Raw genomic sequence first — 114,090 nt, forward strand, 5'->3', positions numbered from 1 at the left:
GCCGCCGCGGTGGCGGCACCGCCGCCGACGCTGCCGAGGAGGCCGCCGCCCCCGCCGCCGCCGATACCGGGGACGTGCCCCGGCAGAGTACCGCTGCCGCCCGGGCCCCCGGGCAGGTTGGGGCCGACGGGTCCCCCGGAGCCGCCGGGGCCGCCGGAGCCGCCGGGCCCGCCGCCGGGAAGGGTCGGCACCACACCGGGACCGCCGATTCCGGGGCCACCGATGCCCGGGCCGCCGGGCAGCGTCGGGCGAACCGGATCGATGCCGCCGCCGATGCCACCGCCGATGCCGCCACCGCCGCCGCCGGGGCCCCCGGGCAGGATCGGAGCAGTGCCGACGATCGAACCGTCGACGGACGGGCCACTGTATCCGGGCGGCCGCGAACCGGCGCCGGGCCCGTAGCCGGGGCCGTTCCAGCCCGGGTCGTACCGGTCGAACTCCGGGCTCGGCGCATCGGGCCCGAAGGTCCAATCCTTGTCGTCGGGAACGTCAGATGCGTTGAGGTCGTTCACGGTGATCTCCGCGATCACGGCCTTCTGCGCGTCGAGCCTCGCCGCATGCTGGGCGGTCTCGGCCTGCATGGTTTCGAGGGCCGCCTTCGCGGCATCTTCACGCTGCCCGCCGAGCCATCCCTCGATCGCGTCGATCGCGGTATCGGCTGCGAGCGGCCCGAGCACGGGGTGCACGACCGCCGAACCGCCGCGCGCGAGGTTCTCCCAGAACGGGTCGACGTCGGCCGAAGGCAGTTCGGCGACCGCGCCGGTGGCCCGGCTGCGGGAGGCGTTCGCCGCATCGATGACCCCTTGCGCGTCCTCGAGCGTGACCTGGACCCGCTTCATGTCGGCGTCGAGCTTGTGCAGCTGCGCGGCTGCGCCGTCTGCGGCGTTGCCCTTCCACGAATCGCTCTCGGCGAGCTGCGTGATCGCATTGCGGACGATGCCGAGCGCGACATTCAACCCGGCGAGGTTCGGGATCTGCCATTCGCCCGCTGCGGCGACGGCGTTCAGTTCGTCTTCATGCTTTCCCATGATTGCGTTCCCCTTGCCTCTGCTTGTTCCGTGTGGTGAGCACGACGACCAGCACGATCGCTCCCACGAGCACCAGTGCCCCGACCGCTCCCCCGATGACGAAGACCGGAAGCAGCGCCTCGAACGGGTCGCCCGACGCCGGCGGCTCGGTCGGTTCGGGTGTGGCTGCCTCCGGGAAGATCTCGAGATAGGTCGGCTGGTAGACCGTCTCGACACCTCCCGCCCCTTGCAGTTCGCGGTCGTCGACGATCAGCGGGTTGACGTCGTCGTACTGGGTCGGATCGACCCGCAGCATGTGGCGCAGCGACACGATGCCGTACCCGAGGCTGTCGTCGCGCGCGAGCTCGTGGTCCTCGACGCCGGTGTTGCGGATCAGCGATTGGATCATCTGGTTGCCGGTCGCCTCCGGGTACTTCGACCACACGGCCGCGAGCACGCCCGCCGTGAACGGCACCGCGTTGGAGGTGCCCGACTGGATCGTCTGGGTCTCCCAGGACTCCGCCCCCGGCCCGCCCTGCGCGGTCATTCCCACGCCGGGCGCCGCCACGTCCACGCCGGGATCGGTGGAGCCGGCGCCGTTCTGCGGATCGCCGTAGGCGTCGATCGCCTGCACTCCGACCACACCGTTCATCGAGGCGAGACCGCCGGTACCCCAGTCATCGAACGGTTCGTTCGACAGGCTCTGCAGCACGATCACGCCCTCGCGCATTGCACGGGCCACGAGGAGCGGGTCGATCGTATCCGACGACTCGATCTGGATCGAGACGATGTCCGCCCCGTCGTCGAGCGCTTGTTCGAACCGCTCGGGCACACCACGCTGCGAACCGGGTCGCTGCGAACCGGGCCGGTCGAAGCACAAGGGGTCGAGCAGCTCGCTGTCCGGACCGACCGAATAATAGGTCACCTGGGCCCGCGGTGCCGCGCCCCGCACTCCGACCTGTCCCGGGTACCCGGCCCCGGCGCCGGCGATCAGCGAGACCGAGTTCGTCCCGTGCGCCCCCTCCATCTCGTCCGTCGTGGGCGGAATCGGGTTGCCGGCCTCGTCGTAGCAGATCGACGGCGCGATCGTGAGATCGGCCCCCTGCAGGGTCGGCACATCGGGATTGATCTGGCCGTCGATCACTGCGACCTGCACTCCCGCGCCGTCGTTGCCGGCATCGAGCGACTCCTGCATGCCCGAAGCGGTGAAGTACCAGTCACCCGGCGCCTCGCTCTCAGCGCCGATGGCCGGCTGGGACGCCGCGAGGAGCGCAGCACCCAGAGCGACTCCTGCAGCGAGCCGCGCGATGTTCCGCCCCTGCACGTCAGATCGGCGCAATGTCGCGACCGCCGACCGTCGGCGCCTTCTTCTGCACGATATCGGGGAAGTAGTCGTCGAGGGAGTCGAGCACGCCGGTGATCGTCTTCGCCTCGTCGGCGAACGAGGCGTCGAGCTCGACCTGCTGCTTCACGGCCGCTCGGATCTGGTCGGACAGTTCGGCCATGTACTCCACCGTCGCGCGCACGGTGCGGCCCAGTTGGATGCCGAGTCCGTTGAGCGCACGCCGGAACTCCTGCGCCGCGGGGCTCTCGGACGCGGCCGCACCGTCGGTGCGTGAGACCGCCGCGGGATCCGGCATCTCGTGAAGACTGTTCAGCACGGCGACGAGCTCGGCGAACACCTGGTCGGGCTGCACCGAGATCTCAGAGGCACCCATCGTCGATTCCCCTCAACTCCTGGACGAACATCTGTGGCGACCTCACGGCCGCAGTCAACGTGGCGATGGGGTGCCACGGCGAATCGCCGCGCACCCCACCCGCTCGAAAGCCTCGACTCAGATCGAGAAGCGCTTCGCCGAAGCGTTGTCGCCCGAGACGTACTCGCCCGACATCTGCTCGGTCTTCGTCGCGATCTGCCCGAGCAGCGACTGCAGCTCGGCGAGCGACTTGGTCCACTTGGCCTGCGCCTGGTCGTAGGCGGCCTGCGCCTCACCGCCCCACGACGCGCGGAGCTTGCCGACCTCGGACTCGAGGCGCTCGAGGTCCGACCGGATTCCGTTCGCACCGTTGCGGATCTGGCCGGCGAGCGCGTTGACCTGCTCGGGCCGGACCGACATGGACTGCATGTTCATCTGCTCTCTCCCGTCTCTCGAACGCTCAGGCGCCCGACATCATCGAGCCGAGGCCCGAGATGGTCTGCTGGTGCTGGTCTTCGGTGGCGGCCTGGTCGCGCTCGGTTCCCGCGAGCGCATCTTCGAGCGTCACGAGCACCTGGTTGAGCTTGGTGGTCTCCTCGTTCCAGCGGTTGAGCAGCTGGGTGTAGGAGCCCGCGGCGGCACCGGTCCAGTACGCGCTCACCTGCTCGATCTCACCGCGCACCGTCTTGACCTTCTGGTCGATGGCGCCCTTCGCCTCGTTGACAGCCTGCGCACCCCGGCGCAGCGCGCCTTCTTCTGCGGAGATCTGATCAGCCATCTCACGCTCCTTTCACCCCTACACGACACGGACGAGGAGAGCGTACCCCGTTTTCGAATCCCACGAAGATGGGGAGAGGTACCCATCCGGCCCGGATCGCCGCGAAGCGGAGATGGGCTTCCCGTAGAGTGTTCGCGCGGCGCCCGCATCCGCAGGCTGCCCGTGGATGTCAGGAAAGGTGCATGGCACAGAACGCCGCTGCCGCCGGGGTGCTGAGGCTGTCGATCGTGAGCGAGGATCGCCGGCTCGATGTCGGCGTGCCGGCCCATGTCCCCCTCGTCGAGCTCATCCCCGGCTTCGCGCGCAGCATCGGGGTCCTCGACCCCACGCTCGCGCACACCGGCTACCAGTTGCGGCGTGCCGACGGCACCGTGCTCGACTCGGCCCGAGCGGCCCTGGTGCAGGGCGTCCACGACGGCGAGCTGCTCACCCTGGTGCGCGGCGGCCTCATCGCCGAGCCCAAGGTCTACGACGACATCGTCGAGGCGGTCATCGACGCCACCGCGTCGCAGCACGGCGCATGGACGCCGCGCGACAGCTCGCGCACCGCGCTCGCGATCAGCCTCGCCTTCCTCGCGCTGTGCGCCCTCCTGCTGCTGACGTCGGGCGCCGACTCGACGCTGGCCGCGGTCATCGCCGGAGCCGGCGCGCTCGTACTGCTCGCGACGGGTGCCGTGCTCGGCCGCCTCGGGCAGTCGGAGGCGAGCCACGCCCTCTCCCTCGCCGCGGCCGCCTACGGGGGCCTCGCGGGGCTCATCGCGGTCCCGGCCGCCGAACCGTGGGGGTGGCCGCTCGCGGCTGCCGGTCTCGGACTCGGTCTCGTCGGCGGCGCGGCACTCGCCCTCGCGCCCGACCGACCGGAATTGCAGTTCGCCCCGATCGCGCTGGGCACCGCGCTCGGCCTGACCGGGCTCATCGCGGCGGTGCTCGGCGGCGATCCGATCGGGCCGTGGGCGATCATGGTGGCCGCCGCCGGCACGCTCTCCAACGGCCTGCCGTGGCTCGCGATGAGCTCGACCCGAATCCGGGTCATCTCGCCGCAGAGCGATGCCGAGATCTTCGACGCGCCGCACCCGGTCGACCCCGACGAGGTCACCCGTCGCGCCGTCGCGGGCGCCCGCACGCTGACGTCGCTCCGCATCGCGCTGGCACTCGCGATGCTCGTCGCCACGCCGCTCGTCGCGGCATCCGGATTGGTGGGCGCGCTCCTCAGCGCGCTCGCGTTCGTCGGCCTCATGTTCCAGTCGCGGCAGATGCACGCGCGCGGAGGCGTGCTCGCGCTCATGGCGTTCGGAGCCGTCGGGCTCGCCGTGACCGGGCTGACCGTGGTGTTCAGCCAGCCCGACCTGCGCATCGGGCTGCTGGTCGTCCTGCTCACCACGACGGCGCTGCTCGTGGGACTCACGCTCCTCAGCCCCCGCGCGCGGCTCCGACTCGCCCGCCTGGCCGACACCGCCGAGCTCGTGGCGCTCGCGCTGCTGCTGCCGCTCGGCGTCCTGACCGCCGGGCTCGCGTAGGCGATGGCGACGAAGAAAGACCTCATCGAGGCGCAGACGTTCAGCCGCCGCCGGCTGCTCACGGCGTTCACGGGCGGCGCGCCCGGAGGCAAGGAGCTCGAGCCGTCGAAGCCGCTGATCGCCGTGATCACCGGCATCGTGCTCAGCGTCATGCTCGTGCTCGGCGGCGTGTTCTACGGCCTCATCCGCCCGGGCCTGCCGAACGACTGGCAGAACAACCGGCTCATCGTCGCCGGCGACACCGGTGCCAGGTTCGTCTCCATCGAGGGCGTCCTCTACCCGGTGGTCAACACGGCGAGCGCGCGGCTGCTCATCCCCGCCGGGCAGTTCGAGGTGATCACGACCGACCGCGGCACGCTCTCGGGCATCGAGATCGGCCGGTCGATCGGCATCGTGGGCGCCCCCGACGAGCTTCCCGAGCCGAGCGCCCTCATCCACGACGCCTGGGCCGCCTGCCTGCCCGAGGGGCGCACCTCCGTGGTCGCGCTGTCCTCGAATCCGGTCGCGGCCCCGGCCGCCGGAGTCGGTCTCGCGGTCACCCGAGGCGACGAGGCCTTCGTCGTCGCCGGCGATCGTCGCTACGCCGTCGACGACGAGCAGGTGAGCGCCGTGCTGCGCGCGGCCGGGCTCGGCACCGTCGGCGAGCGCGAAGTCGAGGGCCGCTGGCTCGAGCTCTACACCGAGGGCGAGCCGCTCGCTCCGCTCGTGATCGACGGCGCGGGCGCCCCGGTCACGGGTACGAGCCTGCGCGTCGGCGAGGCGGTGCACGCCGCGGGCAGCCCCGAAGCCGACCGCTACCTCGTCACGGCGGCGGGCGAGCTCGCGCCGCTCAGCCCGCTCGCCTACCAGCTGTACCTCCTCGGCACGGGCGCCGAGCTCGGTGAGGCGCGCGAGATCAGCCCAGCCGAGATCGCGGGGCTCACCACCGCCTCCGCTCGCGCCGGCGGTGCCGACTGGCCGACCGACGTGCTCGGGGAGCTCTCGGCCGGCGACATCCCGTGCGCGGTGCTCGACACCTCGGGCGAGGCGCCGACGACCCGCCTCGGCATGGCCGAGCGCGAGTTGCCGGATGTCTCCGCCGCGGGCGCGGTCGCCATGCAGCGCGGCGCGGGCGCCGTCGTCGCCGCGGGCGGGTCGGGCACCGACCGAGCGACGACGACGTTCGTGATCGACGCGACCGGCACGGCATTCCCGGTGCCCGGCAGCGACCCCGAGCCGTTGCAGCGCCTCGGCTACGGCGAGGACGACGTCACCCCGGTCACGAACGCGTGGATCGCCTTCTTCCCGACGGGCCCGGCGCTCTCGCCCGCCGCTGCGGCGGATACGGCCGAGCCGGCATCGGCCGACGGCGGATGACGGGCGGCCGCCTCGCCGCGCTGGCGGCGCTCGCGGGCATCGCCTGCGGCATCGTCGCCGCGGCGGCGACCGCGACGCCGCTGGGCGCCGCTTCGCACGCGTTCGCCGCGGGCCAGTGCGAGCCGGGGAACGTGGCGTACACCCCCCAGACCCCGCCGGCGTTCGCCCTGCTCCAGTCCGAGCTCGCCTGGGGTCGCGCGACCGGCGACGGCGTGCTCGTCGCGATCGTCGACTCGGGCATCGACGCGGGCAACGCCCACCTCGCTCCCGTGCTGACCGGCGGCGTCGACCTCGTGGGCGACGGCGAGCGGGCCGACGGTCTCAGCGACCTCGACGGCCACGGCACCGCGATCGCCGGGATCATCGCGGCCGCGGAGGTGCCCGGTTCCGGCGTGCGGGGACTCGCCCCCGATGCCCGCCTCCTCTCGGTGCGCGTGTTCCGCGGGCGCGACGACGAGTCGATCGAGGCGGGCTTCGGCCCGACGGTCGAGCGGATCGCGGCGGGCATCCGCGTCGCCGCCGACCGGGGCGCGCAGGTCGTCAATGTCTCGCTCAGCGACGTGCCCGAGTCTGGCGACCTGCACGACGCGGTGGCCTATGCGCACGCACGGGGAAGCCTCGTCGTCGCGAGCGCGGGCAATCGCACGACGTCGGCCTCGACCGAGGACGGCCCCCGCTACCCGGCCGCGTACCCCGAAGCACTCGCGGTCGCGACCAGCGATGCGTCGGGCCAGGCGACGGATGCCTCGGTGCACGGCCCGCACGTCGAGGTGGCCGCCCCCGGCCAGAACGTGCTCACCTCCGCGACTGGAGCCGGCGACTGCCTCTACGCAGCCGACACCCCCTCGTCGAGTTTCGCGACGGCGTACGCCGCCGCCGCCGCCGCCCTCGTCGCCGGGGCACACCCCGAGGAGGGCCCCGACGGCTGGCAGTACCGCTTGATGGCGAGCGCGACCCGTGCCGACCCCGACCGCCGCGATGACGCGCTCGGGTGGGGCGTCGTGCAGCCGTACGACGCGATCGCGCTGCTGCCCGCACCCGACACCCGCGGCCCGGCGAGCCCCTTCTTCGACACCAGCGCGAGCGCCGTGCGGCCGGCGAGCACGGCGGTCGAGCCCGACCACGGACCGTCCCCGTTCGAGGCGACGCGTGAACTGCTGCTCGTCACGGGTGTCATCGCCGTGGCGGCGCTCGGCACGCTCGGGAGCCTGCTCGTGCTCCGCCGGCGCCGTGCCGAGCCCGCGACGCCCACGCTCGCCGACGTCCGCGGAGGCCTGCTCAGCCGCGAGGTCGACACCGAGCCGTGAGCCCGTACGGCGCAGCCGTGAGCGGGGCACCGCGGAGCCGTAGGCGGTTCCGGCTCGGTCAGGGCACCAGCTCGTAGGCGAGCCGCAGCTCAACCTCGCCCAGCCTGAAGCGCTCGCCGACCACGGCCGGCTCGCCCGGCTGGAGCTCGAGGACGGAGCCGCTCGCGTCGACGACGCGGCTGCCGTTGGTCGAGGCGAGGTCGACGAGCCGCCAGGCGCCGTCGGTGTAGGCGAGCCGTGCATGGGTCTTCGACAGCGTGCGGGTGTGGTCGGGCAGCGCGATGCGCTGCTCGTCGGGAGTCGCCGGCTCGGGGTTGCGCCCGAGCACGATGCGGGGCGCGGCGAGGTCGAAGGCGGTGCCGTCGGCGAGTTCGACCCGCCAGTTCGCCCGGGCCGCGGGCGGCGCGGGCGCTGGGCTGGCGGCGACCGGACGCGCGACCGCGGCGGGCCGAACCGGCGCGGCGGCCGGGACCGCGACCGGCGCGGCAGCGACCGGCTCCGACCCCATGCCCGGCGCCGGAAGGACCGATCCCGGTACCGCAGGCACGACACCCTGCGGCTCGAGCGGCTGCACCTCGATCGGCGTGGCGACGGGAATCGCGTAGCCCGAGGCATCCCGTGGGGCGAACGCGGTCGCCGGATCGATGGCCTCGTCGAGGGCCTCGGGCACGCGACCGCCTACGGGCTCGGGCGCCGGCTCGGGCCCCCACGCGAGCACCGACATCCACACGGGCGGCAGCACGATGCCGAGCGCGGTCGAGCCCGCTCCTCGGCCGAAGCGCTCGTTGATCCGGTGAACGGCGGCGATGCGCACCACGAGCCCGTAGATCGCGACGACGGGGATGAGGCAGTACACGAGCGAGTAGGCGGGCTTGCCGCCGCGGGCGAAGACCTCGGCCTCGTTCAGCACGGGCACCCACGCCTTCCACGGTTCCCCGCCGGTGCGCGCGAAGAGCCGCGAGAGGGCGAAGCCGGTCCAGAGGTAGAGCGCGAGCCAGACGACGAATGCGGCCGCGACCATCGCGAACAGCGCCGGCCCGAGTGCCGAGACGTCCGGCACGACACCGGATCCATCCACTGCGAGAACGCTCACCACCGGATTCTTTCATGCGTCGCGCTGAAGCGGAGTGCCGGGCGGATTTCCGTGCAGGTCCCAGCGCTCGACGCCCTCACTCCTCGCCGGCCGCCCCCGATCGCGGCTCGAACGCGAGGTCGATGAGCGCCCGCGCGCGGCGCGCGTCGGTGCGGCGGTCGGCGGCATCCGTTCGCGCGGTGAGGTCGGCGAGCATCGTGACGACCAGCAGCACGTCGGAGGTGTGCACGTGGTCGCCGACGCGGCCCGAGGCGATCTCGCGGTCCAGGAGCGACTCCGCGAGCCGCGCGAGCCGCTGCGTGAAGTGGGCGACGCGTGCGTCGTGCCGGTTCTCCCAGATCAGGTCGATCAGCGCGGTCGAGACCGCGGCCTGTTCGATGATCGCGTCGAACAGGTCGTCGAGCGTCGCTTCGGGGCGGTCGACGGATGCCTCGAGCTCGTCGATGTTCTCATCGAACACGGCGACGGCGATCGAGAGCCGGTCGGGGAAGTGCCGGTAGAGGCTGCCCTGGCCGACGCCGGCGCGCTTGGCGATGGAGCTGAACGGCGCCTGCAGCCCGTCGGCCGCGAACACCTCGCGAGCGGCGGCGATGAGTGCGCGGCGATTGCCCGGACCCGCGCTCGGCCCGCGGTTGGGCTTGCGGGTGCCGATTCCCTTCCGGCTCTCAGGCACGGGTGTTAGCGTACTACCGGACAATGTTGTCCGGTGTATCGCCGACACGTGCGGCGGAACCCGACCCCCCGAGAAGAAGGAACTCGCATGAGCACGACCAAGCCTCTCACCGGCGACGACTCGATCAAGACCTGGCTCGACAGCCCCGTCGGCGGACCGATCCTCCGCGACCTGCTGGCGCAGTCCGGCCAGGACGCCGGCGTGCTGAAGCCCGTCAGCCGCCTCGCCCTCAAGCGTCTCATCAAGCTCAGCAAGGGCCAGTTCAGCCAGGACGCCGTCGACGCCCTCGTCGCGCGCGCCGCCGCCGGCGACGTGCCCGAAGGCGCGCCCGCCGCGGCCGAGACCGCCGACCACGGCCCCGAGGCCGGCGCCGAGGCATCCGCACCGCCCGTCGAGCGCCCCGAGTGGGTCGAGCGCATCAGCGACGGCCGCTTCTCCGGCAAGACGATCATCGTGACCGGCGCCGGCTCGGGCATCGGTCGCGCCACCGCGTCGCGCATCGCCCGCGAAGGCGGCCGCGTCATCGCGGTCGACGTCTCGCAGGAGCGCCTCGACGAGTTCGCCGCCGATCACGCCGCCGCCGACGTCGTGACCCTCGTGGCCGACATCACCGACGAGGCGAAGGTCGCCGAGATCGTCGCCGCAGCCGGCGACCGCATCGACGGGCTCGCGAACATCGCCGGCATCATGGACGACATGACCCCGCTCGGCGAGGTCACCGACGCCGTGTGGGAGCGCGTCATGCGCGTGAACGTCGACGGCACGATGAAGCTCAGCCGCGCGGTGATCCCGACCATGCTCGCGCAGGGCATCGGCTCGATCGTGAACACCGCGTCCGAGGCCGCCCTCCGCGGCTCGGCGGCCGGCGTCGCCTACACGGCGTCGAAGCACGCGGTCGTCGGCATCACCAAGTCGACCGCGTTCATGTACGGCCCGAGCGGCATCCGCGTGAACGCCGTGGCCCCCGGTGCGACCATCACCAACATCGAGGCGAAGTTCGCGTCGCCGCTGGGCGCCGAGCGCGTGCGCCTCGCGATGACGGTGCTGCCGGATGCCGCGGAGGCCGAGGCCCTCGCCGCGTCGATCACCTTCCTGCTCAGCGACGACGGCGTGAACATCAACGGCGTCGTGCTCGCCTCCGACGGCGGCTGGTCGGTCGCGTAGCGACCGGTTCCAGGCACCCCGGTCGCTCGTCGGCCGACGCGCGCCCCGGCTCCCGCGAGTCGGGGCGCGCCGCATTCCCGCTGTCCACAACCCGCCCCAGGCCACCCAGCCGAGCGGGGTAGGGTCTTCGGACCCTACCGATCAGGAGCATCGTGTCCCGGTTCCACCCCGACCTCGCGGCCGCGAGGTTCATCCCGAAGTTCTCCTTCTCGCCGGGGCTGCTCCGCGTCCTGCGTCGCCCGCGGCCGAAGATGCCGCCCGTCGCGGGCATCCGCATCGAGGATCTCACCGTGCCCGGCGCCGACGGAGCGCCCGACGTCGAGGTGCGCGTCTACGACCCGGCCGGGCGCGCACCCGGCTCCCCCGCGCTGCTGTGGCTGCACGGGGGCGGCTTCCTGATCGGCGATCCCGAGCAGGACGAGGCATCCAGCATCGCGTTCGCCCGCGAACTCGGCATGCTCGTCGTCGCGCCGCGGTATCGACTGGCACCCGAGCATCCGGCGCCGGCCGCGGTGCACGACGCGTACTCGGCGCTCACGTGGCTCTTCGGCGAGGCGGCCGCGCGCAGCGTCGATCCCGGCCGCATCGCGATCGGCGGCGCCTCCGCCGGTGGCGGCCTCGCGGCCGGCCTGGCGCTCTACGCGCACGACCGCGGCGAGGTGCGACCCGCGTTCCAGCTGCTGGTCTACCCGATGCTCGACGACCGCACGGTGCTGCGCACCGACCTCGACACGCGCGGCGTGCGCGGCTGGACGCCCGCGAGCAACCGCTTCGGCTGGACCAGTTACCTGGGCGGACCTCCCGGCGCGGCGGACGTGTCTCCGTACGCCGCCCCCGCCCGGCGCGCCGACCTGACCGGGCTGCCTCCGGCGTGGATCGGCGTCGGATCCCTCGACCTGTTCCACGACGAGGACTGCGCGTACGCGTTCCGCCTGCAGGCGGCCGGGGTCGGTTGCGAGCTGCTCGTCATCGAGGGCGCGTTCCACGGCTTCGACTCGATCATGCGCAAGGCGGGGGTCTCGCGCGAGTTCTGGCGCGCGCAGGCCGACGCGTTGCGCGCGGGCCTCGCCATCGCCGAGGAGTCGGGAGCCTGACCTACGCGCCGCGCGCGCGCCTCGGGTCGACGGCCACGCGCACGTGCGCGCCCGTCGCCGCGGCGGCGAGCGCGTCGTCGAGGTCGGCGAGCGGGAAGGACCGCGAGACGAGCTCGTGGAACGGCGGCGCACCCCGGTTGCCGGCGAGGTGGTCGATGGCACGCTGCAGGTGCTCCGTGCGGTAGTTGTGCACGCCGGTCACGGTGAGCAGCCCCCGCACGACCGCCTCGGGATCGAGCTCGACGCGCGGGCCCGGCGACACGCTGCCGACGAGCACGAGGATGCCTCCGACGCCCATCGATCGGAGCAGCAGCTGCACCGACGGCGCCGCGCCCGACGCCTCGATCGCCACGAGCGGTTCGCCGAGACCGCGGCGTGCGAGCTCGGACGCCAGGTCGTCGCCCGGGTCGAGCGTCGCCTCGGCGCCGAATCGTCGGGCGGTCGCGCGACGCTCGAGGTCGGGGTCGATCACGACGACGTCGGCGCCGGCCTCGGTCGCGATCGCGGTCACCGCGAGCCCGATCATGCCGGCGCCGCCGACGAGCACGGTGGTGCCCTCGAGCGGCACACGGGATGCGGCGTCGAGGGCGGCGACCGCGGTCGCGGTCGAGCACGCCGCCGGGGCCGCGAGTTCGGCCGGCATCGACTCGGGCACGCGCACGATGCCCGTGCCGGCGCGCAGCTGCACGTGCGTGGCGAACCCGCCCGAGAGTTCCCAGCCGCGGCGCATCCGCTCGTGGCCGTACTTCGCGAGCGACCGGCACTTCTGCGGATGCCCCGAATCGCACCGGTCGCACGCGCCGCAGCTGACCGTGACCGTCCACACGATGCGGTCACCGGGCGCGACGGGTGTGCCGTCGTGGGCGAGCACGTCGCGACTGCCGACGGCGAGCACCCGGCCCACCTGCTCGTGGCCGAGCACCGAGGGCACCGGCTGCGAACGCCGGCCGTGCACCGTGTGCACGTCGGAGCCGCAGACCGTGGCGAGCTCGACCTCGACGAGCACCTCGCCCTCGGCGAGCCGGATGCCGGGCACCGCGATCGGCTCGTGCGCCCGTCCGGGCTCCGACCACACCATGGCGGTCGGCGTCGGGGTCACCAGCAGTTCCTGCTCGCGTCCGCGAGCGAGGGTCGGCACGGCGACTACGCTTCGTCGAGGCCGAGCAGCGCCGGCAGGTCGGCGACGCTGTCGATGACGGCGTGCGCGCCGGCCGCCTCGAGCTCGGCGCGGTCGTGCGTCCCGGTGAGCACGCCGACGACGAGACCGGCGCCCGCGGCGAGGCCCGAGCCGATGTCGCTCTGCGTGTCGCCGACGACCACCATCGAGCCGACCGAGCCCGCGCCGGTTCGCAGCAGCGCCGTGAGCGGCAGGTCGGGGTGGGGCCGGCCGCGGCCGGCCTCGGCCGGGGCGAGGGCGACGTCGGCGAGGTCGTGCCAGCCGAGCGCATCGAGCAGGGCGTCGCGCGTCGACGGCGCGAAACCGGTCGTGAGCGCGACCGCCACGCCGGAGGCGCGCAGCAGGCGCACGGTCTCGAGGGCGCCGTCGATGGCAGAGACCCCGAGTTCGCCGACGAGTTCGGCGTAGGCGCCCTCGAACTCGGCATTGGCCCGCTGCGCGAGCTCCTCGTCGCCGGTCAGCACCCGGAACACGGCGATCTTCGACTGGCCCATCGTCTCGCGAACGTAGTCGAGGGCGCGCTCGCGCTCCTCTCCTTCGGGCGCGAACCCGGCCCGCTCCGCGGCGAGCGCGAACGCCCGCTCGACGAGCCCGTCGTCGCGGACGGTCGTGCCGGCCATGTCGAGCACGACGAGCTCGACCGGGCGGTCGCCGATGCGCGCGGTCGGGTGCGGCACGGCGGCGCTCGCGCCCGCGATCGCGGTGGCTGCGGCGCTCGCTCCCGCGGGCGCGGGCGCGGTCGCCGCCTCGGTCGCCGGGCTGGTGTCGATGGTCATCTGGTGGAGCCTTCCTGGATGCTGGATGAGGTGAGGTCCGCCCGCGGCCCCGCGAAGCGGGCGACGACGGCCTCGGCCAAGCCGAATCCCGTGGTCATGCCGATACCGGTCGTCGCGGCGGCGAGGTGCACGTCTGGGCGCACCTCGAGGTCGAGGTAGTCGTCGGGGCCGCTCGCGTACACGCCCTGCCAGCGCTCGAGCACCCGAAGCGAGGTGGTGCCGAACAGCCGTCGGGCCTCCTCGAGCAGTGCGTCGGCCGCGGCCTCCGACTGGAACGGGGCGACCGTCCGGCCCCGGTAGTGCGTGTCGCCGACGATGAGCGTGCCGTCGGGCAGCTGCGTGTACATCTGGTTGAGGTCGATGGCGGCGAGGTCGGGCCGCTCGCCGTGCAGGCGATCGCGCAGCGCCGCCGTCGAGGCGAGGCCCGCGAAGGCGCCGTACCGGAGCAGCGACCACCCGGTGAGCAGGGGCGCGGCGAGGGGCATCCGCAGGTCGGCCGCGACGCGCAGCATGTCGAGCCCGCAGCGCACGATGCCCTCGCGCTCGGCGACGTCGGGGAACAGGAGATCGACGTCGTGGTTGACGGCGACGACCACATGACCGGCGACGAGGTCGCCGCGACTCGTCGAGACGAGACCCGGCTCGATTCGGCCGACCGCCGTGCGGAAGCGGAAGTCGACCCCGCGACCCGCGAGGTACGCGGTCACGGCGCCGAGCGCCTGCCGCGGGTTCGCCTGCAGGTCGGCCGGCAGGAGTGCCCCGCCGACGACGCTGCCGGCAGCGACGGGCACGCGCGCTTCGAACTCGGCGGCGCCGAGGAGCTCGACGGCCGCGCCGTCGGCGGCCGCTCCGCCGCCGGCCGCGCCCGCGTCAGCCGCGCCGGCGGCGGGCGCATGCGCGGCCGCGAATTCCGCGAGCACCGCCAGCTCGTCGTCGGCGCGAGCCGCGACGAACGTGCCGGACTCGCAAAGCCACACCCCGGCCTCACGCGCCAGCCGTCGCCAGATCTCCCGCGCGGCGCGCCCGTACTCGAGCGCGACACCGGCTTGGGGGGTCACGCACAGGTGCCCGAAGTTGCGGATCGACGCGCCGGATGCCTCGCTGCCCCGCTCGACCACGATGACGCGCAGCCCGCGGTCGACCGCGGCGAGCGCGGCCCCGAGGCCGACGACGCCCGCGCCGACCACGACCACGTCGGCCCGGTCGGCGTCGCGCATCACTCCGCCGCGACCGGCGGCCCCGACGCCGCCGCTCACCGGAACACCCGCCGCATCCACACCGCGAGGCCCTCGAAGACGAGCTGCACGACGAGGATCATCAGCACGATCGAGGTGACCACGTCGTAGTTCGAGCCCTGGCCCGCGTTCAGCAGGTAGTAGCCGATGCCCCCGCCGCCGACGATGCCGAGCACGGTCGCCGCGCGCAGATTCGTGTCGATCAGGTAGAAGCCGTGGCCGATCAGCGCCGGCACCCCCTGCGGGAACGTGGCCGAGGCGTACACCTGCAGGCGCGTCGCACCGGTCGCGACCAGGGCGCGTTCGGGTCCGCGGGCGACCTCCTCGAACGAGTCGGCGATGAGCTTGCCGAGCAGGCCGACGCCGCCGAAGGCGAGCGCGATCATGCCCGCCTGCGAGCCGAGACCGGTGATCACGATCAGCAGGATCGCGAGGATCACCTCGGGCACGCCGCGGATGCCGACCAGCAGCAGTCGCGCACCGCTTCGGATGCCGCCGTTCGGGGCGACGTTGCGCGCTGCGAACGAGCCGATGACGAGCGAGAACACGAAGCTCAGGAGCGTGGCGGCGAGCGCGACGGCGATCGTCTCGGTGAGCGCGGCCGACATGGTGGCCCAGTCGTAGGAGCCGAACGACGGCGGCCAGAACTGCACGGCGACCGCGGGCACCTTCGCCCAGACGGTCACGAGGTCGGCCCAGTGGATGTCGCACACGGCGACGCCGGCGACGATGACCGCGGCAGCCCCCCAGAGCCACGCGACGTTGCGGATGCGCGTGCCGTCCCACGGCCGACGGAGCACGGCTTGCAGGTCAGCGGGCGAGGCGGCCCCCACCTTCGCCGGGGCGTCGGCCGAGGCATCCGCCACCGTGGAGCGCGTGCGCGGACGCGCGCTCGTGACGCGCCGTACGAATCGATCGCCGAGGCCGCGCCCGGTGGGCTGCGCGCCCAGCATGGCCCGGCGGATGAGGCTCGACACGATCTCCATGACCACGCAGAGCACGAACATGACGATCGCGATGCCGATGCCGAGCGAGTAGTTCAATGACTTGAACGCGTGCGACATCTCGAGACCGAGGCCGGCGACGCCCACATAGCCGAGCACGACCGAGTGACGCAGGTTGATGTCGAAGCGGTGCAGGACCGTCGCGATCCAGCTCGGCAGCACCTGGGGCAGGATGCCGCTCGTGAACTCCTGCAGCTTGGAGCCGCCGGCCGCGCGGACGGCGAGCCGCGGACCCTCGTCGATCTGCTCGATCGCGTCGGCGAAGAGCTTCGCGATCATGCCGACCGAGTGGATGCCGATGGCGAGGATGCCCGGCAGCGAGCCGAGCGTGAACATGAGTGCGAATGCCATCGCGAGGACGATGTCGGGAACGGCGCGGGTGAGCACGGTGATGAACCGGCCGATCGCCCGCCAGGCCGGGCCCGGCGTCGTGTTGCCGGCCGCGAGGTAGGCCACGGGCACCGAGATGACGGCGGCGAGCAGCGTGCCGGTGAGCACGAGGCCGAGCGTGAGGGCCGTGAGGGAGACGAGCTCGGCCGGCTCGGGGAAGGTGATCGTGCCGACGCGTTCGAAGAACCGCTCGGCGTTGCCCCAGCTGTCGACGATGCCGGCGATCGAGACGTCGATGTCGACGAGCGCCCACACGGATGCCGCGACGAGGGCGACGATCGTCAGCCCGGCGGCGATGCGCTCGGGCGAGGCACGGCGCCGCGGCGCGCGCGCGGCGATCGATTCGAGCTTCGGTGCGGCCGCCGGCGCGAGCGCGGTCATCGCGCGCCCTCGTCGGCGAGCGCCGGGTCGGCGTCGGCGTCGGCGTCGGCGTCGCGCAGGCCAGGGGATGCCTCGGTCGCCGCGCTCGTCGCGGCCAGCTCGCGCTCGATCGCCTCGAGCTCGGACGTCGCCGTGGCGACCCGGCCGTAGATCTCCATGACCTCGGCCTTGCCGAGGCCCTCGGTCGCGGTGTCGAGCACGACCCGGCCGTGCCGGAGGCCGACGATGCGATCGCCCCAGCCGAGGGCGAGGTCGACCTGGTGCAGGCTGCAGACGACGGTGAGTCCGGCGTCGGCCGCGATCTCGCGGATGAGCGCCATGACCTGCTCGCTCGACTCGGGGTCGAGCGAGGCGACGGGCTCGTCGGCGAGGAGGATCTCGGGCTCCTGCATGAGGGCGCGGGCGATGGCCACGCGCTGCTGCTGGCCGCCCGAGAGGGTGTCGGCGCGCTGGTAGGCGCGGTCGAGCAGGCCGACCCGGTCGAGGTGGCCGAGTGCGGCGAGGCGCTGCGCCCTGCGGTAGCTCCACAGCCCGAGGCGCGGGCCGCGGAGCCCCGCGAGGGCGCCCGTGAGCACGTTCTCGAGCACCGTCAGCGACGGCACGAGCTCGAACTGCTGGAAGACGAACCCGACCCTCGAGCGCAGGCGACGGAGGCGCCGCCCCGAGAGGGACGGCACCTCCTCGCCGAGTACGCGCACCGATCCCGACGTGGGCCGCTCGAGCCCGTCGAGGTGACGCAGGAGCGTCGACTTGCCCGATCCCGAGAGGCCGAGGAGTACCACGATCTCGCCGCGGTCGACGGTGAGCTCGACGCCGTCGAGAGCCATGGTGCGGCCGAAGGACTTGTCGAGTCCGGCGACCTGGATGATCGGTGTACTCATGTGCGTGCTTTCGGGGATCGGTGGTGCGGGTCGTGGTGCGGGTCGAAGCGGGTCAGGCCCGCTCAGGGCCGGGTCAGCCCTGGCACTGGGGGGCGTTCGTCTTCGCGCAGATGTCGCGGATCAGGTCGTAGTACTCGTCGTCGACCGGGGAGGTCGCGTAGAACACCGAGCGGAAGCCCTCGCTGTCGGCACTCTCGACGCCGGCCTCGATGATCTCGTCGATGGTGACCTCGGCCAACGCATCCACCAGGGTCTGCTTCAACTCCTCGGGGAGCGTGTCGGACATGACGATCGGCGCACCGGGAACCATGGTCTCGGCGATGACCTCGACCTGATCGCTCTTCTCGACCTCGCTGTCCTCGGCGAAGCCGGCCTCGCACTCGATGCCCTCGCCGACCTTGGTGACGCTGATGTCGTGCTTGCCTGCGAACACGGGAGTGACGTCCGTCTCGGCATCGATGCCCGCCTCGAGGAGGTTGTAGGAGGGGAAGAGGTAGCCCGAGGTCGACGACGGGTCGACGAAGCACACCTTCTTGCCTTCGAAGTCCTCGAGCGTCGTGATGTCGCTGCCCTTGGGCACGATCGCCTGAGAGTAGTAGCCCGGCTCCTGGCCCTCCTTCTCGATGATCGATGAGATCGGGGTGATCTTGGCACCGTTGTTGGTGGCGACGATGTAGCTGAAACCGGCGAACGAGGCGACATCGACCTTGCCGGCGACGGCGGCCTCGATCAGGGCGGCGTAGTCGGTCGACTCGTGGTACTCGACGGTCTTGCCGGTGACCTCGGCGAGGTAGTCGGTGAGCCCCTGGTAGTTGGTCTCGGTGTCGACCGAGTCGGGAACGACGCCGAAGACGAGCGTGTCCTGGTCGACGGCGAAGCCTGCGGCCGCGTCGGAGGATGCATCGTCGGCGCCGGCGGGGGCGGAACAGGCGGAGAGGGCGAGCGCGAGCGCTCCGGCGCCGAGCAGCGCGAGCATCGAGTGGGACGTGCGGGTGGTCATGATTGCCTTCCGTGCAGGAATGGTGGGCAGGACACCGGAAGCCTGCCACGGCCGAGGCCGACGTGTATGCCCAACTTGGGTGAGATTCATCACCTGTTCACTCAAGGGGGAACGAGGTGAACTCCAGGTGCCGCGGGGTTCTCTGGTGCAACCGCGCAAAGTAGTATTCCTTCGTGTCCTCCAGCGTGTACAAGCAGATCGCCGACGACCTCCGCCAGCGCATCACGAGCGGCCAGCTCGCGCCCGGCGACGACGTGCCCACCGAAGGCGAGCTCGCCGTCCGCTGGAACACCTCGCGCGGTCCCATCCGCAACGCCCTCGCCGAGCTCCGCCAGGAGGGCCTGATCGAGACCACCCGCGGCCGGCCCGCGCGCGTGGTCGAACGCAAGGCGCACCAGGCGGTCGACGTCTCGATCCCGTTCACCCGGTGGGCCCGCGAACTCGGCGCGAACCCCGGGGCGATCACCCAGGAGCTCTCCCTGCGCCGCGCCGACGAGGAGCACGCCGAACTCCTGGGTATCGGCACGAGCGACCTCGTCGTGCACGTCGTGCGCCTGCGGCTGCTCGACGGGCGGCCGACGATGCTCGAACGGCTCACATTCATCGAGGAGGTCGGTCGCAGCCTCTTCGAGCACGACCTCGACGCGGTCTCGATCACCGAGGCCCTCGCCGAGCGCGGCTTCGGCTACAGCGACGTCGACCACGAGATCGATGCCGTGGCGGCCGACGAGCTCGACAGCCGGCTGCTCGAGGTCGACCCGGGTTCCCCGATCCTGCGCCTTCGGCGGATCACCCGGGACGCCCACGGCCGCGTGTTCGAGGCATCCGACGACCGCTATCGCAGCGACATCGTGCGCTTCACCGTCGCCGCATCGGGACGCGCGACCGCGGGCGGCCACTTCATCCGCCCGATCGGCGGCTGACCGCCGCGGGCGCCTCAGCCCGTCATGAGCACGATGCCCGCGACCACGGCGACGGATGCCCCGATGCGCCAGCCCGCTCGGCCCTCGCGCAGGGCGAGCACGCCGAAGAGGCTGACGAGCACGACGCTCATCTCGCGCAGCGGCGCGACGAGCGAGAGCGGGGCGAGCGTCATGGCCACCAGCACGAGAATGTAAGCCAGCGGCGACAGCACGCCGAACGCGACGATCCGGCCCCGGTGCGCGCGCCAGACCGCACCGAGTTCGCGCCGGCGACCGCCGAGCAGGAGCGAGAACAGCACGGCCTCGCCGGCCGTCGTGCCGACCATGTACGCGACCGGCGCGGCGCCCCACCCGGTCACCGCGTGCGCGTCCCAGAGGGTGTACGCGGCAATGGCGACGCCGGTCACCAGACCCCAGGCGAGCGCCGGGTCGATGCGGCGATGACGCGGCGAGGCGGATGCCGCGGACGTCACGGATGCCGCGTCGCCGGTGCTCCCCCGGTCGGCCAGCCCGATCGCGACGACGCTCGCGATGATCACCGCGATGCCGGCGAGCTCACCGAGCGTGGGCCGCTCGCCGAACAGCACGACCGCGGCCAGCACGGTGAGGATCGGCCCTGTGCCGCGCGCGGTCGCGTACACCGTCGAGAGGCCTCCGGTCGCGTAGCCGCGCTGCAGCACGAGCAGGTAGGCGCAGTGCAGCAGCGCCGAGCCGACCACGCCGACGGCGAACTCCCCGAGGGATGCCCCGCCGAGGCCGCCGGTGAACGGGATGACCGGCAGCCACAGCACGGTCGAGGCGATCGAGCCCCACCAGAGGAACGGCATACCGATGCGGCTGACGCCGTGGGCGATGACGTTCCAGGCCGCGTGGCAGACGGCGGCGGCCAGGACGATGACGAGCGCGGTGACGGACATCCGGATCCCTTCGGCCCGTCGCGGGCGCGACGAACGGGATCCTCCGGGCTTTTGTCCTGTCAGATGACGGCCGCCGTCGGCGACGACCGTGGCGCCGCTCGGACCAGTCGGGCCGCACCTCCGTGCCACCCCGGAACCCTAGGCGCTGTCGGGAGGCACCGTAGCACGCTCAGGAGAACCGGGCTGTGATCACCGCGACGATCGCGAGAGCGGCCATCACGAGCGCCATCGCGGAGTACCCGCCGACGGCGATCGCGATGACCGGGCCGAGCGCGGGGCCGAGTGCGGAGATCGCGGTGATCGGCGCGGCGAAGACGCCGTTGATGGTGCCGTAGTTCCGCACCCCCCACCGGTCGGCCACCGCGGAGCCCTGCACGAGGGTCTGCGCACCGCGGACGGCGCCGGTGATGACGCCGATGACGATGAGGAGCCAGGGCGGACCGGGCACGAGACCGATCAGGGCGAGCAGGAGTGCTGCGAGGCCCGAGGTGATCGCCAGCGGGATCCAGGGTGCGGTTCCGTGCGGAATGGCGACGTAGAGGAGCCGGCCGATGACCTGGCCGGCGCCGAGCAATCCCAGCGCCCAGGCGGCGAGCTCGTAGCTCATGCCCTTCTCCATGTAGAGGGGGATGATGGCGAGGGTGACGCTGAAGAGCGCGGCGGCGAGGGCGAGCATCGAGATCTCGAGCATCCAGAACCGGCGGGTGCGGATGACGGTCCCGACGTTGTGGACCGCCTCGCCGTCGTGCGCCGGCGGGAGCGGTGCCCAAGTGCGTTCGAGGAAGATCCAATGCAGCGGTAGGGTCAGGGCGAGCAGGACGACCGCGAGGATGAGGGACGTCGCACGCCAGTCCATCAGCGTGAGCAGACCCGCGACGACCGGCGCGAACACGGTCGACGCGAGCCCGCCCGCAAGGGTCAGGATCGTCATCGCACCCCGTCGGGCGTCGCCGTGGCGGCGGGCGATGACGGTGAACGCGGCTTGGTAGAGCACCGCGGATTGGGCGAGTCCGCAGACGACCCAGCCGAGCGTGAAGACGATGAGGTCGGGTGCGGCGCTCACGATGACCAGGCCGAGGGTTCCGACGATGGCGCCGACGCTCATGATCAGGCGCGGTCCGCGATCATCCAGCCAGCGGCCGACGACGATACCCGCCGCGGCCGAGACGATGAGCCCGCCCGAGAAGCAGAGCGTGATGGTCGCGACGCTCCAGCCGGTCTCGTCCGCGATCGCGGGAGCGGCGATGATCAGCGCGTAGTAGAGGATGCCCCAGCTGATGACCTGCCCGACCGAAAGCGCGGCCAAGCGCACGCCGAGTGGATACGTCGACACGACCGGCGGCAGGTCGTGCTCAGCGGGATGCGGTGACGTCGAGCAACTGCGAGAGCTGGCCCAGCGCGCCGGGCACGAGCTTGTAGTACGCCCAGGTTCCGCGCTTGCTGCGGGTCAGGAACCCGGCCTCCATGAGGATCTTCAGGTGATGCGACACCGTCGGCTGGCTGAGGCCTACAGGTTCGATGAGGTCGCACACGCACGCCTCAGTACCCTCGGATGCCGCGACGATCGACACGAGACGGAGTCTGGTCGGGTCTGCGAGTGCCTTCAGCTTCTTCGCGAGCCCGTCGGCGCGCTCTGCGTCCATGGCCTCGCTGGTCAGCGGCGTGCAGCAGACGGCGGCATCTGGCTGAATGACGGGCAGCAGCGTGGTGGACATGTCGACCACTCTATCCGAATATTGACAAACATCGATGAAGTAGGCACACTCAGTATCGAAGTTCATCGATGCCTAGGAGGCGCACCCATCATGACGATGATCGATCTCACCGTCCCGAGTCTGCAGCGACGCGGCCTGGACACCCTGCCGGTCGCGATCATCGGCGCCGGGCCGGTGGGCCTGGCGGCCGCCGCGAACCTCGTCGAGCGGGGCATCGACTTCGTGGTCTACGAAGCCGGCGATGAGATCGGCTCCAGCATCCGGCAGTGGGGGCACACCCGGCTGTTCTCGCCGTGGAAGCACGTCGTCGACCCCGCCTCGCGCCGCCTGCTCGAGGCGACGGGGTGGCAGCTCCCCGCACCGCAGAGCCTCCCCACCGGCACCGAACTCGTCGAGCGCTACCTCGAGCCGCTGGCCGCGCTCGACGAGATCGCGGGGCGTATCCGCACCGGCATCCGGGTCGAGGCCGTCACTCGCCAGGGCATGGACCGCACCCGCACGGCACGCCGCGCCTCCACCCCGTTCCTGCTCCGCGCCCGCACGCCCGACGGCGTCGAGGAGTACACCGCCCGCGCCGTGATCGACACCTCAGGCACCTACGCCCACCCCAACAGCCTCGGCTCCTCCGGCCTCGACCCGCTCGGCCTCGTCGACGTCGCCGACCGGGTCAGCCACCCCCTGCCCGACGTCCTCGGCCGCGAACGAGCCCGCTTCGCCGGCCGGCACACCACCGTCGTCGGCGCCGGACACTCCGCAGCCAACACGCTCCTGGCGCTGGCCGAGCTCGCCGAGCAGGAACCCGGAACCCGCATCACCTGGCTCATCCGCAACGCGAGCGCCGTCCGCGTCACCACCTCGGACGACGACGGGCTCGCGGCCCGCGCCTCGATCGGCCGCCGCGTCGACGCCCTGGTCGCCGCGGGCCGCATCACCGTGGTCGACCGGTTCGAGATCGTCCGCCTCGGCCGCCCCGACGACGGCGTGCGCCTGATCGGCGCCCGGCGCGGCGAGCTGGTCGAGCACGAGACCGACCTCGTCGTCAGCGCCACGGGCTTCCGTCCCGACCTCGACATGCTCCGCGAGATCCGCCTCGAGCTCGACGACATCGTCGAGGCCCCCAAGCGCCTCGCGCCGTTGATCGACCCGAACGTGCACACCTGCGGCACGGTCGAGCCGCACGGGTTCGCGGAGCTCGCCCACCCCGAGCCCGGGTTCTTCCTCGCGGGCATGAAGAGCTACGGCCGCGCACCGACGTTCCTCCTCGCGACCGGGTACGAGCAGGTCCGCTCGATCACGGCCTGGCTCGCCGGTGACCTCGCCGCGGCGAGCAACGTCGAGCTCGTCCTTCCGGAGACCGGGGTGTGCTCGACGAGCCTCGCGCCCGACGGATCGTCCTGCGGAACAGGCGACGACGCATCGGGCAGCGCCTCGAGCTGCTGCTCGTGACATCCATCCGGCCGATGGAGGCATCGGACTGGCCGGCCGTGCAGGCGATCTACGCCGCGGGCATCGGCACCGGCAACGCCACGTTCGAGGCCGAACCGCCGAGCTGGGACGCCTTCGACCAGTCCAGGGTGCCCGATGCCCGGCTGGTCGCCTGCGATGCGGGCGGCGACGTGATCGGGTGGGCAGCGGCATCCAGGGTCTCCGCGCGTGAGGTGTACCGCGGCGTGATCGAGCACTCGATCTACGTCGACCCCGCAGCGCAAGGAACCGGCGCCGGGCGGCAGCTGCTGTCCGCGTTCATCGAGACGACGAACGCGGCCGGCTACTGGATGATCCAGTCCTCGATCTTCCCCGAGAACGTCGCCAGCCTCACCCTCCACGAACGCGCCGGCTTCCGCACCGTCGGCCGGCGCGAACGCATCGCTCGCATGGGCTACGGCCCACACGCCGGCAAGTGGCGGGACACGATCCTGATCGAACTGCGTCGTCAGGACGAGGCTGAGGTGTCGCAGCTGAACTGAAGGTTCTCGCGTCGGCACCCGACCGTTAGATAGACTCTGGTCTATGGATGCTTCGGTGGACTCTGCTCGCGAGTTGCGTCTCGTTGCCGACCCGACGCGGGCGCACATCCTGCGCAGCATCCTCGAGGCCCCTGACGGGCGGGTGCTCGTGGGGCGTCTCGCTGAGGAACTCGGTTTGCGGCAACCGACGGTGAGTCACCACATGAAGGCGCTTCTCGATGAGGGGTTGGTGCAGCGACACCCCGATGGGCGCCGCACCTGGTATTCCCTGGCGGACGAGCACGCGGACCGGTTGGCTGAGATCCTTCGCGCCCAGGAGTCGTCCGTCCCGGTCGACCCGGTGCTGGAGCGCGTGGTGCGAGATCTCAGCGACCGGTACCGCGGGACCTTCAGCCCCGAGACGGTCGAGCGGTACGTGCGCGAGAGCTACGACCTCCTCGCCGACCGACCCGCGCCGGGCCGCCGCCTCGCCTCCCTCGCCTCCCAGTTCGCGGCGGATCGGCTCGACGCCCTCGCTCGCGAGGAGCCCGGCGCCGGTTCCGAGATTCCGGAGGTCCTGTTCGTCTGCGTCCAGAACGCCGGACGGTCGCAGATGGCCTCCGCCATCCTCCGACACCTCGCCGGAGACCGGGTGCACGTACGCACCGCCGGGTCCGACCCGGCGGGTGAGGTCCGCAGCTCGGTCCTGACGGCGCTGGATGAGATCGGCGTGCCGCTCGCCGGGGAGTACCCGAAACCACTGACCGACGAGGTGGTGCGGGCCGCGGATGTCGTGATCACGATGGGCTGCGGCGACGCCTGCCCGATCTACCCCGGCCGCCGCTACCTGGACTGGGACCTCCCCGACCCGGTCGGCAAGCCCATCACCGAAGTGCGGGAGATCCGCGATGACATCGAGCGCCGCATCCGCGAGCTGCTCGCCACCCTCTGATCGATCGACAGGACCGATGACCGACGAGTCACCCCAGCCCAGCCCTGCCCCGCTCGCCCGCCGCCTGGTCGCCGAGTTCCTCGGAACCGGGCTGCTCGTCGCGATCGTCGTCGGCTCCGGGATCGCCGCATCACAGCTCTCCCCGGAGGACATCGGCCTGCAGCTGCTGGAGAACAGCCTCGCCACCACGCTCGGCCTGGCTGTCCTGATCGCGGTCCTCGCCCCGGTATCCGGTGCCCACTTCAACCCCGTCGTGTCGCTCGCGGACTGGTGGCTCGGGCGACGCTCGGGACAGCCCGGCTTCGCTGTGCGCGATGTCACCCCGTATGCCGGCGCGCAGGTGCTCGGCGCGATCGCGGGCGCCCTGCTCGCGAACGCGATGTTCGATGTGTCCACGGCCATCGCGACCACGGAACGTGCGACGCCGTCGACGCTGCTCGCTGAAGTCGTCGCGACCGCCGGACTCGTCCTCGTGATCTTCGCGCTCGTGCGCAGCGGCAACACCCGCATCATCCCGGCAGCGGTCGGTGCGTACATCGGCGCGGCGTACTGGTTCACCAGCTCCACCTCGTTCGCCAATCCAGCCGTGACGATCGGGCGCGTCTTCTCGGACACCTTCGCCGGCATCTCGCCCACCTCGGTCCTCCCGTTCGTCGGCGCGCAGATCGTCGGCGCGGTCCTTGGCATCGTGCTGGTCGGCTTCCTCTTCCCCGTCCGAGCCGCAGCATCGGAGCGAAAGGAAAAGAAGGTTCCCGCGGGAGTGGCCAAATGATAGATCACGGTCTATCATTCAGATATGAGCACTGAGAAGCCCACCGTCCTGTTCGTCTGCGTCCACAATGCGGGCCGCTCCCAGATGGCCGCCGGCTACCTCCGCGAGCTCGGCGGGGACCGCGTCGAGGTCCGCTCGGCCGGCTCCGAGCCGAAGGACCAGATCAACCCGGTCGCCGTGGAAGCCATGTCCGAGGAGGGCATCGACATCACCGGCAACACCCCGAAGATCCTCACCGTCGACGCGGTGAAGGAATCCGACGTCGTCATCACCATGGGCTGCGGCGACGCCTGCCCGATCTTCCCCGGCAAGCGCTACGAGGACTGGGAGCTCGAGGACCCGGCCGGCCAGGGCATCGAGGCCGTACGCCCGATCCGTGACGAGATCCGCCGCCGCGTGGAAGAACTCATCAGCGAACTCCTGCCCGCGAACGCCACGGTCTGATCCGCCCGACGGACGGCCAGGATCATGACGCGCACCGAGCAGCCGCCGCTCCTCACACCCGACTCCGTGCTGCACCGGGCCAGTGAACGCCTCGCCGTCCGCTTCGACGGGATCTTCAGCGAAGAGACCGTCGAACGGGTGGTCTTCGAGTCGTACACCGCGCTCGCGCGCACCGCGACGGTCAACACCCACCTGCCCAGCCTCGCCACCCGCTTCGCGCAGGATCGGCTCATGGCGCTGGCGCAGTCCAAGGGCGCGATCGCGAAGCCGGTGCCCGAGGTCCTGTTCGTCTGCGTGCAGAACGCCGGCCGATCGCAGATGGCGGCTGCGTACCTCCGGGAACTCGGCGGCGACCGCATCCATGTCCGCTCGGCAGGATCCCAGCCCGCATCCGACCTCGGCACCTCCGTCGTCCAGGTCATGACCGAAGCCGGCATCGATCTCAGCCACGAATTTCCGAAGCCGCTCACCGATGACGTGGTCCGCGCCGCGGACGTCGTGATCACGATGGGCTGCGGCGACGCCTGCCCGGTCTACCCGGGCAAGCAGTACCTCGACTGGCACCTCGACGACCCTGACGTGCTCACCCTCGACGGGGTCCGCCGGGTCCGTGACCAGATCCGCTCCAACGTCGAACACCTGCTGCACAGCCTGGAGGCCGCACCCCATGAATGAGAACCCCATCGAGAACGTCGTCGTCATCGGCTCAGGCCCCTCCGGCTACACCGCAGCCGTGTACCTCGCCCGCGCAGGCCTGGAGCCGGTCGTGCTCGCGAGCTCCGTGGAAGCCGGCGGCGCCCTGGTCACCACGACCGAGGTCGAGAACTACCCGGGCTTCTCCACCGGCATCATGGGCCCCCAACTCATGGACCAGATGCGGATGCAGGCCGAACGCTTCGGCGCCCGCATCGTCTACGACGACGCGACCGAGGTCGAGCTGACCGGACCGGTCAAGACCATCCGCACCATCAACGGCGTCGAATACCGGGCCCACGCCGTCGTGCTCGCGATGGGCTCGGCGTACCGCAAGCTCGGCATCGAGGGCGAGGAACGGCTGACCGGTCGTGGTGTCTCCTGGTGCGCCACCTGCGACGGATTCTTCTTCAAGGGCAAGGACGTCGCCGTCGTCGGCGGCGGCGACTCGGCCCTCGAAGAGGCCATGTTCCTCACTCGGTTCGCCGACTCCGTCACCCTCGTGCATCGCCGCGACTCACTGCGCGGGTCCCGCATCATGCAGGAACGCGCCCTCGCCAACCCGAAGATCCGCCCCTACTGGAACGCGGAAGTCATCGCCGTCGAAGGCGAGGACGGCCTCGAGCGCCTCCGACTCCGCGACACCACCACCGGCGCCGACGCGGCACTCGACGCGACCGGGCTCTTCATCGCGATCGGCCACGACCCGCGCAGCGAGCTCGTCGCCGGCCAGATCGACCTCGACGACGACGGCTACGTAAGAGTCGCGCACCCGTCGACGCAGACGAACCTCGACGGCGTGTTCGCCTGCGGCGACCTCGTCGACAAGCGCTACCGACAAGCGATCACCGCAGCAGGAACCGGCTGCGCCGCCGCGCTCGACGCCGAGCACTACCTCGCGGCGCACGGACTCGCCTCCCCGGTCGAAGAACAAGCAGCCGTCATCCTCGAAACGTCATGAACGATGCACCGATTCATGCTCGCCGAATCTGACTCGCCCCTGTCAGACGACCGAAAGGACGCTCGTCTAGAATCGGGAGCATGGCTGCCGATCCGCTCCGGCTCCCCGCTGGGCGGGAAGAGCCGGCCGCGCTGGACCGGGAAGCTGCCGAATCCCTCGCGCGGACGCTTCGAGCGATCGCGGACCCGACGCGGCTGCAACTGCTCAGCCTCATTCGTCGGAGCGTCAACGCGGAATCGACCGTCGGCGAGCTTGCCGACCATCTCCGACTCACCCAGCCGACCGTCAGCCACCACCTGCGGATCATGGTCGACGACGGTCTGCTCGTCCGAGAGCAGCGAGGCCGCCACGCCTGGTTCTCCGTGGCATCCGACCGCGCGTCGGAGATCGACGACCTGCTCCGGTGAACGATGAGCGGGCCCGGCGCAACTGCGCCGTTGGATCCCGTATCAGCGCAGAGCCGCGCCGAGCAGATCGGAGTGCTCGCCGATCCGATTCGACTCAGGCTGATGAGCGTACTCGCGACTGATCCAGACCGGGCGTGGAGCCCGGCCGAATTGGGCGAGCAGCTCGAGATCGACGCACCGAGCGTGATCGAGCACCTGGAGCGCCTTGAGGCAGTGGGCCTACTCGTGCCGAGACCTGGCCCGAGGTCACCCCAGTTGATCCCGTCCGCCGAGGCGTGGGTTCGCTTCGGCCGCCTCCTCGCCGGGAAGCCGATCTACGCGCCCGTGGAGCCGGCCGATGAGCGGGCCAGCGGTGCGGTCGCGCTGCCCTCGCAGATCCAGCGCATTGCGGATCGGCTCGCGTACCGGTTCAGCGCGCATTTCTCACGGGAGACCGTCGAACGGTACGTCGCCGAGAGCTATCAGCTGCTCCTTCGGCGGGCGAAGACCACGCGTCATCTCCCCTCTTTGACGAGCCGGTTCGCCAGTGACCGCCTGGGCGCACTTGCGGCTGCACAGGGCTTCGATCTCACCGGCGTGCCCGAGGTCCTGTTCGTGTGCGTGCAGAACTCCGGCCGTTCCCAGATGGCGGCCGGCCTGCTCCGTAGTCTCGCCGGACCGCACGTGCACGTGCGGACGGCGGGGTCGCAACCGGCCGACACGATCGACCCGCTCGTCGTGCAGGCCCTGGACGAGATCGGTGTGCCGACCGTTGCCGAGTTCCCCAAGCCGTTGACGGACGAGGTCGTGCAGGCCGCCGATGTGGTGGTCACCATGGGCTGCGGAGACGCCTGCCCGGTATATCCGGGGCGACGCTACATGGACTGGAAGATCCGCGATCCGCTCGGTCATCCGCTCGAAGAGGTCCGCCGGATCCGCGATGAGATCAGATCGCACGTGGATGAGCTCATGGCGAGCCTGGGCCTGCCTGCAGATCAGACCTCGGCGATCCGGTAGCCGATACCGCGGAGCGTCTCGAGGATGCGCCCGGAGCCGACCGCGGTGGCTTCGAGCTTCTTGCGCACCCGGGTCACCAGGGCGCGGGTGGCCGGGACACTGCCGTCATCGTAGGTGGAGAGGGCCCGAGTGAGTTCTTCAACGCTGACGACCCGAGGCGTGGCGAGCATCAGGCATTGCACGAGCAGGAACTCACGTGGGGTCAGCGGTACCGTGCGCCCATCGATCGTGACCCTGAACGCCTGGGGTTCGAGCAACAGTGTTCCGATCGTGAGCGGCCGGGAATGCGAGTCGATGCGCACCCCGCATGATCGCACCGCCGAGATGAGCTGATCCGGACGGCACGGCAGCGCGAGGATCGACCGGGCGCCCCTCGCGATCGCCTGGTACGCGAGGTCGGCTGCACCGTCGTGGTTGGCCACGCCGACGATGACCGGTACCTCGCTCCACGCCGCCATCGCTTCGATGAAGCTCATGAAGTCCACGTTCACCATATCGGTGGGCGCGACGATCGCGGCAGGCTCCTCCTCCCGCACCGCCAGCAGCGCACCGATGGCATCGCTGTACCCGTGGATCTCCAAGCCGTGGGTCTCGACCGACTCGGCGGGATACCCGGGCGCCGATCTCGACTCGATGAACAACACTCGTGCCGGCCACTTCGGGGCGCCGACCGCGATTCGGGATGCGCCCTGATGCGCGTAGGCGAGCTCGCTCGGGACCGCCGCGACGCCCGACCGGACGCCCACCGTGCTCATCCGAAACGCCCGGAGATGTAGTCCTCGGTTCGCTGATCCGTCGGGTCCTCGAAGATCTGCGTCGTCGTGCCGTACTCGACGAGCACCCCGGTCCGCGCACCGCTGCCTTCCGAGACCTGCGCCGTGAAGAAGGCCGTGCGATCGGCGACTCGAGCCGCCTGCTGCATGTTGTGCGTGACGATCACGATCGTGTACTGCTTCCGCAGTTCCTGCATCAGATCCTCGATGCGCATCGTCGCGATCGGGTCGAGCGATGCGCACGGCTCGTCCATCAGGATGACGTCCGGTCGCACGGAGATCGCGCGCGCGATGCACAGTCGTTGCTGCTGACCGCCCGACAATCCGATCGCCGACTGCTTGAGCTTGTCCTTCACCTCGTCCCAGAGCGCGGCACGCGTGAGCGATTCCTCCACCAAGTCGTCCATCGATTCGACCTTCATGCCGGTGACCCGTGGGCCGTAGGCGATGTTGTCGTAGATCGACTTCGGGAACGGATTCGGCTTCTGGAACACCATCCCGATCCGCCGACGCACCTCGATTGGGTCGACACCCTTTCCGTAGATGTTCTCGCCGTGGAAGAGGATCTCGCCCTCCACGCGGGCGCCCTCGATGAGATCGTTCATGCGGTTGAGCGAGCGCAGCAACGTCGACTTACCGCAACCGGACGGACCGATGAGGGCGGTGATCTCATTGAGCCCGAATGCGAGGTTCACGTCGGTCACGGCGCGGAAGTCGCCGTAGTACACGTCGACGTTCTCGACCCGCATGATCGGGCGGGCGACGTGGTCGGCGACGCTTCCGTTGCGTGCGGCCTGCAGGTGCATAGGGGCGTCGTCATGGGCCGTTGCCATGGTTACCACCGTTTCTGGTATCGGTTGCGGATGAAGATGGCGAGCCCGTTCATGACCAGCAGCAAGCCGAGGAGGAGGAGGCTCGCCGCGGCGGCGAGCTCGTGGAAGCCTTCCTGCGGACGGCCGGTCCAGTTGAAGATCTGGATCGGGAGCGTCGTGAAGCCGCTGAGCAGCCCGTTGGGATCGAAGCTGACGAATACGAGTGCGCCCAGCAGGAGAAGGGGTGCTGCCTCTCCGAGCGCCCGGGAGAGCGCGAGGATGGACCCGGTCGCGATGCCCGGCACAGATGCCGGGAGCACCTGTCGCCACGTCGTCTGCCATTTGGTTGCACCGAGCGCGAGGGAACCGTCGCGGATCTCCGCCGGCACGGCCCGGATCGCTTCGCGGGTCGCGATGATGATCACCGGAAGGATGAGCAGGCTCAGGGCGAGGGCACCCCCGATGACGATGTTCTTGTCTCGCACGCCGACGAGCGTGAGGAAGGCCAGTGCCAGGAGTCCGTACACGATGGATGGCACTGCGGCGAGGTTCTGCACGTTCAACTCGATCACGCGGTTGAACCAATGCTTCCTGTCGGCGAACTCCTCGAGGTGCACCGCTGCGGCGACCCCCAGCGGGATGGTCAGCACCGCGGTCGTGCCGATGACCCACATCGATCCGAGGATCGCCGGGCGCGCGCCGGCTCGGTCGGGTGACGACGACGGGTACTCGGTGAACAGCGGAAGGCCGAAGCGACTCCCGCCCTCGAGCACGATGTTCACGATCAGGGTGATCAGGAAGATCACCGCCACAGCCAAGCTCAGCCAGAGCAGGATCAGGAAGACGAGCGGTGCTGCGCGGCGCTCGCCCGGAGCGCGACCGGTCTTGAGCGGCATCGTCGGCGCCCCGGCGAGGGAGTCCTGGAGGGATCTCATGATCAATAGGCCTGTCGGAATCGGCGGACGAGTCGGATGCTGATGAAGTTGACGATCAGGGTGATCGCGAACAACAGGAGGCCGACGGCGTAGAGGGTGTCGTATTCGAGCGAACCGACTCGGGAGTCACCGAGCGCCGCGTTGGCGATGAACCCGGTCATCGTCTGCCCCTGCTCGAGGGGTCCGGACACGATGCGCGCCTGGTTGCCCGCAGCGATCGCGACGATCATCGTCTCGCCGACCGCGCGCGAGATCCCCAGGACGATGGCCGCCATGATGCCTGAGAGGGCAGCAGGGAACACGACCCGGAGGCTGGTCTGCATGCGGTTCGCCCCGAGGGCGAACGATCCTTGCCGCAGGGCCATCGGCACGGCGGACATCGCGTCCTCTGAGATCGAGGCGACGGTCGGGATGATCATGATGCCCATCACGAGTCCGGCAGCGAGGACGCTGAATGCCCCGGTGTCGAGGCGCAGCCACTCGCGGAACACGGTCGCCTGGATGAACTGGAGCGCGAAGAGCCCGTAGACGACCGTCGGTACGCCGGCGAGGAGCTCGAGAATGGGCTTCAGCACCTTGCGCAGACCCGGGCGCGCGTACTCGGAGAGCAGGATGGCGGCGCCGAGCCCGAGTGGCACCGCGACGACGAGCGCGATCGCCGTGGTCCACAGCGTTGCCGTGACCAGTGGGATCACGCCGAAGGAGGCATCCGCGAATCTGGGCGCCCACCGGTCGCCGAACAGGAAATCGAAGACGGGTACCTCGCGGAAGAAGCCGATGGCCGGAACCAGCAGGGCGATCACGATGCCGATCGTCGTCAGCATCGCGACCGCCGCGGCGAGCCTGAGGGCGAGCTTGATGACGGCTTCGCCGGGACGGGCGCGCCCGGCGAACATGGACCGAGGCGGGTGGCCCGACGGAGTCGTCGAGCCACCCGTGCTGGCGGTCCTGGGCACCTCGGTAACCGAGGCTGTGGTGTTGGCCAGCATCGAGGTCCTCAGCCGAGCGTGGCGAGTTCGTCCTGTGCCGTGGCCTTCTGCTCCTCCGTCAGGCCGATGAAGAGCGCCGCCTCGGCGACCTCGGCCTCGGACTCGACGTAGAAGTCCACGAAGGCCTTGACCTGCGGCTTCTCGGCATACGACGCGTTGTTCACGTAGATGAAGAGCGGGCGTCCGAGCGGTGTATACGTGCCGTCCTGCACGGTCTCCGCGGACGGGGCGACGCAACCAGCACCGCCGTCGACCTCGACCGCCTTCATCGCGTCGGGGTTCTCCTCGACGTACGACAGACCGAGGAACCCGATCGCACCTTCGTCGCCCGAGACGCCCTGCACGGTGATGTTGTCATCCTCGGAGGGGCTGTAGTCGGTGCGGATCGCGCCCTCTTCGCCGTTGATCGCATCGGTGAAGTAGTCGAACGTACCGGAATCGGTTCCCGCACCGAACAGCGCGAGCGGAAGGTCGGGGAAGGAGGAGTCGACCTGGTTCCAACTCGTCACGGTGCCCTCGGCGTCGGGGCCCCAGATCGTGTTGAGCTGCTCGACGGTCAGGCACTGGGCGAAGTCGTTCTCGGGGTTCACGACGACCGAGAGCCCGTCATTGGCGATGACGATCTCGGTGTACTCGATCCCGGCGTCTTCGCAGAGTGCGATCTCCTCGTCCTTGATCGGGCGGGACGCGTTGGAGATGTCCGTCTCGTCGGCGCAGAACTTCGCGAAGCCGCCTCCGGTGCCGGAAGTGGCGACGGTGACATTGACGTCGGGCGCCTCGTCGCGGAAGAAGTCTGCGGCCGCTTCGGTGAGCGGGGCGACGGTCGACGAACCGTCGGCGACGACGGAGCCGCTGATGCCGCCACCCTCGGTGGAGCCTTCGCCGGCAGCCGGCTGGCCGCCGCACGCGGTGAGCAGGAGGGCGCCGACCGCGACGGTCGCGCTCAACCCCGCGAGTTTCAGAGAACGGTAAGACACGGTGATCCTTCCGGGAGAGGATTTCGCCTCGTGGATGAAATGTGATGGCCGGTATCCGGCTCAACACATAGAAGATCGTCTAAATGAACGCAGGGTGAACGACGGCTTACCGCGAGCCATCCGGATCCGGGCCGTTCACCGCGCGGGGCTTCAGTGCACGTCGCAAGCCCGGCGGAGGACTCGCACCGCCACGCCCCGACGTCGGCGGGGTGTGCGACGCTGGGCGGAGCATCCATCATCGTGGAAGGGAGCCGACCGTGTGCGGAAGGTTCGTCGTCTCGCAGAAGGTCACCGACCTGACCGATGTCTTCGACGCCGAAGACGACTTCCCCGACTGGCAGCCGAGCTTCAGCCTCGCGCCGACCGACGTCGTGCCGATCATCCGCGAGCGCGCCAAGTCCGACACGGGCGAGTTCGTGCGGCGCGTCGAGCCCGCGGTGTGGAACTTCCGGCCCTCGTTCATGAAGGAGTCGAAGCGCCCCCAGTTCAACAGCCGCATCGAGACCGTCGCGACGAACGGGCTGTGGAAGGGCGCGTTCGCGTCGGGCCGGTGCATCGTGCCGATGCGCGGCTACTACGAGTGGACCGGGGAGCCCGGGCACAAGCAGGCGCACTTCCTACACGGCCCCGACGACCTGCTCGCCGCCGCCGGCATCTCGACCGCGCGCAAGCTCGACAACGGCTCATGGGAGGTGTCGACCTCGATCATCACGCGCGAGGCCCGCGACGCGTCGGGCGAGGTCCACGATCGGATGCCCGTCTACCTGCCGCTCGGCGAGATCGAGCGGTACCTCGATCCGGCGAAGCTCGACCCGGGCGGCGCCCAGGCGATGGTCGACTTCCTGATCGAGGCATCCGACCGGGTCGCGCCGACCATCAACGAGTACGAGGTCGACCCGCGGGTCAACAACCACCGTCGCATCGATCCCGGCGACCCGACCCTGATCGAGCCGCTCGACGAGTGACCGCGCCGGCGCCCGGTCAGATCGCCGGTTGCGCCGCCGGCCGCGCCTCGGGCGCGACGCCGAGCCGGTACGACGGCAGGCCGCGCCGGCGAATGATCCATTCGGCGACGACGAGGTTCGGCAGCCAGGCGAGGAACGGCACGGCCGCGTAGGCGTTCTCGAAGGCGTCGCCGAAGTCGAACGACCCGAACGGCACCTGCGCCACGATCAGCAGCGGCAGCCAGATCCGCAGCATGACCGCGCTGTACGTCAGGGCGAAGTTGCGGATCATCCACGCACGGTGACTCGCGACGTCGCGGCGACGGATCGCGACGTACGCGCGCCAGCCGGTCACGAGCCACAGCACCGCGAGCGTGCCGAACCCGAACAGGCCGGCGAGTCCGGCGTCGCCGACCGGCGCGATGACCAGGCCGCCGAGCCCGCCGATCGCGATCGCGACGAGGTACACGCGTCCGGTCCAGCGATGGACCTTCGGATGCCTCGCCCGCAGCCCGCGCCAGAACTGGAACGGACCCGCGACGAGCGCGATGCCGCCCCCGACGATGTGGGCGTAGAAGGCGAGCTGGATCGCGAGCGGCTGGGTGGCATAGGTCGCGGCGATCGCGGAGCCGGACTCCGCACCGGCGGCGAGCGACTGCGTCAGGTAGGGCGACAGCGCGAAGGCGGCGATGCCGAGGGAGGTCAGCAGCACGAGCGTCCAGCCCGTGCGGCCGGCCGCGGTGGGGCAGGTCGATCCGTCCCCCCGCGGGGACGGCCTCGGTGCCGCCGGGCCGGCGACGGCGTCGGTTTCGATACGGGTGTCTGAGGTCATGCGGGGAAGGTATCGACGCCCCTCCGACTGCCGCACTCGGGCTGACCCCCGTGAGCCCGCGGGGGTCAGCGGCGCTGGTGGCGCCGATGCGGGCGCAGCGCATGGCGAGCGCGCGGCGAGCGCACGGCGAGCGCATGGCGAGCGCGCGACGAGCGCGTGGCGCGCGGCCGTCAGTGCGAGGTATCCGTCTCGACCGGCGGCAGGGCCCGGGCGCGTGCGACGACGTGGTCACGCAGCTGCTCGAGGGCGGGCACCGCGCCGGCGATCGCCTCGAGCTCGGACGGCGCGAGCTCGGCGAGCGCGGACGCGAGGATCTCGGTGCTCGCGGCATCGAACTGCGCGAGCAGCGCGAGGGCGTGGTCGGTGGACCGCACCTCGATGTGCCGTCGATTGCGGTCGGAGACCCTGCGGCTGACGAGTCCCTGCTCCTCCATGAGCCGCAACAGGTTGCTGATGGTCGGGCGGCTGAGCCGCAGCACGTCGGCGAGTTCGCCGGGCGTGCGCATCACGCCGGCCGGCAGCAGCCGCAGGACCTCGATCTGCGCGTCGGGAAGCTCGGGGAGCCGCCGGCTCGCGCGCGCGATCTGCAGCAGGCCGCGCCGGAGCGGCGGGACGACACCGCTGAGTCGGGCTGCACCGGCCGAATCGAGCTTCCGGGTCACTCCCGAAGTCTCGCCGGGTTCCGGATGCCCCGTCAAGCGCCCCATCGGGGGGCCGCGGGGGCCACGGGGGTCACGCGACCGCCCGGCTCACTCGCGAACGGCGGACACGGCCCGGCGCGCGAACCCGACGGCGTGCTCGAACAGCGCCTCACGGTCGACATCGCCCTCGAACCGGTGCCGGGCTCCGTCGACGAGCACGAGCTCGACCTCGCCGCCCGCGGCGGCGAGCGCGTCGGCGAACTCGACGGCCTGCGCGTGCGGCACCGCGTCGTCGCTCGTGCCGTTGACGACGAGGAACGGCGGCGGCACGGCGACACCGCCGTAGGCATCGCCGGTGGGCGCACCCGCACGCGCGGCGGCCCCAGCGGTGAGGACGAGCGCCGGCGACGCGCCCGCCGCGAGGTCGGGCCGCTCCCCCGCGGTCGCTCCGAGCCACCGGGCCTCGGCGCAGTCGGGGTCGTTCGTGCGTCCGAGCAGGCGGGCGTGCTCGATCAGGTTGGTCGGGCCGTACCAGTGCACGACCCCGCGCACCGAGGCATCCGCTCGCAGGGCGACGAGCGAGGCGATCGTCGCTCCCGCCGACTCGCCCCAGGCGACGACGCGCGCACCGTCGATGCCGAAGGCGTCGGCGCGCACGCGCAGCCACGCGAGCGCCGCCGCGACGTCGTCGACCTGCGCCGGGAAGACGGCTTCGCCGCTCAGCCGGTAGTCGACGGATGCCACGGCGAAGCCGGCCGCGGCGATGCGCGCGAAGGCGTCGCGCACGTCCGGCCCGAACTCACGGCGGCTGCCCGAGCGCCATCCGCCGCCGTGCACGAAGAGCACGAGCGGCGCCGGGTCGCCGCGGTGCGCGCCGGTCGCCGCCGTGGGCGGCAGGTGCAGGTCGAGTGCGAGCGGTCGGAACCCGGTCGGCTCGGCGTACACGAGATCGCGGAGCACCCGGACGCCTCCGGCGACGGCCGACGTGGCCGGCTCGCCGCGCGCGCCCGCCGCACCGCGCGCACCCGGCACCACCGCCGGCACCGACACCGGACCGAGCACCGCGTCGACCATCCGGGCGGCCGTGCCCGGATCGACGGGCGCACCGCTCAGGGCCCGCAGCGTGAGGGAGCCGACGAACGCCTCGACGATCTCGGGCAACGGGGCATCCGCCCGCACCTGCCCGGCCGCGATGCCCGTCTCGAGCCGCGAGATGAGCACCGATGCCGACCCGATCTTCTCCTGCAACCGCAGTCCGACCTCGACGTTCGAGGTCGCGGCAGCGACGAGCGAGCGCATGAGGCTCGCGTTCGAGGGGTCGGCGATGAAGTCGAACACGACCTCGAGCCAGGCGGTGAAATCCGCGTGCACATCGCCGGTGTCGGCGGGCGTGAAGTGGTCGGGCAGCAGCAGGTCCTCGATGAGGCACTCGGCGACGAGCGCACCCTTCGAAGGCCACCACCGGTAGATGGTCTGCTTGCCCACGCCGGCTGCCGCCGCGATGCCCTCCATGCTGAGCTGGTCGTAGCCGCGTTCGGCGAACTGGGCCGCGGTGGCCCGCAGGATCGCGAGTCGCGCGGTCTCACTCCGCGCGGCACCGCGCCGTCCGTCCGCCATCCTCACATCCTACGTTCAGTCAGCGAGACGGACCGTTGCGTATTCTTGTCTGGGCTCTCGAGAGGAAACACGAACGCATGGCTGAACTGCTCTATCGACTCGGGAAGTTCGCCGCACGGCGCGGATGGGTCGTCGTCACCGCGTGGCTCGCGGTGCTCGCCATCGCGGTCGGCGGATTCCTCGTGGGCTTCAAGGGACTCGCGACCAGCTTCGACGTGCCCGGCACCGCCTCCGGCGAGGTCGTCGCCGAGCTGGAGGAGGCGCTGCCCGACTACGCCGGCGCGGCCGGCACGGTCGTCTTCGAGACCACCGACGGCGAGGCGTTCACCGACGAGCAGCGCGCCGAGATCAGCGCGCTCGTCGACAGCGCCGCCGACCTGCCGGATGTCGCGGACGTCATCGACCCGTTCGACGCCGAGCAGGAGCGCGCCGACCGCGAACAGGAGCTCGCCGACGGGCAGGCCCGACTCGACGCCGGTGAGGCCGAGCTCGACGCCGGGCAGCAGCAGCTCGACGCGGCGAAGGCCCAGCTCGACGCAGGGCAGGCGCAGCTCGACGCCGGACAGGCCCAGCTCGACGCGGCCCGCCAGCAGGCGGTCGACGCCGGAGCGCCCGACGAGCAGCTCGCCGCACTCGACGCGCAGCAGGCCGAGCTCGACGCCCAGCAGGCGCAGCTCGACGCGGGCGCGCAGCAGCTCGCCGACCAGCAGGCGCAGCTTGACGATGGCCGCGCCGAGCTCGAGACGAACGCCGTGCAGCTCGAGCAGGGCGCCGAGCTCCTCGCCCTCTCGAGCGACATCCGCATCGTCTCCGAAGACGGATCGACCGCGCTCGTGAACGTCGCGTTCACCGAACCGCGCATGGAGCTGCCCGAGTCCTCCAAGCAGGCCGTGATCGAGCACTTCGAGTCCGAGCCGATCGAGGGCGTCGAGGTGTCGTTCTCGACCGAGATCGCGCAGGGCGTGCCCCAGCTCGTGGGCGTCGGCGAGATCGTCGGCGTCGTGTTCGCCGCGATCGTGCTGATCGTCATGCTCGGCTCGCTCATCGCGGCGTCGCTGCCGATCGTCACCGCCATCTTCGGCGTCGCGATCGCGGCGCTCGGCACGCTCTCGTTCTCGGGCGTCGTGCAGATGGCCTCCGTCACGCCGATCCTCGGCCTGATGCTCGGGCTCGCGGTCGGGATCGACTACTCCCTCTTCATCATCAACCGGCACCGCAAGCAGTTGCTCGAGGGCGCCGAGGTGCGGGAGTCGGTCGGCCTCGCGAACGGCACCGCGGGCAACGCCGTGGTCTTCGCCGGCACGACCGTCGTCGTGGCCCTCTTCGCGCTCAACGTAACGGGCGTGCCGTTCCTCGGCCTCATGGGCACCGCGGGCGCGGTCGCCGTCATCATCGCGGTGCTCATCGCGGTGAGCCTCACGCCCGCGATCCTCGGCCTGCTCGGTCCGCGCATCCTCGGCAAGCGGGCGCGCGCCCGCATCGGCGAGGTGCACCACGAAGACCTGAAGGCCAAGCCGATGGCGACCTGGCGCGCGATCGTCACCGTCGTCGTGTCGGCCGCCGCGCTCCTCACCATCGCGATCCCCGCACTCGACATGCGGGTCGGCCTGCCCGACGGCTCGTCCGAGCCGGTCGAGTCGGCGTCGTACCGCGCGTTCGAGACGACCGAGCAGGCATTCGGCGCCGGCGTGAACGGGCCGCTCCTCGTCACCGCCGACCTGCCCGGCGGCCTCACCGACGCCGAGCAGCTGCAGGCCCAGCTCGACGTGGCGAACGTGCTCGCCGAGCAGGACAACGTCGTGGCGGTCGCCCCGATCGCGATCGCCGACGACGGCTCCGTCGCCGCGTTCCAGGTCGTTCCCGCGGAGGGCCCGAACAGCGAGTCGACCGAGCAGCTCGTGCACGACCTGCGCGACCTGCCGCCCGTCGACGGCGACATCGCGCTCGGCGTCGCCGGCCAGGCGGCGATCAACATCGACATCTCGGCGAACCTCGCCGCGGTGCTGCCGCTCTACCTGACCGTGGTCGTCGGCCTGTCGCTGCTGATCATGATCCTGGTGTTCCGGTCGATCCTCGTGCCGCTGATCGCGACCGGCGGATTCATCCTGTCGCTGTTCGCGACCTTCGGCGCGGTCACCGCGCTGTTCCAGTGGGGCTGGGGGGCCGACGCGCTCGGCATCCACACCGGGCCGATCCTGAGCTTCCTGCCGGTCATCCTCACCGGCATCCTGTTCGGGCTCGCCATGGACTACCAGCTGTTCCTCGCGACGGGCATGCGTGAGGCGTACGTGCACGGCGCGTCGGCGCGACTCGCGGTCGCCCGAGGATTCCGAGCCGGCCGGTCGGTCGTGATCGCCGCCGGGCTCATCATGATCTCGGTGTTCGGCGGGTTCGTCTTCGCCGAGTCGACGATGATCCGCTCGATCGGGTTCGGCCTCGCGTTCGGCGTGCTCGTCGACGCATTCGTCGTGCGGATGCTGCTGATGCCCGCGTTGATGCACCTGCTCGGCAGGTCCGCATGGTGGATCCCGAAGTGGCTCGACCGCATCATGCCCGACGTCGACGTGGAGGGCGCGGCGCTCGAGCGTCGCCACCACGCCTGACCCGCACCGTTCAACCGACGGATGCCCCGCCCGCGAGTCGCTCGCGGACGGGGCATCCGTCATTCACGGCACCGGGTCAGTGGCTGCCGGTGCTCGCCTTCAGCTTCTCGAGGACCTGGTCGATCGTGAAGCTCGCCGACTCCTGGCGCTGCGGGAACTCGACGAGCGTCTGCAGCATCTTCGCCACGTAGGCCTGGGCCGGGACGAAGAGGAAGATCCGGTCGATCATCCAGTCGTAGTAGGTGTTCGACGTGATGTCGGCCCGCTCGTACGGATCCGTGCGCAGGTTGAACAGCTTCGGCGCTCGGAGCTCGACGTAGGGCTCGAGCCAGATGTCGAGCGTGCCGACGGCTCGCTGCTCGAGGAACACGATCTTCCAGTTGTCGAAGCGCAGCGCGGTCAGGTCGCCGTCGTCCGACACGTAGAAGAAGTGCCGGCGTGGACTCGACTCGGCCTGGCCGGTGAGGTAGTCGAGCTGGTTGTGCCCGTCGAGGTGCACCTTGTACTCGGTGCCGTTCAGCTCGGTTCCCGCCTTCAGCCGGTCGGCGATGTCGGCGTCGCCGGCGGCGGCGAGCAGCGTCACGAACCAGTCGTTGTGGCTCACGATGCCGTTGAGCGTCGTGCCCGCCGGGATGCGCCCCGGCCAGCGGACCATCGCCGGCACCCGGTAGGCGCCCTCCCAGTTCGAGTTCTTCTCGTTGCGGAAGGGCGTCATGCCCGCATCGGGCCAGCTGTTCATGTGCGGGCCGTTGTCGGTCGAGTACATGACGATCGTGTTCTCGGCGAGGCCCAGTTCGTCGAGGAGGTCGAGGAGGCTGCCGACGAGGTCGTCGTGGTCGAGCATCGTGTCGTGGTAGTTGGACTGCCAGCGGCCGGCGCGGCCCTTGCTCTCCTCTTTCGTGTGTGTGCGGAAGTGCATGTGCGTCGAGTTGAACCACACGAAGAAGGGTTCGTCCTCGTCGGCCTTCGCGCGGATGAACTCGGCCGCCGCGTCGCGGAACTCCTCGTCGCAGGTCTCCATGCGCTTCTTGGTGAGCGGGCCGGTGTCCTCGATGCGCTGGGTGCCGTCGGCGTTCGCCCAGGAGTGGATGACGCCGCGCGGCCGGAACCGATCGCTGAAGCCCGGGAACTCCTCGTCGGTCGGGTAGTCGGGGTGCTCGGGCTCCTCCTCGGCGTTGAGGTGGTAAAGGTTGCCGAAGAACTCGTCGAACCCGTGCGCCGTCGGCAGGTGCTCGTCGCGGTCGCCGAGGTGGTTCTTGCCGAACTGGCCGGTCGCGTACCCCTGCGCTTTGAGCGCGGTCGCGATGGTCGGGTCCTCGGCCTTCAGCCCGAGCGCGGCGCCGGGCATGCCGACCTTCGTGAGCCCCGTGCGGTACGGGTTCTGCCCGGTGATGAACGCGGCGCGCCCGGCCGTGCAGCTCTGCTCGCCGTAGTAGTCGGTGAACTTCACGCCCTCGTCGGCGATGCGGTCGATGTTCGGCGTGCGATACCCCATGAGCCCGTCGGAGTACGCGCTCAGGTTGGAGATGCCGATGTCATCGCCCCAGATGATCAGGATGTTCGGCTTGTCGGCCATGGATTCCTCCCCCGGAATCGAAACGTCGTCACCCGAAGCCTACGGGTCGGGGCATCCGTCGTCACCGGTCCGATGCCTCGCGGTCAGGCGTCGCGTGCGCAGCGGAAGCCGATGTGGCTCATGCCCGTGTCCTCCGCCTGCGGCGAGCGCGCCGCAGGCCGGAACCGCAGGCAGTAGTCGGGCGAGCACAGGTGGGAGCCGCCCTTCAGCACCCGGCGCGGGATCTCGGGGAACTCCTGCTGCGCGCTCGCTGCCGCGAGCAGGTTCTCGCGCTTGCCGGCGTCGACCGGTCGGTCGGTCAGCCGAAGGTGCCGCGGCGTGTAGTAGTCGGTCGTCCACTCCCACGCGTTGCCGGTCATGTCGAACAGGCCATACCCGTTGGGCGGGTACGAGCCGACGGGAGCCGCATCACCCACGCCCTGGTTGTCGTACGGGAACCGCCCGAGCCACGAGTTCGCCATGACGGCGCCGTCGGGGTAGGCGTCGTCGCCCCACGCGAACCGCTTGCCGTCGAGCCCACCTCGCGCCGCGTACTCGTGCTCGGCCTCGGTGGGCAGACGGGCATCCGCCCACTCGGCGTAGGCCGTCGCGTCCTCGTACGCGACATGCACGACCGGATGCGACATCCGTTCGTCGATCGAGGAGCCGGGACCGAACGGCCGCCGCCAGTACGCGCCCGGTTGCCAGCGCCACCAGTTGCGCCAGTTGCGCAGGTCGACGGGGCCGGGGGTCGGCGTGAACACCATCGCGCCGGGCACGAGATCGGCGGGATCGGCGCCGGGGAACGCCGCCGGGTCGAGCTCTCGTTCGGCAACCGTGACGTACCCGGTCTCGTCGACGAACGCCGCGTACTGCGCGTTCGTGACCTGATAGCGGTCGATCAGGAACGGAGCGACCTCGCGCTCGTGCACCGGCCGCTCGTCGGGATAGAACTCGTCGGATCCCATGCGGAACACGCCGCCGTCGAGGCGGACCATGTCGCGTTCGGGTGCGGTCATGGATCCACCGTAGCCGTGACGCGGGCCGGCGGGTCCGGGCGCCGTTCCCGCTCTTCCGGGAACCCACTCGAGTGGGTACGGTCGAAGCGGAGCGCGGCGCGCCGCGGCGAATGGGGGAATCATCGTCATGCCCAAGGAATTCTCGGGGAAGATCGAACACGACATCCGGGACTCCGTGCCCGACTGGTCGCCGTATGAGCTGCCGAAGGCGCCCGATGGCGCACCCAACGTGCTCATCATCCTGTACGACGACACCGGCATGGCGTCGTGGTCGCCCTACGGCGGTCGCATCGACATGCCGACGCTCGACCGCCTCGCGGCGAACGGCCTGACCTACACGCAGTGGCACACCACGTCCATCTGCTCGTCGACGCGATCGACGTTCCTCACCGGCCGCAACCACCACGCCAACGGCATGGGCGTCATCATGGAGGGCACCAACGGCTTCCCGGGCTACTCGGGGCGCATCCCCGCCGAGTGCGCGACGATCGGCCAGGTGCTGCAGGACAACGGCTACTCGACGTTCTGGGTCGGCAAGAACCACAACGTGCCCGAAGAAGACATCTCCTCGGGCGGTAGCAAGTCGCAGTGGCCGCTCGCGATGGGCTTCGACCGCTTCTACGGCTTCCTCGGCGGCGAGACCAACCAGTGGTACCCCGACCTCGTGGAGGACAACCGGTTCATCGAGGCGCCGTACACGCCCGACGAGGGTTATCACCTCTCGAAGGATCTCGCCGACCAGGCGATCCGGATGATCCGCGACCAGAACGCCTCGAACCCCTCGAAGCCCTGGTTCACCTGGTTCTGCCCCGGCGCGAACCATGCGCCGCACCAGGCTCCCGACGAGTACATCGCCAAGTACAAGGGCCTCTTCGACGACGGCTACGACGCCTACCGCACCTGGGTGCTCGGGCGCATGATCGAGCGCGGCATCCTGCCCGCCGGAACCGTCCTCACCGAGTTCGACCCGATGCCCGAAGACCAGGCGAACCCCGCCGATCACGTCAAGCCGTGGGACTCGCTCTCCGACGACGAGAAGCGCCTCTTCAGCCGCATGGCCGAGGTGTTCGCCGGATTCAGCGAGTACACCGACGTGCAGATCGGCCGGCTGATCGACTACCTCGAAGAGTCGGGGCAGCTCGACAACACGCTCATCTTCTACTGCGCCGACAACGGCGCATCCGGCGAGGGCAGCCCCGACGGGTCGGTCAACGAGAACAAGTTCTTCAACGGCTTCCCCGACGACCTGCAGGAGAACCTCGACAAGATCGACGCGCTGGGCTCGAACGCGACGTACAACCACTACCCCACCGGGTGGGCGGCGGCGTTCTCGACGCCGTTCAAGATGTTCAAGCGCTACTCCCAGTTCTCGGGCGGCACGTGCGACCCGATGATCATCCACTGGCCCGCGGGCATCACGGCCAAGGGCGAGATCCGCCACCAGTACCACCACTCGGTCGACGTGGTCTCGACGATCCTCGACGTCATCGGCATCGAGTTCCCCGACGTGTACCGCGGCGTGAAGCAGCGGCCGCTCCCGGGTGTCTCGATGAAGTCCTCCTTCGACTCGGCGCCCGACGCGCCCACCGAGAAGCACGTGCAGTACTACTCGATGCTCGGCACGCGCGGCATCTGGAAGGACGGCTGGAAGGCCTCGACCCTGCACGCGCCGCTGACCGGACACGGCCGGTTCGATGAGGACACGTGGGAGCTCTACCACGTCGACGTCGACCGATCGGAGTCGAAGAACCTCGCCGCCGAGCATCCCGAGAAGCTGCAGGAGCTCATCGAGGCGTTCGAAGTGGAGGCGAAGGAGAACTTCGTCTACCCGCTCGACGATCGTCCCGCGCGCGAGCAGTTGACCATCGAACGCCCCCAGGCGGAGCCCCCGCGCACCCGGTACGTGTACTACCCCGGGACGACCTCGGTCCCGGAATCGGTGGCGGTGAACGTGCGCGGCCGCTCGTACAAGATCATCGCCGACGTGGTGATCGACGACGACGCGCAGGGCATCCTGTTCGCGCACGGCTCGCGCTTCGGCGGGCACGCGCTGTTCATCAAGGACGGCAACCTCAACTACGTGTACAACTTCCTCGGCATCCCGCCGGAGCAGACGTTCACGTCGGGGAAGCTCGCTCCCGGGCCGCACGCGCTGGGCATGGAGTTCATCCGCGAGCGCGCGGGCGACCACGGCGAGTCGATCGGCACGTGCAAGCTCTACGTCGACGACCAGGTCGTCGCCGAGGGGCCGATGCGCACGCAGATCGGCAAGTTCACGCTGTGCGGCGACGGGCTCTGCGTCGGATTCGACAGCGCCGACGCGGTGAGCAGCCAGTACACGAACCCGTTCCCGTTCTCGGGCGGCAAGCTGCTGGGCGTGGGCATCGACATCAGCGAGGAGCAGTACCTCGACCTCGAGCTCGAGGCGCTCGCGGCGCTCGCGCGCGAGTAGCGCTCGCGCGCGAGGGCACGCCCCGCACTCGGAGGCCTCGGCCGGTCCCCCATGGCCGGCCGGGGCCTTCGTCATCTGCCCGACACGACCCACTCCGTGGCATCCGCGTAGGCACGGCGCTGCGAGTCGCCGATCCACTCGGTGCCGCGGTACACCGACTCCTCGCCGATCACCTCGATCAGTCCGCCCGCCGCCATCTCGGCGACGACGCGTTCGTTCGTCACGATCACCCGCAGGGCCGACTCGTGCTCGGCGAGCGCTCGCGCGTACCGTTCGAGCACGCCGACCAGTGCCAGGCCCAACTGGTCGATTCCCCGCAGGCGGAGGATGACGACCGACGACCGGGTCGTCGCCTCGATGCGCGGCAGCTGCGCCTCGAACACGGGCGCGCTGGCGAAGAACAGGCTGCCGTAGGGCTGCAGCATGATGACCTGGTTCGCCCCGATGACCGGCACCGGCTCCTGCTCGCGACGCCGGCCGTCGGACTCGATCACGATCTGCCGCACGGCGAGCCGGTTCGACTGCTTCGCGACGAACAGGATGATGCCGAGCCCCACGCCGATCAGCACGGCGAACTGCAGCGGCACGATCAGCGTGAGCACGAAGGTGACCGCCATGATCGTGGTCGGCACCACGCCGGTCTTCAGCACCGACTGCACGCGGGCCGGGTTGATCGATCCGACGCCGACGACGATCAGCAGTGCGGCGAGCGACGGCATGGCGACGTACGCGACGACACCGGATGCCACGAGCACGACGAAGGCCATCACCGCCGAGGCGATGAACAGCGAGAGCCTGGTCTTCGCGCCCGCCGCCGTGATCAGCGCCGACGCAGACATCGACCCGCCGACCGGCATTCCCTGGAACACCCCGGCCGCGATGTTGCCCGCACCCTGCCCGACGAAATCGCGCGAGGCATCCGACTGGCGGCCGTCGGGATTCGGGATGCCCGCGGAGACCGCCGCGCCCTGCACGAGGCCGACGAACGCGAGCGAGAGCGCGGGCACCAGGAGCACGAGCACGTCCTCGACGTTCGGCAGTACGGGCGCGGGAAGGCCGGCCGGCACGTCGGCGATGTCGGCGACGACCGCGACCTCCCAGCCGATCCAGGCGTCGAACGCGAATGCGAGCAGCGAGCCGGCGACCACGGCGATCACGAGACCGAACGAGCCCAGCCGGGTGCGCGTGAGCCAGACGATGAGTCCGAGGGTGACCGCGCCGACGAGGGTCGTCGGCCAGTCGAACTTCCAGAAGTGCACGAGCAGGTCGAACGCCCGGATCACCCGGTTGCCGCCCTCGCCCTCAGCGCCCGTGAAGTTCGACAGCTGGCCGAGCACGATGTTCACGCCGACCGCGGTGACGAATCCCGTCATCACGGCCGTGGGTACGAACCGCAGCAACCGACCGCCCTTCAGCACGCCCGCGACGACCATGATCACGCCGGTGAGCACCGCGAGCGTGAAGAGCGCTCGGTCGGGGTCGGGCCGGGAGGCGAGGTCGGTGTCGGCGACCACGAGCGACATCGCACCGGTCGCCTGCACCGCCATGAAGGTGCTGCTCGTGAAGCACGCCGCGCCAAGCATGCCGAAGAGGTAGGCGTACAGGCCGGCGAGCGGGTTCACGCCGGCGAGCACGCCGGCCGCGAGCCCGTCGGGCACGGACTCGACGCCGAGGACCGTGCCGGCGACCGCATCGCGCCCGATGGTCTTGCGGCTGAACACCGGGCGCACGCGCGCGGTCGCGCGACCGACGGCGCCCGTCGCGGCGCCGCGCAGGCGCTGCAGCGGCGAGATGCGCGATGCACCGGATGTCACGGCCGGCTCCGCCGGCTCCCGAGTGGACTCCGGATCGGTCACACCGCTCCCCCTTCCGACGCGAGCCCGCCCGCTCCGCGTCGTTCTCGACTCTGACGCACGGGACCGTGACGGGCAAGGGCGGATGCGATCGCGTGTCGTCACGCGCCCGGGTCGTCGGGCGACGGCATACTCGATCCAGCCGGCGTCGGATCCGCCGGGCTCCGGCGGATCCTGCCGGAGGCATCCGTGGGGGATCGTGAACACCGTCGCCGACATGCGCTCATCGGTCTTCTTCGAGGGACCGACGCTCACCGAGCGCTCGAGCCGCTTCTGGATCCTGCTCGGCCTCGCGAGCGTGATCGCCGCCGCGGGGGTGGTCGGCGACTCCACGGCGACCGTCATCGGCGCGATGATCGTCGCGCCGCTGATGACGCCGATCCTCGGCGTCGTGCTCGCCACGGTGCTCGGCGACCGTGCCAACCTGCTGCGGTGCTGGACGCTCGTCATCGGTGGCGCGGCCGCCGCGATCGCGATCGGATACCTCGTCGGTCTGCTCGTCGCTCCCCCCGTGGTCGCCGCGACGAACGACCAGGTCGCCTCGCGCGTGACGCCGAGCCTCATCGACCTGCTCGCGGCCCTCGCCACGGGCCTCGTCGGTGCGATCGCGCTCATCCGCAAGGACATCTCCGACACGCTGCCCGGCGTCGCGATCGCGATCTCGCTCGTGCCGCCGCTCACCGTCGTCGGGCTCGCCATGGAGTCGGGCGCGTTCACCGAGGCGCTCGGCGCGTTGCTGCTGTTCGTCGCGAACGTGGCCGCGATCCTCGCGACCGGGGTCATCGTGCTGCTCGGCTACCGCATCGGCGCCGTCGCCGCGCTCGATCCCGGCGACGGAACCCGTGCCGGCTGGGGACGCGGTGGTCGCGCGATCGCCTCGGTCGTCATCACACTGGCGGTGATCGGCGTTCCGCTGGCCGTGTCATCGGTCCGGTTCACCGACCAGTCGCTCCTCGAGAGCTCGGTGCGCACCGCGGTGGAGCCCTGGGTCGGCGAGGTGGGCTGGGAGCTGGCCGGCATCGAGGCGGACGGCTCCCACGCGACGGTGACCGTCACCGGCACGCCGCCCCTGCCCGACACGGGCCCTCTGGAAGACGCGCTGCGCGCGCAGGGCGTCGAGCCCGCAGACGTCACGCTCGAGCTGATCCCCGCCTACCGGGTGCCGTTGGGCGGGGACGCGGGATAGTCGCCGGATCAGCGCCAGGGACCGATCCGGCTGGCGCCGATGATCATCGCGAGCCCGGTGCCGAGCGCGGCGACGAGCGGCACCGCGACGACGGCCAGCGCGATCGTGTTGGGCCGGAACCGCAGCCCGTCGGGCCCGCCGATGTATGCGCCGATGGGCACCGAGTAGCCGCCTCCGCCGCCACCGCTGCCCTCGCCCGTGCCGGTCACGGCCTTGCCGGTGTCGGGCATCTCGCCCGCCCCCTCGCCGCCGCCGAAGGCGAAGCCGACGAGCGCGACGGGCACCAGCTCCTTGCCGTCGACCGTGGTCTTCTCGCCGTACGCCACCTTCGCGCCCCAGGAGGGCACGGATTCCGCCAGGTTCTCGATCAGCTTCCCCATGCGCTCGACCGTACGCGCGTTCGGCCCGCGCGGCCAGAGGGATTCCCCTGAGCGGCGCGCGACCGGGTACCTCGCGGCGGCGAGCCCGCCACCGGTCGACGCCGGCGAAGGCCGAGGTCTAGCATCGAGATCGATGGCGAATCAGGCCGCGGCTTCGGCACCACTGATGTCCCACAGGCAGATCCTCTTCGTGATCTTCGGCCTGATGGCCGGCATGTTCCTGTCGGCCCTCGACCAGACCGTCGTCGGTACGGCCATCCGGACGATCGGCGACGACCTCCAGGGGCTGAGCCAGCAGGCATGGGTGACGACCGCCTACCTGATCGTCTCGACGATCTCGACCCCGATCTACGGCAAGCTCTCCGACATCTGGGGCCGCAGGCCCCTGTTCATCGCGGCGATCGTCATCTTCATCCTCGGCTCGCTCCTCGCGACGTTCTCGACGTCGATGCTCGAGCTGGCGGCGTTCCGGGCGATCCAGGGGCTGGGTGCCGGCGGCCTGATGTCGATGCCGCTCGCGATCATGGGCGACATGCTCGCGCCGCGGGAACGCGCCAAGTACCAGGGGTACTTCCTCGCGGTGTTCGGCATCTCGAGCCTCATCGGCCCCCTCGTCGGCGGCCTGTTCGCCGGTGCCGACGAGATCCTCTGGATCGCCGGCTGGCGTTGGGTGTTCCTCATCAACGTGCCGATCGGCATCGTCGCATTGGCCGTCGTCATGCGGTTCCTCCACCTTCCCAAGTCGGAGCACGACCGGGTGCGCATCGACTGGTGGGGCGCCACGACCGTGATCGTCGGGCTCGTGCCGCTCCTGCTCGTCGCCGAGCTCGGCCGCGACTGGGGCTGGGGCAGCCCGCTCGCGCTGGCCTGCTATGTCGTCGGAGGGCTCGGCCTGGTCGCCTTCGTCGTGGTCGAGGCTCGCATGGGCGACGACGCGCTCATCCCGTTGAAGCTGTTCCGTTCGCAGACGTTCTCGATGGCGACCGTCATCGGCGTCTTCGTCGGGTTCGGCATGTTCGGCGCGATGATGACCATCCCCCTGTTCCTCCAGCTCGTGTTCGGCGCGACGCCGACCGAGAGCGGCCTGCAGATGCTGCCGATGATCCTCGGCATGATGGTCGCCTCCATCGGCAGTGGGCAGATCATCGCGCGCACCGGGCGCTACCGCATCTTCCCGATCCTCGGCACCCTGTTCCTGTCGGGCGGGTTCCTGACGCTCACGTTCCTCAGGTACGACTCGTCGTACTGGTTCATGGCCGGCGCGATGCTGCTCATCGGGCTGGGGCTGGGGCAGCTCATGCAGACGCTGACGATCGCCAGCCAGAATTCCGTCGGGCTGCGGGACATGGGCGTCGCGACCAGTGCCTCGACGTTCTTCCGCCAGATCGGCGGCACGCTCGGCACCGCGGTGCTGCTCTCGCTCCTGTTCACGGTCATGCCGCAGAACATCACCGGCTCGCTGTCCGACGAGGCGACGTTGAGCGATGCACTGGATGCCGCACTCGATCCGGCCGTCGCGACCGCGCCCGAGAACGAGCAGATCATGGCGACGATCTACTCCCCGATCGTCGAGCCGATCACGGCGAACCTGCCGCCACAGGTCGACCTTTCCGACGACGCCCAGCGCGCCCAGGTCGTCGACGAGGCCCTGCCGCAGATCGAGCAGGCGTTCGACGGTTCGGGCTCGGCCGAGTCATCCGTCGGCGGCGACGCGCTCGACGACACGTCGTTCCTCAACGGCGCCGACCCTCGTCTCTCGAAGCCGTTCCTCGTGGGCTTCACCGAGTCGGCCGTCGCGGTCTACCGGGTCGCCCTCGTCGTCGTGCTCATCGCATTCGTGCTCGCGCTGTTCTTCCGCACGCCGCCCCTGCGCGCCAAGTCGGCGCTCCAGGAGGCCGCCGACGAACGGGCGGCGGCTGCGGCGACGGAGTCGGAGGACTCGGCGCATGGGGCCGGCGAACGCACCGACACCGGGGTCATCGCCACTCGCGCCGCCGACGAGGTGGGTGCCATCGTGCAGCCCGGAGGCGACACCTCGTCGCACCGGCGAGCTGCCGACGATTGAGGCTCCGACCACGAAGAAGCGCGCATCGCGATCCCCCCATTCGGAATCTCGATGCGCGCTTCGACCCGTGGCCGGCAGGGCGCCCGAGTCGGGCGCCCCGCCGGTGATCGTGGTCCGCGGGTCAGGCCGTGCGGCGGCTGCCGCGCGTGAGGAGGCCGTAGATCAGCAGCACGACGATCGAACCGCCGATCGCGAGCAGCCAGGTGCCGAGGTCCCAGAACTCCTCGAGGCCCGTGCCGAAGAGGAGGCTGCCCAGCCATCCGCCGAGCAGGGCGCCCACCACGCCGAGCAGCAGCGTGACGAGCCATCCGCCGCCCTGCTTGCCGGGCAGGATCAGCTTGGCGATGGCGCCGGCGATGAGGCCGAGGATGAGGAATGCGAGGAAACCCATGTCGTGCATGCTCCTTCGTTCGTGACCGGCGGTTGCCGCGCCGTGGGTGGTGGCGCTCCCGTCCGATCGGGGGTGCATCCACCGAACCACGGCGGGGCGTGCAGGCCCGGGCCCTTGCGCCGACCCGCCCGGACGCGTTACGCGCGCGACGCGGGCGCCGCACGCGTGAACCGGATCACCGGCATCAGCCGGCCGGCCCGCGCCTGGTAGGCCTCGAAGGCCGGGGCGACGTTCACGAAGCGCTGGAACGCGATCGCCCGTTCGATGCCGTCGAGCTCGGATGCGTGGACCGGAACGATCTCGATGCGGTCGTCGACCACGGCCTCGATCGTGGTGTCGGGCGCCGCGCGGAGATTGCCCACCCACGCCGGATCCCGCGGCGCGCCCATCGCCGAACCGACCACCATCCAGGCGTCCCCCTCGCGCAGCGACATCGCCGGGTTGATCCGTGCGAGCCCGGTCTTGACGCCGCGATGGTGGATGAGCACCAGGTTCGTGCCCCACGCGCCGACCTGCCCGCGGTTCGCGCGGAATTCCGCGATCACCCGCCGGTTGAACTCGGTCATCAGGCGGCCGCTTCGGCGAGCGCGGCCGGGTCCGCGTCCGCGCCCGATTCGGCGAGCGCGCCGAGCCGCGGGTAGTCGGTGTAGCCGCGGTGGTCGCCGCCGTAGGCCTTCGACAGGTCGGGCAGCGCGAGGTCGGCGTGAACCGCGAGGCGCTCGACGAGGTCGGGGTTCGAGATGAAGAGCCGTGCGAATGAGACGAGGTCCGCGGACCCGTCGGAGACGAGTTCGACGCGCGCGCGATGGTCGAGCGGGTCTGGGGCGGCGGCGTTCAGGATCAGCGCGCCGCTCCAGGCGTCGCGGATCGTCGGCGTGAGTGCCGGGTCGCCCGCCTCGACGAGGTGCAGATACGCGAGACCGATCGGGTCGAGGGCCGCGACCAGGAGCGGGTACACCGTCGCGTAGTCGGGCTCGGCGGTGTCGCCGAGCCCGTTGTTCGGCGAGAGGCGCACGCCCGTGCGGTCGGCGCCGATCGCACGGGCGACGGCCCGCACGACCTCGACGGCGAATCGGATCCGGTTCTCGGGGCCACCGCCCCACTCGTCGGTGCGGAGGTTCGCGTTCGTCGCGAGGAACTGGTGCAGCAGGTAGCCGTTCGCGCCGTGCACCTCGACCCCGTCGAATCCTGCGGCGATGGCGTTGCGGGCCGCGGCGGCGAAGTCGGCGATGGTCGACCGGATGTCTCCTTCGCTCAGCTCGTCGGGCACGACGTTGTCCTGCAGGCCGGTGGGCGTGAAGACGCCCCCGGCCGCCTTGACCGCGGAGGGGCCCACTGGGGTAAGCGCGCCGTGGCCCGAGGCATCCGTCGTGCTGGGGTGACCGATGCGGCCGGTGTGCATGAGCTGGGCCACGATGGTGCCGCCCGCCGCGTGCACCGCGCCGGTGACCGGCCGCCACGACCGGACCTGCTCCTCCGAGTGCAGGCCGGGCGTCGCCGGGTAACCCTGCCCGATCGCACTCGGCTGGATGCCCTCGGTGATGATCAGCCCGGCCCCGGCGCGCTGCGCGTAGTACGTCGCCATGTCCGCGCTGGCGAGCGTGCCGTAGGCACGGCTGCGGGTCATCGGTGCCATCACGATGCGGTTGCGCAGCTCGAGGCTGCCGATGCGGGTCGGGTCGAACGCATTCGCCCCGGTTCGGGTCGACGTCTGCTGGCTCATGGTCGCTGCTCCTGTCCGGCGGGCTCGGTCACCCGCCATGGTTGTTCGAACAACCAATTGCAGCGAAGGTATTCCTTGTTCGAACACCTTTCTTCGGGCGCGGTCAGTCGCCGGCCGGGCGCTCCATCTCGCAGAGGTTCGCCTCGAGTTCGGCGAGCGCGGCCAGGATCTCGGCCTGCCGCTCGGCGGGCAGCGTGCCGACGGTCCGCCGCTCAAGCTCGTCCCACGCGTGCTCGACGCTCGCCCGCAGCGCGCGGCTGGCCTCCGTCGCCTCCACGATGGTCACGCGCCGGTCGGTCTCCGACGGGCGACGTCGCACCAAGCCGGTCTTCTCGAGCCGGGCGATGCTGCGGGTCATCGTCGGGGCATCCGAATCGAGGCTGTGCACGAGGTCGACCATGCGCTGCGGGCCCCGCTGCCACAGCGTCATGAGCACCAGTTCCTGGCCCGGGCGTAGGCCCGCCTCGCGGAGCAATCTCGCCGCCAGCGCCTTGTGCAGGCGGGCGGTGCGGAACACCGCCTGGCTGAGCGGGCCGGCGTGCAGGGACAGGGGCTCGACCATCTCCCCGACCCTAGGTTCGCGGAAGGCGCGAGGCAAGGCGGCGGACCGGCGATCGGTCGCGGCGAGACGACGAAGGCCCCGACATCGCGGGGCCTTCTGCTCGTGGTGCGCAAGGGGGGAGTTGAACCCCCACACCCGAAGGTACACGGACCTGAACCGTGCGCGTCTGCCTATTCCGCCACTTGCGCATACCGATTCGCACCATTCAGGTGCGCATCAGCCAACCGAGACTAACATCTCATCGCGGCAATAGCCATTCGGGTCACCGTCGTCCCCGCCACCCCCGCCTCGCACCCCGCGAGGAACGGCCTCGCGTCCTGCGAGGCATCCGGAATAGCATCGAGGCCTGGGTTCAGGCGCCCGGCCGACGCGATGAAAGGACCGCCCCCGTGACCCACTCCCCCACCGCACCGCCGAGCACGCCGGCGACCGTCGACCTCGGCGGCATCCGCGGCTGGCTGTTCGACCTCGACGGCGTGCTCACGCCCACGGCGACGGTGCACATGCACGCCTGGTCGCGCCTGTTCACCCCGTTCCTCGAGGCGCACGGCGCCGAGCCGTACACCGACGCCGACTACTTCTCCTACATCGACGGCAAGCCGCGCTACGACGGCGTGCGGTCGCTGCTCGAGAGCCGGGGCATCCACCTGCCCGAGGGCGACGTGACCGACACGCCCGACCTCGACACCGTGCACGGGCTCGGCAACCGCAAGAATCGCGCGTTCAACGAGACGCTCGCCGAAGAGGGCGTCGAGGCGTATCCGGCGTCCCTCGCGTTCCTCGACGCGGTGCAGCGGGCCGGATGCCTCGTCGCCGTGGTCTCGAGTTCGAAGAACGCGCCGGCCGTGCTCGAGGCCGCCGGCATCGCCGACCGGTTCGAGGTCGTCGTCGACGGCCAGGTCGCGGCCCGCGAGGGCCTGCCGGGCAAACCGTTCCCCGACACGTACATCCGCGGCGCCGACCTGCTGCGCCTGCCGACCACGGCCTGCGCGGTCGTCGAGGACGCCGAGTCCGGCGTGCGCTCGGGCGCGGCCGGCGACTTCGGCCTCGTCGTGGGCGTCGACCGCGGCGTGGGCCGCGATGTGCTCGCCCGCCTCGGCGCCGACGTCGTGGTCGACGAGCTCGACGAGCTGATCCCGGCCGTCGAGCGGGCGGCCGCCACCGAACCCACGAACCCCCGAGAGGACACCGAATGAGGTTCGCCGACACCGATCCGCTGAACCGCACGCGGTTCCCGATCGACGAGTGGTCGCTCGTCGAGACGGAGTTCGGCACCGACGACCAGGGCCGCACCGAGACGCTCTTCGCCGTCGGCAACGGCTACCTCGGCCTGCGCGGCAACGTCGAGGAGGGCCGCGACGGCCACATGCACGGCACGTTCGTGAACGGCTTCCACGAGACGTGGCCGATCCGCCACGCCGAGGAGGCGTTCGGGTTCGCGCGCGTCGGGCAGACGATCGTCAACGCGCCCGACACGAAGGTGATCCGCCTCTACATCGACGACGAACCGCTCGTGATGACCGAGGCCGAGATCCTGGCCTACGAGCGTCGCCTCGACTTCCGCACGGGCGCGCTCAGCCGGTCGGTCGAGTGGCGCACGCCGTCGGGCAAGCGCGTGCTCATCACGAGCCGCCGGCTGACGAGCTTCACCGACCGGCACCTCGGGCTCATCGACTACGAGGTCGAGCTGCTCGACGCGGATGCCGCGATCACGATCTCCAGCCAGATCCTCAACCGTCAGGACGGCCGCGACGAGTACCGCTCGGGCGTCGCCGAGGATCCGGGCGGCTTCGACCCGCGCAAGGCCGAGATGTTCATCGACCGAGTGCTGCAGCCGCGCGTCAAGCGCCACGGCGACGGCCGCTACGTGCTCGGCTACCAGACGACGAACTCGGGCATGGCGATCGCGGTGGGCGCGCAGCACTGGATCGAGACCGAGAGCTCGTACTCCGAGTCGGGCTCGATCGGCGACGACCTCGCGAAGCACATCTACAAGATCGCGGGCAAGCGCGGCGAGCCGGTGCGCATCACGAAGGCGGTCAGCTACCACACGGCCCGCAAGGTGCCGGCGCGCGAGCTCGTCGACCGGTGCGACCGCACCCTCGACCGCGCCGCCGAGCTCGGCGTGGCGCGGATCTTCCAGGACCAGCGCGAATGGCTCGACGACTTCTGGACCCGTTCCGACGTCGAGGTCGCGGGGCAGCCGTTGCTGCAGCAGGCGATCCGGTGGAACCTGTTCCAGCTCGCGCAGGCGACCGCGCGCACCGACGGCGGCGGCGTCGCCGCGAAGGGCGTCTCGGGTTCGGGCTACGGCGGTCACTACTTCTGGGACTCCGAGATCTACGTGATGCCGTTCCTCACCTATACGGCGCCGATCGTGGCGCGCAATGTGCTGCGGTTCCGGCAGAAGATGCTCGACGCCGCGCGCGCCCGCGCGGCCGAGCTGAACCAGCTGGGCGCGCTGTTCCCGTGGCGCACGATCAACGGCCAGGAGTCGAGCGCGTACTACGCGGCCGGCACGGCGCAGTACCACATCGACGCCGACATCTCGTATGCGCTGATGCAGTACATCGCCGCGACGGGCGACGAGGACTTCCTCGCCCGCGGCGCGATCGACATCCTCGTCGAGACGGCGCGGATGTGGGAGGACCTCGGCTTCTGGCGCACCAACGCCGACGACGTGTTCCACATCCACGGCGTGACCGGCCCCGACGAGTACACGACCGTCGTGAACGACAACCTGTACACGAACGTCATGGCGCGCGCGAACCTCGAGGCGGCCGCGAAGGCGGTCGACGACCTCCAGGTGCACCAGCCGATCGAATACCGCAAGCTCGTCGAGCGGCTCTCCGTCACGCCGGCCGAGGTCGCCGGATGGCGTCGCGCGGGCGCGCACATGCACATCCCGTTCGACCCGCAGCTCGGGGTGCACCCGCAGGACTCGGCGTTCCTCGAGAAGGAACTGTGGGACCTCGAGCACACGCCCGACGACCGCCGGCCGCTGCTGCTGCACTACCACCCGCTCGTGATCTACCGCTTCCAGGTGCTGAAGCAGGCCGACGTCGTGCTCGCCCTGTTCCTCCAGGGGCACCGGTTCACGACCGAGCAGAAGCTCGCCGACTTCGAGTACTACGACCCGCTGACCACGGGCGACTCGACGCTGTCGGCGGTCGTGCAGTCGATCATCGCCGCGGAGGTGGGCTACCACGAGCTCGCGCTGCGCTACTTCCGCGCGGCGCTGTTCGTCGACCTCGCCGACCTGCATCACAACGCGGCAGACGGCGTGCACGTGGCATCCACCGGTGGTGTGTGGGGCGCGCTGGCCTTCGGCTTCGGCGGTTTCCGCGATCACGGCGGCAAGTTCACGTTCGATCCCCGCCTGCCCGACGGCTGGGATTCGCTGGTCTACCGGGTCACGCTCCACGGCACGCGCGTGCGCGTGACGCTCGAACACGATGCGATCGCGTTCGAGATCGAGCAGGGCGAGGCGACGGATGTCTCGGTGCGCGGCACCGCCGTGCACGTGGCACCGGGCGAGGCGGTGCGAGTGCCGCTCGACGACCAGGGGCCGCGCATGGTCGGATCCCCGACGATGCGCGACATGGCCGGCTCCCGCCGGGCCGACGGCACGCTGCTCACGGCGTCGATCCCGACCCTGTCGCTCGACGTCGACGAAGAGGATTCCCCCATCCCGGTGGACTGAGCGACTGCGTTCACAGACCTTCGCGCTATCCTGTCGCGAAGTCACGGATACCGGATCGGGAGACCTGTGGGCCTACTGGACAACTTCGAGAAAGGTCTCGAGCGCGCCGTCAACGGCGCGTTCGCGAAGACCTTCCGCTCGGGGCTGCAGCCCGTGGAGATCACGGCGGCGCTCAAGCGCGAGATCGACACGAAGGCGGCGGTCGTCTCACGCGACCGCGTACTCGTGCCCAACAGCTTCACGGTGCGCATGGCGCCCGAAGACCATGAGCGGATGACCCGCCTCGGCCCCGCCCTCGTCGACGAGCTCGTCGACCTGGTGCAGAAGCATGCGGCGAGCCAGCACTTCCAGTTCGCGGGCGGCGTGTCGATCGCGCTGGCCTCCGACGAGGGCCTCACGGTCGGCATGGTGCAGGTCGACTCGACGAACGTGAAGGGCCGCGTCGCGTGGACCCCCGTGCTCGACGTCGACGGCAAGCGGTACCCGATCCTCAAGGGCCGCACGGTGATCGGCCGCGGCAGCGAGGCCGACGTGACGCTCGACGACACGGGCGCCAGCCGGCGCCACGCCGAAGTGCAGTGGGACGGCTCGCGGGCCCGCGTGCGCGACCTCGGCTCGACGAACGGCACCCAGCTCAACGGGGCCCCCGTGAAAGAGGCCGTGCTCGAACCCGACTCGGTGATCACGATCGGCCGTTCGCGCATCGTCTTCCGGGTGCTCGCCCAGGCCGGCGCGTCCGACACGCGCCCCGCGACGCAGCGGTCCGACCTCGGCGGGTTCTGGGGGCCGGCCTCGTGAGCGAACTGACCCTCCTCGTCCTCCAACTCGGTTTCCTCCTCCTGCTCTGGGTGTTCGTCTTCGCGATCGTGTACGCCCTGCGCAGCGACCTGTTCGGCCAGCGCGTGCGCAAGCTGCCCGAGACCGCTGCCGCGTCGGCCTCGGCCGCGCCCGTGGCATCCGCCTTCCCGTCGTCGCCGGTCTCGCAGGCGCCGACCGAGGCCGTGAACCGGCCGGCGGCCGCATCCGGTTCCGACGGCGGCGTCGCCACGACCGAGTCGGCGAGCCGACTCGTGATCACCTCGGGCCAGAAGGCCGGCTCCGAGTTCCCGCTCGGCCGCGACGAGATCACGATCGGGCGCTCGAGCGACTCGGCGATCATCATCCGCGACGACTACACGTCGACGCACCACGCGCGACTCATGCTGTGGAACGGGCGCTGGATGATCCAGGACCTCGATTCCACGAACGGCACGTTCCTCGACGGTTCCCGGGTGACCGTGCCGACGCCAGTGCCGCTGGGAGCCACCGTCAAGGTCGGGGCGACGACGTTCGAGCTGCGGCGGTAGCCCATGGCTTCTGTCAAGGCGAGCGCTGCGGTCTCGCACGTCGGCCGGATCCGCTCGAACAACCAGGACTCCGGGTATGCGGGCCACCAGTTGTTCTTCGTCGCCGACGGCATGGGCGGCCACGCGGGCGGCGACGTCGCGAGCGCGATCGCGACGCACCGCATCGCCGACGCCGACGTCGATCACCCGACTCCGGCCGAGGCCGCCGCCGAACTCGAGTCGGCACTGCTCGCCGCCAACCGGCGCATCACCGAGACCGTCGCCGACCACTCCGAGTTGACGGGCATGGGCACGACGGTCAGCGCGCTCATCATCGAAGACAGCCGCGCCGTCATCGCGCACATCGGCGACTCGCGCATCTACCTGCTCCGTTCGGGCGAGCTCAGCCAGATCTCGACCGACCACACGTTCGTGCAGCGCCTCGTCGACGCCGGCCGCATCACCGCCGAGGAGGCGATGGTGCACCCGCGGCGCTCCGTGCTCATGCGCGTGCTCGGCGACGTCGAGTCCTCGCCCGAGATCGACACGATGGTGCTCGACACCCGCCCCGGCGACCGGTGGCTGCTCTGCTCCGACGGCCTCTCCGGCGTCGTCTCGTTCGACGAGATCCAGCAGATCCTCTCCTCCGATGCCGGCGCCCGGCAGGTGGCCGACCGACTGGTGAAGGCGTCGCTCGACGGCGGTGCGCCCGACAACGTGACGGTCGTCATCGTCGACATCGGCGACCCGCCCGCCCCAGAGACGCCGCCCCTCATCGTCGGGTCGGCGGCCGCGCCGCTGGCCTTCGGCCAGCCCACCGAGCCGGCCCGCGCCCGCGGCATCTTCCTCACGCCGTTCCGCCCGCACCCGGTCCAGGAGACGCACTTCGAGCCCGACTCCGAGGAGTTCTTCGACGAGCTCATCGAGGAGGACGCGCGCCGCCGCCGCCGGCGCCGCTTCGTGTGGGGCTTCTGGATCGTGCTGCTCGTCGTGGCGATCGTCGCGGCCTTCGTGCTCGGCTACCAGTGGACGCAGACCCGCTTCTACGTGGGCGAGTCGAACGGCCGGGTCGCGGTGTTCCAGGGCATCCAGCAAGACCTGGGGCCGATCTCGCTGCACGAGCTGCACACCGAGACCCCGCTCGACGTCTCGGAGCTGCGTGCCTACGACCAGCAGCGCGTCGAGCAGACCATCACCGCGGGCAGCCTCGCCGAGGCGCTCCTGATCGTGCAGCGACTGGAGGCCTCCCTTGAGTGACCGTCGCACGCAGACGCCGCCGCAGGGCACGGCCGCGACGCCGCCGAGCGGCGTCCGTCGCATCCGGATGCCGCAGAAGCTGCGCAACCTCGAACTGTGGCTGCTCGCCTTCGCGTGCCTCATCAACGCGGCCTCGATCGTGCTCGTGCAGCTCGGCGCGCTCGGCACCATCGACACGCAGCTCGTGCTCCTCGGCGCCGGGCTCTCGGCGCTGGTGTTCGGCCTGCACATCGCGATGCGGTTCGTGGCGCGCGACGCCGACCCGTTCCTGCTGCCGATCGCGACGGTGCTGAACGGCCTCGGCATCGCCATGATCTACCGCATCGACATCGCCGAGGGCGACGCCGGGTGGGAGTCCGCCGCGGTGCGGCAGATCGCGTGGAGCGCCATCGCGATCCTCTGCGCCATCGCGACGATCGTCCTGATCCGCAACCACCGCGTGCTCTTCCGGTACACGTACCTCGCCGGCCTGCTCGCGATCGTGCTCCTGATCCTGCCGCTCCTCCCGGGCATCGGCCGCGAGGTCTACGGAGCCCGCGTATGGATCGGCATCGGCGACATCGCGACCTTCCAACCCGGTGAGATCGCGAAGATCGCCCTCGCGGTCTTCTTCGCCGGCTACCTCGTGCGCAACCGCGACTCGCTGTCGATGGTCGGCACCAAGTTCCTCGGCATGCGGTTCCCCCGGGCCCGCGACCTCGGCCCGCTGCTGGTCGTCTGGGCGCTGTCGATGGCGGTCATCGTGTTCCAGCGCGACCTCGGCACGGCCCTGCTGTACTTCGGGCTGTTCCTCGTGATGCTGTACGTCGCGACGAGCCGGCTCTCGTGGGTCGTGCTCGGGCTCAGCCTCTTCATCGGCGGCGCCCTCATCGCCGCGCAGACGCTCGACTACGTGCGTAACCGCTTCGCGAACTGGCTCGACCCGTTCAGCGACGAGCGGTTCAACGCCGACCCAGGCGGCAGCTACCAGCTCGTGCAGGGCCTCTTCGGCCTGGGTAACGGCGGGCTCATCGGCACCGGTCTCGGCCAGGGGCGGCCCGACCTCACGCCCGTGCCGCAGAGCGACTACATCATCGCGAGCCTCGGCGAAGAGCTCGGGCTCGCGGGCGTGTTCGCCATCCTGGCCCTGTACCTCCTCTTCGTGGCGCGCGGATTCCGCATCGGCTTCGCCGGCCAGGACGACTTCGGCAAGCTCCTCGGCGTCGGCCTCTCGTTCACCGTCGCCCTGCAGGTGTTCATCGTCGTGGGCGGCGTCATGCGGGTCATCCCGCTCACCGGCCTCACGACGCCGTTCCTCGCGGCCGGCGGTTCGTCGCTCGTCGCGAACTGGATCATCGTCGGGTTGCTGCTCCGACTCTCCGACACGATCCGCAACCATCCGAGGCTGGTGATCGACGGATGAATCGCGAGCTCAAGCGCATCACGATCCTCGTGCTCGTGATGTTCCTCACCCTCTTCGCCGCCTCGTCGGTGATCCAGGTCGCGCAGGCCGGCACCCTCGCCGAGGATCCGCGCAATTCCCGCACGCTCTACGAGAGCTATTCGGTCGAACGCGGCCCGATCCTCGTCGACGGCGAGCCGATCGCGTTCTCGCAGCCCTCCGACGACGACTACCGCTTCCAGCGGGTGTACGCCAACGGGCCGCTGTACGCGCCCGTGACCGGGTTCATCCCCGTCAACGGCGAAGCCACCGGGCTCGAGCAGTCGCTGAACTCGTACCTCTCGGGCCAGTCCTCGAGCCAGTTCTTCGACCAGCTCAACCGGCTCATCTCCGGGCAGGATCCGATGGGCGCATCGGTCGAGGTCGCCATCGACCCGATCGCCCAGCAGGCCGCGTGGGACGCGCTCGGCGATAACACCGGCGCCGTCATCGTGACCGAGCCGACGACCGGGCGCATCCTCGCGATGGTGACGAAGCCGACCTACGACCCGAACCAGCTCGCCGTGCACGACGGCGATGCGGTCCAGGCGACGTACCAGTCGCTCGTCGAGGACCCGATGGACCCCCTGTTCAACCGCGCCACCGGTGGCGACATGAACCCCCCGGGTTCCGTGTTCAAGCTCGTCGTGACCGCCGCCGCGCTCGAGTCGGGCCGGTACACGCCCGACAGCACCTTCCCGAACCCCGGCACGTACACGCTCCCGGGCAGCAGCTCGATCGTGCGCAACTCGGGTGGCGGCACCTGCGGCGGCGGCGCCACGGTCACCCTCGCCGACGCCCTCCGCCTCTCCTGCAACATCCCGTTCGCGGAGCTCGGCGTCGAGCTCGGCGACACCGCGATCCGGGAGCAGGCGCAGAAGTTCGGGTTCAACAGCGAGTTCGAGATCCCGACGGCGACCGAGCCGAGCGTCTACCCGCGCGGACTCGACGACGCGCAGACCGCGCTGAGTGCGTTCGGCCAGGGTTCGGTGCGCGCGACCCCGCTCCAGATGGCGATGGTGTCGTCGGCGATCGCCAACGGCGGCATCGTGCTGAACCCGACGCTCGTCGACGCCATCACGGCGCCCGACTTCCGCCCGATCCAGGAGTTCGAGCCCTCGGAATTCGGCCGCGCGATCAGCGAGGCGACCGCCGCGACGATGGTCGAGATGATGGTGAACGGCGTCGAGAACGGTGCCGCGAGTAATGCAAGAATAGACGGCGTCAGCGTGGCCGGTAAGACAGGTACCGCGGAGAACGGCGAGGACGATCCGTACACTCTCTGGTTCACAGGTTTTGCCCCCGCCGACGACCCCCAGTACGCGATCACGGTGCTGGTGGAAGATGGCGGGGGACTTGGTCAGGAGGGGTACGGCAACTTGATCGCCGCGCCCATCGCACAACAGGTACTAGAGGCGGTGCTGAACAAATGAGACCGAGTGCTGGGCTCACCTTCGGTGGACGGTACGAGCTGCAATCCCGCATCGCCATCGGCGGTATGGGCGAGGTGTGGCAGGCCACCGACCTCGTCATCGGGCGGCAGGTCGCCATCAAGATCCTGAAGGACGAGTACCTGGGCGACCCCGGGTTCCTCGAGCGGTTCCGTGCCGAGGCCCGCCACGCCGCACTCGTCAACCACGAGGGCATCGCGAACGTCTTCGACTACGGCGAGGAAGACGGCAGCGCCTACCTCGTGATGGAACTCGTACCCGGCGAGGCGCTCTCGACCATCCTCGAGCGCGAGCACGTGCTGTCGACCGACAAGGTCCTCGACATCGTCGCCCAGACCGCGGCGGCGCTCCAGGCCGCGCATGCGGCCGGCCTCGTGCACCGCGACATCAAGCCGGGCAACCTGCTGATCACGCCCGACGGCCGCGTCAAGATCACCGACTTCGGCATCGCGCGCATCGCCGACCAGGTGCCGCTGACCGCGACCGGCCAGGTCATGGGCACGGTGCAGTACCTCTCGCCCGAGCAGGCGTCGGGCCACCCGGCGTCGCCGACGACCGACATCTACTCGCTCGGCATCGTCGCGTACGAGTGCCTCGCGGGCCGTCGCCCGTTCACGGGCGAGTCGCAGGTCGCGATCGCGATGGCGCAGATCAACGAGACGCCGCCCGACCTGCCGGTCACGGTCTCCGAGCCGGTGCGCAACCTCGTCTACGCGTGCATCGCGAAGAACCCTGCCGATCGCCCGCAGTCGGCCGCGCACCTCGCGCGTGCCGCGCAGGCGCTGCGCCGGGGCGACGTGCACGCGGCCGCCGCGGCGGTTCCCGCCGTGCTCGGCGCCGCAGGCGCCACCGCGGCGACGATGCTCATGCCGCAGCAGGGCCAGACGGCCGCGACGACGGTGCTCGCGACGGGCACCGCCACCGAAGTCGACGAAGAGGGCGAGCCCGAAGAGAAGAAGCGCAGCCCGTGGACGTGGCCGCTCATCATCCTCATCGCGATCCTCGCGATCGTGCTCATCGGCACGATCATCGCGCTGCTGAGCAACCAGGGGCGCGACACGCCGTCCAGCACGACGACGAAGCCGCCGAGCACCAGCACGAGTGCCCCGTCGACGACGGCACCGCCGCCCACGACCGAAGCGCCCGAGACGATCCAGATCGACCGTGCCGCGTACCTCGGCATGAACGTCGACGACGCCGCGGCGGCGATCGAGGCGCTCGGCCTGCCGACCACCCGTGAAGAGGGCGGGCGTGCGACCGACCCTGCACAAACGAACACGGTCACCGATGTGAACCCATCTGGCCCGGTGCAGCCCGGCACGACGATCACGCTCACGTTCCTCGGTGCTCCCGAGGAACCGGCAACGCCGTCCGGTGGCCCGACTATCAACGGCGCAACGGATACCGAGCTCGAGCCGGGCCAGAAGGTCACGCTCTCGTGGCCGCAGCAGTCGTGCCCGTCAGGGCAGCAGTTGAGCGGGTACACCCTCACGATCACGAGCGGTGGAACCTTCGACAGCTTCAATGGCAGCACTCAGGCAAACATCTCCCCGGGCCAGGCCAACACACCTGTGACAGTCACCGGCCCCGAGGGTACTCAACTGAGCGTGAGCTTCGTTTACTACTGCGGCCAGGTCAGTTCCTCCGCTTCGCCGACCTCGAACTTCCCGATCGTCGCCCCGTAGTCGGGAGCGAACGACTCCGGATACAGAAGGAACCACACGACAGGAGCAGATGCACCGTGAACGATGAAGGACGTGTCCTCGCGGGTCGGTACCGCGTCGGCGCACTCATCGGGCGCGGCGGCATGTCCGACGTCCACGTCGGCACCGACACCCGCCTCGGCCGCCAGGTCGCGATCAAGCTGCTGAAGCCGCAGCTCGCGACCGACCCCGCCTTCCGCATGCGCTTCCGTCAAGAGGCGCAGTCGGCCGCGCGCATGGCGCATCCGACCATCGTGCGGGTGTTCGACGCGGGCGAAGAGACCGTGGTCGATGCATCCGGTCACGAGGTGCAACTGCCCTTCATCGTGATGGAGTTCGTCGAGGGTCGCCTGCTGAAGGACGTCATCCACGACGGGCCCCTCGAGGCGCAGGCCGCCGTGCGGGTCATCGAGGGCGTGCTCACGGCGCTCGAGTACTCGCACCGCGCCGGAGTCGTGCATCGCGACATCAAGCCCGGCAACATCATGATCACGACCTCCGGGCAGGTCAAGGTCATGGACTTCGGCATCGCGCGGGCGGTCTCCGACTCGGCCACGACGGTCGCGCAGACGACCGCGATCCTCGGCACCGCCGCGTACTTCTCGCCCGAGCAGGCCAAGGGCGAGACCGTCGACGCGCGCACCGACCTCTACTCGACCGGCGTGGTGCTGTTCGAGATGCTCACGGGGCGGCCGCCGTTCCGCGGCGACACGCCCGTCGCCGTCGCCTACCAGCACGTGAGCGAGAAGCCCGTCAAGCCGAGCACGGTCAACCCGCGGGTCTCCCCCGCCCTCGACGTGGTCGTCATGAAGGCGCTCGAGAAGGATCGCACGCGCCGGTACCAGACGGCTGCCGAGTTCCGCGACGACGTCGAGATGGCCGCGGCCGGCAAGGTGCCCGTGCGCCAGCCGGCCGAGGGCGCCGCAGCCCTGTTCGGCGCGACGCCGACCGGCTCGCTCTCGACCTCCGAGCTCGCCCTGCGCCAGCTCGCCGAAGACGACACGATGGTGCGCACGCAGCGCCGCCCACCGGCGATCTGGATCTGGTCGGGCATCCTCGCGGTCGTCGTGATCGTCGTGGCCGTCATGTACTGGGCGTTCAACCTGCAACCGACCGACGACCTGCCCTCGAACGTGCGCGAGGTGCCGAGTGTCGCGGGCCTGACCTACGAGGAAGCCGTCTCGGTACTGCAGGAGCAGACCCTGCCCGCCACGCCGGTCGAGCAGACCCACGACACCGTGCCGGCCGGCCAGGTCATCGGCACCGACCCGCCCGCGGGCGAGAAGGTGCCGACCGCGACGCCGATCACGGTCTTCGTCTCGACGGGCCAAGTGCCCGTCACCGTCCCGGCCGTCACGAACATGACGGTCGACCAGGCCAAGCAGGCGCTCACCGACGCCGGCCTGGTTCCGGGCACCGAGACCCGCGAGAGTTCGGCCAGCGTGCCGGGCGACACCGTGCTCGCGACCGCGCCCGAGGCCGGGGCATCCGTGCAGCGGGGTTCGTCGGTGAACCTGACGATCTCGAACGGAACCGTGACGCTGCCCGACCTGACCGGCTACACGCTGGCGGCGGCATCCGAATCGCTGCGCGCCGACGACCTGCAGCTCAATCCGGTCCCGCAACCCGATCCCGCCTGCAAGGCGCAGCCCGGCTCGCCGATCACTCGGCAGTCGCCCGCGCCCGGCGACGTGCCGCAGCGCTCCGACATCCAGCTGACCTACTGCGCGGGCTGATCGGAACGCCGTCGGTCGAGTAGCGCGCGACGCAGGAGCACGCGTATCGAGACCGCCGGCGCCGGCGCTACGCCGTGGCGCGCACCAGCGGGTTGAGGGATGCCGCGCGCTCGCGCGCCTCGGGCAGCCCCACGACGGCGAGCCAGTTGCCGAGCATGCGGTAGCCGCCCTCCGTGAGCACCGACTCGGGATGGAACTGCACGCCGAAGATCGGCGCGGACTCGTGGCGGAGCCCCATGATGACGCCGCCCTCGGTGCGACTCGTGACCACGAGCGCGTCGGGCACGGTGCCGTCGACGACGGCGAGCGAGTGGTACCTCGTCGCCGTGAAGGGCTGCGGCACGCCCTCGTAGAAGGCGCTGCCGTCGTGCTCGATGCGCGAGGTCTTGCCGTGCATCAGTTCTTCGGCGTTGGTGACCACGGCACCGAAGGCCTCGGCGATCGCCTGGTGTCCGAGGCACACCCCGAGCAGCGGCTGACCGCTCGCCACCGCGGCCTCGACGGCCGGGATCGACACGCCGGCGTCGGCGGGCTTGCCGGGACCGGGTGAGATCAGCACGCCGTCGTACTCGGCCATGCGGGCCGCCGCGTCGGATGCCGCGAAGGCGTCGTTGCGCACCACCTCGGTCTCGGCGCCGAGCTCCTGGAGGTAGCCGTTCAGCGTGTAGACGAAGCTGTCGTAGTTGTCGATGACGAGGATTCGGGTCATTGCTCCACCGTGACGTCGATCGGGTTGAGGATGAGGTCGACCCAGGGGAAGACCCACGTGAAGAGGGCGTAGACGACGCCGGCGGCCAGCACGAGCACGATCAGCAGCCGCACCCACCAGGGGCCTGGCAGCACGCGCCAGAGCGCTCCGTACATGTCAGTTCTCCCAGCTCGCGACGGCGTCGGCGATCTCCGCCGGCGGGTTGGCCGCACCCGGCTGCCACGACTCGAGCACGCCGTACGCGATGATGCGCTCGGCGGTCGAGTAGAGCGGGTTGCAGCTCGTGAGCGTGATGATGCGGTCGGTCGGCTGCAGGTCGGGGTGGTGCGGCACCGGTGAGAGCACGTCGACCGTCTCGGGCGTCACGTACTCGAAGTCGCGGAAGCGGTACGTGTACCAGCCGTCCTTCGTCTGGATGTAGATGGCGTCGCCGAGCTGCAGCTGCTCGATCTCGTGCATGCCGCCGCCGTACGCGCTGCGGTGCGCGGCGATCGCGAAGTTGCCGACGGCGCCCGGCATCGCGGTGCCCGGATAGTGGCCGACGCCCTGCGAATAGCTGTTGAGCACATCGAGGCCGATGCCCTCGGCGATGTTGCGGACCGAGTCGAAGGTTTCGGGCGCATTGAACCGCGGGACGTACATGACCGCGAAGGACTCGCCGTTCGGGTACTCGGTCGCGTCGACGATCGGTTCACCCGGATCGACGGGTGCGGCGGCGGGATCCTCGGTCGCTGCCGGCTCGCGCTGCGCGCGGTCGTTCTCGGCCCATGCCGCGCTCAGTTCGGATGCCGCCTCCGACTGCTGGCCCGCCATGATGGCATCGTTCCACCACAGCTGCCAGCCGAGGAACAGCAGGATGAGCGCGCCCGCGGTGAGCAGGAGCTCGCCGAACACCCCGACGACGCTCACGCGCGGACGTCGCTCGGAAGCCTCGCGTCGGTCTTCGGCACGCCGCGCGTCGCGCCGGGAACGGCGATCGTCGGGCAGCGGATCGGACATAGGGGCGATTCTAGCCGCGGTGGGTGCGGGCTCCGCTGGGAGACAGCGCGCGGCTCCGCTAGAATCGCCCGCATGGCACGTACCAAGTCCCCCAAGCCCGCGCGCGCGGAGGTCGCTCCCGGCGAGGAGGCCCCGAACCCCGTCTGGTTCAAGCCGGTGATGTTCGGCTTCATGCTGCTGGGGCTCGCGTGGATCCTCGTGTTCTACATCTCGGGTGGCGCGTTCCCCGTGCCCGACCTCGGCTCGTGGAACATCCTCATCGGCTTCGGCATCGCCTTCGTCGGCTTCCTCATGACGACCAGGTGGCGCTGACCGGCGACGACGCGAAAAGGGCGGATGCTGCGGCATCCGCCCTTTTCACATGGTTGTCCCCAATTGTGCACAGCCTGTGGAGAACCGAGAAACGCGGAATTCCGCGGATCTTCCGAATAACACCGGTGTGATTCTCCCCAGCCTGTGGAGAACATGTGGATAACCTGCGGCCAGCGCCGGATCCGCCTGCGCGGCGAATCAGTACAGCGGGAAGAGGAAGAACCGCAGGCTGAGCACCACGAGCACCGCGACGAGCGCGATCAACAGCCCGACCTGCAGGCCCTGCTGGTTGCGCTTGCGGGTCTCGACGAAGATCAGGCCCACGAGCGCCCCGACGACGAGCCCGCCGAGATGCGCCTGCCAGGCGATGTTCCAGCCCGGCACGAAGCCGATCACGAGGTTGATGCCGAGCAGCACGAACAGTTGCGTGGTATTGCCGCCGAGCCGGCGCTGGATCACGAGGAACGCACCCATGAGGCCGAAGATCGCACCGGACGCCCCGACCACGCCCGTCAGCGGGTCGCTGAGCCACAGCACGCCGACGGAACCGCCGAGCCCGGCGATGACGTACAGCGCGAGGAATCGCCACCGGCCGAGCAGCCCCTCGAGCAGCTGACCGAAGATCCACAGCGTGTACATGTTCAGCAGCACGTGGAAGATGAGCGCCGTCGAGTGCACGAACACCGAGGTCAGCATGCGCCACGGCTCGAAGTTCTCGGGGATCGAGTACACGCCCGCGTACAGCAGCCGGTCGGTGATCGCGAGCCCCGGGATCAGCTGGAGCAGGAACACCGCCACCGTCACGCCGATGAGCGAATAGGTGACGACGGGCGCGCCGCGACCGGCCGCCGAGCGCACGCGCGTGAGCACCGCCGGCTTCGTCTTGGGAGCCGAGGCGCGCTGCTCGCGCATGCACTCGGGGCAGATGACGCCGACCGGCGCCGGAGTCTGGCATTCCCCGCAGATCGTGCGGCCGCAGCGCTGGCACAGCACGAAGCTCGGGCGATCAGGATGCCGGTAGCAGTACCCGCTCCGGTCGCCGGCGGCGTCGCTCACCGGGTCAGCGCGCCTCGACGGTGACGCGCTCGATGACGATGTCGTCGAGCGGCTTGTCGCGGCCGTCGGTCGGTGCCTTCGCGAGCTTGTCGACGACGGCCTGGCTTGCGGCATCCGTCACCTTGCCGAAGATCGTGTGCTTGCCCTGCAGCCACGTCGTCGGGCCGACGGTGATGAAGAACTGCGAGCCGTTCGTGCCGCCGCCCGTGATGCGGTCGAGGCCGGCGTTCGCCATGGCGAGCACGTAGGGCTCGGTGAAGTCGAGCTCGGGGTTGATCTCGTCGTCGAACTGGTAGCCGGGCCCGCCGACGCCCTGGCCGAGCGGGTCACCGCCCTGGATCATGAAGCCCGGGATGATGCGGTGGAAGATCACGCCGTCGTACAGCGGGTCGGTGCTCTTCTTGCCGGTGGCCGGGTGCGTCCACTCGATCTCGCCGGTCGCGAGACCGACGAAGTTCTTGACGGTCTTCGGCGCGTGGTGGCCGTAGAGCTCGACCTCGATCGGCCCGTGGTTGGTGTGCAGCGTGGCGACAGCGGTAGGAATCGGCATTCCCATATTCTCTCACGCCCCATTTCGTCAACCGCCATGCCCCAACTGGACTCCCATCCCGTTTCCAGCCGGTTCGGTGGCAAGATGGGAGAACTCGCTGCACAACGATGGAGGTCGGTATGAGCCTGTCACGCAAGCGCAAGAAGGAACTCAAGCGGTTGCGCGCGAGTGCGGAGGAGTTGTGGGGGAACCAGCAGCACGTGCTCGACGAGGCCAACGCCATCGCGCGTGAGGCCAGCCGCCAACTCGGCAACCTGACCCGCGAAGAGGTCGTGCCGCGCGTGCGAACCGGATACGAGACGTACGTGCGCCCGGGCTTCGAGCAGGCCAAGGGCCTCGCTCGCACCGCGGGCGACACCGCCGAGCGCACGCTGGGCAGCGTGCTGGGCTCGGTGCTCTCGATCGGCGACATCGCCAACGACGTGCGGGTGAAGCGCGCCGTCGGGCGGATCTCGCCGCGCGCGGTGGCCGTCGCCGAGAAGAAGAACGGCCCGGGCTTCGGCACCTACGTCGCGATCGGCGCCGCGGTGGTCGCGGCCGCCGGTGTCGCGTACGCCGTGTGGCAGACGTTCCGAGCCGACGACGAGCTCTGGGTCGCCGACGACGAGCCGCTGCCGCCGACGGGAGCGTCCCCGGCATCATCGCCCGACTCTCCCGCGCTCTGACGCACCGCTGATCGAACGGCCTCCCGCTTCCGTGGGAGGCCGTTCGTCGTCTGCGCGCCGATTTCCGCCGTCCCTCAGGGCCTGCACTGAACATTCGGGCGAATTCCCGATTCGTGCGCATCGATGCTTGCGCCCGCGGCCGAAACTTCGCTAGTGTCCTTCTCGGTTCGCTGAATTTCTGAGAGGAGTGATGACCGATGATGCAGCTCACGTATACGCCGTCCGGCTTCGCCCTCACCAGCGCCGCCGGCTGAGCCAGCCCGGGCTTCGCACCTCGCGAACGCCACGCTGAAGGCTCCACGCCCCGTGCCGATGCGGTTGTCCGCCGTCTGACGCACGATCCGCGTCGATCGACGCCGTCGCCGGAGCGACCGCGTCCGACGCGATCCCTCCTCGGATGATCGCCTCCGATCGCCGACGCGACGCCATCTGATCGCGTCGGCGCGCAGGTCGGCTCCTCCGCTGCTGTCGATGCGTGGATGCCCCGCTCGTCGACCTTGCAGGAGGCCTCGACGCGCTCGAGACATCCGCACCGAACCCACTCACCCGCACCACCGCCGATCTCGCGACCGCGCGACCGGCATCCTCGAAGAAGAAGAACAGAAGGAAAACGTGAATACCACGCTCACCGCCCTCAGCTCCGCAGGGAGCACCGACCAGGTCCGCCGACGAGCACGTCTCGCTCGCGAGCGGCTCGCGATCCGGATGGGCCTCGCGCTCGTCGCGTGGGGTCGCCGCCAGGACGCGCGCCTCACGCACGAGGCCGTGGCCCAGTCCCGCCGCAACGCCGCCATCGGTTCGTCGCTGCGCGACGGCGCCTTCGCCGGCGTGACCATCTCGACGCGCGCGTCGCTCTGACGGCCATGGCCGCCGCCCAGGGAACGCCGCCAGAACGACCCCGTCCGCTCCGGACGGGGTCGTTCCGCGTTCGGGGATCGTCCGGGTCGCCGGCCGGGTCGATCCACCCGAACCCTGTGGACGCTCAGGCGACGGGCGGCACCCCGTCGGCCGGTTCGGCGGCGTTCAGCCGCAGCGCGATGTCGACGAGGCCGACGCGCTTGAGATCCGGCACCTCCGCGAGCGTGAACCAGCGGGCCTCGTCGCTCGAACCGCCGACCTCGTTGCGCAGTTCACCGCCCGTCACGGTCGCGCGGTAGACCACGCGCATCGCGTAGAGCGGCGCGGCCCCCCGGTGCCGCTTCGACGCCCCGATCACCATCGTGTCGATGCCGAGGAGCCGATCGATGGATGCCTCGTACCCCGTCTCCTCGAAGATCTCGCGCCGCGCAGCCTCCGCCGGATGCTCGCTCCCCTCGATGCCGCCCCCGGGAAGCGCCCAGCCGGATCGGCCGTGCTCGTTCCAGTGGGACAGCAGCATGCGGTCGCCGTCGATGATGACGCCGTACGCGGCGATGCGGATGTCCATGCCCGTCACTGTACCGGCGCGGCCTCCAAGGCCCGCAGCCCGCCGAGGCTCGCGCGAGCACGGCCCTCGTGCTCGACGACGACCACGAGCACCGCATCGCAGTGGGCGCACCGGCCGACGGATCCCATCGCCGTGCGGAAGACCACGAGCCCTGCGACCGGACCCCGTGCCCCGCAGTGCGCGCAGGACGCGATCATCGCCGTGAGGTCGACCCCGAACAGGTCGGCCAGGTCGCCGGCCAGCGCGTTCCCATCGACGTGCTGCATCATGCCCCTCCGAATCGCTCGGTGCGGATGGCCTCGGGGGCGTGGCCGGCCGCGACCAACCAGCCCGCGACCGCCTCGACGAACGGCGTCGGTCCGCAGATGAAGATCCTGGGCCGCTGCTCGACCGGCCAGGCGAGCTCGGCCACCAGGTCCGGCGTGAGGCGGCCGGGCGGGCGGGCGGCTCCGGCCGGGGCATCCCTCGTGTAGACGAGGTCGAGCCCGAGGCGCGTCGGCGCAGGCGCCTCGGCGAACGCGCGGAGTTCGTCGGCGAAGAACACGTCGGCGGGTGTGCGCACCGAATAGAGCAGGCGGAACGGCGTGGCATCCGCCCCCTCGTCGTGCGCGGCCGCCATCGCGACCAACGGGACGACGCCCGAACCGGCGCCGATCAGCTGGACCGGACGGAGCGGGGACGCCTCAGCCCCCGCCGCCGCACCGCCCGGGCGCCAGACGAAGTAGGCACCGAGCGGTCCGTGCACCTCGAGTTGGTCGCCGGCACGCAGGTCGTGCACGAGGAACGGCGATACCTCGCCCTCGGGCACCTCGGCGACGGCCAACACCACCCGGGTTCCGTCACCCGACGAGGCGATGGAGTAGGACCGGGTCGCCTGGTAACCGTCTGGTGCGGTCAGCCGCAGGTCGAGGTGCGCACCGGCCTCGTTGCCGGGCCAGGTCGGGACCTCGAGGGTCAGGCGCCGTGCGGTCGGCGTCTCGTCGCGCACCTCGGCGACTGTCGCGACGTGCCAGGCGGCGCGCGTCACCAATAGCGCTCCTCGGTCCACGGGTCGCCGTGCAGGTGGTAGCCGTTCTGCTCCCAGAAACCCGGGTCGTCGGTCGGCATGGTGACGAGGCCGCGGATCCACTTCGCGCTCTTCCAGAAGTAGAGGTGCGGCACGAGGAGGCGGGCCGGGCCGCCGTGCTCGGGATCGAGGGGCTCGCCGTCGGCCTCGAACGCGATCCACGCCTGGCCGTCGAGCAGCTCGTCGAGCGGCACGTTCGTCGTGTAGCCGCCGTAGCTGTGGGCCATCACGTAGTCGTGGCTCGTCTCGACCTCCTCGAAGATCCGGTCGAGCGGCACGCCGCGCCAGGCCATGCCGAGCTTCGACCAGTGCGTCACGCAGTGGATGTCGACGGTCACGTCTTCGACGCCGAGCGCCTGCATCTCGTCCCACGACCACTCGTGGCGGCCCGATTCGGTGCGTACCTCGAAGCGCCACTCGTCGGTCGAGACGTCGGGGGTCGGCCCCGCCGACAGCACCGGCCAGTCCTCGACCAGGGTCTGCCCGGGGGGCAGCCGTTCGTCTCGATCGCGCGACCGACCCGAGAACCCTCGCGTGATGAACGACATGTCGTGCTCCCTCCGCTCCTGCTCACGTTAGTGAGGGCGGCGGCGGATGTCACCGCAGCTCGAGGATCCCCGTCGGCTCCGACCAGTCGGAACCGGTGCGCAAGCGCTCGGCGACGACCCGCTCGAGCCGGGTGCGCGGCTGCACGGCGTCGGCGTCGCGAACGCGCTCCGCCGATTCCCGGAAGACGAAGCGGGATGCCTCGGCGCTCGCCTCGGCGCTCGGCTCCACGTGATCGACGAGCTGGAACCGGCGGGCGAAGGCCGCGATGTTGCTGTCGGGCAGCTCGGCCTGCAGCACGGGATCGAGCAGCCAGCTCGTGCACTGCAGGCGATCGGCGCGCGTGAACGCCGCGATGCGGGCGATCGATCGGTCGACGGCGCCGGGATCGAGCGGGCCGAGCTCGGGGATGTGGACCGCGTGCCCGTACCGCTCGCGACGGCGGGAGACCTGCAGGCGGCCGAGCTCGACGACGTCGCCGCGCAGGATCTCGAGCAGCCAGTCGAGCACGTTCGCGGCGCCGTAGAGGCGATGCTTGCGGCCGACGTCGAGCAGGGTCGCGCGCGTGACGTCGCCGGGGATGCCGAGTCGGCGGTGCCGCGTCAGCGCATCGGGGACGAGCTCGACGAGGGAGGCCAGGAGTTCGGCGTCGCTCGCGTCGGTGTCGACCTGGACGGCATCGCTCGCGACGCCGACCGGGCCCGACGCGTCGGGATGCGGCTTCGACTCGCTCAGCACAGCCGCGCGCAACCGAGCGGTCACGTCCGGCCGGGCGGACGCCTCGACCGGCGCCAAGCCGAGCACCTCGGCGTCCGTCGCGGCCGCGGCGCCGGGGAACGCCGACGGCGCGGGGCGGTTGTGCCGCCCCACGCCATCGTGCCGATCGGGGATCACCGGGTGAGGACGGTGCTCCCGATCGACAGCCAACCGTCGACCGAGGCATCCTGGTCGGCGTTGGCGAACCGGACCGGCTGGCCGGTCGCAAGCGGGTTCGTGCCCTGCACGAGCACCGTGTAGCGGCCGGGGCGGACGCCGCTCGTGCCGAAGTCGCCCTCGAAGCGCACCTGCTCGCCGCTGGCGACCTGGTCGAGGGTCCACGGCGAGGTCCACTGCTCGACCACTCGGCCGCGCGAGTCCGCGAGCGCGATGGTGATCGGCCAGTCGTAGGCGAACGGCGCGATGCCGACGTTCTCCACGGCGATCGCGACATCGAGCCGGTCGTCTCGGTCGTCCCGATCGCCGCGGCGCGGCGGCGCCTCGACCGCGGCCTCGACGACCCGCAGCGAGTAGCCGAGCGACCGCGCACCGTCGATCGCCCGCTGGCGGTCGGCACCCGTGTACCCGGTCGCGAACGCGTAGTGGTTGATGAGCCAGCTCGCGTGCGTCACCTCGACGCTGCCGGCGAAGTCGTTGTCGCCGCCCTCCTGGATCACGGGGCATCCGGCCTCGCTGAAGATGCACGACTGCAGCTCGGGCCGCAGTTCGCCGCCGATCGAGTTCGTCTTCCACTTCTCGGTCGCGCCCGCTGCGATCATCTGGTCCATGAAGTACCAGCCGTACGGGCTCGGCTTCGTCGTGAGCGCGAACGAGTCGTCGTGGTAGCCGACGTCGAGGTTCGCATTCGCGGCACTCGGGTACCGCACCTCGATGTCGGTCTCCTCGAACGCGTCGATGAAGTCGGCCAGCACGTCGGCCTGGTGCTCGGCGGTCGGCATGCGGTCGGGCAGCCCCGCCTCGCCGTTGTACGGCCAGGTGTGCCACTCGCCCCAGAACCCGATGAGGCCGGCCTGGACGAATCCGAGCCGCGGATCGCCGTCGTACCGCGCGCCGAACTCGGCGACGAACGCGTCGAGCGCGGCGATCAGGTTCGGGTCGTCGTAGTCGGGGATGACGCTCGTCGAGTTGCCGAACTCGGTGTACGGGTAGGTCTCCAGCCCCCCGTCGAGCAGGAACTGCGGGATGCCGCTCTCGCGCTGCGGGTAGTCCAGGTAGAAGCGCATGGTGGTCTGGTGCCCGCGGGCGGCCACCTCATCCAGCGTGGCCTCGACCGTGGTCCAGTCGAACGTCGACGGCCCGGTCATCACCGCGTTCAGCGGGAAGTACGACCACTCCATCGAGTGCGGGAAATCGGGGTAGTCGCCCGCGAACGGGATGAACCCCTTCAGGGGGTTGCTCTCAGGCTCCCCCGCCGGCGCGAGCGCCCGCCACTCGTCGTGGGCGGGGCCACGACCGTCGCCGTGTTCCGCGACCGCGGCGGGCACGGCGCCTCCGAGCGCGAGGGCGAGCGCGGCAGCGAGCGCCGCGCCCCCGATGAGCGTTCTCCGAGCTGACGACGTCGTCATGTTCGACTCCTTTGATCGGTTCCGACCGCGCTGGATCAGTTGGCGATCGTGCTGGGTGGTGCCGGATAGGTGACGAACGGGCCGAGGTCGACCACCCGGTCGTCGATGCGGAACACGTAGCGGCCCAGCTGGGCCACCTCTTCGCGGCGTTCGAGCCAGTCGCGCAGCTCGAGCACCTCGTCGTCGGCGAGCCAGTCGACCGGATCCGAGGTCGACTTGAAGCCGAGGACGGTCGCGAGATCCTCGAGCAGGCGGCGCTGGTCGTCGTCGAGCAGGCTCCGCCGGCGGCGGAAGTAGACGACGTCGGGGTCGGTCTCGAAGACGGGCCGAAGCCAGCTGCGATGGATGGAGGCGAGGAACGCGTTCTTGGCGCCGACGCCCGTCGGGTCGCCCGGGCGCTCCGCGTTCTCCCAGAAGGGGGCGACATCGGGCCCGACGCGCACGCCGTCGAAGACGCCGGCGGACGCGATGATCGGCACGCCGCAGCCGAGCAGGTAGACGTCGTCGCCGACCGTCTCGCGGATGAGGGCGACGGCGTCGCGGTAGGCCTGCTCGCGGTGCACGGGTTCGCTGCGACCGCCCTCGAGGGCGCCCGCGTACATGAAGTCGAGCTTGAGGTACGTGAAGCCCCACTCGCCGACCACCCGGGTGAACAGCTCTCGGAGGTGCGCCTTCACCTCCTCCTGCGTGGTGTCGAGCGCGTAGTACGGCCCGCCCCAGTTGTACCCGGCGACCATCGGCCGGCCGTCGGTGCCCTGCACGAGCAGGTCGGGACGATGCACCGCGAAGTCGGAGTGCGGCAGGGCGATGAGCGGCGACAGCCAGAGCCCGGCCCGGAACCCCGCGTCGGTGATCGTGCGGACCGTCGCGGCCATGCCTGACGGGAAGCGCTCGTTCGCCTCCCAGTCGCCGACCGACCGCTCCCATCCGTCGTCGAGCTGGACGACGTCGAACGGCAGGTCGGCGAGGTCGGCCACGGTCCGGCGCACCAGGTCTTCGCTGATGTGCTCGTAGAACGAGTACCAGCTGCACCACACCCGTCCCGCCCGGCCCTCGCGCGCGCCGAACCGCTCGGCGACGAGCTGCGCGTAGCGCGTGAACACCTCCTGCTCGGGACCGCGGGCGAGGAACCACTCGCCGTCGGGCTCCTCCACGGTCCCCCAGAGGGTGGTGGCCGTGGCCCCCACCCTCGGGGCGCCCAGGCCGAGCGCCCCGAGGAGGAGGATCTCGCCGTCCGCCAGCGCGATCGCACCGACCGCGCTGCCCGAGTGGGCGTGCGGGGTGTCGTTCTTCGCATCGTCGGCGGTGAGCAGCCGTTCGGGGCTGCCGTGGATGCGCAGGGGCGCATCGCCGACGTGCCGCCAGCCCGACGGGCTCCACGAGTTCCAGCCGTGACGGAAGAACTCGGTCGCCTCGACCGGGTGGACCACGGTGACCGACCCCGACGGGATCAGGTACTCGCGGTCCCCGAGGGCGCGGGGTGCGCCGTCGGCCCGGAGCGGCAGTGACAGGTCTCCGAGCTGGACGAGTCCGGCGAACTTGGCGAGATCGATGAGCATGTTTCGGTCGTTTCCTTTACTCGAAGAGGGCGTTGACCTTGGCGTTGGCGTCGGTCAGCGCCGCCTCGGCCTCGGCCGTACCCAGGGCGACGCTCTGGATGGCGTCCTGGACGATCTGGTTCATCTCGGCGCCGTTGTAGCTGATCGGGATCAGGAACGTGCCGTCCTCCTCCTCGGAGTACGAGAGGAAGACGGAGGCGTCGAGCCCGAGCTCGGCGCGCGCGGCGACGGATGCCTCGGAGGCCGCGGTGTCGGCCGGGAAGATCACGCCCGTCTCACCGACGACCGACTGGCAGTCGCCCGACGCCAGGTACTTGATCCACTCCCACGCCTGGTCCTTGTGCTCGCCGCCCGCGTACATCGCGTCGCTCAGCCCGTTGATCGCGGACTTGCGCCCCTCGGGGCCGGTGGGCAGCGCCGCGAAGACGTAGTCGGCCGCGACATCCTTGAACATGAGCTGGTTGAAGGAACCCATGCTCGTCATCGCGCCCGCGCCCGACTGGAGCACCTCGAGCCGGGAGAGCGTCGACTGCTGGTCGAACGGCGGCGCGTACCCCTTCGCCTGGAGCGACGAGATCCAGTCGATGGTCTCGACGAGCTCGGGCGAGTCGAAGTTGAACTCCGTGCCGAACGGGTTCACGTCGGAGTAGGTGAAGCCGTTGGACTGGGCGAGGTTGCCCCACAGGTTCTGGCCCGCGGAGCCGTCGGCCCACTCGGGCAGGAAGCCGTAGACGGCGACGTTGTCCTTGTCGAAGGCGGGGTCGTCGCCGTGCCTGCCGGCCTGGTCGACGGTGAGCTTCGCGATGGCCTCCTCGAAGGTGCCGCCGTCGTCGGGGTTCCAGGTGAGATCCTGCAGGCTCGCCTCGTCGAGGCCGGCGTCGGCGATCGCCTGCTTGTTCACGACCAGGCCGATCGTGTCCCAGTCCTTGGGCAGGCCGTAGCGTGCACCGTCGACGACCCAGATGTCGCTGAGACCCGGGACGTACGCGTCGAAGTCGACGGCCGAGTCATCCTCGTCGAGGAAGGGCTGGAGATCCTCGATCTGCTTGTCGGCGACGAACTGCGGGTAGTACGAGGCCTGGTTGACCCACACGTCGGGGGCGCTGCCCGCGGCGATCTGCGTCGCGAGGTTGGTCCAGTACTCGCCCCAGCCGTACTGGGTGATCTCGACCTGAATGTCTGGGTTGGCCTCGGTGAACTCGTCGGCGCACTGCTGGTAGGCCGGCAGTTGCGCGTCGTCCCACAACCAGTAGTCGAGGGTGACGGCGCCGCCGTCGTCTCCGCCGGCGGCGGAGCATCCCGCGGTCATCGCGAGGACGATGCCCGCGGTGGTGATCCCTGCGAGGCGCAGGGCGGTGTTGCGCTTCATGATGGCACGCACTCCTTCGTCGTGTGTTGCTGATGGGTGTTGCGGATGGATGGGACCTTCACTTGATGCCGGTGAAGTTCAGGGACTCGACGATGCGACGGCCGAGGAAGACGAGCAGCAGCGCGACCGGGATCACCGAGAGCGTGGACGCCGCCATCAGGCCGGTCCAGTCGGGTTGGGTGTTCGGCGACTGCTGCAGGTAGACGCCGAGCGCGACGGTGACGGTGCGCACCGACTCGTCGCGGCCGATGAGCAGCGGCCAGAGGTAGTCCTTCCACGCCCAGACGACCGTGATCAGCCCGATCGTGATCAGCGGCCCCTGCGACATCGGGAGCACGACCCGCCAGAAGATGCGGATCTTGCCGGCGCCGTCGATCATCGCGGCCTCCTCGACATCGCGCGGGATGTTGAGGAAGAACTGCCGGAGGAAGAAGAGGGCGAACGGCGTCATCAGCAGGCTCGGCGCGACCATGCCCCAGACCGTGTTGAGCAGGCCGAGGTCGCGCACGAGCACGAAGTTGGGCAGCAGCGTGAAGATGCCGGGCACCATGAGGGCGGCGATGAGCAGGCCGAACAGGAACTCGCGGCCGCGGAATCGCAGGCGGGCGAACGCGTAGCCGCCCATGGCGCAGAACAGCGTCTGGAAGAAGCCGATCAGTGCGCAGTACACGATCGAGTTCCACACGTAGAGCGCGAAGTTGATGGATGCCCCGCTGCCGCCGGCCGCGCGCGTCTCCTCGGCGGAGAGCAGCCCGAGCACGCGGGCGAAGTTGACCATCGTCGGGTTCGTGGGCCAGAGGTTGCCGGCGTCGCCGATGATGTCTGCGGCCGGCGTGAGCGCCGACTTCACCATCCAGTAGAAGGGGAACAGGGTCGCCACGAGCGCGAAGACGAGGATCGTCCAACCGATGAGGCGGGCCGGGGTGAGCCGGCGCCCGCTGCCTCGCGGTGGTCGCGGCGGTTCCGCGGGGGCGGGTTCGAGTTGGACGGGCGGGAGGGCGGTGGTCGTCATCGAGTCCTCCTAGGCGATCTGGGATTCCGAGGCGCGCAGGAGGCGCAGCTGGATGAAGGTGAGCACGCCCAGGATCAGGACGAGCAGGATGGCCATCGTCGCGGCGTACCCCATGTCGAAGTACGTGAACGCCTGTTGGTAGATGTAGTAGTAGATGACCCTCGAGGCGTTGACCGGTCCGCCCTTCGTGGTGACGGCGATCGTGTCGAAGATCTGGAACGACCCGATGAGCGACACCACGAGCACCAGCGCGAGGATGGGACGCAGCAGCGGCAGCGTGATCCGGAAGAAGGTTCGGAACTCGCCGGCGCCGTCGATCGCCGCCGCTTCGTAGGTGTCCTGCGGGATCTGGAGCATCCCGGCGTAGAAGAGGAGCGCCGTGTACCCGACATAGGCCCACGTGTTGATGAGCGAGATCGTGGGGATCGTGAACGACGGGTTGGTGAAGAAGCCGACGGCGTCGAGGCCCATCGATTCGATGACCTTGTTGATGAAGCCGAGGTTGGTGTCGAGCAGCCACAGCCAGATGAGAGCGACGGTCACGTTCGGGACGAGCCACGGCAGCAGCAGGGTCGTTCGCAGCACGACGGAGCGGGTGAGTCGGTGCATGAGCGCCGCGAGCACCAGCGCGATGATGGTCTGCGATCCGACGTTGATGAGGACGTAGGCGAAGGTGACCGCCATCGAGTTCCAGAACTCGGGGTCCTGGAGGACATTCGCGTAGTTCTCGAGGCCGATGAACTCGGGCTCGGCGAGCAGGCTGTAGTCGGTCAGCGACCACCAGAAGCCGCGGATCGCGGGGTACAGGTAGAAGATGCCGAAGCCGATGAGGACGGGGGCGATGAAGAACAGGGCCACACGCCCGTCTCCCCTGGGCCGTGATCGCCGCGGCGTCGACCGGAGGGTCGTCGGCGGCCGCGTCGGTGCCTCGCGCAATGCAGTCATCGGGTGCCTCTCAGCGCCCTGCTGGACCGGCCGGCATTGGCGCAAGTGAACGGGTGAATCGGGTGTGGGAACCGCTAGTGTTGGGGGTAGCGGGTTAATAATCCAACATGGCGATATAAAAAGCAAGATGGAGGAACGGATGTCCCGGGAGGCGATGCTCAGTGCGTCGACAGGGTCGATGGGGAGTCGGTCGCTGCTGCGAAGGATGAACTCCCTGGGCGTCCTGCGCGCGGTGATGGGTGAGGCGCAGACGCTTCGCGAACTCGCCGCATCGTCCGGGCTCTCCCGGACCGCGGTCGACGCGGTGGTCTCGGACCTCGCCGCCATGGGTTGGCTCGCGGCCTCCGACGCGGCATCCGTGCGCGGTGTCGGCCGGCCCGCGATGAGCTACGGCGTCCCGCGCGAGATCGGGTGCTTCCTCTCGGTCGACATCGGCGCGAACCATGTGTTCGCCGTCCTGACCGACCTCACGGGCGCCGTACTCGGCCGCACCTCGGAGCGGGTCTCCGAAGCGGATGACGCGGAGACGCGCATCGCCGTCACGTTGGAGCTCTGCGACCGCGTGCTCGGCACCGCGGGCCTCGACCGCGGGGCACCGTGGATCGTCACCGTGGGCTCCCCCGGCGCGATCGGATCCGATGGTCGCATCCTGCACTTCGGCGGCACCGGCATGCCCGGGTGGGTCGGGCTCGACCTGCGCGAACGATTCGCGGCCGAGTTCGCCGGTGCCGTGCTCGTCGAGGGCGACGTGCCGCTCGGCGCGCACGCCGAGCTCGCCTTCGGCGCGGCACGAGGCCTCAGCGATGTCGTCTACGTGCTGTGCGGGAGGCGAACGAGCGGTGCCGCCATCGTCGGCGGTCGCGTGCACCGCGGCGTGCACGGTGCTGCCGGTACCGTCGGCGAGATGCCGGAGCTCAAGTGGGCCGAGCTCAACGAGCAGTACGGGCGCGACGTACTCGGCAGTCCGCGGCCGACCCGAGAGCAGATCTTCGACCTCGCGCGGTCGGGCAACCCGGCGGCCATCGCCGCGGTCGACGAGTTCGCCGACGACCTCGCCGTCGGGGCGGCCGCGATGACGCTCGCGTTCGATCCCGAGGTGCTCGTGATCGGCGGGGGCAGCGCACCCGGCGCCGACGTGTTCCTCCCCCGCTTCGAGGAGACCCTCGCGCGGATCTGCCCCCTGCCGCCGACCGTAGTCGCGTCGACCCTCGGGTCGGAGGCCGTGGCCATGGGCGGCATCAGCCTCGCCGCCCGGCACCTCGACGCCGTGCTCGAGGACGCCGTCGCGACCGGCACCGCGTTCCCCGACCCGCAGCAGGCGAGGCGGTTGGTGCGGGCGTGAGCGGTTCATGCCGGACACCAGGCACGAGATGGGAAGAACCCCTGGTCGACGACCAGGGGTTCGGGATGAGTGGAGCCTAGGAGATTCGAACTCCTGACATCCTGCTTGCAAAGCAGGCGCTCTACCAACTGAGCTAAGGCCCCGAGGCGGCTGCCGTGGCATCCGCGGGATGTGGAGTTGTCTGGGTGGGGATACGAGGACTTGAACCTCGGACCTCTTCGTTATCAGCGAAGCGCTCTAACCGCCTGAGCTATATCCCCGGGGATCCTTCGGCCGTTTCAGGCCGAAGGAAAGCCTACCCGACAGCCGACGAAAGTCCGAATCGGGGTCTCGATACGGCGCTGGCGCGCCTACACGACCGCCGGGTGGGCGTCAGTTGTTGGTGAAGCCGACGAGCAGGCCGCCCGTGATGCGCACGCTGAGGTTGTACAGCACCGCGATGACCGCACCGAGCACCGTCGTGACGACGAGGTTGATCAGCGAACCGACCACCGCGAAGCCCATGACGTTGCCCAGCGAGAGGAACGCCGTGAGATCGGTGCCCGAGCCCGCGACATCCTGCACCAGGTTGTTCACCAGGTCGAAGATGCCGGTCGAGTTCAGCACCGTCCACACGAGGAACGACGCCACGATGTTCACGATCGCGAGGCAGATCGCCACGAGGAACGACAGCTTCACCGTCGACCAGAAGTCGATGTACACCAGGCGCAGGCGAACCTGCTTCGCCGGCGGGCGACGGTTGGACTTGCGGGCCAACTTGTCGGCGACGCTACTCATGAAAACGCTCACTCCTCTTCCGCGACGGGGGCCGCATCGGGCTCGGTGCCCTCCGGGTCCTCGTCTTCGACGAGGTTCCGCTCGGAGTTCTGCGCGACCGCGATGATGCGATCGTCCTGCGCGAACTTCGCGAAGACCACGCCCATCGTGTCACGGCCCTTCGCGGGCACCTCGGCGACGTCAGAGCGTACCACCTTGCCGCTGGCAAGAACCACAAGGACCTCGTCGGTGCGCGAGACGATCAGCGCGCCCGCCAGATCGCCGCGTTCGCCGTTCAGCTTGGCCACCTTGATGCCCAGTCCGCCGCGCTGCTGCTTGCGGTACTCCTCGATGCGGGTGCGCTTCGCGTACCCGCCCTCGGTCACCACGAACACGTAGGTGTCGGTCGCGCTGAGCTTCTGCCCGGCGACCTCCTCGACGTCCGAGGCATCCGCATCGTCATCGGAGGAGGCGACGACGGATGCCTCCAGCAGCGAGTCGTCACCGCGGAACGACATGCCCTTGACGCCCGAGGTGGCCCGGCCCATGGGGCGGAGCGCCTCGTCGGTGGCCTCGAACCGCAGCGACATGCCCTTGCGCGAGACGAGCAGGATCTCGTCCTGCTCATCGGCGAGCATCGCCGAGACGAGCTCGTCGCTCTCGCGCAAGTTGATCGCGATGACGCCGCGGGAGCGGTTGGTGTCGTACGCGGTCAGCTCGGTCTTCTTGACGAGCCCGTCGCGGGTCGCGAGCACGAGGTAGGTCGCCACCTCGTAGTCGCGGATGTCGAGGATCTCGGCGATCTGCTCGTCGGGCTGGAGTTCGAGCAGGTTGGCGACGTGCTGGCCCTTGGCGTCGCGGCCGCCCTCCTGCAGTTCGTACGTCTTCGCGCGGTACACCCGGCCCTGGTTGGTGAAGAACAGCAGCCAGTGGTGGGTCGTCGTGACGAAGAAGTGCTCGACCACGTCGTCGGCGCGGAGCGCCGCGCCCCGCACGCCACGGCCACCGCGGTGCTGCGAACGGTAGTTGTCGCTGCGCGTGCGCTTGACGTAGCCGCCACGCGTGACGGTGACCACCATCTCCTCTTCGGGGATGAGGTCTTCGATGGACATGTCGCCGTCGAAGCCGGGGATGATGTGCGTGCGCCGCTCGTCGCCGTACTTCGCGGCGATCTCGCGCAACTCGTCGGCGATGATCGACCGCTGACGCGTCGGCGTCGCGAGGATCTCGCGGAAATCGGCGATCTGGCGCTCGATCTCGGCCGCTTCGTCCATGATCTTCTGGCGCTCGAGCGCCGCGAGGCGACGCAGCTGCAGCTCGAGGATGGCCTTCGCCTGCACCTCGTCGATGTCGAGCAGCTCGATCAGGCCCGAACGCGCCTCGTCGACCGTCGGCGACCGGCGGATGAGCGCGATGACCTCGTCCAGCGCGTCGAGCGCCTTCAGGTAGCCGCGCAGGATGTGCGCGCGGGCCTCGGCCTCGCGCAGGCGGTACTCGGTGCGGCGGACGATGACGTCGACCTGGTGGTCGACCCAGTGCGCGATGAAGCCGTCGATCGAGAGCGTGCGCGGCACGCCGTCGACGATCGCCAGCATGTTCGCGCCGAAGTTCTCTTGGAGCGACGTGTGCTTGTACAGGTTGTTCAGCACGACCTTCGCGACCGCGTCGCGCTTCAGGATGATCACCAGGCGCTGGCCCGTACGGCCCGAGGACTCGTCGCGGATGTCGGCGATACCGCCGATCTTGCCGTCCTTCGCGAGGTCGGCGATCTTGATCGCGAGGTTGTCGGGGTTCACCTGGTACGGCAGTTCCGTGACGACCAGGGCGGTGCGACCCTGCACCTCTTCCACGTTCACGATCGCGCGCATCGTGATCGAGCCGCGGCCCGTGCGGTACGCGTCGATGATGCCCTTCTGCCCGAGAATCTGCGCCCCGGTCGGGAAGTCGGGCCCCTTGATGCGCTGGATCAGCGCCTCCTGCAGCTCCTCGCGCGTGGCGTCGGGGTGTTCGAGCGCCCACAGGGCACCCGCGGCGACCTCGCGAAGGTTGTGCGGCGGGATGTTGGTCGCCATGCCGACCGCGATGCCGACCGAGCCGTTGACCAGCAGGTTCGGGAAGCGGGCGGGCAGGACGGTCGGTTCCTGCGTACGGCCGTCGTAGTTGTCCTGGAAGTCGACCGTGTCTTCCTCGATGTCCCGCACCATCTCCATGGCGAGGGGGGCCATCTTGGTCTCGGTGTACCGGTGCGCGGCGGCGCCGTCGTTGCCTGGCGAACCGAAGTTGCCCTGGCCGAGCGCGAGGGGGTAGCGCAGCGACCACGGCTGCACGAGGCGCACCAGCGCGTCGTAGACCGAGGAGTCGCCGTGGGGGTGGAACTGCCCCATGACGTCGCCGATGATGCGGGTGCACTTCGAGAACGCGCGGTCGGGGCGGTACCCGCCGTCGTACATCGTGTAAACGACGCGGCGGTGCACGGGCTTCAGTCCGTCGCGCACGTCGGGCAGCGCACGCCCGATGATCACGCTCATCGCGTAATCGAGGTACGACCGCTGCATCTCGAGCTGCAGGTCGACCTGGTCGATGCGCCCGTGGACGCCGGGGCCGTCGGTGCCGGGCTGGCCCGGCTCGATCACGTCAGATGTCAAGGAAACGCACGTCCTTCGCGTTCTTCTGGATGAAGTTCCTGCGGCTCTCGACGTCGTCGCCCATGAGCGTCGAGAAGATCTCGTCGGCCGCCGCGGCGTCGTCGACCGTCACCTGCAGGAGGGTGCGCGACTCGGGGTTCATCGTCGTGTCCCACAGCTCCTGGTGGTTCATCTCGCCGAGGCCCTTGTAGCGCTGGATGCCGTTCTCCTTCGGGATCCGCTTGCCGGCCGCGGTACCCGCGGTGACCAGCGCATCGCGCTCGCGGTCGGAGTACACGTACTCGTGCTCGGCATTGGTCCACTTGATGCGGTAGAGCGGTGGCTGCGCGAGGTACACGTAGCCCATCTCGATCAGCGGCCGCATGTAGCGGAACAGCAGCGTCAGCAGCAGCGTCGTGATGTGCTGGCCGTCGACGTCGGCGTCGGCCATGAGCACGACCTTGTGGTACCTGGCCTTCTCGGGGTTGAAGTCCTCGCCGATACCCGTGCCGAACGCGGTGATCATCGCCTGGATCTCGGCGTTGCCGAGCGCCCGGTCGAGGCGGGCCTTCTCGACGTTCAGGATCTTGCCGCGCAGCGGCAGGATCGCCTGGGTGTCGGGGTTTCGCCCCTGCACCGCCGAGCCGCCGGCCGAGTCGCCCTCGACGATGAAGATCTCGGAGATCGAGGCATCCTTGCTGGAGCAGTCCTTCAACTTGCCGGGCATGCCGCCGCCCTCGAGCAGGCCCTTGCGCCGGGTCGCCTCGCGAGCCTTTCGCGCCGCGATGCGGGCGGTGGCCGCCTGGAGCGCCTTGCGGATGATCTCGCGCGCCTGCACCGGGTTGCGGTCGAACCAGTCGCCGAGTTGGTCTCCGGTGACGCGCTGGACGAACGACTTCGCCTCGGTGTTGCCGAGCTTCGTCTTCGTCTGGCCCTCGAACTGCGGCTCGCTGAGCTTGACCGAGATGACGGCGGTCAGCCCCTCGCGCACGTCGTCGCCCGAGAGGTTGTCGTCCTTCTCCTTGAGGATGCCCTTCTCGCGCGCGTACTTGTTGACGAGCGTCGTGAGCGCCGCGCGGAACCCCTCTTCGTGGGTGCCGCCCTCGTGCGTGTTGATGGTGTTCGCGTAGGTGTGCACCGACTCGGTGTACGCCGTCGTCCACTGCATCGCGATCTCGAGCGCGATCTTGCGATCGGTGTCCTCGGACTCGAAGGAGATGATCTCGTCGTTCACGAGCTCGGCGCGCTTCGACCGGTTCAGGTACTCGACGTAGTCGACGAGACCCCGCTCGTAATGGAAGGTGTCGGTGCGCGGCCCCTCGACCGGGGCATCCGTCACGTTGTCGACGTCGGCCGGATCCGCCTTGTCGCCGGCGTGACGCAGGTCGGTGAGCGTGATGCGCAGGCCCTTGTTGAGGAAGGCCATCTGCTGCAGGCGGGCCCGCAGCGTCTCGTAGTCGTACTCGACGGTCTCGAAGATGTCGCGGCTCGGCCAGAACGTGGTCGTGGTGCCGGTCTCGTCGCTCGCCTCGTCTTTCGAGAGGGGCGCCATGGGCACGCCGACCTCGTAGGCCTGGCGCCAGACGTGGCCCTGCCGGCGAACCTCGACCTCGAAGCGCGACGAGAGCGCGTTGACGACGGATGCACCGACACCGTGCAGGCCACCCGAGACCGCGTACCCGCCGCCGCCGAACTTGCCGCCGGCGTGCAGCACCGTGTGCACGACCTCGACGGTCGAGCGGCCCTCGGTCTTGTGCCGGTCGACCGGGATGCCTCGGCCGTCGTCGATCACGCGGATGCCGCCGTCGGCGAGGATCGTCACGTCGATGAGGGTGGCGTAGCCCGCGAGCGCCTCGTCGACCGAGTTGTCGACGATCTCGTACACCAGGTGGTGGAGGCCGCGCGGGCCGGTCGAGCCGATGTACATGCCCGGCCGCTTGCGAACCGCTTCGAGGCCCTCGAGAACCTGGATCTCATCTGCGCCGTATTCAGGCGCGCGCTCGGCCTTCGTCGGTTCCGCTGTCATGGGTGAATCGGGCTCCAAACCGTCGTACTGGCGACGATCGATCCTATCAAACGGAGGCATCCGAGCGACCCCGGACCGGCCGTCTGAGGCGATTTCACACCCGGCTCGACCGTTTTCGCCTTCTCAGCCGTAGGTATCGCGCGGACCGCGCCCTGGAACCGATCTGGGACCCCATTTCCAGGTGGGGGCGTCCGGCCCTTGGAACCGGATGGTCTCGACGCCCGCGCCCGGGTAGCGCTCGAGGATGCGGGCGACCAGGTCGGTGCGCATCATGCGCAGCTGCGTCGCCCACGCCGTCGACTCGCACCGCACCTGCAGCACGCCCCCCTCGATGCCGATCGGCTCGGAGTGGCGCGCGGTGTCCTCGCCGACCACCTCGGCCCACGACGCGAGGAGTTCATGCTGCGAGAGCGGGCCGCTCCAGCCGAGCTGGCTCGACAGTTGGTCGATCGCGTCGCCGAGCGCGCGCGGGTCGCGACCGGGCGTGAACGGCTCGCTGCCGGTGCGCGGCGTCGCACGGCGCGACGACCGCGGTCGCGGGCGGTCGTCGCCGAAGATCTCGCGGAAGTGCCGATAGACGCGGGATGCCTCGGAGGTGGGGCCGCGGTCGGGCACGCCCGCGCGGCTGGGCGTCGGCGTGCGGTCGGGCGCCGGCGTGCGGTCGGGCACGGGCATGCGATCAGGCATCGGCGGCCTCCGATTCGACGATGCGACCGGCCTCGATGTGCACGATCCGGTCGGTCAGCGGTGCCGGCACGTCTTCGAGCACGGCCGCGGTCACCAGCACCTGCTCGAAGCCCGCGATCGCGCCCGCCAGTCGCTCGCGCCGCAGGCGGTCGAGTTCGGCGAACACATCGTCGAGGATCAGCACCGGATCCCCCGTCGCCGAGTCGCGCCGCAGCAGCTCGGCGGATGCCAGGCGCAGCGCCAGCGCGAACGACCATGACTCGCCGTGGCTCGCGTAGCCCTTGGCCGGTAGGCCGTTCAGCAGCAGGAGCGCGTCGTCGCGATGCGGGCCCGCGAGCGTCAGGCCCCGCTCGAGCTCGCGGCTGCGATGCGCGCGCAGCGCGGTGGCGAACCGTTCGGCGGTCGCTCCGGTCGGCCCGGTCGCGCCCTCCTGCCCGTCGTCGGGTGCGGATGCCTCGGGCATGGCGTCGTCGGGATCGGCCCCGTCTATCGACAGCACCGGCCTGACGGCCGGCCCGTGGTCGGCGTCGACGATCGACCGGTAGGCCGCCTGCAGCGGTTCGGCCAGTTCGCCGATCAGCGCGACCCGCTGGTCGATGATCTCGGATCCGAGTGCGACGAGACGTTCGTCCCAGATGTCGAGCGTCGGCAGGGCATCGGCGCGCAGGCCTCGAGCCCTGGCGCTCTTGAGCAGCGTATTGCGCTGCTTCAGCACGCGGTCGTAGTCGCCCATGACCCCGGCGAGTCGAGGGGCGCGCTGCACGAGCAGCTCGTCGAGCAGGCGACGGCGCACCGAGGGCTCGCCGCGCACGATGGCGAGATCCTCTGGGGCGAACAGCACGGAGTGCACGTACCGAGGCAGGTCGCGGGGTTTGGCCGGCGAGCGGTTGAGCTGCGCCTTGTTGGCGCCCTGCCGGTTGATCTGGAGCTCGGCCAGCACCCTCCGGTCGCCGTGGGCGAGCAGCGCTCGCACGATCGCGGCGTCGGCACCGGCTCGCACCAGCGCCTGGTCGCCGGAGACCCGGTGGGATCCGAGCGTCGCGAGGTACCCGATGGACTCGACGAGGTTCGTCTTGCCCTGGCCGTTGCGGCCCACGAGCACGGTGGCCCCGGGCGTCAGCTCGAGCTCGGCGCGCGCGTAGTTGCGGTAGTCGGTGAGGGAGAGGCGTTCGACGTGCACGCTGGCGGCCCCTTCCCTTCGATCGACCGGATCAACGCTACCCTCGGCCGCCGACGGGCGGCCGGGTCAGCGCAGCAGGAGGTTGGGCTGGAGGAGGTAGCGATAGCTGTCGTTGCCCGCCTGCTCGCGCGAGGTCTGGCTCGTGATCAGCACCGGGCCAGGCTTGTTCGGGTTCTCGGTCTTCGTGAACGAGATCCGGACGAACTCGCTCGGCACGGCCGAGAGGCCGTCGAGGAGGAACTGGGGCTTCAGCGAGACGACCGTGTCGTCGCCCGTGAGGATCGCGTCGATCGACTCGGATGCCTGCGCCTGCTCGCTGCCGATCGCCTCGAGCGTGAGCCCGTCGGCGGAGAAGGAGTACCGGAGTGCCGCCTCGCGCTCGAGCACCAGCGCCACGCGTCGCGTCGCCTCGATGAGGTCGGCCGTGTTCATCACGGCGTAGTTGTCGACGGTCTCGGGGAACAGCCGGCGCACGGGCGGGAAGTTGCCCTTGATGAGCAGGCTCGTGACGGTCTTCTTGTCGGCGCTGAACGCGATCAGCTCGCGGTCGTCGCGGCTCGTGATCGCGACGGTGATGGTGCCCGAGTGGCCGAGCGTCTTGCCGACCTCCTGCAGGGTGCGCGCCGGCACGAGCGCCGTGTGCGTCTCTTCGGATGCCACGGCGCCGCCGTCCCAGGCGATCTCGCGGATCGCGACGCGGTAGCGGTCGGTGGCCACGAGGCTCAGGCTGTTCTCGCGCACCTCGAGCTGCACGCCGGTGATGACGGGCGTGACGTCGTCGCGCGACGCGGCCACGGCGACCTGCGCGACGGCGGCCGAGAACTCGTCGGCGGGGACGACGCCGGTCTGCTCGCCGATCTCGGGGATCGAGGGATATTCCTCGACCGGCATCGAGAGCAGCGTGAAGCTCGCGGAACCGCAGGTCACCGAGATTCGCGACTCCTCGGTCGCGATGCGGACCGGCGCGTTCGGCAGCCGGCCGGCGATCTCTGCCAGGAGGCGGCCCGAGACGAGCACGGTGCCGGGCTCCTCGACGTCGGCCTGGATCTCGGTCTGGCTGGAGACCTCGTAGTCGAACGACGAGAGCACGAGGCCGCTGTCGCTCGCCTGGATGAGCACGCCCGAGAGGATCGGCAGCGTGGTGCGCTGGGGCAGCAGCTTGACGGCGAAGGACACGGCCTCACTGAAGACGTCGCGATTGACCTGGAACTTCACGGTTCTCCCGTCGTGGAGGTGCTGAATCGAACCCATGCTAGCGGCTGGGCTCCGATCGGTCCCGGGCGAACCGCTCTGGGCGCGCCCCGATCACGAGGTTGCCGATCGCCCCCTTTCAATCACTCTTTCTCTTAACGGTGTTAACCGTTGTGGAAACTGTGGATGGTGTGAGGTGTTCGGCGCAGGGGTGCGGATCCGAGCCTGTCGGGTCTGTGCACGGTGTGTGGAATCCGCGTCGGATCCGGTCCGGCGATGTCGTCGCCCTCGACGCGCCATCCACAGGCGATGCCGACGTCTCCCCAGCCGCCAGACGGTTGCTCGTTAACAATCCACAGCTTTTCCACACTTGTGGGGAACGGTCGTGAGCGGCCCGCTGGGCGCGCCGAAGCACCGCTTCCCGCGGGCGGACGAGCGGGCGACGGGGCATCCGATTCGATGCGACATCCGACCGGATGCGGCATCCGATCAGCGGACGCGACTGGTCTGCTTGATGCGTGCCGTCAACTCGGTGACCTGGTTGTAGATCGACCGACGCTCCTTCATGAGCTCGGAGATCTTCTTGTTCGCGTACATCACGGTCGTATGGTCGCGGTTGCCGAAGAGCTGCCCGATCTTCGGCAGCGAGAGGCTCGTGAGCTCGCGGCAGAGGTACATCGCGATCTGGCGCGCCGTCGCCACGGCCTGCGAGCGGCTCGAGCCGTACAGGTCGTCGACCGTGAGCTTGAAGTAGTCGGCCGTCACCGTGATGATGTCGACCGGCGCGACGACGTTGTCGGTGTCGTCGGTGATCAGGTCCTTCAACACCGTCTGCACGAGGGGCATGTCGACCGGCGTGCGGTTCAGGCTCGCGAACGCGGTCACGCGGATGAGGGTTCCCTCGAGCTCGCGGATGTTGCTGGAGACCTTCGAGGCCATGTACTCGAGGATGTCGTCGGGCACCTGGAGGCGCTCGGACTGTGCCTTCTTTCGGAGGATCGCGATACGCGTCTCGAGGTCGGGCGCCTGGACGTCGGTGATCAGGCCCCACTCGAAGCGGCTGCGCATCCGGTCCTCGAAGCCCGTGAGGTGCTTCGGCGGCACGTCGCTCGTGATCACGACCTGTTTGTTGTGATCGTGCAGCGTGTTGAAGGTGTGGAAGAACGCCTCCTGCGTCTCCGCCTTGCCCTGGAGGAACTGGATGTCGTCGATGAGCAGGATGTCGATGTTGCGGTAGCGCTGCTGGAACAGCGAGCCGCGATTGTTCGCGATCGAGTTGATGAAGTCGTTGGTGAACTCCTCGGAGCTCACGTACCGAACCCGGATTCCCGGGTACAGGCTCATCGCGTAGTGCCCGATGGCGTGCAGCAGGTGGGTCTTGCCGAGGCCCGAGTCGCCGTAGATGAACAGCGGGTTGTACGCCTTGGCCGGCGCCTCGGCCACGGCGACGGCCGCGGCGTGGGCGAAGCGATTGGACTGGCCGATGACGAAGCTGTCGAAGGCGTACTTCGGGTTCAGCCGGGAATCGCGCGGGCGGTCGCCGCCCGCGGATTCGAAGACCGGGTGCGGGGCGCCCGTGAAATCGGATGCCTCGGCGAGGCCGTCGTCGTATCCGGACGAGGAGCCGACTCCCCCGATCGTCGCGGAGAGTCCGCCGATGCCGACCGGACCGGCCGGCGCCGAGAGCTCGTCGCCCGACTCGGCGGCGCGCGCCTCCTCCAGCTCGGGGTTCACGACGACGTAGAAGGAGGTCACCGGGCTGGCTGCCTCGATGAACCCCATCGCCTGGAGCAGCGGCACGCGCATGCGCTGGTTGAGCATGCTCGCCGTGAAGTCGTTGGGCACCTCGAGGTAGAAGGTGCCGGCCGCGATGCCCTTGGGTTCGACGAGGTTCAGGAACCCCTGCAGCATCGGGGTGATGGCGGCGTCGCCGGAGAGGCGGTCGAGGACCGTCGCCCACGTCTCCGAGATGGGCTGTTCCGTCATCGTTCCCCGCAATCGTCTGCGCGCGCCGCGCCGCTCGTCGGTCCCCCGATCGACGTGACAAGCGGCGCCGGGCAAGTGTTCACCGGTTATCCACGGCCTGTGGGCAGTCCCTGTCGAAACCGCGGAATTCCGCGTTCGAGGCTGGGGATAACTGGTCTCAAACCGTACCGAATGAGCGCCCGCCCGACAAATGCCGCAACGGGGATCAAGTCGCCCGCGCGTGTCGTTCCACAGCTCGCGCGCAGCCTCGTGGGATACTGTCGAGTTCGATCCGCGCCTCCCGAGCCGGCGGCCGGTTTGACCGCGCGCCGTTCAGGCCGTAGTTTTAATCAGTTGACCGCAGCCCTCACGGGCACCCAGTTTTCCCGACGACCGCACGTGTGACGCGATCGCTCGAGGAGATCCGAATCGCCGGAGAAGAAGAATGAGCAAGCGTACCTTCCAGCCGAACAACCGCCGCCGCGCCAAGAAGCACGGCTTCCGCCTGCGTATGCGCACGCGCGCCGGTCGCGCCATCCTCTCGGCTCGCCGCCGCAAGGGTCGCACCGAACTCTCCGCGTAGTCACTCGGTGCTCGCCAAAGCCAACCGCATCACGAGCGCCGACGACTATCGCAGTGTCGTGCGCCGTGGTGCGAAGGTCGCCGGTGCCCACACCGTGAGCTATGTGCGTTCACGGCAGGCGGGCTCCGACGCGCGCTTCGGCTTCATCGTCTCCAAGAAGGTCGGCACCGCCGTCCGCCGCAATCTCGTCCGCCGGCGCCTGAAGGCGGCCGGGCATGAGATGGTCCGCGACGGCGCCGCCGGCTTCGACCTGGTGGTCCGCGCCCTGCCGTCTGCGGCAGGCGCGGACTTCTCGGCGTTGCGCGACGAACTCCGCCGCGCCGCAGCCCGCACGGATGGAGCATTCCGTGCGTGACGTGGCGCTCTTCCTCATCCTCGTTCCGCGGAACGTCGGTGTCCTGGTGCTTCGCGCCTACCGCAAGCTCATCTCTCCCCTGTACGGCGACGTCTGCCGCTACTACCCGTCGTGCTCGGCGTACGGGCTGGGATCGGTGCAGCAGCGCGGCCTCGTCATCGGCGGCATCCTGACGGCGTGGCGCATCCTGCGGTGCAACCCCTGGAGCGCCGGCGGCATCGATGACGTGCGGCCGCCCGCCCACCACCGCTACCGCGTCACCCGGTTCGGCTGGGTGCTGCCCGCCGCGTGGGTTCCGTTCGACACCGCCGCCGAGTCGCACGACCACTCCGACCACTCGCACGAGGCCGCGGTGCCCGTGCCCTCCGCCGCCAGTTCCCGAAAGGCCTGACCTCCCGCATGGATCCCATCAGCATCATCCTCTGGCCCATCAAGTGGGTCATCGAGCTGATCCTCGTCGCGTTCCACTCCCTGTGGTCCTTCATCGGCATGGATCCCGACGCCGGCGTCACCTGGGTGCTGTCGATCGTCGGCCTCGTCATCGTGGTGCGCGCCGCGCTGATCCCCATCTTCGTGCGGCAGATCAAGAGCCAGCGCCGAATGCTCGAGGTCGCCCCTCAGCTGAAGAAGATCCAGGACAAGTACAAGGGCAAGAAGGACCAGTTCTCTCGCGAGGCCATGTCGCGCGAGACCATGGACCTCTACAAGCGCACGGGGACCAACCCGCTCTCGTCCTGCCTCCCGCTGCTGCTGCAGATGCCGATCTTCTTCGGCCTCTACTCGGTGCTGAACGACGCGCAGCACGACAAGGCCGGCGTCGGCCTCTTCACGCAGGACCTCGCGAACTCGTTCGCCAACTCGGAGTTCCTCGGCGCACCGCTCAAGGGCACCTTCATCGGTGCCGTGAACGGCGAGTACCCGTGGCAGGTCATGGTCGTCGCCGTGACGATGATCATCCTGATGACCGCGTCGCAGTTCATCACGCAGCTCCAGATCGTCTCCAAGAACATGTCGCCCGAGACCAAGGCCAGCCCGATGTTCCGGCAGCAGCGCATCCTGCTGTACCTGCTCCCCCTCGTGTTCGCGTTCTCGGGTGTCGCCTTCCCGATCGGTGTCATGTTCTACTGGCTCGTCTCGAACTTCTGGACCATGGGTCAGCAGTTCGTCGTCATTCGGAACATGCCGACGCCCGGTAGCGAGGCCGCCGCGGCCCGCGAGGCTCGCCTCGCGAAGAAGGGCAAGCTCGTCGTCGAGGAGCCCGCACCCACCGAGGAACCGACGAAGAAGCAGCCCACGCAGCGCCAGCAGCCCGTCGGCAAGCAGCGCGCCAAGAAGCAGAACAACCAGGGGAACAAATCATGACCGACGTGCAGCAGGAGACCGCCGAGCGTTCCATCGCGCAACTCGAAGAAGAGGGCGACATCGCGGCCGATTACATCGAGGAGCTTCTCGACATCTGCGACCTCGACGGGGACATCGACATCGATGCCCGCAACGGTCGTGCCTACGTGTCGGTGAACGCCGGCGAGGGCGCGAACCTGCGCCTGCTCTCGAAGAGCGAGACCGTCACGGCACTGCAGGAGCTCACGAGGCTCGCGGTGCAGACCAAGACGGGGGCTTTCTCCCGGCTCATCCTCGACATCGGTGGATCGCGGGACGCGCGGCGCGATGAGCTCGCGTCGCTGGTCGCGCGGGCGGCAGAGCGCATCGAGGGCGGAGCCGCCGAGGCGGCACTCCCCCCGATGTCGTCGTACGAGCGCAAGCTCGTGCACGACCTCGTCGCCGAGCGCGGGTTCCACTCGGAGTCGCGCGGCGAGGGCGCCGACCGCCACACGGTGATCACGCACGGCTGAGCCGCTGCCGATCGACGCGCCGTTTCACGTGAAACATGACTGACCGCCTCGACCTCGAGCCGGAGCCCGCCGCGGCCGCCGTCCTGTTCGGCGACCGCCTCGAACTCGGCCGTGCGTTCACCGAGTCGCTCGCACGCTACGGCGAAGAGCTCGGCCTCATCGGACCGCTGGAGCTGCCCCGACTCTGGACCCGGCACATCCTGAACTCGGCACTGGTCGCTCCCCTGCTGCGGTCCGGACGCGTCGGTGACGTCGGTTCGGGTGCCGGCCTGCCCGGCCTGGTGTTGGCCATCATCCGCGCCGATGTGTCGTTCACGCTCATCGAGCCCATGGAGCGCCGAGTCGCGTGGCTCGAGCGCCAGGTCGCGGAACTCGGTCTCGAGAACGTCGACGTCGTCCGTGCGCGGGCTGAGGAGGCGAAGCTCAACGGTTCACTCGACCAGGTCACGGCCAGGGCAGTGAGCGCGCTTCGCACCCTGATTCCGATCACCGCTCCCCTGCTGCGGCCCGGCGGAGAACTCGTGCTCCTCAAGGGCGCCGGCGTCGACGGCGAGATCGGATCGGCCGAGAAGGCGTTCCGGAAGTTCAAGGTGCACGACGCCGAAGTGCTCGTACTCGGCGAGGGCGTCGTCAGCGAAGTCACCCGGGTGTTCCGCGCGAAGGTCGGCTGATCGCAGCCGCCCTTCGGGGCGGCTGGATGTCGTGGGTGTGGCCCGGATGCGTCGGGTTCTCGAGCTCGTCGGTGCTCGACGCGTCGCGGCCGCTCTTGCTCGACCGCCGCTCGACCGTCGTGGCGTATTGTTCGCCGGATGCTCGTCGCCGTGCTCGTCGCACGCGTGGTCACCGACCTGTAGCTGGCTGTCGCACCGATGCGCCGCGGTGGCTGATGTGCTGACGTGTCGATGTGTCGATGTGCCCTGGTGTCGATGTGCCGCGGTGCCGATTTGCCGAGGTGCCGAGGTGGAGAAGTGCCGAAGTGCCGATGTGCCGATTTGCCGAAGTGTCGATTTTCCGATGCGTCGAAGTGCCGTGGCAATCGCCGGGGGGGTCGGGGGGCCGCGTCGGTTGAGTTGGGTGATGTGCGGGTCGAATCGAGTGGTCAGGTCGGTGCGGTGTCCCACGCCCTCACGTCGGTCATGCAGCAGCTTGAGCGGAGGATCGCTGAGCCACCCGAGTGGTTGGTCGCCGGTCTTCGCCGTACGTTCCACACTGGCGCAATCGGAGAGCGCCAGAGTCGAACGCGGGAGTTGTTTCACGTGAAACATCGGCCAATGGAGGCTGATGTCGTGGGACTGATAGAGGCGCAGCAGTCAGCGAGTGGCGGCAGCCGTTGATGTCGTGATCGCCGTCGTGCGTCATCATGCGCGAACTCCCTGCATTCCAGGGGTCTGGATCGAACGAAAGGCGTTGCGCCGCGACCTGCCCCGGTCATGTGTACGTCGCTCCTGTGGCGGACTTTCGAGCAGCGTCACCGGCACGTCAACCTAGCGTGCCCGTTGGTCAGGCCCGGGCACCGGCCGATGTTCCGTTGCTCACGGCTCGGACATGTCGTGGGTGTGCATCGGGCGAGGGCGGCCTCGAGTTGACGTGTCCACGGAGCGCGCCCTCCTCGGCTTCCGCGGATGCGCGCCCACTCTCGGCACCGCAGCCGTCAGCTCGCAACCCGACTGCCAGCGGGGCTACCACCGACGCGGCTCCTGTCGCGGCCCGACCGTAGGAACCGGAGGTGGCCTACCTGCATGACCGAAACTCGATCGCATGCGCGCGTACGGACTTCGTTCTCGATGGCCGCCGGGGGCGGCGGACGCCGGTGAGCGGCACTCCGGTCACGCCGAGGAGTGGCTGACCCTGCCACCCGACACGCCGCACGGGTCATTGCCACCGAAGACGCGGTCATATCCAGCGACGCGGCGTGCCGGCCGCGGCAATCCACTCAGCCGCCCTGCGCTCCGTCTGCGCGCAGATCCAGCACGACCTCAGCCGGTGCGGGCCCGTCTCCGACCGCCAGCATGACGGCGCGATGCTCAGCATCCACAATCCAAGGAGGGGCATCCGCTACGTCTCGTGAGCCGGCGAGATCGTCGGTCTGCATCGCGTACACGATGACCGGACCGTCGCTCGTATCGATGATCATCGCGGCCTCATGATCGACTCCCTCAGCGGCGAGCGACTCCAGCGCTTCGGGCCGGCGAGGACCGTCGATCTCCCGCAACCAGCCAACCACGCGATCACGCTGGTCCGAGCGGATACGACGCGCAACGAGGTGGATCACCAGTTGAGACCAGACCCAGGGCCGCGACGCGCGCACGCATGCAGGACACGACCCACCCTCGCTGCATGCGAGAGTCGGCCTCAGCTGATCGCCCGAGCCAGTGGGCATCGCGGCATTCAGCGGCGGAGCCGCTAGCCCTCGCACACCGTTTCCCCCACCGGGCAGGGCTCGACACGCTGCGGATGGCCATCTTGGTTGCGATGTTTCACGTGAAACATCGCGACGTCCGTGCGCGCGACTCGTTCAACGCAGACCGCCTACCTCCATGGCAGCCGAGAGATCAGGGCGCCGAGGATCGGGTCCATACGCCGTCGATCTACGCCCTCTCCACTTTCACATCGACCGACTCGGCGAAAAGTTCGCGGGACGACCGATTCACCGAGTCGCGAAGTCGCACGCCCCGGTTAGGCTGGTGTGTCAGGTCCGACGATCACTCTCGTGGGCGTCGGGCGTCAGCACGACGAGCGTGTTTGGAGAGTCGGGAATGGCGCATGGTGGGGGTCGCGGCTGGTTCCGCAGACGTACGCAGCCCGCACCGCCACCCACCTCTCTCGCTCCACCAAGCCCTCCCGAGGAATCCGCTCCGATGACGCCCGACACACCACCGTCGACGATCGCGCCATGGAGCCCATCGAACCCCGCAGCGGCCGATGGCCGACAGAGCCCCGCGTTCGCGCCGACCAGCACGCCGGTCAACGAAGCCGACGACGGCGTCGGTCCCGTGCACGCGGGTGCGGTGGCCCACGACCAGTCGTACACGGGCTCGCACGCTGAGCCGGGCGGTCCTGCGCTGTCCGAGCCGGGCGCCGTTGCGACGTCGACGGAGAGCCAGGCGTCTGCCTCGGCCTCCCCCGCATCTCCTCATCGCTCCATCGACTGGGACGCAGCGACGGCCGCGGCCCTTGCCGACGATGAACTGGGTGTACCGGCGGACGCACGGTGGCAGGCGGCAACCGGACGGACGGGCGCCGACCAGATGCTCGAGGACCTCATCCGCGAGATCGTCGGAGACGAGGCTGCCGACACCGTCTCGTCCCTTCAGCAACCGAAGATCGACGAACAGCCACGGGCCGAAGCTGAGGTCGAGGCCACCGGCGCGACGTCGCCCCAAGTCGGCCGTGATGCAGTTGAACTGCAAGCCGTCCCCGACGGCGTGCCCGCAGCCGAATCCGACCCGGGAGTCGATGCCGTGCCGGCAGCCGGATCAGCGACGGCACTCGAATCCGGACCGGAAGAGCACGCGTATCCCGCAAGTGAAGCGGCGCGAGCAGTCGACGTCGAACCGACGGAACCAACGGCCGACGCGTCGATCGAGTCGAACGATGGCCCGACCCCCCGGTTCGACGCATCCGCACCTGCCGCGGACCAGCCGCAGGCCGCCGCCCCGGCCGATTTCCCCCGAGCCGACGCCCCGGCCGTTGCGACCGCCTCCGCTCCCCCTGCGGACGCCCCCGCTGGCCTTGCCGGCACCATGACCCCAGCCGCTCCCGCGCCGATCGCACCGCCGGTCGAATCGCATGACCCCGATGTTTCACGTGAAACATCCACGACCCACGGAGGAACTCCCCTGGCCGACCAACTGATCGACGAGACCCGTCGACGCATGGCGCTCGAAGAAACGGTGCTCCCACTCCCGCCGGAGACGCGGGTCTTCACGATCTCGAACCAGAAGGGCGGCGTCGGCAAGACCACCACCGCCGTCAACCTCGCCGCGGCGCTGGCGCGCTCGGGCGCTCGGGTGCTCGTGATCGACCTCGACCCGCAGGGCAATGCCTCGACGGCGCTGGGCGTCGATCACCGCTCCGAGCAGCAGAGCGTGTACGAAGTGCTGGTACAGGACCTCGCGCTCTCCGCGGTGGTCCGACCCTCCACCGAACACGAACGGCTCGATTGCGTCCCGGCGACGATCCATCTTGCTGGCGCCGAGATCGAGCTGGTCTCCCTCGTCGCGCGCGAGCAGCGTCTCAAGCGGGCACTCGACGCCCACCTGGCGCAGATGGACGAGCCGTATCACTACGTGTTCATCGACTGCCCGCCGTCGCTGGGCCTCTTGACGATCAACGCCTTCGTCGCTGCACGGGAGGTGCTCATCCCCATCCAGTGCGAGTACTACGCGCTCGAGGGCCTGTCGCAGCTGCTCAGCAACATCGAACTCATCGAGAAGCACCTGAATCCGGTGCTCCGCCTGAGCACCATCCTGTTGACGATGTACGACTCGCGCACCAATCTCGCGCAGCAGGTCGCCCAAGAGGTCCGCGAGCACTTCCCAACCCAGACGCTCGGCACGATCATTCCGCGATCCGTGCGCGTCTCCGAGGCACCGAGCTATGGACAGAGCGTCATCTCGTACGACTACGCATCGACGGGTTCGCTCTCCTACCGTGAAGCCGCCGCCGAGATCGCTCGACGCGGCGCCCGCACCCCCGAGGAGAACCACTGATGGCTACCAAGCGAACCGGCCTCGGCCGGGGCATCGGCGCACTGATCCCGACCAATGACGAAACCCCGCGCGCCAACCGGCCGGTCGACGTCTTCTTCCCCGAATCCGATCAAGCATCGGCATCCGTGAACACCGGCGCCGACGCCGCCGGGGCCACGCCGGGCACGGTCGCGGGATCCGACGCCGCTCCGACGCTCGCCGCCGTGGCCGTCGTCGAGCAGGCCGCGGCGAACGAGGGGCTCCTCGCCGTGCCGGGCGCGCGCCTGGCACGACTCAACCCGCACGACATCGTTCCCAACGCGCAGCAGCCGCGGGTCAACTTCGACCCCGAGGATCTCGCTGAACTGGTCCACAGCGTTCGCGAGTTCGGCGTCCTGCAGCCGATCGTGGTCCGGCCGCATCCCGACGAGGCCGGCAAGTACGAACTGGTCATGGGCGAGCGCCGGCTTCGGGCGAGCAAGACTGCTGGGCTCGACACGATTCCGGCCGTCATCAAGGACACCGCCAACGAGGCGATGCTGCGCGATGCACTCCTCGAGAACCTCCACCGCTCCCAGCTCAACCCGCTGGAGGAGGCATCCGCGTATCAGCAGCTCCTCTCGGACTTCGGCATCACGCAGGAGGTGCTCGCCGAGCGCATCGGCCGTTCACGGCCGCAGATCTCGAACACGCTGCGCCTGCTGAAGCTGCCCGAGCAGGTGCAGCTCCGGGTCGCGGCGGGGGTGTTGAGCGCCGGCCACGCGCGCGCCATCCTCATGCTCTCCGACCAGGAGGCGATGATCCGGCTCGCCGACAAGATCGTCAATGAAGAGCTCTCGGTGCGCCAGGCGGAGGCCATCGCTGCTGCCGAGCCCAAGGCGGGCAAGCCGAAGCCGGCTGCCGGGCGTCGGCAGGAATTCCTCGATGACCTGGCGGTTCGCCTGGGTGATCGACTGAACACGCGCGTGAAGATCAACCTCGGAGCGCGCAAGGGAACGATCAACATCGACTTCGCGACCGTTCAGGACCTGCGCCGGATCCTCACCGATCTGGGCGAGGAACTCGAAGGGGTCTGAACCGCGAACGCCGGGCCGTCGCCGGGCGGGCGATGATGGAATCGCGAAGGGCCGGGATGCGATCGCATCCCGGCCCTCCTGTTCTCGGCGCGCGTCAGCCGCGCTGCGCCGCGCGACGCACGAGCGCGTCGTAGACCTCGCTCGCCGTGCGCCCGGCCGCTTCGATCGCGAGCGGGACGAGCGATGTCTCTGTCAGGCCGGGCACCACGTTCGCCTCGAGGAACCATGGCCGGCCGGCCTCGTCGATGATGAAGTCCACCCGTGAGAGGTCGTGCAGGCCGAGCGTGCGGTGGGCCAGCACGGCCGCCTCCGCGACGGCAGCGGCGATCTCCTCGTCGAGGCGCGCCGGCGCGAAGAAGGTGGTCTCCCCCGCGTTGTACCTGGCCTGGAAGCTGTAGACGCCATCCGTCGGAACGATCTCGACGGCCGGCAAGGCCTCGGGACCTGCGCCCGTGTCGACCACGGTCACGGCGACCTCGGTGCCGAAGATCCGCCGCTCGACCACGGCGACCTCCGCGTAGGTGAACGCGTCGACCATCGCGCGCGGCAGTTCCTCGGGTGCATCCACGATCGTCACGCCCTGGGCCGAACCACCCGAGGACGGCTTCACGACCAGGTCGCCTTCGATGGCGCTGCGGACCACGCGGAGCACGCTCGCAGCCCCGAGCTCGCGGAACGACTCGTGCGAGAGCACGACGGAATCGGGAACCGCGATACCCGCATCGCGCACGATGGAACTGGCGACCGGCTTCGACCACGTGCGACGAGCCGCAGAGCCGGGCGAGCCCACCGTGGGAACCCCGAGCGCCGCGAGCAGGTCGAGCAGCGAGCCGTCTTCGCCGCTCGAGCCGTGGAGCGCAGGGAACAGCACGTCGGGCCGGTGCTCGGCGAGGTACGGCAACAGGCCGGCATCTGGGTCCCGCAGGGTCACCCGGTGGCCCGCGGAGACGAGTGCGTCGACGACGCGTCGGCCGGATCGAAGCGACACGTCGCGTTCGTGCGAGATGCCTCCGGCGAGCACGACGACGTCGAGCGCTGCCGACGCGGCGGTTGCACCCGACGCGCTCGCACCCGACGCGCTCCCACCGGTCGCGGTCCCACTGCTCAGGTCCGCCTCCGAAGGCACCGCGCCGCTTTGCTCAGAATCGCTCATGATCTGGGATTTCTCCGCTCTGTTCCGGGTTTGGAGCTACTTGAGGTCCGACGGGGGCGCGACTTCGATGCCGGGCGTGATCGGGAGTTGCAGGGTGCCGGTGCCCGCGAAGGTGTCGAGCAGGTCGAGCTCGCCGTTGACGACCGTCGCGAGCCGCCGCACGCCGAGCCGGATGGCCTCGGGCGTCGGATAGCAGAACGAGAGGCGCATCGCGTGCCGGCCTCGGCCGTCGGCGAAGAACGCGGTACCCGGGGTGTAGGCCACGAGTTCCCGCACCGCACGCGGCAGCATCTGCTTCGAGTCGAGCCTGTCGGGCAGGGTGAGCCACACGTAGAACCCGCCGTTCGGGTTGGTCCACGAGAGATGTGGAAGGTACTCCCCCAGCGCCTCGAGCATGGCGTCCTTGCGCTCGCGGTAGACGCCGCGGAAGGTGTCGATCTGCCCGCGCCAGTCGGCAGTGGAGAGGTACTCGGCCACGACCATCTGGCTGAACGAGGAGGGTGAGAGGATCGCCGACTCGGCGGCGAGGATGAGCTTCTCGCGGATCGCGTGCGGCGCGAGCGCCCAACCGACGCGGAATCCCGGGGCCAGGGTCTTCGAGAACGATCCGAGGTAGATCACGCCTTCGGGGTCGAGTGAGCGCAGCGCGTTCGGTGCCGGCTCGTCGAAGTGCAGGAGCCCGTACGGGTTGTCCTCGAGCACCAGGATCTCGTTCTGCCGGCAGATCTCGAGGATCTCAGGGCGCCGCGAAGCGGCGAGCGTGACCCCGGCCGGGTTGTGGAAGTTCGGGATCGTATAGAGGAACTTCATGCGCCGGCCCTGGCCGCGCAGGTGCGCGATCGTCTGCCGCAGCGCCTCGGGGATCAATCCGTCGTCGTCCATCGCGACGTGCACGACCGACGCCTGGTACGACCGGAACACGCCCATCGCGCCCACGTAGGAGGGCGCCTCGGCGAGCACGACGTCGCCCGGGTCGAGGAACAGCTTGGCGACGAAGTCGAGCGCTTGCTGCGAACCGGTCGAGGTGACCACGTCGTCGACGGATGCCCCGCGGATGCCCTCGAGCGACATGACCTCGAGGATGTGCTCGCGGAGCTCGGGGATGCCCGCACCCCCGCCGTACTGCAGCGCGGTGGGGCCCTGCTCGCGCATGACCCGGTCCATCGACTGCAGGATGAGCTCCTGCGGGAGCGCCGACACGAACGGCATGCCGCCGGCGAGCGAGACCACTTCGGGGCGCGACGCGACGGCGAACAGGGCCCGGACCTCGGATGCCGCGAAGCCGGCGGCTCGCTCGGCGTAGTTCGCGTACCAGGGGTCGAGGTTGTTGCCGGTCCGCTGCGGGACGCCGTCGGTGGTCACATCACATCCGTTCTGCTCAGGGTTTTCATGGTAGTCACCGCGAAGGGGTGGGTCCGACGGATGCCTCGCGGCGGAGCATCCCGTCGGCTGTCGCTGCCGGCCCCGGATACGCGAAAGACCCGCCCGGCTGGTGCCGGGCGGGTCTCAGGACGAGGCTGCCGGCTACGAGATGTAGGCGGCGAGGTCGGCCTCGAGGGCGGGCTTCGGCTTCGCGCCGACGACGGTCTTCACGACCTCGCCGCCCTGGAAGACCTTGAACGCGGGAATCGCGGTGATCTGGTACTTCATGGCGAGGCCGGGGTTCTCGTCGACGTTGAGCTTGACGATGTCGATCTTCTCGGCGTGCTCGGTCGCGATGGCGTCGAGGATCGGGCTCACGGCGCGACACGGGCCGCACCATTCGGCCCAGAAGTCGACGACGACCGGCTTGTCGTTCTTGAGGACCTCCTGCTCGAAGGTGGCCTCGGTCACTGCACGTGCAGACATTTCACTTCTCCTTTGGTGGAAGACGGGATGCGTCGCGTCAGTTCGCGACGGCGAGTTCGGCGACGGATGCCTCGGCTGAAGCCGGCTCCTCGTCGGCGGCACCGGCGTCGTCGAGCGCGGCGAGGTAGTGCTCGGCGTCGAGAGCGGCGACCGTTCCCGAGCCCGCTGCCGTCACGGCCTGGCGGTAGTGGGGGTCGATCACGTCGCCGGCGGCGAAGACGCCGGGCACCGACGTGCGCGAGGAACGCCCGTCGACCGCGATGGTGCCCTCGGGGGTGAGGTCGAGCTTGTCGTGCACGAGGTGCGTACGCGGGTCGTTGCCGATCGCGACGAAGAGGCCGTCGAGGTCGAGGGCCCGAAGCTCGCCCGTCACGGTGTCGCGCAGCGTGACGCCCGTGACCGCCTCGGTGCCGTGGATCTGCGTGACCTCCACGTTCCACACGAACTCGATCTTCTCGTTGTCGAACGCGCGCTGCTGCATGATCTTGGACGCCTTGAGCTCGTCACGGCGGTGCAGCACGTAGACCTTGTCGGCGAACCGGGTGAGGAAGGTCGCCTCCTCCATCGCCGAGTCGCCGCCGCCGACGACCGCGATCGTCTTCTGCCGGAAGAAGAAGCCGTCGCACGTGGCGCACCACGACAGGCCGTGGCCCGAGAGGACCTCCTCTTCGGGAAGGCCGAGCTTGCGGTAGGCGGACCCGGTCGCGTAGATGATGGCACGAGCCTCTTCGACGCCGCCGTTTCCGAGCTTCACGCGCTTGACCGGACCGTCGAGCTCGAGCTCGACGACGTCGTCGTAGACGACCTCGGTGCCGAAGCGCTCGGCCTGCTGCTGCATCTGCCCCATCAGGTCGGGGCCCATGATGCCCTCGGGGAAGCCCGGGAAGTTCTCGACCTCGGTCGTGTTCATCAGCTCGCCGCCGATCTCGACCGAGCTCGCGATGAGCAGCGGCTTCAGCTCGGCGCGGGCGGCGTAGATCGCCGCGGTGAAGCCTGCGGGGCCCGAGCCGATGATGATGATGTCGCGCAACACTGCTCCCTGGTTCGTGACGTAGGTGTGGCATCCGTTCGATTCGACGGATGGCACGACATGGTCAACACAGTCTAGGCGGACCCTATTCCGGCGCCGCCGTGCGTTGCGGCGCGCGACGGATGCCGCTCAGCGGCGACGGAGCCGCGCGACGAGCGGTTCGGCAAAGCCGCGCAGCTCGGGCGAGCGGAGCAGCCATAGTCCGGCGAAGTACAGGGCGGCCATGACCACGCCGATGATCGCCATGGAGCTGACCGCGCCCAGGATGCCGGAGACGGCGTAACCGCCTTCGGTGGTTCCACCGAGGGTGACGAGGAGGAGCACGCCGGCTGCGACGGGAAGCACGAGGGCGGCGAGCGAGCGTCCGAGGGCGATGGCGATACGGCGGCCGTCGATGCCGCCGAGGCGACGGCGGAGGAGCACCGTGGCGACGACGAGTTGGGCGGCGCCCGCCAGCGTGGTCGAGAGCGCGATGCCCACGCCGATCCACTCGAGCGGAAGCAGGAGGCACGTGAACGCGAGGGCCGCGAACACCACGACCTGGAACAGCGTGAAGAAGAACGGCGTGCGCGTGTCGTTCAGCGCGTAGAACGTCCGTTGCACGACGAACAGCGCACTGAACGCCGGCAGCCCGATCGCGAACGCGACGATGACGTTGCCGAGCCCGGCCGTCGCCGCGAAGGTGTCGGACTGGAACACGGCACCGAACGGGTACGCGACCACGATGAGCACCGCCGCCGCGAACACCAGCAGCAACGAGATGCCGCGGATCGCTCCCGACACGTCGTCGCGTACGGTCGCGAGGTCGTCGCGATGGGCGTGCTCGCTCATACGAGTGAAATACGCGGTCGCGATCGAGACCGCGATGATCGAGTGCGGCAGCATGAACACGAGCCACGCGATGTCGACCGCGGCGACGGATGCCCCCGCGCCCGACGCGATGAGCAGCACCTGGGTCTGCACGATGCCGGCGAGCGTCGTGAGCAGGAGCATCCCGAACGTCCAGCCTGCGAGGCGCCCGGCGGCGCCCAACCCGACGCCGCGCCAGGCGAAGTCCGGCCGGAAGCGGAGCCCGATGCGGCGCCAGAACCAGAAGAGCACGAGGGCCTGGGATGCGATGCCGAGCGTTGCGGTCCCCGCGAGGAGCGCGACCATTCCGGCCGTCCAGTCGCCCACGGCGCGATCTCCGCCGGGGTCGAACCCGTACACGAGGCCGAACACCGCGAGACCGGCGAGGGCGACGATGTTGTTGAGCACCGGCACCCAGGTGAACGGGCCGAAGCTGCGCCGGGCGTTCAGCACTTCGCCGAGCAGGGTGTAGAGGCCGTAGAAGAAGATCTGCGGCAGACACCACCACGCGAACGCGATGGCGAGCGGCACGACCTCGGGCTTGGAGGCCGCGTAGATCCAGACGAGCACCGGAGCCAGCAGGGTGGCGACCACCGTGGCGCCACCGATGACCACCAGGCTGAGGGTGAGGAGCTTGTTGATGTACGCGCTGCCGCCGTCGGCATGGGCGGCGGCGCGGACGATCTGCGGGACGAGCACCGCGCTGAGCACCCCGCCCGCGACGATGACGTAGACGGTGTTCGGCAGGCCGTTGGCGACCGCGAAGGCGTCAGCGCTGACCGACCCGACCGCGCCGATCGCGGATGCCAGCACGATCGCCTTCACGAAGCCGAGCACGCGGGACACCAGCGTGCCCGACGCGAGGAACAGGCTCGCGCGACCGATCCGGTCTTCAGCCATCCGATCGGGGTCCGTCCTGCTGGGCGCGGGTGGGGTCTTCGGGAGTGGGCTCGGCCCCGGGCGCGACCTCCTCCGCAGTCGGGCCGTCGGCCTCGGCCTCGGCCTCGCCGGCGCGGGCGCGCCGGCGGCGGCGGATGTTCCGCCAGATGCCGATGCCGAAGAACGCCACGAGGAGCACGGCGAGGATCGTCGCGCCGATGCCCTCCCAGTCGGCCTGCACGTTCGCGGTGATCTCGATGGGGCGACCGACCGGCACGTCGACCGGCGAGTACAGCGAGACCGTCAGGGTCACGTCGCCGCGTCCGACGCCGGCGGCGACGGGCACGATGACGTTGCTGCGCGACTCGGGTGCGACCGTCGTCGTCACCCGGTCCTCGACGACGAGTCGGCCGTTCGATGGTTGCGCGTCGACCTGGACCGTCACCGCGTAGGGCAGGAGGTTCTCGACCGTCGTCGGCACGCCCGACTCGCGGGAGAAGACGTTGATCTGGCTGCTCGGTGCGACCGAGACCGCGTTCATCGTGGCGGTCTGGGCGACGAGTCGCTCGCCCACGGCCGACGACCAGGCGTCGAAGTCGACGGGCCACGACTCGTCGAGCAGGGCGAGCAGGGCTCTCCGCGTGGGACCGGTGAGCAGTGCGGGATCCTCGAGCACCGTCGCGAACTGCCCCATGCGCGCCTCGCTGTCGAGCAGTCGACGGATGTGGTCGAGGCGCTGGGCATCTTCGGACAGCGACACGAGACCGCGATCCGTGGGCGGAGCGCCGATGGCATTGCCGAGCGTGGCAGGCGTCGAGAAGCCCCACGCCGCGAGTTCGTCGAGCGTCGCCGCCACCCGAGCGCTCTGGGTCACCGCGCCGCGCTGGAAGGTGCCGAGGATGACCGGCGCCTCGCCCGTGCCCGCACGCATCGCGAGTTCGGCGCCCAGGCGTCCGGCGGCGGAGCCCCACTCCACATCGGAGCCGGCGACCGCGGCATCCTGGAGCGCGTCGCTGATGCCCGCATCGGCGACGACGACGGACTCGCCTTCGACGGTCGCTGCCGCACCGGCCGCGGTGCCGTCGACGTTCCGCTCGTCGAGGATCGTCGTCGTCAGCCCGCTCGCGCGGAACACCGCGAGGTTGCCCGTCGCGACCGTCGCGTCGGCCGGCCAGGCGAGGTCGGTGCGGGTGTACGGCCAGGCGAGCAGCTGCTCGGTGGTCGGCACGGTCGGCGCCGGCTGGGTCTCGGCAGGAGGTTCGGTGGCCGCCGGATCCTGGCCCTGGGCGTCGGCCGGGTCGTCGTCGCCCGGCGCCTCGTCGGCCTCGCCGCCTCCGACCGGGGTGGTGAAGTCGGCCGGATCGAGCACGTCGGCGAACGTCGTCGGCGCAAGCAGGCCGACCCCGGACTGAGCCTGCGCGGCGACGTCCGCATCCGCATACGCGAGCGGGAATATCTCGTTCGGCGCGGCGGCCAGGCGATCGAGCCAGACGATCGCCGAGGCCGGTGCCGACGCGCCGAGCACGCGGATGGACGCGAGGATGCGCGGGTCGAGCCCGATGGCGATCGGCTGGCCGCTCACCGCGTTGAGCTGCCGGGTGAGCAGCCCGGTGGGGCCGGTCCACAGCTCGATCAGCTCGGGCGTGATGATGCCGACCGACTCGGGCGGCACGGTGAGCGGATAGGCGAGCGTCAGGCGGGGCACCTCGGGGCCGGTGTCGCCCGTGACGGCGAACGCGGCGGTCGTCGTCACGGCGCCGCCGCCGTCGAGGACCAGTTCGGCACCGAGGCCGACGACCGGAGCCGGCACCGCCGCGTCGAGCGAGCCGGCGGGCAGGGTGAAGGAGATCGTCTCAGCGGATCCGGTTGCGAGTGACGGTGACGGCAGCTCGGCGAGGGTCTCGCCGCCGGAAGCGTCGGTCGACGAGGCATCCCCGGCACCCGCATCACCCGCATCGCCGCCGCCATCGGTCCCGGAATCGGCGTCGCCCTCGGTGCCGTCGCTCGCGGGAGCGTCGCCGCCGGCGATCCAGGCGTCGAGCTCGGCCTGCTCGTCGAGGGGTCGCTCCGACCGCGTCAACCGGATGGACCCGGCAGGGAGCGTCGCGGCCGTGCCGTTGACGATCTCGACGTCGATCGCGATCGGACCGGCGGGGTCGAGCGTCGTGCCGGCCGTCGGAGCCAGGCTGAGCGTCACCGTGCCCTCGTCGGCCGCCTCGGCGCCGGTGCTCTCGTCGGCGCGCGCGGCCGCCGCACGGAGTTCGGCGACCGACGCCGGGGCATCCGTCACCGCGGAGCGGACCGCGTCGACGAGCCCGCCCGCATCGCCGAACCCACCGGCGGACGCGGCGAGCGGCGCGGCGAGAGCGGTCGCGGCGACCGCGGCGACCGAGGCGGCGACGAGGCCGCGGCGGCGGTTCGCGAGGTGTCGGCGGAGTCGACGCACAGGGTTCGACTCGGCCACCATGCGTGCGATTCTACGGCGTGCGGACTGCGCGCCCGCTCGGCGTCCACACGGCTCTCGCGGGCTCACCGCCGGGCCTCCGCCTACCATGAGAGGCATGCACGACGTCGCCTCGGCACTCGATCGCCTCAGGGAGCTGTCGGCGTCGCCGACCGTCTCGAAGCTCGCCGGGGCGTTCGAGTCGGCGGGCCGCGAACTCGCCCTCGTCGGCGGCCCCGTCCGCGACGCGTTCCTCGGTCGCCCGGTCAACGACCTCGACTTCACGACCGACGCCGACCCCGACGAGATCCTGCGCATCGTGCGCCCGATCGCCGAGGCGCACTGGGACATCGGACGCGCCTTCGGCACCATCGGCGCCCGCATCGAAGGCGAGCAGGTCGAGATCACGACCTATCGCGCCGACACCTACGACGGCGACTCGCGCAAGCCCGAGGTCGTCTTCGGCGACTCGCTCGAGGGAGACCTCACGCGTCGCGATTTCACGGTCAATGCGATGGCGCTGCGCCTGCCGCGGCTCGAGCTGGTCGATCCGTCGGGCGGCGTCGAAGACCTCGTCGCGCGCACGCTGCGTACGCCGGCGCCGCCCGAGCAGTCCTTCGGCGACGACCCGCTGCGGATGCTCCGCGCCGCGCGGTTCTCGTCCCAGCTCGGGTTCGAGGTCGAGGAGGACACGCGCGCCGCGATGGGCGCGCTGGCCGCGGAGATCGACCGGATCTCGGCCGAGCGGGTGCGCGACGAGCTGTCGAAGCTGTTGCTGACGGATGCCCCGGCGCGAGGCATCCGTCTGCTCGTCGACTCGGGACTCGCGGATCGGGTGATCCCCGAGGTGCCGGCGCTGCGCCTCGAACGCGACGAGCATCACCGCCACAAGGACGTCTACGAGCACAGCCTCACCGTGCTCGAGCAGGCGATCGGGTACGAGAAGTCGCGGGCGGTGCTCGACTCCCCCGACCTCGTGATGCGGCTGGCCGCCCTGCTGCACGACATCGGCAAGCCCGCCACGCGCCGGCTCGAGCCGGGCGGCGCGGTGTCGTTCCACCACCACGACGTCGTGGGCGCGAAGCTCGCGAAGAAGCGGTTGCGCGCGCTGCGCTTCGACAACGACACGGTTGCGGCGGTCGCCCGGCTGATCGAACTGCACCTGCGGTTCTTCGGCTACACCGACGGCGCCTGGTCGGACTCGGCCGTGCGCCGGTACGTGCGCGACGCCGGCGACCAGCTCGAGCGGCTGCACATCCTGGCGCGTGCCGACGTGACGACGCGCAACCGGCGCAAGGCCGACATGCTCTCGTTCGCCTACGACGACCTCGAGGCGCGCATCGCCGTGCTCGCCGAGGAGGAGGAGCTCGCCGCGGTACGCCCCGAACTCGACGGGGCCGAGATCATGCGGCTGCTCGACATCAAGCCGGGCCCCGTGGTCGGCGAGGCGTACCGCTACCTGCTCGAGGTGCGTCTCGACGAGGGCCCGATCGGTCCGGATGCCGCGCGCGAGCGCCTGCTCGCCTGGTGGGCGGCGCGCGAGGCGCCCGCCGCCGGCTGACGCGGCCCGCGCGGCGGGCGGCGCGGAGCGCGCGTGCTGAGGATGGCTCGCACTCGAATGGCGCGGGGGCGGGGCATCCGTTACACTTGACAGGTTGCCCATGTGCCGCACTCGCGGCCTCCATGGTGCGACGCGTGAACACCCTCCTGCTGCCGGGATCCGCCCGGTGGCCGCTGAGTCCGAAGGAGGTGGGTCTGTCATGCACCAGTACGAGCTGATGGTCATCCTCGATCCCGAGATCGATGAGCGCACCGTTGCTCCCAGCCTCGACAAGTTCCTCAACGTCATCCGAAACGATGGCGGCACGGTCGACAACGTCGACATCTGGGGACGCCGTCGCCTGGCCTACGAGATCAACAAGAAGGCCGAGGGCATCTACGCCGTCGTCGACTTCACCGCCGAGTCCAAGACCACCGATGAGCTCGACCGCCAGCTGAACCTCAGCGAAGCGGTCATGCGCACCAAGGTCCTGCGCGCCGACGAGAACATCGCCCAGGTCGCCGCGGCGAAGAAGGCCGAGGAGGCGAAGGCCGCCAAGAAGGCCGCCGCCGCCGCGAAGAAGGCCGCCGCGCCCGCCGCCACCCAGAAGGACGCCTAGTCCTCATGGCCGGCGAGACCATCATCACCGTGGTCGGCAACCTCACCGCGGACCCCGAGCTGCGCTACACGCAGAACGGGCTCGCGGTCGCGAACTTCACCATCGCGTCCACCCCCCGCACGTTCGACCGCCAGGCGAACGAGTGGAAGGACGGCGAGGCGCTGTTCCTCCGCGCGAGCTGCTGGCGTGAATTCGCCGAGCACGTGGCGGGTTCGCTCACCAAGGGTTCGCGGGTCATCGCCTCCGGGCGGCTGAAGCAGCGCTCCTACGAGACGAAGGAGGGCGAGAAGCGCACCACCATCGAGCTCGAGGTCGATGAGATCGGCCCGAGCCTGCGGTACGCGACCGCCTCCGTCACTCGTGCGCAGTCCAACCGCGGTGTCGGTGGGGGCTCCTCCAACTTCGGTGGGGGTTCCTCCGACGACGCCTGGGCACCCAGCGCTCCGGCCGCCTCCGGCGGCCAGGGCGGCCCCGGTGGCGGCGACGTGTGGAACACGCCCGGCACCACCTACGGGGACGACACGCCCTTCTAGGCCGAGAGGCCGCGATCGGATGCCTCCGCCGAGGCATCCGTCGCACGAATCGTTTTCACAAGACAGGAAAGAACCATGGCTGGAAAGAGCAGCGGCGACCGCCGCAAGCCTCGCGGTGGCAAGGGCGCGAAGAACGCCGCCCCCGCGAAGTCCGTCAAGGTCGGCGTCATCGACTACAAGGATGTCGCGACCCTTCGGAAGTTCATCTCGGAGCGCGGCAAGATCCGCGCCCGTCGCATCACCGGTGTCTCCGTGCAGGAGCAGCGCCTCATCGCCCGCGCCGTCAAGAACGCGCGTGAGATGGCGCTCCTGCCCTACTCCGGCTCGGGCCGTTAAGGAGCACGATCATGGCAAAGGTCATTCTCACGCACGAAGTGTCGGGTCTCGGTGAGGCCGGCGACGTCGTCGAGGTCAAGAACGGGTACGCCCGCAACTACCTCGTCCCGCAGGGCTTCGCGACCCCGTGGACCCGCGGCGGCCAGAAGCAGGTCGACCAGATCAAGGCCGCGCGCGCTGCGCGCGCCCTGCACTCGCTCGAAGACGCCCAGGCGCTGAAGGCGAAGCTCGAGCAGACGAAGGTCAAGCTGTCGGTCAAGGCCGGCCTCGGCGGTCGCCTGTTCGGCTCGGTCAAGACCTCGGATGTCGCGGCTGCGGTCGAGGCCGCCGGCCTCGGCTCGGTCGACAAGCGCAAGATCGAGATCCCGTCGGCGATCAAGTCGGTCGGCGATCACGAGGCGAACGTCCGTCTGCACGACGACGTCAGCGCCACGATCACCCTCCAGGTGGTCGCCGCGAAGTAGTTCGCGACACGCACCGCACGAGGCGGCGGCGGGCTTTCGCCCGTCGCCGCCTCGTCGTGTATGCGGGCAGCGCCCGTCCACCGGGCCGGTCCGACGCGCCGGTTCGACGCGTTGGACCGACCGCGTCAGTTCAGCGTGAACGTGACGGTCTGGGCGTTGCCGGCGACGTCGAACACCACGAGCGTGTTGGCGCCCTGCACCGCGCCGAACACGCCGGGCTTGATGAAGTTGACGTCGGACCACGCGTTGTTCGAGAGGTCCTTCACCACGCCGTTGAGTTCGACCCGGTCGATCTTCTGCGCGTCGTGCAGCTTGAACGACACCCGGTCGTAGGTGTCGCCCGTCTTCACGGTGAACGAGGCGCCGTCCTTGACGGTCGCGGTCGGCTTCGTCGCGTCGATCGAGAACGCGAACGTCCCGGTCTTCGCGATGTTGCCGGCGAGGTCCGACGCGTTGTACTTCACGGTGTACGCCCCGTCGGGGAGGGTGACCGACGCGGTGTGCGTCGCGGCCTTCGCCCCGTTCGCGGCGGTCTGCGTGCTCTTGAACAGCTTGCCGTCGCGGTAGATGTTCGCGACGACGCGGTCGAGGCCGCGATCATCCGTGGCATCCACCTGCACGTCGAACACGCGGAGCGGGCCGGCCGACGTCGGTGCGACGAGCGTCGCGACCGGCTTGACCGTGTCAGCCGGAACCGGCACCGCAGCACCCTCGGGCGCGGCCCAGAAGATGGCCCGCGCGAGGTCGCTGAACCCGCCGACCGGGTGGTTGCGGAACGTCGGGCTGGTGCCGAAGACGAATGCCTTCGAGCCCGTCGGTCCCACCGCGGAGAACGCCGACGGCTGGCCCGCGGCATCCTGCTGCGACCTTCCGGACGCCGCCGCCCAGTGGCCGGAGACGAACGCGTCGCCGGCTGCGTAGCTCTGCTCGACGGTCGCGTTCTCGCCGAGTCCGGTGAACCACGCGAACGGGTAGCCGAACGCCGCGCGCTGCGGGTAGTCGCCGAGCACTCCGGTGGCGGGCGTGTCGACGGTCATGATGCCGTTCGACCCGCTCGTGCCCGCGGTGGCCGTCACGCTCGTGATGCCGAAGGCGCTCACGAACGCCGAACCCGCGGTGCCGCGGCCCACGACCGGCTTGCCGGCGGCGAGGTAGGCGTTCACGGCGTCGCGGCCCGCGGTCTGCGAGGCGTTGAACGACAGGTTCGCCCCGACGAACAGCAGGTCGATCGTCGACAGGTCGACGGCGCCCGAGGTGATCGTCGCGCTCGTCACCGGGACGAGGTCGGTGAAGCCGAGCTTGGTGAGGGCGTCGCGGTCGTCGGTGCTGCTCACGTAGCCGACCCGCACCG

At 70.1% G+C, this 114,090-nt stretch carries 107 protein-coding genes, 3 tRNA genes and 1 pseudogene (1 of these 111 only partly in view); 46 read left to right on the forward strand and 65 right to left on the reverse strand.

Features of this window, described 5'->3' with window-relative positions; genetic code table 11:
- The 5 genes and pseudogenes from GE115_RS18475 to GE115_RS03195 all read right to left on the reverse strand — a co-directional run.
- Positions 1-1,028: pseudogene (locus tag GE115_RS18475) on the reverse strand (hypothetical protein); the annotation flags it as partial.
- Entirely contained in the window at positions 1,015-2,331 is a 1,317-nt protein-coding gene (locus GE115_RS03180) for a S8/S53 family peptidase (RefSeq protein ID WP_153683388.1), read from the reverse strand. The pseudogene GE115_RS18475 and the gene GE115_RS03180, both read right to left, overlap by 14 nt.
- A 1-nt stretch (position 2,332) precedes the next feature.
- Positions 2,333-2,725, reverse strand: a complete 393-nt coding sequence (locus tag GE115_RS03185; RefSeq protein ID WP_153683389.1) for a hypothetical protein — start codon at positions 2,723-2,725, stop codon at positions 2,333-2,335.
- Positions 2,726-2,842: 117 nt separating this feature from the next.
- Positions 2,843-3,133, reverse strand: coding sequence for a WXG100 family type VII secretion target (locus GE115_RS03190; RefSeq protein WP_246190529.1), 291 nt, complete (start codon positions 3,131-3,133; stop codon positions 2,843-2,845).
- 31 nt (positions 3,134-3,164) lie between these two features.
- The gene (locus tag GE115_RS03195) at positions 3,165-3,482 is read right to left on the reverse strand and encodes a WXG100 family type VII secretion target (RefSeq protein ID WP_153683390.1); all 318 of its coding nucleotides are present in this window, start codon (positions 3,480-3,482) and stop codon (positions 3,165-3,167) included.
- Positions 3,483-3,664: 182 nt separating this feature from the next.
- Between GE115_RS03195 and GE115_RS03200 the strand changes: the two genes are divergently transcribed.
- Genes GE115_RS03200 through GE115_RS03210 form a run of 3 tightly spaced genes read left to right on the forward strand, consistent with a single transcriptional unit; the run spans position 3,665 to position 7,662 of the window.
- Positions 3,665-4,999, forward strand: coding sequence for an EsaB/YukD family protein (locus tag GE115_RS03200; protein WP_153683391.1), 1,335 nt, complete (start codon positions 3,665-3,667; stop codon positions 4,997-4,999).
- Between the two features lie 3 nt (positions 5,000-5,002).
- Positions 5,003-6,355 carry a type VII secretion protein EccB gene (gene eccB / locus GE115_RS03205; protein ID WP_153683392.1) on the forward strand — a complete coding sequence of 451 codons (1,353 nt, stop codon included), beginning with the start codon at positions 5,003-5,005 and terminating at the stop codon, positions 6,353-6,355.
- Positions 6,352-7,662, forward strand: a complete 1,311-nt coding sequence (locus GE115_RS03210) for a S8 family serine peptidase (protein WP_153683393.1) — start codon at positions 6,352-6,354, stop codon at positions 7,660-7,662. Before eccB ends, GE115_RS03210 begins: the two co-directional genes overlap by 4 nt.
- A gap of 58 nt (positions 7,663-7,720) precedes the next feature.
- Here the strand turns inward: GE115_RS03210 and GE115_RS03215 are convergent, their stop codons facing one another.
- Positions 7,721-8,755, reverse strand: coding sequence for a DUF5684 domain-containing protein (locus GE115_RS03215; RefSeq protein ID WP_153683394.1), 1,035 nt, complete (start codon positions 8,753-8,755; stop codon positions 7,721-7,723).
- A 76-nt stretch (positions 8,756-8,831) separates the two neighbouring features.
- Entirely contained in the window at positions 8,832-9,428 is a 597-nt protein-coding gene (locus tag GE115_RS03220; RefSeq protein WP_312854855.1) for a TetR/AcrR family transcriptional regulator, read from the reverse strand.
- 87 nt (positions 9,429-9,515) lie between these two features.
- On the opposite strand from GE115_RS03220, the gene GE115_RS03225 reads away from it, so the two are divergent.
- A complete protein-coding gene (locus tag GE115_RS03225) occupies positions 9,516-10,592 on the forward strand; it encodes an SDR family NAD(P)-dependent oxidoreductase (protein WP_153683396.1) in 1,077 nt (358 codons plus the stop codon).
- Positions 10,593-10,744: 152 nt separating this feature from the next.
- Positions 10,745-11,686 carry an alpha/beta hydrolase gene (locus GE115_RS03230; protein WP_216648738.1) on the forward strand — a complete coding sequence of 314 codons (942 nt, stop codon included), beginning with the start codon at positions 10,745-10,747 and terminating at the stop codon, positions 11,684-11,686.
- 1 nt (position 11,687) lies between these two features.
- On the opposite strand, the gene GE115_RS03235 is transcribed toward GE115_RS03230, so the two are convergent.
- The 6 genes from GE115_RS03235 to GE115_RS03260 form a co-directional block, all read right to left on the reverse strand.
- A complete protein-coding gene (locus GE115_RS03235) occupies positions 11,688-12,824 on the reverse strand; it encodes a zinc-binding dehydrogenase (protein ID WP_312854856.1) in 1,137 nt (378 codons plus the stop codon).
- 5 nt (positions 12,825-12,829) lie between these two features.
- Positions 12,830-13,639: a phosphonatase-like hydrolase gene (locus GE115_RS03240; protein ID WP_153683397.1), complete on the reverse strand. Its 810-nt coding sequence runs from the start codon at positions 13,637-13,639 to the stop codon at positions 12,830-12,832.
- On the reverse strand, positions 13,636-14,895 hold the full coding sequence (locus GE115_RS03245; protein ID WP_312854857.1) for a TIGR03364 family FAD-dependent oxidoreductase: 1,260 nt from the start codon (positions 14,893-14,895) through the stop codon (positions 13,636-13,638). Before GE115_RS03245 ends, GE115_RS03240 begins: the two co-directional genes overlap by 4 nt.
- Positions 14,892-16,649: a phosphonate ABC transporter, permease protein PhnE gene (gene phnE, locus GE115_RS03250; RefSeq protein WP_153683398.1), complete on the reverse strand. Its 1,758-nt coding sequence runs from the start codon at positions 16,647-16,649 to the stop codon at positions 14,892-14,894. The genes GE115_RS03245 and phnE overlap by 4 nt, the downstream gene beginning before the upstream one ends.
- Entirely contained in the window at positions 16,646-17,530 is an 885-nt protein-coding gene (gene phnC / locus GE115_RS03255; RefSeq protein WP_153683399.1) for a phosphonate ABC transporter ATP-binding protein, read from the reverse strand. Before phnC ends, phnE begins: the two co-directional genes overlap by 4 nt.
- A gap of 73 nt (positions 17,531-17,603) precedes the next feature.
- Entirely contained in the window at positions 17,604-18,530 is a 927-nt protein-coding gene (locus GE115_RS03260) for a phosphate/phosphite/phosphonate ABC transporter substrate-binding protein (protein WP_153683400.1), read from the reverse strand.
- A 173-nt stretch (positions 18,531-18,703) separates the two neighbouring features.
- On the opposite strand from GE115_RS03260, the gene GE115_RS18710 reads away from it, so the two are divergent.
- Entirely contained in the window at positions 18,704-19,453 is a 750-nt protein-coding gene (locus GE115_RS18710; protein ID WP_312854858.1) for a GntR family transcriptional regulator, read from the forward strand.
- Positions 19,454-19,467: 14 nt separating this feature from the next.
- On the opposite strand, the gene GE115_RS03270 is transcribed toward GE115_RS18710, so the two are convergent.
- From GE115_RS03270 to GE115_RS03280, 3 genes are all read right to left on the reverse strand, one after another.
- Positions 19,468-20,370: an EamA family transporter gene (locus GE115_RS03270; RefSeq protein ID WP_153683401.1), complete on the reverse strand. Its 903-nt coding sequence runs from the start codon at positions 20,368-20,370 to the stop codon at positions 19,468-19,470.
- Between the two features lie 169 nt (positions 20,371-20,539).
- Positions 20,540-21,682, reverse strand: a complete 1,143-nt coding sequence (locus tag GE115_RS03275; RefSeq protein ID WP_312854859.1) for an MFS transporter — start codon at positions 21,680-21,682, stop codon at positions 20,540-20,542.
- Positions 21,683-21,722: 40 nt separating this feature from the next.
- Positions 21,723-22,085, reverse strand: coding sequence for an ArsR/SmtB family transcription factor (locus tag GE115_RS03280; RefSeq protein WP_153683402.1), 363 nt, complete (start codon positions 22,083-22,085; stop codon positions 21,723-21,725).
- Positions 22,086-22,175: 90 nt separating this feature from the next.
- On the opposite strand from GE115_RS03280, the gene GE115_RS03285 reads away from it, so the two are divergent.
- The 9 genes from GE115_RS03285 to GE115_RS03325 all read left to right on the forward strand — a co-directional run bounded on the left by GE115_RS03285 (position 22,176) and on the right by GE115_RS03325 (position 29,256).
- Complete coding sequence (locus tag GE115_RS03285) at positions 22,176-23,531, forward strand: FAD-dependent oxidoreductase (RefSeq protein WP_153683403.1); 1,356 nt, start codon at positions 22,176-22,178, stop codon at positions 23,529-23,531.
- 14 nt (positions 23,532-23,545) lie between these two features.
- Positions 23,546-24,052 carry a GNAT family N-acetyltransferase gene (locus tag GE115_RS03290; RefSeq protein ID WP_172979732.1) on the forward strand — a complete coding sequence of 169 codons (507 nt, stop codon included), beginning with the start codon at positions 23,546-23,548 and terminating at the stop codon, positions 24,050-24,052.
- A 43-nt stretch (positions 24,053-24,095) separates the two neighbouring features.
- Complete coding sequence (locus GE115_RS03295) at positions 24,096-24,983, forward strand: metalloregulator ArsR/SmtB family transcription factor (RefSeq protein WP_153683404.1); 888 nt, start codon at positions 24,096-24,098, stop codon at positions 24,981-24,983.
- Between the two features lie 16 nt (positions 24,984-24,999).
- Complete coding sequence (locus GE115_RS03300) at positions 25,000-25,755, forward strand: MIP/aquaporin family protein (RefSeq protein ID WP_216648739.1); 756 nt, start codon at positions 25,000-25,002, stop codon at positions 25,753-25,755.
- A gap of 24 nt (positions 25,756-25,779) precedes the next feature.
- Positions 25,780-26,199: an arsenate reductase ArsC gene (locus GE115_RS03305; protein ID WP_153683406.1), complete on the forward strand. Its 420-nt coding sequence runs from the start codon at positions 25,780-25,782 to the stop codon at positions 26,197-26,199.
- A 24-nt stretch (positions 26,200-26,223) separates the two neighbouring features.
- Complete coding sequence (locus tag GE115_RS03310) at positions 26,224-26,874, forward strand: arsenate reductase ArsC (protein WP_153683407.1); 651 nt, start codon at positions 26,224-26,226, stop codon at positions 26,872-26,874.
- Positions 26,867-27,853, forward strand: coding sequence for a thioredoxin-disulfide reductase (gene trxB, locus GE115_RS03315; RefSeq protein WP_153683408.1), 987 nt, complete (start codon positions 26,867-26,869; stop codon positions 27,851-27,853). The genes GE115_RS03310 and trxB (GE115_RS03315) overlap by 8 nt, the downstream gene beginning before the upstream one ends.
- A gap of 80 nt (positions 27,854-27,933) precedes the next feature.
- Entirely contained in the window at positions 27,934-28,260 is a 327-nt protein-coding gene (locus GE115_RS03320; RefSeq protein ID WP_153683409.1) for an ArsR/SmtB family transcription factor, read from the forward strand.
- Positions 28,261-28,263: 3 nt separating this feature from the next.
- The gene (locus tag GE115_RS03325; protein ID WP_153683410.1) at positions 28,264-29,256 is read left to right on the forward strand and encodes an arsenate reductase/protein-tyrosine-phosphatase family protein; all 993 of its coding nucleotides are present in this window, start codon (positions 28,264-28,266) and stop codon (positions 29,254-29,256) included.
- Here GE115_RS03325 and GE115_RS03330 read toward each other — a convergent pair.
- The 5 genes from GE115_RS03330 to GE115_RS03350 all read right to left on the reverse strand — a co-directional run bounded on the left by GE115_RS03330 (position 29,235) and on the right by GE115_RS03350 (position 33,742).
- Positions 29,235-29,837 (reverse strand): winged helix-turn-helix transcriptional regulator, encoded by a 603-nt coding sequence (locus tag GE115_RS03330; RefSeq protein ID WP_172979672.1) that lies wholly within the window; start codon positions 29,835-29,837, stop codon positions 29,235-29,237. The two genes, GE115_RS03325 and GE115_RS03330, sit on opposite strands and share 22 nt — an antisense overlap.
- A 170-nt stretch (positions 29,838-30,007) precedes the next feature.
- Complete coding sequence (pstB, locus tag GE115_RS03335; RefSeq protein ID WP_216648766.1) at positions 30,008-30,778, reverse strand: phosphate ABC transporter ATP-binding protein PstB; 771 nt, start codon at positions 30,776-30,778, stop codon at positions 30,008-30,010.
- A gap of 86 nt (positions 30,779-30,864) precedes the next feature.
- The gene (gene pstA / locus GE115_RS03340; RefSeq protein ID WP_153683413.1) at positions 30,865-31,776 is read right to left on the reverse strand and encodes a phosphate ABC transporter permease PstA; all 912 of its coding nucleotides are present in this window, start codon (positions 31,774-31,776) and stop codon (positions 30,865-30,867) included.
- Between the two features lie 2 nt (positions 31,777-31,778).
- On the reverse strand, positions 31,779-32,672 hold the full coding sequence (gene pstC, locus GE115_RS03345; protein ID WP_153683414.1) for a phosphate ABC transporter permease subunit PstC: 894 nt from the start codon (positions 32,670-32,672) through the stop codon (positions 31,779-31,781).
- A 101-nt stretch (positions 32,673-32,773) separates the two neighbouring features.
- On the reverse strand, positions 32,774-33,742 hold the full coding sequence (locus GE115_RS03350) for a PstS family phosphate ABC transporter substrate-binding protein (RefSeq protein WP_312854860.1): 969 nt from the start codon (positions 33,740-33,742) through the stop codon (positions 32,774-32,776).
- 257 nt (positions 33,743-33,999) lie between these two features.
- Here GE115_RS03350 and GE115_RS03355 point away from each other — a divergent pair, with 257 nt between their 5' ends.
- Positions 34,000-34,707 (forward strand): SOS response-associated peptidase, encoded by a 708-nt coding sequence (locus GE115_RS03355; protein ID WP_216648741.1) that lies wholly within the window; start codon positions 34,000-34,002, stop codon positions 34,705-34,707.
- A gap of 16 nt (positions 34,708-34,723) precedes the next feature.
- On the opposite strand, the gene GE115_RS03360 is transcribed toward GE115_RS03355, so the two are convergent.
- The 3 genes from GE115_RS03360 to GE115_RS18480 form a co-directional block, all read right to left on the reverse strand.
- Positions 34,724-35,518, reverse strand: a complete 795-nt coding sequence (locus GE115_RS03360) for a DUF2306 domain-containing protein (RefSeq protein WP_153683415.1) — start codon at positions 35,516-35,518, stop codon at positions 34,724-34,726.
- Positions 35,519-35,688: 170 nt separating this feature from the next.
- On the reverse strand, positions 35,689-36,180 hold the full coding sequence (locus tag GE115_RS19065; protein WP_172979674.1) for a MarR family winged helix-turn-helix transcriptional regulator: 492 nt from the start codon (positions 36,178-36,180) through the stop codon (positions 35,689-35,691).
- 87 nt (positions 36,181-36,267) lie between these two features.
- Complete coding sequence (locus GE115_RS18480; protein WP_216648742.1) at positions 36,268-37,776, reverse strand: alpha/beta hydrolase fold domain-containing protein; 1,509 nt, start codon at positions 37,774-37,776, stop codon at positions 36,268-36,270.
- 77 nt (positions 37,777-37,853) lie between these two features.
- Here GE115_RS18480 and GE115_RS03380 point away from each other — a divergent pair, with 77 nt between their 5' ends.
- Positions 37,854-40,379 (forward strand): MMPL family transporter, encoded by a 2,526-nt coding sequence (locus tag GE115_RS03380; protein WP_153683417.1) that lies wholly within the window; start codon positions 37,854-37,856, stop codon positions 40,377-40,379.
- A gap of 76 nt (positions 40,380-40,455) precedes the next feature.
- Here GE115_RS03380 and GE115_RS03385 read toward each other — a convergent pair whose 3' ends face one another.
- Positions 40,456-41,955: an arylsulfatase gene (locus GE115_RS03385; protein ID WP_153683418.1), complete on the reverse strand. Its 1,500-nt coding sequence runs from the start codon at positions 41,953-41,955 to the stop codon at positions 40,456-40,458.
- Positions 41,956-42,038: 83 nt separating this feature from the next.
- Positions 42,039-42,932, reverse strand: coding sequence for a formylglycine-generating enzyme family protein (locus GE115_RS03390; RefSeq protein ID WP_153683874.1), 894 nt, complete (start codon positions 42,930-42,932; stop codon positions 42,039-42,041).
- Between the two features lie 148 nt (positions 42,933-43,080).
- Between GE115_RS03390 and GE115_RS03395 the strand changes: the two genes are divergently transcribed.
- Positions 43,081-45,405 carry an arylsulfatase gene (locus GE115_RS03395; protein WP_153683419.1) on the forward strand — a complete coding sequence of 775 codons (2,325 nt, stop codon included), beginning with the start codon at positions 43,081-43,083 and terminating at the stop codon, positions 45,403-45,405.
- 71 nt (positions 45,406-45,476) lie between these two features.
- Here the strand turns inward: GE115_RS03395 and GE115_RS03400 are convergent, their stop codons facing one another.
- Positions 45,477-47,219, reverse strand: a complete 1,743-nt coding sequence (locus GE115_RS03400; protein WP_312854861.1) for a SulP family inorganic anion transporter — start codon at positions 47,217-47,219, stop codon at positions 45,477-45,479.
- A 256-nt stretch (positions 47,220-47,475) separates the two neighbouring features.
- Here GE115_RS03400 and GE115_RS03405 point away from each other — a divergent pair, with 256 nt between their 5' ends.
- The gene (locus GE115_RS03405; RefSeq protein ID WP_153683421.1) at positions 47,476-48,444 is read left to right on the forward strand and encodes a DUF389 domain-containing protein; all 969 of its coding nucleotides are present in this window, start codon (positions 47,476-47,478) and stop codon (positions 48,442-48,444) included.
- 8 nt (positions 48,445-48,452) lie between these two features.
- Here the strand turns inward: GE115_RS03405 and GE115_RS03410 are convergent, their stop codons facing one another.
- On the reverse strand, positions 48,453-48,824 hold the full coding sequence (locus GE115_RS03410) for a hypothetical protein (RefSeq protein ID WP_153683422.1): 372 nt from the start codon (positions 48,822-48,824) through the stop codon (positions 48,453-48,455).
- 166 nt (positions 48,825-48,990) lie between these two features.
- Between GE115_RS03410 and GE115_RS03415 the strand changes: the two genes are divergently transcribed.
- Entirely contained in the window at positions 48,991-50,889 is a 1,899-nt protein-coding gene (locus GE115_RS03415; RefSeq protein WP_153683423.1) for an MDR family MFS transporter, read from the forward strand.
- Between the two features lie 121 nt (positions 50,890-51,010).
- Here GE115_RS03415 and GE115_RS03420 read toward each other — a convergent pair whose 3' ends face one another.
- From GE115_RS03420 to GE115_RS03440, 5 genes are all read right to left on the reverse strand, one after another.
- A complete protein-coding gene (locus tag GE115_RS03420) occupies positions 51,011-51,280 on the reverse strand; it encodes a GlsB/YeaQ/YmgE family stress response membrane protein (protein WP_153683424.1) in 270 nt (89 codons plus the stop codon).
- Between the two features lie 137 nt (positions 51,281-51,417).
- A complete protein-coding gene (locus GE115_RS03425; protein ID WP_153683425.1) occupies positions 51,418-51,846 on the reverse strand; it encodes a nitroreductase/quinone reductase family protein in 429 nt (142 codons plus the stop codon).
- A complete protein-coding gene (locus tag GE115_RS03430; protein WP_153683426.1) occupies positions 51,846-53,003 on the reverse strand; it encodes an alkene reductase in 1,158 nt (385 codons plus the stop codon). Before GE115_RS03430 ends, GE115_RS03425 begins: the two co-directional genes overlap by 1 nt.
- A gap of 103 nt (positions 53,004-53,106) precedes the next feature.
- On the reverse strand, positions 53,107-53,565 hold the full coding sequence (locus GE115_RS03435; protein WP_153683427.1) for a MarR family winged helix-turn-helix transcriptional regulator: 459 nt from the start codon (positions 53,563-53,565) through the stop codon (positions 53,107-53,109).
- A gap of 103 nt (positions 53,566-53,668) precedes the next feature.
- A tRNA-Leu gene (locus GE115_RS03440) sits at positions 53,669-53,753 on the reverse strand.
- 201 nt (positions 53,754-53,954) lie between these two features.
- Between GE115_RS03440 and GE115_RS03445 the strand changes: the two genes are divergently transcribed.
- The 9 genes from GE115_RS03445 (at position 53,955) to pknB (ending at position 66,160) form a co-directional block, all read left to right on the forward strand.
- Positions 53,955-54,761 carry an HAD family hydrolase gene (locus tag GE115_RS03445; RefSeq protein ID WP_376765688.1) on the forward strand — a complete coding sequence of 269 codons (807 nt, stop codon included), beginning with the start codon at positions 53,955-53,957 and terminating at the stop codon, positions 54,759-54,761.
- Positions 54,758-57,268, forward strand: a complete 2,511-nt coding sequence (locus GE115_RS03450; RefSeq protein ID WP_153683428.1) for a glycoside hydrolase family 65 protein — start codon at positions 54,758-54,760, stop codon at positions 57,266-57,268. The genes GE115_RS03445 and GE115_RS03450 overlap by 4 nt, the downstream gene beginning before the upstream one ends.
- Positions 57,269-57,334: 66 nt before the next feature.
- Entirely contained in the window at positions 57,335-58,066 is a 732-nt protein-coding gene (locus tag GE115_RS03455; protein WP_312854862.1) for an FHA domain-containing protein, read from the forward strand.
- Positions 58,063-58,614 (forward strand): FHA domain-containing protein FhaB/FipA, encoded by a 552-nt coding sequence (locus GE115_RS03460; RefSeq protein WP_312854863.1) that lies wholly within the window; start codon positions 58,063-58,065, stop codon positions 58,612-58,614. Before GE115_RS03455 ends, GE115_RS03460 begins: the two co-directional genes overlap by 4 nt.
- Positions 58,615-58,617: 3 nt before the next feature.
- The gene (locus GE115_RS03465) at positions 58,618-59,850 is read left to right on the forward strand and encodes a Stp1/IreP family PP2C-type Ser/Thr phosphatase (protein ID WP_153683430.1); all 1,233 of its coding nucleotides are present in this window, start codon (positions 58,618-58,620) and stop codon (positions 59,848-59,850) included.
- 67 nt (positions 59,851-59,917) lie between these two features.
- Entirely contained in the window at positions 59,918-61,252 is a 1,335-nt protein-coding gene (locus tag GE115_RS03470) for an FtsW/RodA/SpoVE family cell cycle protein (protein WP_153683877.1), read from the forward strand.
- Positions 61,249-62,703, forward strand: coding sequence for a peptidoglycan D,D-transpeptidase FtsI family protein (locus GE115_RS03475; RefSeq protein ID WP_153683431.1), 1,455 nt, complete (start codon positions 61,249-61,251; stop codon positions 62,701-62,703). The genes GE115_RS03470 and GE115_RS03475 overlap by 4 nt, the downstream gene beginning before the upstream one ends.
- The gene (locus GE115_RS03480; protein WP_153683432.1) at positions 62,700-64,406 is read left to right on the forward strand and encodes a serine/threonine protein kinase; all 1,707 of its coding nucleotides are present in this window, start codon (positions 62,700-62,702) and stop codon (positions 64,404-64,406) included. Before GE115_RS03475 ends, GE115_RS03480 begins: the two co-directional genes overlap by 4 nt.
- Positions 64,407-64,462: 56 nt before the next feature.
- Positions 64,463-66,160, forward strand: a complete 1,698-nt coding sequence (pknB, locus tag GE115_RS03485; protein WP_312854864.1) for a Stk1 family PASTA domain-containing Ser/Thr kinase — start codon at positions 64,463-64,465, stop codon at positions 66,158-66,160.
- Positions 66,161-66,227: 67 nt separating this feature from the next.
- Here the strand turns inward: pknB and GE115_RS03490 are convergent, their stop codons facing one another.
- Genes GE115_RS03490 through GE115_RS03495 form a run of 3 tightly spaced genes read right to left on the reverse strand, consistent with a single transcriptional unit; the run spans position 66,228 to position 67,868 of the window.
- On the reverse strand, positions 66,228-66,869 hold the full coding sequence (locus GE115_RS03490) for an anthranilate synthase component II (RefSeq protein ID WP_153683433.1): 642 nt from the start codon (positions 66,867-66,869) through the stop codon (positions 66,228-66,230).
- Positions 66,866-67,024 carry a hypothetical protein gene (locus GE115_RS18290; RefSeq protein WP_172979676.1) on the reverse strand — a complete coding sequence of 53 codons (159 nt, stop codon included), beginning with the start codon at positions 67,022-67,024 and terminating at the stop codon, positions 66,866-66,868. Before GE115_RS18290 ends, GE115_RS03490 begins: the two co-directional genes overlap by 4 nt.
- 1 nt (position 67,025) lies before the next feature.
- Positions 67,026-67,868: a class E sortase gene (locus GE115_RS03495; protein WP_153683434.1), complete on the reverse strand. Its 843-nt coding sequence runs from the start codon at positions 67,866-67,868 to the stop codon at positions 67,026-67,028.
- A gap of 72 nt (positions 67,869-67,940) precedes the next feature.
- Here GE115_RS03495 and GE115_RS03500 point away from each other — a divergent pair, with 72 nt between their 5' ends.
- Complete coding sequence (locus GE115_RS03500; protein WP_153683435.1) at positions 67,941-68,180, forward strand: cell division protein CrgA; 240 nt, start codon at positions 67,941-67,943, stop codon at positions 68,178-68,180.
- Between the two features lie 198 nt (positions 68,181-68,378).
- Here GE115_RS03500 and GE115_RS03505 read toward each other — a convergent pair whose 3' ends face one another.
- Together GE115_RS03505 and GE115_RS03510 are read right to left on the reverse strand one after the other, a co-directional pair.
- Positions 68,379-69,236 carry a rhomboid family intramembrane serine protease gene (locus tag GE115_RS03505; protein ID WP_312854865.1) on the reverse strand — a complete coding sequence of 286 codons (858 nt, stop codon included), beginning with the start codon at positions 69,234-69,236 and terminating at the stop codon, positions 68,379-68,381.
- A gap of 4 nt (positions 69,237-69,240) precedes the next feature.
- Entirely contained in the window at positions 69,241-69,786 is a 546-nt protein-coding gene (locus tag GE115_RS03510) for a peptidylprolyl isomerase (protein WP_153683437.1), read from the reverse strand.
- Between the two features lie 119 nt (positions 69,787-69,905).
- Here GE115_RS03510 and GE115_RS03515 point away from each other — a divergent pair, with 119 nt between their 5' ends.
- Together GE115_RS03515 and GE115_RS03520 are read left to right on the forward strand one after the other, a co-directional pair.
- Entirely contained in the window at positions 69,906-70,451 is a 546-nt protein-coding gene (locus tag GE115_RS03515) for a hypothetical protein (protein WP_153683438.1), read from the forward strand.
- Between the two features lie 612 nt (positions 70,452-71,063).
- Positions 71,064-71,309: a hypothetical protein gene (locus tag GE115_RS03520; protein WP_153683439.1), complete on the forward strand. Its 246-nt coding sequence runs from the start codon at positions 71,064-71,066 to the stop codon at positions 71,307-71,309.
- Between the two features lie 124 nt (positions 71,310-71,433).
- Here the strand turns inward: GE115_RS03520 and GE115_RS03525 are convergent, their stop codons facing one another.
- Genes GE115_RS03525 through GE115_RS03570 form a run of 10 tightly spaced genes read right to left on the reverse strand, consistent with a single transcriptional unit; the run spans position 71,434 to position 80,716 of the window.
- Entirely contained in the window at positions 71,434-71,877 is a 444-nt protein-coding gene (locus GE115_RS03525) for an NUDIX hydrolase (RefSeq protein WP_153683440.1), read from the reverse strand.
- 5 nt (positions 71,878-71,882) lie between these two features.
- Positions 71,883-72,146 carry a DUF6510 family protein gene (locus GE115_RS03530; protein ID WP_216648743.1) on the reverse strand — a complete coding sequence of 88 codons (264 nt, stop codon included), beginning with the start codon at positions 72,144-72,146 and terminating at the stop codon, positions 71,883-71,885.
- Positions 72,143-72,904 (reverse strand): FAD-binding oxidoreductase, encoded by a 762-nt coding sequence (locus GE115_RS03535; protein WP_312854866.1) that lies wholly within the window; start codon positions 72,902-72,904, stop codon positions 72,143-72,145. Before GE115_RS03535 ends, GE115_RS03530 begins: the two co-directional genes overlap by 4 nt.
- On the reverse strand, positions 72,901-73,491 hold the full coding sequence (locus tag GE115_RS03540) for a molybdopterin-dependent oxidoreductase (RefSeq protein ID WP_153683442.1): 591 nt from the start codon (positions 73,489-73,491) through the stop codon (positions 72,901-72,903). The genes GE115_RS03535 and GE115_RS03540 overlap by 4 nt, the downstream gene beginning before the upstream one ends.
- Before the next feature lie 49 nt (positions 73,492-73,540).
- On the reverse strand, positions 73,541-74,359 hold the full coding sequence (locus GE115_RS03545) for an acyltransferase domain-containing protein (RefSeq protein ID WP_153683443.1): 819 nt from the start codon (positions 74,357-74,359) through the stop codon (positions 73,541-73,543).
- Positions 74,360-74,379: 20 nt separating this feature from the next.
- Complete coding sequence (locus tag GE115_RS03550) at positions 74,380-75,831, reverse strand: DUF4832 domain-containing protein (RefSeq protein ID WP_153683444.1); 1,452 nt, start codon at positions 75,829-75,831, stop codon at positions 74,380-74,382.
- A gap of 35 nt (positions 75,832-75,866) precedes the next feature.
- Entirely contained in the window at positions 75,867-77,390 is a 1,524-nt protein-coding gene (locus tag GE115_RS03555) for a glycoside hydrolase family 36 protein (protein WP_153683445.1), read from the reverse strand.
- A 16-nt stretch (positions 77,391-77,406) separates the two neighbouring features.
- Positions 77,407-78,759: an ABC transporter substrate-binding protein gene (locus GE115_RS03560; RefSeq protein WP_246190532.1), complete on the reverse strand. Its 1,353-nt coding sequence runs from the start codon at positions 78,757-78,759 to the stop codon at positions 77,407-77,409.
- A gap of 58 nt (positions 78,760-78,817) precedes the next feature.
- The gene (locus GE115_RS03565; RefSeq protein WP_153683446.1) at positions 78,818-79,771 is read right to left on the reverse strand and encodes a carbohydrate ABC transporter permease; all 954 of its coding nucleotides are present in this window, start codon (positions 79,769-79,771) and stop codon (positions 78,818-78,820) included.
- Between the two features lie 9 nt (positions 79,772-79,780).
- A complete protein-coding gene (locus GE115_RS03570; protein ID WP_153683447.1) occupies positions 79,781-80,716 on the reverse strand; it encodes a carbohydrate ABC transporter permease in 936 nt (311 codons plus the stop codon).
- Between the two features lie 205 nt (positions 80,717-80,921).
- Here GE115_RS03570 and GE115_RS03575 point away from each other — a divergent pair, with 205 nt between their 5' ends.
- Positions 80,922-82,058, forward strand: coding sequence for an ROK family protein (locus GE115_RS03575; protein ID WP_246190533.1), 1,137 nt, complete (start codon positions 80,922-80,924; stop codon positions 82,056-82,058).
- Positions 82,059-82,128: 70 nt separating this feature from the next.
- Here the strand turns inward: GE115_RS03575 and GE115_RS03580 are convergent.
- The 9 genes from GE115_RS03580 to dnaA all read right to left on the reverse strand — a co-directional run bounded on the left by GE115_RS03580 (position 82,129) and on the right by dnaA (position 92,508).
- Positions 82,129-82,201: transfer RNA gene (locus GE115_RS03580), tRNA-Ala, on the reverse strand.
- A 43-nt stretch (positions 82,202-82,244) separates the two neighbouring features.
- Positions 82,245-82,318: transfer RNA gene (locus tag GE115_RS03585), tRNA-Ile, on the reverse strand.
- 112 nt (positions 82,319-82,430) lie between these two features.
- Entirely contained in the window at positions 82,431-82,835 is a 405-nt protein-coding gene (locus GE115_RS03590; RefSeq protein WP_153683449.1) for a DUF3566 domain-containing protein, read from the reverse strand.
- Positions 82,836-82,843: 8 nt separating this feature from the next.
- Positions 82,844-85,369 carry a DNA gyrase subunit A gene (gene gyrA / locus GE115_RS03595; protein ID WP_376765695.1) on the reverse strand — a complete coding sequence of 842 codons (2,526 nt, stop codon included), beginning with the start codon at positions 85,367-85,369 and terminating at the stop codon, positions 82,844-82,846.
- Between the two features lie 79 nt (positions 85,370-85,448).
- On the reverse strand, positions 85,449-87,464 hold the full coding sequence (gene gyrB, locus GE115_RS03600) for a DNA topoisomerase (ATP-hydrolyzing) subunit B (protein WP_153683451.1): 2,016 nt from the start codon (positions 87,462-87,464) through the stop codon (positions 85,449-85,451).
- A 123-nt stretch (positions 87,465-87,587) separates the two neighbouring features.
- A complete protein-coding gene (locus tag GE115_RS03605; protein WP_246190534.1) occupies positions 87,588-88,151 on the reverse strand; it encodes a DciA family protein in 564 nt (187 codons plus the stop codon).
- Positions 88,144-89,331: a DNA replication/repair protein RecF gene (recF, locus tag GE115_RS03610; RefSeq protein WP_312854869.1), complete on the reverse strand. Its 1,188-nt coding sequence runs from the start codon at positions 89,329-89,331 to the stop codon at positions 88,144-88,146. The genes GE115_RS03605 and recF overlap by 8 nt, the downstream gene beginning before the upstream one ends.
- Positions 89,332-89,397: 66 nt before the next feature.
- Complete coding sequence (dnaN, locus tag GE115_RS03615; RefSeq protein ID WP_312854870.1) at positions 89,398-90,546, reverse strand: DNA polymerase III subunit beta; 1,149 nt, start codon at positions 90,544-90,546, stop codon at positions 89,398-89,400.
- Positions 90,547-91,011: 465 nt separating this feature from the next.
- Positions 91,012-92,508, reverse strand: coding sequence for a chromosomal replication initiator protein DnaA (gene dnaA / locus GE115_RS03620; protein WP_153683453.1), 1,497 nt, complete (start codon positions 92,506-92,508; stop codon positions 91,012-91,014).
- 424 nt (positions 92,509-92,932) lie between these two features.
- On the opposite strand from dnaA, the gene rpmH reads away from it, so the two are divergent.
- Genes rpmH through rsmG form a run of 6 tightly spaced genes read left to right on the forward strand, consistent with a single transcriptional unit; the run spans position 92,933 to position 95,949 of the window.
- Positions 92,933-93,070, forward strand: coding sequence for a 50S ribosomal protein L34 (rpmH, locus tag GE115_RS03625; protein WP_153683454.1), 138 nt, complete (start codon positions 92,933-92,935; stop codon positions 93,068-93,070).
- Between the two features lie 7 nt (positions 93,071-93,077).
- The gene (rnpA, locus tag GE115_RS03630; RefSeq protein WP_312854871.1) at positions 93,078-93,425 is read left to right on the forward strand and encodes a ribonuclease P protein component; all 348 of its coding nucleotides are present in this window, start codon (positions 93,078-93,080) and stop codon (positions 93,423-93,425) included.
- Entirely contained in the window at positions 93,418-93,816 is a 399-nt protein-coding gene (gene yidD, locus GE115_RS03635; protein WP_376765689.1) for a membrane protein insertion efficiency factor YidD, read from the forward strand. The genes rnpA and yidD overlap by 8 nt, the downstream gene beginning before the upstream one ends.
- 8 nt (positions 93,817-93,824) lie before the next feature.
- Positions 93,825-94,787, forward strand: coding sequence for a membrane protein insertase YidC (gene yidC, locus GE115_RS03640; protein WP_153683456.1), 963 nt, complete (start codon positions 93,825-93,827; stop codon positions 94,785-94,787).
- On the forward strand, positions 94,784-95,278 hold the full coding sequence (locus GE115_RS03645) for a Jag family protein (RefSeq protein ID WP_153683457.1): 495 nt from the start codon (positions 94,784-94,786) through the stop codon (positions 95,276-95,278). The genes yidC and GE115_RS03645 overlap by 4 nt, the downstream gene beginning before the upstream one ends.
- Positions 95,279-95,313: 35 nt before the next feature.
- A complete protein-coding gene (gene rsmG / locus GE115_RS03650) occupies positions 95,314-95,949 on the forward strand; it encodes a 16S rRNA (guanine(527)-N(7))-methyltransferase RsmG (RefSeq protein WP_153683458.1) in 636 nt (211 codons plus the stop codon).
- A gap of 1,262 nt (positions 95,950-97,211) precedes the next feature.
- Here the strand turns inward: rsmG and GE115_RS03655 are convergent.
- The gene (locus GE115_RS03655; protein WP_153683459.1) at positions 97,212-97,550 is read right to left on the reverse strand and encodes a DUF6176 family protein; all 339 of its coding nucleotides are present in this window, start codon (positions 97,548-97,550) and stop codon (positions 97,212-97,214) included.
- A 1,603-nt stretch (positions 97,551-99,153) separates the two neighbouring features.
- Between GE115_RS03655 and GE115_RS03660 the strand changes: the two genes are divergently transcribed.
- Together GE115_RS03660 and GE115_RS03665 are read left to right on the forward strand one after the other, a co-directional pair.
- Positions 99,154-99,990 carry a ParA family protein gene (locus tag GE115_RS03660; RefSeq protein WP_172979734.1) on the forward strand — a complete coding sequence of 279 codons (837 nt, stop codon included), beginning with the start codon at positions 99,154-99,156 and terminating at the stop codon, positions 99,988-99,990.
- On the forward strand, positions 99,990-101,045 hold the full coding sequence (locus GE115_RS03665) for a ParB/RepB/Spo0J family partition protein (RefSeq protein ID WP_153683460.1): 1,056 nt from the start codon (positions 99,990-99,992) through the stop codon (positions 101,043-101,045). The genes GE115_RS03660 and GE115_RS03665 overlap by 1 nt, the downstream gene beginning before the upstream one ends.
- Before the next feature lie 94 nt (positions 101,046-101,139).
- Here the strand turns inward: GE115_RS03665 and GE115_RS03670 are convergent, their stop codons facing one another.
- The 6 genes from GE115_RS03670 to GE115_RS03695 all read right to left on the reverse strand — a co-directional run bounded on the left by GE115_RS03670 (position 101,140) and on the right by GE115_RS03695 (position 109,271).
- On the reverse strand, positions 101,140-102,198 hold the full coding sequence (locus tag GE115_RS03670) for a D-alanine--D-alanine ligase family protein (protein WP_153683461.1): 1,059 nt from the start codon (positions 102,196-102,198) through the stop codon (positions 101,140-101,142).
- Positions 102,199-102,234: 36 nt separating this feature from the next.
- The gene (locus tag GE115_RS03675; protein ID WP_312854872.1) at positions 102,235-103,560 is read right to left on the reverse strand and encodes an aminotransferase-like domain-containing protein; all 1,326 of its coding nucleotides are present in this window, start codon (positions 103,558-103,560) and stop codon (positions 102,235-102,237) included.
- Between the two features lie 162 nt (positions 103,561-103,722).
- Positions 103,723-104,046: a thioredoxin gene (gene trxA / locus GE115_RS03680; protein WP_153683462.1), complete on the reverse strand. Its 324-nt coding sequence runs from the start codon at positions 104,044-104,046 to the stop codon at positions 103,723-103,725.
- Between the two features lie 37 nt (positions 104,047-104,083).
- Positions 104,084-105,076 carry a thioredoxin-disulfide reductase gene (trxB, locus tag GE115_RS03685; protein ID WP_153683883.1) on the reverse strand — a complete coding sequence of 331 codons (993 nt, stop codon included), beginning with the start codon at positions 105,074-105,076 and terminating at the stop codon, positions 104,084-104,086.
- Positions 105,077-105,205: 129 nt separating this feature from the next.
- A complete protein-coding gene (murJ, locus tag GE115_RS03690) occupies positions 105,206-106,825 on the reverse strand; it encodes a murein biosynthesis integral membrane protein MurJ (protein WP_153683463.1) in 1,620 nt (539 codons plus the stop codon).
- Entirely contained in the window at positions 106,818-109,271 is a 2,454-nt protein-coding gene (locus tag GE115_RS03695) for a DUF6049 family protein (RefSeq protein WP_153683464.1), read from the reverse strand. The genes murJ and GE115_RS03695 overlap by 8 nt, the downstream gene beginning before the upstream one ends.
- A gap of 94 nt (positions 109,272-109,365) precedes the next feature.
- Between GE115_RS03695 and GE115_RS03700 the strand changes: the two genes are divergently transcribed.
- The 5 genes from GE115_RS03700 to rplI all read left to right on the forward strand — a co-directional run bounded on the left by GE115_RS03700 (position 109,366) and on the right by rplI (position 112,739).
- Complete coding sequence (locus GE115_RS03700; RefSeq protein ID WP_153683465.1) at positions 109,366-110,808, forward strand: CCA tRNA nucleotidyltransferase; 1,443 nt, start codon at positions 109,366-109,368, stop codon at positions 110,806-110,808.
- A 199-nt stretch (positions 110,809-111,007) separates the two neighbouring features.
- Positions 111,008-111,406 (forward strand): 30S ribosomal protein S6, encoded by a 399-nt coding sequence (rpsF, locus tag GE115_RS03705; RefSeq protein ID WP_153683466.1) that lies wholly within the window; start codon positions 111,008-111,010, stop codon positions 111,404-111,406.
- A 5-nt stretch (positions 111,407-111,411) separates the two neighbouring features.
- Complete coding sequence (locus GE115_RS03710; RefSeq protein WP_153683467.1) at positions 111,412-111,939, forward strand: single-stranded DNA-binding protein; 528 nt, start codon at positions 111,412-111,414, stop codon at positions 111,937-111,939.
- 75 nt (positions 111,940-112,014) lie between these two features.
- Entirely contained in the window at positions 112,015-112,275 is a 261-nt protein-coding gene (gene rpsR / locus GE115_RS03715) for a 30S ribosomal protein S18 (RefSeq protein WP_067947514.1), read from the forward strand.
- An 11-nt stretch (positions 112,276-112,286) separates the two neighbouring features.
- Positions 112,287-112,739 (forward strand): 50S ribosomal protein L9, encoded by a 453-nt coding sequence (rplI, locus tag GE115_RS03720; protein ID WP_153683468.1) that lies wholly within the window; start codon positions 112,287-112,289, stop codon positions 112,737-112,739.
- Between the two features lie 125 nt (positions 112,740-112,864).
- Here rplI and GE115_RS03725 read toward each other — a convergent pair whose 3' ends face one another.
- Positions 112,865-114,090, reverse strand: the final stretch of a protein-coding gene (locus tag GE115_RS03725) for a M14 family zinc carboxypeptidase (RefSeq protein WP_312854873.1). It continues 1,924 nt past the right edge of the window; 1,226 of the gene's 3,150 nt are visible here — the last part of the coding sequence; its start codon lies off the right edge, out of view; it ends in the stop codon at positions 112,865-112,867.

The organism is Agromyces agglutinans (genome assembly GCF_009647605.1).
In the GTDB taxonomy this organism is placed as follows: Bacteria; Actinomycetota; Actinomycetes; order Actinomycetales; family Microbacteriaceae; genus Agromyces; species Agromyces agglutinans.

Bases quoted from the DNA above. Each gene is read 5' to 3' on its own strand.
- GE115_RS03385 (WP_153683418.1), bottom strand. From the start codon at position 41,955: ATGGCCGACAAGCCGAACATCCTGATCATCTGGGGCGATGACATCGGC.
- pstC (WP_153683414.1), bottom strand. From the start codon at position 32,672: ATGTTCGCCGGGCGCGCCCGTCCCGGCGAAGCCGTCATCAAGCTCGCC.
- GE115_RS03210 (WP_153683393.1), top strand. From the start codon at position 6,352: ATGACGGGCGGCCGCCTCGCCGCGCTGGCGGCGCTCGCGGGCATCGCC.
- pstA (WP_153683413.1), bottom strand. From the start codon at position 31,776: ATGAGATCCCTCCAGGACTCCCTCGCCGGGGCGCCGACGATGCCGCTC.
- GE115_RS03270 (WP_153683401.1), bottom strand. From the start codon at position 20,370: ATGTCCGTCACCGCGCTCGTCATCGTCCTGGCCGCCGCCGTCTGCCAC.
- eccB (WP_153683392.1), top strand. From the start codon at position 5,003: ATGGCGACGAAGAAAGACCTCATCGAGGCGCAGACGTTCAGCCGCCGC.
- GE115_RS03665 (WP_153683460.1), top strand. From the start codon at position 99,990: ATGGCTACCAAGCGAACCGGCCTCGGCCGGGGCATCGGCGCACTGATC.
- GE115_RS03415 (WP_153683423.1), top strand. From the start codon at position 48,991: ATGTCCCACAGGCAGATCCTCTTCGTGATCTTCGGCCTGATGGCCGGC.
- GE115_RS03555 (WP_153683445.1), bottom strand. From the start codon at position 77,390: ATGCTCATCGATCTCGCCAAGTTCGCCGGACTCGTCCAGCTCGGAGAC.
- GE115_RS03475 (WP_153683431.1), top strand. From the start codon at position 61,249: ATGAATCGCGAGCTCAAGCGCATCACGATCCTCGTGCTCGTGATGTTC.
- GE115_RS03500 (WP_153683435.1), top strand. From the start codon at position 67,941: ATGGCACGTACCAAGTCCCCCAAGCCCGCGCGCGCGGAGGTCGCTCCC.
- GE115_RS03280 (WP_153683402.1), bottom strand. From the start codon at position 22,085: ATGTCCACCACGCTGCTGCCCGTCATTCAGCCAGATGCCGCCGTCTGC.
- GE115_RS03240 (WP_153683397.1), bottom strand. From the start codon at position 13,639: ATGACCATCGACACCAGCCCGGCGACCGAGGCGGCGACCGCGCCCGCG.
- GE115_RS03695 (WP_153683464.1), bottom strand. From the start codon at position 109,271: ATGGTGGCCGAGTCGAACCCTGTGCGTCGACTCCGCCGACACCTCGCG.
- GE115_RS03660 (WP_172979734.1), top strand. From the start codon at position 99,154: ATGGCGCTCGAAGAAACGGTGCTCCCACTCCCGCCGGAGACGCGGGTC.
- gyrB (WP_153683451.1), bottom strand. From the start codon at position 87,464: ATGACAGCGGAACCGACGAAGGCCGAGCGCGCGCCTGAATACGGCGCA.
- GE115_RS03405 (WP_153683421.1), top strand. From the start codon at position 47,476: ATGCGCTCATCGGTCTTCTTCGAGGGACCGACGCTCACCGAGCGCTCG.
- GE115_RS03590 (WP_153683449.1), bottom strand. From the start codon at position 82,835: ATGAGTAGCGTCGCCGACAAGTTGGCCCGCAAGTCCAACCGTCGCCCG.
- GE115_RS03450 (WP_153683428.1), top strand. From the start codon at position 54,758: ATGAGGTTCGCCGACACCGATCCGCTGAACCGCACGCGGTTCCCGATC.
- GE115_RS03395 (WP_153683419.1), top strand. From the start codon at position 43,081: ATGCCCAAGGAATTCTCGGGGAAGATCGAACACGACATCCGGGACTCC.
- GE115_RS03525 (WP_153683440.1), bottom strand. From the start codon at position 71,877: ATGGACATCCGCATCGCCGCGTACGGCGTCATCATCGACGGCGACCGC.
- GE115_RS03495 (WP_153683434.1), bottom strand. From the start codon at position 67,868: ATGTCCGATCCGCTGCCCGACGATCGCCGTTCCCGGCGCGACGCGCGG.
- GE115_RS03480 (WP_153683432.1), top strand. From the start codon at position 62,700: ATGAGACCGAGTGCTGGGCTCACCTTCGGTGGACGGTACGAGCTGCAA.
- murJ (WP_153683463.1), bottom strand. From the start codon at position 106,825: ATGGCTGAAGACCGGATCGGTCGCGCGAGCCTGTTCCTCGCGTCGGGC.
- GE115_RS03710 (WP_153683467.1), top strand. From the start codon at position 111,412: ATGGCCGGCGAGACCATCATCACCGTGGTCGGCAACCTCACCGCGGAC.
- GE115_RS03320 (WP_153683409.1), top strand. From the start codon at position 27,934: ATGGCTGCCGATCCGCTCCGGCTCCCCGCTGGGCGGGAAGAGCCGGCC.
- GE115_RS03435 (WP_153683427.1), bottom strand. From the start codon at position 53,565: ATGGTCGAGCCCCTGTCCCTGCACGCCGGCCCGCTCAGCCAGGCGGTG.
- GE115_RS03575 (WP_246190533.1), top strand. From the start codon at position 80,922: ATGAACTCCCTGGGCGTCCTGCGCGCGGTGATGGGTGAGGCGCAGACG.
- GE115_RS03325 (WP_153683410.1), top strand. From the start codon at position 28,264: ATGAGCGGGCCCGGCGCAACTGCGCCGTTGGATCCCGTATCAGCGCAG.
- rsmG (WP_153683458.1), top strand. From the start codon at position 95,314: ATGACTGACCGCCTCGACCTCGAGCCGGAGCCCGCCGCGGCCGCCGTC.
- gyrA (WP_376765695.1), bottom strand. From the start codon at position 85,369: ATGCAGCGGTCGTACCTCGATTACGCGATGAGCGTGATCATCGGGCGT.
- rpsR (WP_067947514.1), top strand. From the start codon at position 112,015: ATGGCTGGAAAGAGCAGCGGCGACCGCCGCAAGCCTCGCGGTGGCAAG.
- GE115_RS03380 (WP_153683417.1), top strand. From the start codon at position 37,854: ATGGCTGAACTGCTCTATCGACTCGGGAAGTTCGCCGCACGGCGCGGA.
- GE115_RS03510 (WP_153683437.1), bottom strand. From the start codon at position 69,786: ATGCCGATTCCTACCGCTGTCGCCACGCTGCACACCAACCACGGGCCG.
- GE115_RS03540 (WP_153683442.1), bottom strand. From the start codon at position 73,491: ATGTCGTTCATCACGCGAGGGTTCTCGGGTCGGTCGCGCGATCGAGAC.
- rplI (WP_153683468.1), top strand. From the start codon at position 112,287: ATGGCAAAGGTCATTCTCACGCACGAAGTGTCGGGTCTCGGTGAGGCC.
- GE115_RS03430 (WP_153683426.1), bottom strand. From the start codon at position 53,003: ATGAGCCAGCAGACGTCGACCCGAACCGGGGCGAATGCGTTCGACCCG.
- GE115_RS03515 (WP_153683438.1), top strand. From the start codon at position 69,906: ATGAGCCTGTCACGCAAGCGCAAGAAGGAACTCAAGCGGTTGCGCGCG.
- GE115_RS03260 (WP_153683400.1), bottom strand. From the start codon at position 18,530: ATGACCACCCGCACGTCCCACTCGATGCTCGCGCTGCTCGGCGCCGGA.
- GE115_RS03390 (WP_153683874.1), bottom strand. From the start codon at position 42,932: ATGGTCCGCCTCGACGGCGGCGTGTTCCGCATGGGATCCGACGAGTTC.
- GE115_RS03645 (WP_153683457.1), top strand. From the start codon at position 94,784: ATGACCGACGTGCAGCAGGAGACCGCCGAGCGTTCCATCGCGCAACTC.
- dnaA (WP_153683453.1), bottom strand. From the start codon at position 92,508: ATGACGGAACAGCCCATCTCGGAGACGTGGGCGACGGTCCTCGACCGC.
- GE115_RS03300 (WP_216648739.1), top strand. From the start codon at position 25,000: ATGACCGACGAGTCACCCCAGCCCAGCCCTGCCCCGCTCGCCCGCCGC.
- rpsF (WP_153683466.1), top strand. From the start codon at position 111,008: ATGCACCAGTACGAGCTGATGGTCATCCTCGATCCCGAGATCGATGAG.
- GE115_RS03530 (WP_216648743.1), bottom strand. From the start codon at position 72,146: ATGATGCAGCACGTCGATGGGAACGCGCTGGCCGGCGACCTGGCCGAC.
- GE115_RS03565 (WP_153683446.1), bottom strand. From the start codon at position 79,771: ATGACGACCACCGCCCTCCCGCCCGTCCAACTCGAACCCGCCCCCGCG.
- phnC (WP_153683399.1), bottom strand. From the start codon at position 17,530: ATGAGTACACCGATCATCCAGGTCGCCGGACTCGACAAGTCCTTCGGC.
- GE115_RS03560 (WP_246190532.1), bottom strand. From the start codon at position 78,759: ATGAAGCGCAACACCGCCCTGCGCCTCGCAGGGATCACCACCGCGGGC.
- GE115_RS03570 (WP_153683447.1), bottom strand. From the start codon at position 80,716: ATGACTGCATTGCGCGAGGCACCGACGCGGCCGCCGACGACCCTCCGG.
- GE115_RS03470 (WP_153683877.1), top strand. From the start codon at position 59,918: ATGCCGCAGAAGCTGCGCAACCTCGAACTGTGGCTGCTCGCCTTCGCG.
- yidC (WP_153683456.1), top strand. From the start codon at position 93,825: ATGGATCCCATCAGCATCATCCTCTGGCCCATCAAGTGGGTCATCGAG.
- GE115_RS03310 (WP_153683407.1), top strand. From the start codon at position 26,224: ATGACGCGCACCGAGCAGCCGCCGCTCCTCACACCCGACTCCGTGCTG.
- GE115_RS03285 (WP_153683403.1), top strand. From the start codon at position 22,176: ATGACGATGATCGATCTCACCGTCCCGAGTCTGCAGCGACGCGGCCTG.
- pstB (WP_216648766.1), bottom strand. From the start codon at position 30,778: ATGCGGGTCGAGAACGTCGACGTGTACTACGGCGACTTCCGCGCCGTG.
- GE115_RS03410 (WP_153683422.1), bottom strand. From the start codon at position 48,824: ATGGGGAAGCTGATCGAGAACCTGGCGGAATCCGTGCCCTCCTGGGGC.
- GE115_RS03360 (WP_153683415.1), bottom strand. From the start codon at position 35,518: ATGACCTCAGACACCCGTATCGAAACCGACGCCGTCGCCGGCCCGGCG.
- GE115_RS03490 (WP_153683433.1), bottom strand. From the start codon at position 66,869: ATGACCCGAATCCTCGTCATCGACAACTACGACAGCTTCGTCTACACG.
- GE115_RS03295 (WP_153683404.1), top strand. From the start codon at position 24,096: ATGGATGCTTCGGTGGACTCTGCTCGCGAGTTGCGTCTCGTTGCCGAC.
- GE115_RS03420 (WP_153683424.1), bottom strand. From the start codon at position 51,280: ATGGGTTTCCTCGCATTCCTCATCCTCGGCCTCATCGCCGGCGCCATC.
- GE115_RS03605 (WP_246190534.1), bottom strand. From the start codon at position 88,151: ATGCCTGATCGCATGCCCGTGCCCGACCGCACGCCGGCGCCCGACCGC.
- GE115_RS03195 (WP_153683390.1), bottom strand. From the start codon at position 3,482: ATGGCTGATCAGATCTCCGCAGAAGAAGGCGCGCTGCGCCGGGGTGCG.
- phnE (WP_153683398.1), bottom strand. From the start codon at position 16,649: ATGACCGCGCTCGCGCCGGCGGCCGCACCGAAGCTCGAATCGATCGCC.
- GE115_RS03425 (WP_153683425.1), bottom strand. From the start codon at position 51,846: ATGACCGAGTTCAACCGGCGGGTGATCGCGGAATTCCGCGCGAACCGC.
- GE115_RS03700 (WP_153683465.1), top strand. From the start codon at position 109,366: ATGCACGACGTCGCCTCGGCACTCGATCGCCTCAGGGAGCTGTCGGCG.
- GE115_RS18480 (WP_216648742.1), bottom strand. From the start codon at position 37,776: ATGGCGGACGGACGGCGCGGTGCCGCGCGGAGTGAGACCGCGCGACTC.
- GE115_RS03185 (WP_153683389.1), bottom strand. From the start codon at position 2,725: ATGGGTGCCTCTGAGATCTCGGTGCAGCCCGACCAGGTGTTCGCCGAG.
- rpmH (WP_153683454.1), top strand. From the start codon at position 92,933: ATGAGCAAGCGTACCTTCCAGCCGAACAACCGCCGCCGCGCCAAGAAG.
- GE115_RS03200 (WP_153683391.1), top strand. From the start codon at position 3,665: ATGGCACAGAACGCCGCTGCCGCCGGGGTGCTGAGGCTGTCGATCGTG.
- GE115_RS03670 (WP_153683461.1), bottom strand. From the start codon at position 102,198: ATGAGCGATTCTGAGCAAAGCGGCGCGGTGCCTTCGGAGGCGGACCTG.
- GE115_RS03290 (WP_172979732.1), top strand. From the start codon at position 23,546: ATGGAGGCATCGGACTGGCCGGCCGTGCAGGCGATCTACGCCGCGGGC.
- GE115_RS03465 (WP_153683430.1), top strand. From the start codon at position 58,618: ATGGCTTCTGTCAAGGCGAGCGCTGCGGTCTCGCACGTCGGCCGGATC.
- GE115_RS03190 (WP_246190529.1), bottom strand. From the start codon at position 3,133: ATGCAGTCCATGTCGGTCCGGCCCGAGCAGGTCAACGCGCTCGCCGGC.
- trxB (WP_153683408.1), top strand. From the start codon at position 26,867: ATGAATGAGAACCCCATCGAGAACGTCGTCGTCATCGGCTCAGGCCCC.
- GE115_RS03550 (WP_153683444.1), bottom strand. From the start codon at position 75,831: ATGACGACGTCGTCAGCTCGGAGAACGCTCATCGGGGGCGCGGCGCTC.
- GE115_RS03225 (WP_153683396.1), top strand. From the start codon at position 9,516: ATGAGCACGACCAAGCCTCTCACCGGCGACGACTCGATCAAGACCTGG.
- trxA (WP_153683462.1), bottom strand. From the start codon at position 104,046: ATGTCTGCACGTGCAGTGACCGAGGCCACCTTCGAGCAGGAGGTCCTC.
- GE115_RS03305 (WP_153683406.1), top strand. From the start codon at position 25,780: ATGAGCACTGAGAAGCCCACCGTCCTGTTCGTCTGCGTCCACAATGCG.
- GE115_RS18290 (WP_172979676.1), bottom strand. From the start codon at position 67,024: ATGTACGGAGCGCTCTGGCGCGTGCTGCCAGGCCCCTGGTGGGTGCGG.